Origin of the sequence: Streptomyces sp. NPDC002209 (assembly GCF_042890265.1) — a bacterium.
GTDB lineage: Bacteria > Actinomycetota > Actinomycetes > Streptomycetales > Streptomycetaceae > Streptomyces.
Window position 1 is genome coordinate 1 of sequence record NZ_JBIARX010000003.1, and the last position, 115,343, is coordinate 115,343.

General features: G+C 74.0%; 85 protein-coding genes, 1 tRNA gene and 2 pseudogenes (1 of these 88 running past the window's edge). 58 read left to right on the top strand and 30 right to left on the bottom strand.

The genetic code is table 11. The features are described 5' to 3' along the window. The 4 genes and pseudogenes from ACFYXK_RS07680 to ACFYXK_RS07695 form a co-directional block, all read left to right on the top strand. Positions 1–131 (top strand): annotated as a pseudogene (locus ACFYXK_RS07680) (sulfate ABC transporter substrate-binding protein); the annotation flags it as partial. A gap of 34 nt (positions 132–165) precedes the next feature. Continuing rightward, entirely contained in the window at positions 166–957 is a 792-nt protein-coding gene (locus ACFYXK_RS07685) for an ABC transporter ATP-binding protein (protein ID WP_389410258.1), read from the top strand. Beyond that, entirely contained in the window at positions 944–1,828 is an 885-nt protein-coding gene (locus ACFYXK_RS07690; protein WP_389410259.1) for an ABC transporter permease, read from the top strand. The genes ACFYXK_RS07685 and ACFYXK_RS07690 overlap by 14 nt, the downstream gene beginning before the upstream one ends. A 5-nt stretch (positions 1,829–1,833) precedes the next feature. Beyond that, positions 1,834–2,589 (top strand): sirohydrochlorin chelatase, encoded by a 756-nt coding sequence (locus ACFYXK_RS07695; RefSeq protein ID WP_389410260.1) that lies wholly within the window; start codon positions 1,834–1,836, stop codon positions 2,587–2,589. 41 nt (positions 2,590–2,630) lie between these two features. Here ACFYXK_RS07695 and ACFYXK_RS07700 read toward each other — a convergent pair whose 3' ends face one another. Next, on the bottom strand, positions 2,631–3,632 hold the full coding sequence (locus tag ACFYXK_RS07700; RefSeq protein WP_389410261.1) for a ketopantoate reductase family protein: 1,002 nt from the start codon (positions 3,630–3,632) through the stop codon (positions 2,631–2,633). 45 nt (positions 3,633–3,677) lie between these two features. On the opposite strand from ACFYXK_RS07700, the gene ACFYXK_RS07705 reads away from it, so the two are divergent. Further along, entirely contained in the window at positions 3,678–4,526 is an 849-nt protein-coding gene (locus tag ACFYXK_RS07705) for an aldo/keto reductase (RefSeq protein ID WP_389410262.1), read from the top strand. A 136-nt stretch (positions 4,527–4,662) separates the two neighbouring features. Continuing rightward, positions 4,663–6,525, top strand: coding sequence for a DNA/RNA non-specific endonuclease (locus ACFYXK_RS07710; RefSeq protein WP_389410263.1), 1,863 nt, complete (start codon positions 4,663–4,665; stop codon positions 6,523–6,525). Positions 6,526–6,541: 16 nt separating this feature from the next. On the opposite strand, the gene ACFYXK_RS07715 is transcribed toward ACFYXK_RS07710, so the two are convergent. Together ACFYXK_RS07715 and mgt are read right to left on the bottom strand one after the other, a co-directional pair. Then, positions 6,542–7,126, bottom strand: a complete 585-nt coding sequence (locus ACFYXK_RS07715; protein ID WP_389410264.1) for a DUF1697 domain-containing protein — start codon at positions 7,124–7,126, stop codon at positions 6,542–6,544. Further along, positions 7,123–8,402: pseudogene (gene mgt, locus ACFYXK_RS07720) on the bottom strand (macrolide-inactivating glycosyltransferase). Before mgt ends, ACFYXK_RS07715 begins: the two are co-directional and overlap by 4 nt. A gap of 80 nt (positions 8,403–8,482) precedes the next feature. Between mgt and ACFYXK_RS07725 the strand changes: the two are divergent. Next, positions 8,483–9,334: a phosphotransferase enzyme family protein gene (locus ACFYXK_RS07725; RefSeq protein ID WP_389410265.1), complete on the top strand. Its 852-nt coding sequence runs from the start codon at positions 8,483–8,485 to the stop codon at positions 9,332–9,334. A gap of 149 nt (positions 9,335–9,483) precedes the next feature. Continuing rightward, complete coding sequence (locus tag ACFYXK_RS07730) at positions 9,484–10,119, top strand: VOC family protein (protein ID WP_389410266.1); 636 nt, start codon at positions 9,484–9,486, stop codon at positions 10,117–10,119. Positions 10,120–10,220: 101 nt separating this feature from the next. Here the strand turns inward: ACFYXK_RS07730 and ACFYXK_RS07735 are convergent, their stop codons facing one another. From ACFYXK_RS07735 to ACFYXK_RS07745, 3 genes are all read right to left on the bottom strand, one after another. Further along, on the bottom strand, positions 10,221–10,604 hold the full coding sequence (locus ACFYXK_RS07735) for a VOC family protein (protein WP_389410267.1): 384 nt from the start codon (positions 10,602–10,604) through the stop codon (positions 10,221–10,223). Between the two features lie 145 nt (positions 10,605–10,749). Further along, complete coding sequence (locus tag ACFYXK_RS07740) at positions 10,750–11,496, bottom strand: 3'-5' exonuclease (protein ID WP_389410268.1); 747 nt, start codon at positions 11,494–11,496, stop codon at positions 10,750–10,752. A gap of 81 nt (positions 11,497–11,577) precedes the next feature. Beyond that, positions 11,578–12,888 (bottom strand): SAV2148 family HEPN domain-containing protein, encoded by a 1,311-nt coding sequence (locus tag ACFYXK_RS07745; protein ID WP_389410269.1) that lies wholly within the window; start codon positions 12,886–12,888, stop codon positions 11,578–11,580. Positions 12,889–13,183: 295 nt separating this feature from the next. Between ACFYXK_RS07745 and glgX the strand changes: the two genes are divergently transcribed. Further along, positions 13,184–15,298, top strand: coding sequence for a glycogen debranching protein GlgX (gene glgX, locus ACFYXK_RS07750; RefSeq protein ID WP_389410270.1), 2,115 nt, complete (start codon positions 13,184–13,186; stop codon positions 15,296–15,298). Here the strand turns inward: glgX and ACFYXK_RS07755 are convergent. Next, a complete protein-coding gene (locus tag ACFYXK_RS07755; protein WP_389410271.1) occupies positions 15,283–16,635 on the bottom strand; it encodes an MFS transporter in 1,353 nt (450 codons plus the stop codon). The genes glgX and ACFYXK_RS07755 overlap by 16 nt on opposite strands. Before the next feature lie 82 nt (positions 16,636–16,717). On the opposite strand from ACFYXK_RS07755, the gene treY reads away from it, so the two are divergent. Then, positions 16,718–19,033, top strand: coding sequence for a malto-oligosyltrehalose synthase (gene treY, locus ACFYXK_RS07760; protein WP_389410272.1), 2,316 nt, complete (start codon positions 16,718–16,720; stop codon positions 19,031–19,033). Here treY and ACFYXK_RS07765 read toward each other — a convergent pair. Beyond that, complete coding sequence (locus tag ACFYXK_RS07765) at positions 19,001–19,888, bottom strand: LysR family transcriptional regulator (protein ID WP_389410273.1); 888 nt, start codon at positions 19,886–19,888, stop codon at positions 19,001–19,003. The genes treY and ACFYXK_RS07765 overlap by 33 nt on opposite strands. 84 nt (positions 19,889–19,972) lie before the next feature. Between ACFYXK_RS07765 and lpdA the strand changes: the two genes are divergently transcribed. Together lpdA and ACFYXK_RS07775 are read left to right on the top strand one after the other, a co-directional pair. Then, positions 19,973–21,388, top strand: coding sequence for a dihydrolipoyl dehydrogenase (lpdA, locus tag ACFYXK_RS07770; protein ID WP_389410274.1), 1,416 nt, complete (start codon positions 19,973–19,975; stop codon positions 21,386–21,388). 98 nt (positions 21,389–21,486) lie between these two features. Next, positions 21,487–22,785 carry a M14 family zinc carboxypeptidase gene (locus tag ACFYXK_RS07775; protein ID WP_389410275.1) on the top strand — a complete coding sequence of 433 codons (1,299 nt, stop codon included), beginning with the start codon at positions 21,487–21,489 and terminating at the stop codon, positions 22,783–22,785. On the opposite strand, the gene ACFYXK_RS07780 is transcribed toward ACFYXK_RS07775, so the two are convergent. Beyond that, positions 22,775–23,284 carry a GNAT family N-acetyltransferase gene (locus ACFYXK_RS07780; protein WP_389410276.1) on the bottom strand — a complete coding sequence of 170 codons (510 nt, stop codon included), beginning with the start codon at positions 23,282–23,284 and terminating at the stop codon, positions 22,775–22,777. The two genes, ACFYXK_RS07775 and ACFYXK_RS07780, sit on opposite strands and share 11 nt — an antisense overlap. Positions 23,285–23,374: 90 nt before the next feature. Then, positions 23,375–23,938 carry an FHA domain-containing protein gene (locus ACFYXK_RS07785; protein ID WP_389410277.1) on the bottom strand — a complete coding sequence of 188 codons (564 nt, stop codon included), beginning with the start codon at positions 23,936–23,938 and terminating at the stop codon, positions 23,375–23,377. Positions 23,939–24,049: 111 nt separating this feature from the next. Between ACFYXK_RS07785 and treZ the strand changes: the two genes are divergently transcribed. Together treZ and ACFYXK_RS07795 are read left to right on the top strand one after the other, a co-directional pair. Continuing rightward, positions 24,050–25,804: a malto-oligosyltrehalose trehalohydrolase gene (gene treZ, locus ACFYXK_RS07790; protein WP_389410278.1), complete on the top strand. Its 1,755-nt coding sequence runs from the start codon at positions 24,050–24,052 to the stop codon at positions 25,802–25,804. Between the two features lie 58 nt (positions 25,805–25,862). After that, on the top strand, positions 25,863–26,633 hold the full coding sequence (locus tag ACFYXK_RS07795; protein ID WP_389410279.1) for a class I SAM-dependent methyltransferase: 771 nt from the start codon (positions 25,863–25,865) through the stop codon (positions 26,631–26,633). A gap of 16 nt (positions 26,634–26,649) precedes the next feature. On the opposite strand, the gene ACFYXK_RS07800 is transcribed toward ACFYXK_RS07795, so the two are convergent. Both ACFYXK_RS07800 and ACFYXK_RS07805 read right to left on the bottom strand, forming a co-directional pair. Next, the gene (locus tag ACFYXK_RS07800) at positions 26,650–27,771 is read right to left on the bottom strand and encodes an aminopeptidase P family protein (RefSeq protein ID WP_389410280.1); all 1,122 of its coding nucleotides are present in this window, start codon (positions 27,769–27,771) and stop codon (positions 26,650–26,652) included. Positions 27,772–27,871: 100 nt separating this feature from the next. Further along, positions 27,872–28,717, bottom strand: coding sequence for a LysR family transcriptional regulator (locus tag ACFYXK_RS07805; protein ID WP_389410281.1), 846 nt, complete (start codon positions 28,715–28,717; stop codon positions 27,872–27,874). Here ACFYXK_RS07805 and ACFYXK_RS07810 point away from each other — a divergent pair. The 3 genes from ACFYXK_RS07810 to ACFYXK_RS07820 all read left to right on the top strand — a co-directional run bounded on the left by ACFYXK_RS07810 (position 28,716) and on the right by ACFYXK_RS07820 (position 30,328). Continuing rightward, a complete protein-coding gene (locus tag ACFYXK_RS07810) occupies positions 28,716–29,336 on the top strand; it encodes a hypothetical protein (protein WP_389410282.1) in 621 nt (206 codons plus the stop codon). The genes ACFYXK_RS07805 and ACFYXK_RS07810 overlap by 2 nt on opposite strands. Before the next feature lie 86 nt (positions 29,337–29,422). After that, positions 29,423–30,181 carry a hypothetical protein gene (locus ACFYXK_RS07815; protein WP_389410283.1) on the top strand — a complete coding sequence of 253 codons (759 nt, stop codon included), beginning with the start codon at positions 29,423–29,425 and terminating at the stop codon, positions 30,179–30,181. A gap of 74 nt (positions 30,182–30,255) precedes the next feature. Further along, positions 30,256–30,328 (top strand) — tRNA-His (locus ACFYXK_RS07820). A 60-nt stretch (positions 30,329–30,388) separates the two neighbouring features. On the opposite strand, the gene ACFYXK_RS07825 is transcribed toward ACFYXK_RS07820, so the two are convergent. Continuing rightward, complete coding sequence (locus ACFYXK_RS07825; protein ID WP_389410284.1) at positions 30,389–31,144, bottom strand: alpha/beta fold hydrolase; 756 nt, start codon at positions 31,142–31,144, stop codon at positions 30,389–30,391. A gap of 73 nt (positions 31,145–31,217) precedes the next feature. Here ACFYXK_RS07825 and ACFYXK_RS07830 point away from each other — a divergent pair, with 73 nt between their 5' ends. Next, positions 31,218–31,982, top strand: coding sequence for a hypothetical protein (locus tag ACFYXK_RS07830; protein WP_389410285.1), 765 nt, complete (start codon positions 31,218–31,220; stop codon positions 31,980–31,982). On the opposite strand, the gene ACFYXK_RS07835 is transcribed toward ACFYXK_RS07830, so the two are convergent. Continuing rightward, positions 31,969–34,029: a phosphocholine-specific phospholipase C gene (locus ACFYXK_RS07835; RefSeq protein ID WP_389410286.1), complete on the bottom strand. Its 2,061-nt coding sequence runs from the start codon at positions 34,027–34,029 to the stop codon at positions 31,969–31,971. The two genes, ACFYXK_RS07830 and ACFYXK_RS07835, sit on opposite strands and share 14 nt — an antisense overlap. A gap of 313 nt (positions 34,030–34,342) precedes the next feature. Here ACFYXK_RS07835 and ACFYXK_RS07840 point away from each other — a divergent pair, with 313 nt between their 5' ends. The 8 genes from ACFYXK_RS07840 to ACFYXK_RS07875 all read left to right on the top strand — a co-directional run bounded on the left by ACFYXK_RS07840 (position 34,343) and on the right by ACFYXK_RS07875 (position 45,218). After that, on the top strand, positions 34,343–36,526 hold the full coding sequence (locus ACFYXK_RS07840; RefSeq protein WP_389410287.1) for a hypothetical protein: 2,184 nt from the start codon (positions 34,343–34,345) through the stop codon (positions 36,524–36,526). A 1-nt stretch (position 36,527) separates the two neighbouring features. Next, the gene (locus ACFYXK_RS07845) at positions 36,528–37,844 is read left to right on the top strand and encodes a hypothetical protein (protein WP_389410288.1); all 1,317 of its coding nucleotides are present in this window, start codon (positions 36,528–36,530) and stop codon (positions 37,842–37,844) included. Next, the gene (locus ACFYXK_RS07850; protein WP_389410289.1) at positions 37,841–40,354 is read left to right on the top strand and encodes a GTPase-associated protein 1-related protein; all 2,514 of its coding nucleotides are present in this window, start codon (positions 37,841–37,843) and stop codon (positions 40,352–40,354) included. The genes ACFYXK_RS07845 and ACFYXK_RS07850 overlap by 4 nt, the downstream gene beginning before the upstream one ends. Beyond that, on the top strand, positions 40,351–42,018 hold the full coding sequence (locus ACFYXK_RS07855) for a hypothetical protein (protein WP_389410290.1): 1,668 nt from the start codon (positions 40,351–40,353) through the stop codon (positions 42,016–42,018). The genes ACFYXK_RS07850 and ACFYXK_RS07855 overlap by 4 nt, the downstream gene beginning before the upstream one ends. Positions 42,019–42,070: 52 nt before the next feature. After that, positions 42,071–42,199: a hypothetical protein gene (locus ACFYXK_RS07860; protein WP_266634302.1), complete on the top strand. Its 129-nt coding sequence runs from the start codon at positions 42,071–42,073 to the stop codon at positions 42,197–42,199. Between the two features lie 36 nt (positions 42,200–42,235). Further along, entirely contained in the window at positions 42,236–42,898 is a 663-nt protein-coding gene (locus ACFYXK_RS07865; protein WP_389410550.1) for a VWA domain-containing protein, read from the top strand. Positions 42,899–42,990: 92 nt separating this feature from the next. Further along, entirely contained in the window at positions 42,991–43,890 is a 900-nt protein-coding gene (locus ACFYXK_RS07870; protein ID WP_389410291.1) for a PP2C family serine/threonine-protein phosphatase, read from the top strand. Continuing rightward, positions 43,887–45,218 carry a protein kinase gene (locus tag ACFYXK_RS07875; protein ID WP_389410292.1) on the top strand — a complete coding sequence of 444 codons (1,332 nt, stop codon included), beginning with the start codon at positions 43,887–43,889 and terminating at the stop codon, positions 45,216–45,218. Before ACFYXK_RS07870 ends, ACFYXK_RS07875 begins: the two co-directional genes overlap by 4 nt. Before the next feature lie 13 nt (positions 45,219–45,231). Here ACFYXK_RS07875 and ACFYXK_RS07880 read toward each other — a convergent pair whose 3' ends face one another. Both ACFYXK_RS07880 and ACFYXK_RS07885 read right to left on the bottom strand, forming a co-directional pair. Next, entirely contained in the window at positions 45,232–45,558 is a 327-nt protein-coding gene (locus tag ACFYXK_RS07880; protein WP_389410293.1) for a hypothetical protein, read from the bottom strand. A gap of 25 nt (positions 45,559–45,583) precedes the next feature. Further along, positions 45,584–47,080 (bottom strand): hypothetical protein, encoded by a 1,497-nt coding sequence (locus tag ACFYXK_RS07885; protein ID WP_389410294.1) that lies wholly within the window; start codon positions 47,078–47,080, stop codon positions 45,584–45,586. Positions 47,081–47,285: 205 nt separating this feature from the next. On the opposite strand from ACFYXK_RS07885, the gene ACFYXK_RS07890 reads away from it, so the two are divergent. Genes ACFYXK_RS07890 through ACFYXK_RS07910 form a run of 5 tightly spaced genes read left to right on the top strand, consistent with a single transcriptional unit; the run spans position 47,286 to position 52,900 of the window. Next, positions 47,286–48,308 (top strand): 3-oxoacyl-ACP synthase III family protein, encoded by a 1,023-nt coding sequence (locus tag ACFYXK_RS07890; RefSeq protein ID WP_389410295.1) that lies wholly within the window; start codon positions 47,286–47,288, stop codon positions 48,306–48,308. Further along, positions 48,305–49,051, top strand: a complete 747-nt coding sequence (locus ACFYXK_RS07895) for a glycosyltransferase (protein WP_383508913.1) — start codon at positions 48,305–48,307, stop codon at positions 49,049–49,051. Before ACFYXK_RS07890 ends, ACFYXK_RS07895 begins: the two co-directional genes overlap by 4 nt. Next, on the top strand, positions 49,051–50,574 hold the full coding sequence (locus ACFYXK_RS07900; protein ID WP_389410296.1) for a class I adenylate-forming enzyme family protein: 1,524 nt from the start codon (positions 49,051–49,053) through the stop codon (positions 50,572–50,574). Before ACFYXK_RS07895 ends, ACFYXK_RS07900 begins: the two co-directional genes overlap by 1 nt. Further along, positions 50,571–51,914: a cytochrome P450 gene (locus ACFYXK_RS07905; protein WP_389410297.1), complete on the top strand. Its 1,344-nt coding sequence runs from the start codon at positions 50,571–50,573 to the stop codon at positions 51,912–51,914. Before ACFYXK_RS07900 ends, ACFYXK_RS07905 begins: the two co-directional genes overlap by 4 nt. Then, on the top strand, positions 51,911–52,900 hold the full coding sequence (locus tag ACFYXK_RS07910; protein WP_389410298.1) for an NAD-dependent epimerase/dehydratase family protein: 990 nt from the start codon (positions 51,911–51,913) through the stop codon (positions 52,898–52,900). Before ACFYXK_RS07905 ends, ACFYXK_RS07910 begins: the two co-directional genes overlap by 4 nt. 268 nt (positions 52,901–53,168) lie before the next feature. Here ACFYXK_RS07910 and ACFYXK_RS07915 read toward each other — a convergent pair whose 3' ends face one another. Continuing rightward, a complete protein-coding gene (locus ACFYXK_RS07915; protein ID WP_389410299.1) occupies positions 53,169–56,666 on the bottom strand; it encodes an NACHT domain-containing protein in 3,498 nt (1,165 codons plus the stop codon). 203 nt (positions 56,667–56,869) lie between these two features. Between ACFYXK_RS07915 and ACFYXK_RS07920 the strand changes: the two genes are divergently transcribed. From ACFYXK_RS07920 to ACFYXK_RS07940, 5 genes are all read left to right on the top strand, one after another. Next, positions 56,870–57,040 (top strand): hypothetical protein, encoded by a 171-nt coding sequence (locus ACFYXK_RS07920; protein ID WP_389410300.1) that lies wholly within the window; start codon positions 56,870–56,872, stop codon positions 57,038–57,040. Positions 57,041–57,323: 283 nt separating this feature from the next. Next, positions 57,324–57,833, top strand: a complete 510-nt coding sequence (locus ACFYXK_RS07925) for a hypothetical protein (protein ID WP_389410301.1) — start codon at positions 57,324–57,326, stop codon at positions 57,831–57,833. Between the two features lie 148 nt (positions 57,834–57,981). Then, entirely contained in the window at positions 57,982–58,662 is a 681-nt protein-coding gene (locus ACFYXK_RS07930; RefSeq protein WP_389410302.1) for a hypothetical protein, read from the top strand. A 14-nt stretch (positions 58,663–58,676) separates the two neighbouring features. After that, positions 58,677–59,282, top strand: coding sequence for a DUF488 family protein (locus tag ACFYXK_RS07935; protein ID WP_389410303.1), 606 nt, complete (start codon positions 58,677–58,679; stop codon positions 59,280–59,282). Positions 59,283–59,287: 5 nt separating this feature from the next. Continuing rightward, positions 59,288–59,725, top strand: a complete 438-nt coding sequence (locus tag ACFYXK_RS07940) for a DUF488 family protein (protein WP_389410304.1) — start codon at positions 59,288–59,290, stop codon at positions 59,723–59,725. A 506-nt stretch (positions 59,726–60,231) separates the two neighbouring features. Here ACFYXK_RS07940 and ACFYXK_RS07945 read toward each other — a convergent pair. Continuing rightward, a complete protein-coding gene (locus ACFYXK_RS07945; RefSeq protein WP_383508924.1) occupies positions 60,232–60,435 on the bottom strand; it encodes an MbtH family protein in 204 nt (67 codons plus the stop codon). A gap of 240 nt (positions 60,436–60,675) precedes the next feature. On the opposite strand from ACFYXK_RS07945, the gene ACFYXK_RS07950 reads away from it, so the two are divergent. The 9 genes from ACFYXK_RS07950 (at position 60,676) to ACFYXK_RS07990 (ending at position 84,900) form a co-directional block, all read left to right on the top strand. Continuing rightward, a complete protein-coding gene (locus ACFYXK_RS07950; protein ID WP_389410305.1) occupies positions 60,676–63,012 on the top strand; it encodes a lantibiotic dehydratase in 2,337 nt (778 codons plus the stop codon). Further along, positions 63,012–64,517: an amino acid adenylation domain-containing protein gene (locus ACFYXK_RS07955; RefSeq protein WP_389410306.1), complete on the top strand. Its 1,506-nt coding sequence runs from the start codon at positions 63,012–63,014 to the stop codon at positions 64,515–64,517. Before ACFYXK_RS07950 ends, ACFYXK_RS07955 begins: the two co-directional genes overlap by 1 nt. Beyond that, positions 64,514–65,644 carry a threonine/serine dehydratase gene (locus ACFYXK_RS07960; protein ID WP_389410307.1) on the top strand — a complete coding sequence of 377 codons (1,131 nt, stop codon included), beginning with the start codon at positions 64,514–64,516 and terminating at the stop codon, positions 65,642–65,644. The genes ACFYXK_RS07955 and ACFYXK_RS07960 overlap by 4 nt, the downstream gene beginning before the upstream one ends. Beyond that, entirely contained in the window at positions 65,641–65,922 is a 282-nt protein-coding gene (locus tag ACFYXK_RS07965; protein WP_389410308.1) for an acyl carrier protein, read from the top strand. The genes ACFYXK_RS07960 and ACFYXK_RS07965 overlap by 4 nt, the downstream gene beginning before the upstream one ends. Before the next feature lie 10 nt (positions 65,923–65,932). Further along, a complete protein-coding gene (locus ACFYXK_RS07970) occupies positions 65,933–68,233 on the top strand; it encodes a lantibiotic dehydratase (RefSeq protein WP_389410309.1) in 2,301 nt (766 codons plus the stop codon). A 221-nt stretch (positions 68,234–68,454) separates the two neighbouring features. Continuing rightward, entirely contained in the window at positions 68,455–74,799 is a 6,345-nt protein-coding gene (locus ACFYXK_RS07975; RefSeq protein WP_389410310.1) for an amino acid adenylation domain-containing protein, read from the top strand. Between the two features lie 64 nt (positions 74,800–74,863). Further along, the gene (locus tag ACFYXK_RS07980) at positions 74,864–82,207 is read left to right on the top strand and encodes an amino acid adenylation domain-containing protein (protein ID WP_389410311.1); all 7,344 of its coding nucleotides are present in this window, start codon (positions 74,864–74,866) and stop codon (positions 82,205–82,207) included. Next, complete coding sequence (locus tag ACFYXK_RS07985) at positions 82,204–83,565, top strand: cytochrome P450 (RefSeq protein WP_389410312.1); 1,362 nt, start codon at positions 82,204–82,206, stop codon at positions 83,563–83,565. The genes ACFYXK_RS07980 and ACFYXK_RS07985 overlap by 4 nt, the downstream gene beginning before the upstream one ends. A gap of 75 nt (positions 83,566–83,640) precedes the next feature. Continuing rightward, on the top strand, positions 83,641–84,900 hold the full coding sequence (locus tag ACFYXK_RS07990; protein ID WP_389410313.1) for an MFS transporter: 1,260 nt from the start codon (positions 83,641–83,643) through the stop codon (positions 84,898–84,900). A gap of 55 nt (positions 84,901–84,955) precedes the next feature. Here the strand turns inward: ACFYXK_RS07990 and ACFYXK_RS07995 are convergent, their stop codons facing one another. From ACFYXK_RS07995 to ACFYXK_RS08005, 3 genes are all read right to left on the bottom strand, one after another. Next, complete coding sequence (locus ACFYXK_RS07995; protein ID WP_389410314.1) at positions 84,956–87,874, bottom strand: helix-turn-helix transcriptional regulator; 2,919 nt, start codon at positions 87,872–87,874, stop codon at positions 84,956–84,958. 130 nt (positions 87,875–88,004) lie between these two features. After that, the gene (locus ACFYXK_RS08000; RefSeq protein ID WP_389410315.1) at positions 88,005–88,256 is read right to left on the bottom strand and encodes a hypothetical protein; all 252 of its coding nucleotides are present in this window, start codon (positions 88,254–88,256) and stop codon (positions 88,005–88,007) included. Between the two features lie 20 nt (positions 88,257–88,276). Next, positions 88,277–91,504: a type 2 lanthipeptide synthetase LanM family protein gene (locus ACFYXK_RS08005; protein WP_389410316.1), complete on the bottom strand. Its 3,228-nt coding sequence runs from the start codon at positions 91,502–91,504 to the stop codon at positions 88,277–88,279. 321 nt (positions 91,505–91,825) lie between these two features. On the opposite strand from ACFYXK_RS08005, the gene ACFYXK_RS08010 reads away from it, so the two are divergent. The 4 genes from ACFYXK_RS08010 to ACFYXK_RS08025 all read left to right on the top strand — a co-directional run bounded on the left by ACFYXK_RS08010 (position 91,826) and on the right by ACFYXK_RS08025 (position 94,750). Beyond that, positions 91,826–92,461, top strand: a complete 636-nt coding sequence (locus ACFYXK_RS08010) for a LuxR C-terminal-related transcriptional regulator (RefSeq protein WP_389410317.1) — start codon at positions 91,826–91,828, stop codon at positions 92,459–92,461. Beyond that, positions 92,458–92,889 carry a response regulator transcription factor gene (locus tag ACFYXK_RS08015; protein WP_389410318.1) on the top strand — a complete coding sequence of 144 codons (432 nt, stop codon included), beginning with the start codon at positions 92,458–92,460 and terminating at the stop codon, positions 92,887–92,889. The genes ACFYXK_RS08010 and ACFYXK_RS08015 overlap by 4 nt, the downstream gene beginning before the upstream one ends. A gap of 81 nt (positions 92,890–92,970) precedes the next feature. Further along, complete coding sequence (locus ACFYXK_RS08020) at positions 92,971–93,987, top strand: hypothetical protein (RefSeq protein WP_389410319.1); 1,017 nt, start codon at positions 92,971–92,973, stop codon at positions 93,985–93,987. A 19-nt stretch (positions 93,988–94,006) separates the two neighbouring features. Beyond that, positions 94,007–94,750: a hypothetical protein gene (locus tag ACFYXK_RS08025; RefSeq protein WP_389410320.1), complete on the top strand. Its 744-nt coding sequence runs from the start codon at positions 94,007–94,009 to the stop codon at positions 94,748–94,750. Positions 94,751–94,777: 27 nt separating this feature from the next. Here the strand turns inward: ACFYXK_RS08025 and ACFYXK_RS08030 are convergent, their stop codons facing one another. Next, positions 94,778–99,010 carry a trypsin-like peptidase domain-containing protein gene (locus ACFYXK_RS08030; protein ID WP_389410321.1) on the bottom strand — a complete coding sequence of 1,411 codons (4,233 nt, stop codon included), beginning with the start codon at positions 99,008–99,010 and terminating at the stop codon, positions 94,778–94,780. A 416-nt stretch (positions 99,011–99,426) separates the two neighbouring features. Here ACFYXK_RS08030 and ACFYXK_RS08035 point away from each other — a divergent pair, with 416 nt between their 5' ends. Beyond that, complete coding sequence (locus tag ACFYXK_RS08035; RefSeq protein WP_389410322.1) at positions 99,427–100,860, top strand: beta-propeller fold lactonase family protein; 1,434 nt, start codon at positions 99,427–99,429, stop codon at positions 100,858–100,860. A gap of 110 nt (positions 100,861–100,970) precedes the next feature. Here ACFYXK_RS08035 and msrB read toward each other — a convergent pair whose 3' ends face one another. The 4 genes from msrB to ACFYXK_RS08055 all read right to left on the bottom strand — a co-directional run bounded on the left by msrB (position 100,971) and on the right by ACFYXK_RS08055 (position 104,307). Then, entirely contained in the window at positions 100,971–101,378 is a 408-nt protein-coding gene (gene msrB, locus ACFYXK_RS08040) for a peptide-methionine (R)-S-oxide reductase MsrB (RefSeq protein ID WP_383508971.1), read from the bottom strand. A 22-nt stretch (positions 101,379–101,400) separates the two neighbouring features. Beyond that, complete coding sequence (gene murC, locus ACFYXK_RS08045; RefSeq protein ID WP_389410323.1) at positions 101,401–102,798, bottom strand: UDP-N-acetylmuramate--L-alanine ligase; 1,398 nt, start codon at positions 102,796–102,798, stop codon at positions 101,401–101,403. Positions 102,799–102,880: 82 nt separating this feature from the next. After that, a complete protein-coding gene (locus ACFYXK_RS08050; protein ID WP_389410324.1) occupies positions 102,881–103,348 on the bottom strand; it encodes an indole-3-glycerol phosphate synthase in 468 nt (155 codons plus the stop codon). 149 nt (positions 103,349–103,497) lie between these two features. After that, the gene (locus ACFYXK_RS08055; protein WP_389410325.1) at positions 103,498–104,307 is read right to left on the bottom strand and encodes a pyrimidine reductase family protein; all 810 of its coding nucleotides are present in this window, start codon (positions 104,305–104,307) and stop codon (positions 103,498–103,500) included. An 84-nt stretch (positions 104,308–104,391) separates the two neighbouring features. Between ACFYXK_RS08055 and zapE the strand changes: the two genes are divergently transcribed. From zapE to ACFYXK_RS08080, 5 genes are all read left to right on the top strand, one after another. Next, positions 104,392–105,456 carry a cell division protein ZapE gene (zapE, locus tag ACFYXK_RS08060; RefSeq protein WP_389410551.1) on the top strand — a complete coding sequence of 355 codons (1,065 nt, stop codon included), beginning with the start codon at positions 104,392–104,394 and terminating at the stop codon, positions 105,454–105,456. A gap of 70 nt (positions 105,457–105,526) precedes the next feature. Further along, positions 105,527–105,952: an OsmC family protein gene (locus tag ACFYXK_RS08065; protein WP_030863232.1), complete on the top strand. Its 426-nt coding sequence runs from the start codon at positions 105,527–105,529 to the stop codon at positions 105,950–105,952. 174 nt (positions 105,953–106,126) lie between these two features. After that, complete coding sequence (locus ACFYXK_RS08070; RefSeq protein WP_389410326.1) at positions 106,127–107,479, top strand: alkaline phosphatase PhoX; 1,353 nt, start codon at positions 106,127–106,129, stop codon at positions 107,477–107,479. 75 nt (positions 107,480–107,554) lie between these two features. After that, positions 107,555–108,517 (top strand): PPK2 family polyphosphate kinase, encoded by a 963-nt coding sequence (locus ACFYXK_RS08075; protein ID WP_389410327.1) that lies wholly within the window; start codon positions 107,555–107,557, stop codon positions 108,515–108,517. An 82-nt stretch (positions 108,518–108,599) separates the two neighbouring features. Beyond that, the gene (locus ACFYXK_RS08080) at positions 108,600–109,535 is read left to right on the top strand and encodes a polysaccharide deacetylase family protein (protein WP_389410328.1); all 936 of its coding nucleotides are present in this window, start codon (positions 108,600–108,602) and stop codon (positions 109,533–109,535) included. A gap of 12 nt (positions 109,536–109,547) precedes the next feature. Here the strand turns inward: ACFYXK_RS08080 and ACFYXK_RS08085 are convergent, their stop codons facing one another. From ACFYXK_RS08085 to ACFYXK_RS08100, 4 genes are read right to left on the bottom strand one after another with little or no spacing between them, the layout of a single operon-like run. After that, positions 109,548–109,784: a hypothetical protein gene (locus tag ACFYXK_RS08085; RefSeq protein ID WP_389410329.1), complete on the bottom strand. Its 237-nt coding sequence runs from the start codon at positions 109,782–109,784 to the stop codon at positions 109,548–109,550. A gap of 14 nt (positions 109,785–109,798) precedes the next feature. Beyond that, entirely contained in the window at positions 109,799–110,458 is a 660-nt protein-coding gene (locus ACFYXK_RS08090; protein ID WP_389410330.1) for an ABC transporter, read from the bottom strand. Then, complete coding sequence (locus tag ACFYXK_RS08095) at positions 110,455–111,267, bottom strand: ATP-binding cassette domain-containing protein (RefSeq protein ID WP_389410552.1); 813 nt, start codon at positions 111,265–111,267, stop codon at positions 110,455–110,457. Before ACFYXK_RS08095 ends, ACFYXK_RS08090 begins: the two co-directional genes overlap by 4 nt. Beyond that, positions 111,264–111,938 carry an AIM24 family protein gene (locus ACFYXK_RS08100; protein WP_389410331.1) on the bottom strand — a complete coding sequence of 225 codons (675 nt, stop codon included), beginning with the start codon at positions 111,936–111,938 and terminating at the stop codon, positions 111,264–111,266. Before ACFYXK_RS08100 ends, ACFYXK_RS08095 begins: the two co-directional genes overlap by 4 nt. Before the next feature lie 71 nt (positions 111,939–112,009). On the opposite strand from ACFYXK_RS08100, the gene ACFYXK_RS08105 reads away from it, so the two are divergent. From ACFYXK_RS08105 to ACFYXK_RS08115, 3 genes are all read left to right on the top strand, one after another. Continuing rightward, the gene (locus ACFYXK_RS08105; RefSeq protein WP_389410332.1) at positions 112,010–112,801 is read left to right on the top strand and encodes an aminoacyl-tRNA hydrolase; all 792 of its coding nucleotides are present in this window, start codon (positions 112,010–112,012) and stop codon (positions 112,799–112,801) included. A 104-nt stretch (positions 112,802–112,905) separates the two neighbouring features. Beyond that, the gene (locus tag ACFYXK_RS08110; RefSeq protein WP_389410333.1) at positions 112,906–114,264 is read left to right on the top strand and encodes a DUF692 family multinuclear iron-containing protein; all 1,359 of its coding nucleotides are present in this window, start codon (positions 112,906–112,908) and stop codon (positions 114,262–114,264) included. Beyond that, positions 114,261–115,343, top strand: partial view of a TIGR04222 domain-containing membrane protein gene (locus ACFYXK_RS08115; protein ID WP_389410334.1) — the 5' portion only. Its footprint extends 30 nt past the window's final position; only the first 1,083 of its 1,113 coding nucleotides appear in the window; the start codon lies at positions 114,261–114,263; its stop codon lies off the right edge, out of view. Before ACFYXK_RS08110 ends, ACFYXK_RS08115 begins: the two co-directional genes overlap by 4 nt.

The following is a 115,343-nucleotide window of genomic DNA, read 5'->3' on the forward strand; positions in this document are numbered from 1 at the left end:
ACTGGGCGGTCAAGGCCAAGCTCATCGAGCAGCCCGACCTCGCCGGCATCTACGACCTGACGCTCCTGAACAAGGTCCTCAAGGCCGCCGGCAAGTCCGAGGTCTCCGACGCCGGCCTCGGCGCCAAGTAACCCCGTAGTCCAGCTATCCCAGGAGGTGACGACCATGGCCACCACACTCGCCAAGGCTGCCGAGGGCGCGGTTGCGGAGCAGACGCACGCCGCCCGCATCGCGCACGTCTCGAAGTCCTTCTCCGGCCCGGCCGGATCGCAGCTCGTCCTGGACGACATCAGCCTCGATGTCGCGCCCGGCGAGTTCGTCACCATCCTGGGGGCCTCGGGATGCGGGAAGTCCACCCTGCTCAACCTGGTCGCCGGACTCGACAAGCCCAGCGCGGGCACCATCGAGACCGCCGGCCGGCCCGCCCTGATGTTCCAGGAGCACGCCCTCTTCCCGTGGCTCACCGCGGGCAAGAACATCGAACTCGCCCTGCGCCTGCGCGGGGTGGCCAAAGCCGACCGCAAGCCGGAGGCCGAACGCCTGCTGGAACTGGTCCGCCTCGGCGGCGCACACGGCAAGCGCGTCCACGAGCTGTCCGGCGGCATGCGCCAGCGCGTGGCCCTGGCCCGGGCGCTCGCCCAGGACAGCCGACTGCTGCTGATGGACGAGCCGTTCGCGGCCCTGGACGCCATCACCCGCGACGTCCTGCACGGCGAACTCACCCGCATCTGGGCCGAGACGGACGTCTCCGTCCTCTTCGTCACCCACAACGTGCGTGAGGCCGTCCGTCTCGCCCAGCGCGTGGTCCTGCTCTCCTCACGGCCCGGCCGGGTCGCCAAGGAATGGACCGTGGACATCCCGCAACCCCGCCGCATCGAGGACGCCGACGTCGCGGAACTGTCCGTCGAGATCACTGAACACCTGCGTGGGGAGATCCGCCGCCATGGCCAGCACTGACACGAAGGCGAAGACGGACGACCTGGCCGGTCTGGAAGCCGGCCTGGACGCCCTCGACGCCGTCCAGACCCACCGCACCCCCGCCCGCGAGGTCCTCGTCAAGAAGGTCCTGCCGCCGTTCATCGCCGTGGGCCTGGTCCTGCTGGTGTGGCAGGTCCTCGTCGCGGCGAAGGTCACCGACCCGACCAAGCTGCCCCCGCTGTCCGCAGTCTGGGACAGCCTGTCCGACATGTGGCTCAAGGGCACCCTGCTGGAAGTCGTCTGGACCAGCGTCTCCCGCGGCCTGCTCGGCTTCCTCCTCGCCCTCGCCATCGGCACCCCGCTCGGCCTCCTCGTCGCCCGCGTCAAGTTCGTCCGCGCCGCGATCGGCCCCATCCTCCAAGGCCTGCAGTCCCTGCCCTCGGTCGCCTGGGTACCCCCGGCCGTCCTCTGGTTCGGCCTCAACGACGCCATGATGTACACGGTGATCCTGCTCGGCGCGGTCCCCTCGATCGCCAACGGCCTCGTCTCCGGCATCGACCAGATCCCCCCGCTCCACCTGCGCGCCGGCCGCACCCTCGGCGCCACCGGCCTGCGCGGCGCCCGCCACGTCGTCATGCCCGCCGCCCTGCCCGGCTACCTCGCCGGCCTCAAGCAGGGCTGGGCCTTCTCCTGGCGCTCCCTCATGGCCGCCGAGATCATCGCCAGCTCCCCCGACCTCGGCCTCGGCCTCGGCCAGCTCCTCGAGAACGGCCGCAACAACATCGACCTGCCCGGCGTGTTCCTCGCGATCATCCTCATCCTCGTCGTCGGCATCGCCATCGACCTGCTCATCTTCAGCCCCGTCGAGCGCTACGTCCTGCGCAGCCGCGGCCTGCTGGTCAAGGGCTGACCGGCATGTACCCCGTCCTGCTGGTCATAGCCCACGGCAGCCGCGACCCGCGGCACGCGGCGACCGTGCACGCCCTCACCCGGCGGGTGCGGGCGCTGCGGCCCGGACTGCGGGTGGAGACGGCGTTCCTGGACTTCAACGCCCCGCGCGTCGACCAGGTCCTGTCCGCCCTCCACGCCGAAGGCGTCCGCGACGTGGTGGCCCTGCCGCTGCTGCTGACGCGGGCCTTCCACGCCAAGGCGGACATCCCGGCGGTGCTGTCGGAGTCCGCCACCCGGCAGCCGGGCCTCTCGGTCCGGCTCGCCGAGGTCCTCGGCCCCTCGCCGCTGCTCGTCTCGGCCCTCGAACGCCGTCTGTTCGAGGCCGGCCTCGACCCGGCGGACCGCGCCACCACCGGTGTGGTGCTCGCGTCCGCCGGTTCCTCGGACCCGGAGGCGATCGCAGTGATCGCTGAAATCGCGCGGGAGTGGCGGCACACCGGTTGGTGCGCCGTGCGGCCTGCGTTCGCCTCCGCTGCTCTGCCCCGTACGGAGGACGCCGTACGGGCGCTGCGCGCGCAGGGCGTGCGCCGGGTGGCGGTGGCCCCGTACGTCATCGCCCCCGGGCGCCTCCCGGACCGGATCGCGGCCGGCGCCGCCGACTCCGGCGCGGACGTCGTCTCCGCCGTCCTCGGCGCGGCCCCGGAACTGGCCCGTCTCCTCCTGCACCGCTACGACGCGGCCGCGTCGGTCCCGTCCCGCCTCCCGGCCCTGACGGCCTGAAGGCCTGAAGGCCGTCGACGGCGGAGCGGACCTTGCGGCGGCTACGCGCGGGCCGTGGCCTCGTCGGCCAGGGAGGTCAGGTCCTCGATGGACATCGCGCCCGGCGGGAGGCCCTCGCGGGCGAAGATGTTCGCCGCGTGGCGCAGGGTGTCGTTCACCGGGGTCGGGATCCCGTGGAGGCGCCCCAGCAGGGTGATCTCGCCGTTCAGGTAGTCCGCCTCGATCGAGCCCGTGCCGCGCCGCAGCGACTGCCAGGAGGAGCCGCCCCGCAGGCCGGGCGGCTGGTCGACCTTGCCGTCACGGGCCGCCGACTGTTCCGCGTCCGAGGCGTACGCGATCCCCGCCGCGTCGAGCGCCGCCCTGGCCTCCCGCTGCGCCCGCTGCAGCAGCGCCGCCTTCGCCGGGCCGGGCTCCGGCCCGGTCGTCGCCTGGATCGCGTTGCCCAGGTTGCCCAGCAGCTTGGCGTACTTCCACCGCATCACGTCCTCGACGACCGGCGCCTCGAAGCCGGCCTTCTCCAGGTCGGCCGCGATCCGCCGGGCCCGCGCGTCCGCGCCCCCGGCGGCCAGTCCGATGTGCAGGATGCCCGTCAGCGGCGTGCACAGCGCGGACACCACCCCCGGTTCCAGGAACGTGGCGGGCAGCCATACGCAGACCCCGTACACGCGCGCGAAACGGCGCAGCGCCAGCCGCTCGCTCTCCACCCCGTTCTGCGCGCACAGCACCGGCAGCCGCTGGGCCGCCGTGCCGCCGCCCGCCACCTCCGCGTCGCCCCACGCGTCGAGCGCGGCGATAGCGTCCTGGGTCTTCACGGTCAGCAGCAGTACGTCGTCCGGCTGCAGTTCACCCAGTTCCGCCGGGCCCGTGACCACGGGGATCCGGTGGACCCGGGCCCCGTCCGCCGTCGTGAGCCGCAGCCCGTCCGCCGTGAGGGCCTGCGCGTGGGCGCCGCGCGCGACGAGCACGACCTGCGCGCCCGTTTCCGCCAGCCGTCCGCCGATGGTCGCGCCGATCGCGCCGGCGCCGATGATGATGTAACGCATGGCCAGGAGCCTGGCACATCCGGCGTCCTGAGTTACCGTCGGGGCATGGTGGACGACATGTTCCTTCTCGGCGGCGATCTCCCCGTACGACGGCTCGGCCTCGGCACGGGCGGTCTGGTCGGACCGGGCTACTGGGGCCCGCGAGGCAGCCGCGCCGAGGCCCGGGCCCTGCTGCACACCGCCGTCGACCGCGGGGTCGGGTTCCTCGACACCGCCGACAACTACGGCCCCGACCTGGCCGAGGAGCTGATCGCCGAGGCCCTCCACCCGTACGGGGAGCAGCTCGTCGTCGCCACGAAGGGCGGGGTGGTGCGCACCGGCCCCGACCGGTGGCATCTCGCCGGGCGTCCCGAGCAGCTGCGGGCGATGTGCGAGGCGAGCATGCGGCGGCTGCGGGTGGAGTGCATCGACCTCTACCAGCTGCACCGCTTCGATCCCTCGGTCCCGATGGCCGAACAGCTGGGAGCGCTCGCCGGGTTGCGGGAAGAGGGCAAGATCCGGCACATCGGGCTGGACACGGTCACCGCCGGACAGCTGCGCGAGGCGCTGGAGCTCGTCCCGGTCGCCGCCGTCCAGAACCCGTACAACCTGCTGGACCGGTCCTCGGCGGAGGTGCTCGCGCTGTGCGAGGCGCGGGGGATCGCCTTCCTCCCGTACTACCCCCTGGGCAGTGGCACCCTGACCCGCGAGAGCGCGGCCGCGGTGACCGCCGTGGCCGCCGAGCACCGCGCGGGCCCGGGGCAGATCGCGCTGGCCTGGCTGCTGCACCGGTCGCCGGTGCTGTGTCCCATGCCGGGCACCGGATCCCCCGCCCACCTGGCCGAAAACATTGACGCGGCAACCATCCACCTGACGCCCCAGGAGCTGGCCGTCCTCGACGCGCTCGGCCAGTAGCCCGGCCGTAGGCTGGAAGTACACGCACGGAGCGGGGAGCCCCGGTCTGTTTGCGTCCATTTCAACCATCTCGGGGGCCGGAATCTTCTCGGCGGGGCTTCTCTCGCCTGAACTCCTTGCCTGAAGGGAGCCCCTGATGGCTGTCAAGAAGCGCACGTCCGCCAGGCCCGCGAACGGCCAGGACGAACTGATCACCTCGCTCAAGCAATTCATCCGTACCCGCGGGTCGAGCTACCTCAGCGACCCGAACGTGTCCTCGATCGGCATCGGCTACAAGGAGAAGAACGGGAAGCGGAGCAAGGAACTGGCACTGCAGTTCACGGTGGACAAGAAGGTCCGGCCGGAGGGCGTACGCGACGTGGGGAGCGTCGAGATACCCGCGGTCATCGACATAGGCGGCGGCGTCAAGGTGCCGACGGACGTCGTGCAGCGCAGCTACAAACCGCACTTCCTCGTGGTGCCCGAGGCCCAGACGCCCGAGCGGCAGAAGCGCGTCGACCCGGTCCGTCCCGGGGTGAGCGTCGGCAACGTCAAGGTGAGCGCCGGCACCCTCGGCTGCATCGTCTTCGACAAGAACGACGGCTCCACCTGTGTCCTGAGCAACTGGCACGTGCTGAACGGCCGCAAGGGCGTGCCGGGCGACGAGGTCGTGCAGCCCGGGACCGCCGACGACAGCCGCATCGCCCTGAACCGGCTGGGCACGCTCAAGCGCTCCCACCTCGGCCAGGCCGGCGACTGCGCCGTCGCCGGCATCACGGAACGCGACTTCGACACGGCCATCCTCGACCTCGGGGTCACGCCGACGAAGCTGGGCGAGCCGCAGATCGACGACAAGGTCGTCAAGAGCGGGCGGACCACCGGTGTCACGCACGGGGTGGTGACGCGGCCGTTCGCCAAGGTGAGCATCAACTACGGGCCGCCGGTCGGCGTGCGCGAGATCGAGTGCTTCGAGATAGGCCCCGACCCCGGCCACCCGGCGGACGGCGACGAGATCAGCCTGCCCGGCGACTCCGGTTCGGCCTGGCTGTTCAAGGCGCGCACCGGCAGGCCGACCGACGTACTGGCCGGTCTGCACTTCGGCGGCGAGAGCGACGCGGACCCCGAGGACCGGGCGCTGGCCTGCTTCCCCCACGCGGTCTTCGAGGAACTGAAGATCACCCTCCAGGCGCCGGCCCGCGATTCGCTGGAGGCCGTGACCGGGTACGACCCGGGCTTCCTCATGGTGCCGATACCCACCCCGCAGCTGGGAGCGGCCGTCAAGGCGGATGCCGTGCAGCTCTCCGGGACCGAGGTCATCCCGTACACCCACTTCTCGCTGGCGCTGAACGGGAAGCGGCGGTTCGCGTTCTGGGTGGCCTGGAACATCGACGGCGGCGCCATCAAGAAGATCGACCGCACCGGGATCGAGTTCAAGAAGGATCCGCGGCTGCCGGCCGACGTCCAGGTCGGCAACGAGATCTACAAGGGCAACCGGCTCGACCGGGGCCACATCGCGCGCCGCGCCGACCTGATCTGGGGGCCGATGCCCGAGGCGGACCGCGCCAACACCGACTCGTTCTTCTACACCAACATCACCCCGCAGATGGACGACTTCAACCAGAGCGCGAAGGCCGGCATCTGGGGTGAGCTGGAGAACGCCCTGTTCGAGGAGGTCGAGGTCGAGGGCCTGAGGGTCAGCGTGTTCGGCGGGCCGGTGTTCCAGGACGACGACCGCGTCTTCAGGGGCGTGCAGCTTCCGCGCGAGTTCTGGAAGCTGCTCGTGTACGGCGAGAAGGGCACCCTCAAGGCCAAGGCGTTCCTGCTGACCCAGAACCTGGTCCTGGCGGAGGTCCTGGAGCTGGACGAGTTCCGGGTGTTCCAGGTCAAGCTGACCGAGGTCCAGAAGCGGACGGGCCTGAAGTTGCCCGCCGCGCTGCTCCAGGCGGACACGCTGGTGGTCCCGGAGGCCGTGGAGGACCGCAGTCCGCTGGAGGGCCTGGCCGACATCGACTGGGGCTGAGCGGCTTCGAGGCCGCTCAGCGGGCGTCCTCCGTCAGCTCGACGAGCTTGGCGACGGTGTTCCAGTTGCGGGTCGTCGCGTCGATGCCCTTGAACACGGCGGGCTTGGCGAGGGCCTCGGCCAGTTTGGAGCGGCCCAGCCCGTTCGGGGCGTAGAGGTAGACGACCCGGTCGCCGATCCGGTACTCCTCCGGGAGGTAGGCGGGCCCGTCGATCGGGGCGAACCGCTCCTCGGCCGGCTGTTCGGAGAGGAAGGTCGCGTGCAGCTGCCTGCCCTCCAGCTCGGCGGCAGGGAAGGGGCAGGCCTCGGCGACGGCGCGCAGGTAGCCGCCGTCGACCACCAGGCAGCGCACCGTGAAGCCGAAGTGCGCCTCGATGGCCCGCTCCAGCTCGCGGGCCAGGGCGGCCGTGTCGTTCTCCGTACTGGCGAAGACGGCGTTTCCGCTCTGGAGGTACGTCTGCACGTCGGTGTGGCCGAGGCCCGCCAGGATCTCGCGCAGCTCGGCCATCGGGACCTTCTTGGCCCCGCCGACGTTGATTCCGCGCAGCAGGGCCGCGTACTTCTTCGGGGCCTTCGTGGTCTTCGTGGTCTTCGTGGTCATGACCGAACGATAGGACTGCGCACCGACAGGGCGGCCAGTTCGGCCTCGACGAGGTCGGCGGCCCGTCGCGTGCCGCCCTCGGTGGCCATCTGCGCACGGACGGCCCCGGCCCGGGCGGCGACCTCGGGATCCTCGACGAGCGCGAGGACGGCGGCCCGCAGGGTCGCGGCGTCGGCCTCCTCCATCGGGACGTGTCGGGCGACGCCGAGTCCCTGGAGCACGTCGGCGTTGCCGAACTGGTCGGCGGCCTGCGGGACGGCGACCATCGGGGTGCCGGTGGCGAGGCCCTCCTGGCTGCCGCCGGCGCCCGCGTGGGTGATGAAGGCGTCGGCCCGGTGCAGGATGTCCAGCTGGGGAACCCAGCGGTGGACCTCGACGTTGGCGGGGACGGTGCCCAGTTCGGCCTCGTCGGTGTACTTGCCGATCTGGAGGACGACGTGCCAGTCGGGCAGGTCCCCGAAGGCTTCGATGCAGGCGCGGTAGAAGGCGGGCTGCTTGGTGAAGGTGGAGCCGAGGGAGACCAGCAGCACCTTCTTCCCCTCTGCTGCCGCCGGGCGCTCCCAGGTGCCCTGCTCGGCGCTGCGGTCGCCCTGACAGGCGCCGACGAAGGTGTGGACGGACTCGTCGACGCGGTCGGCGTGGGGCTGGAGGGCGCGGGGGATGAGGACGATGCTGCGGCGCGGCCGGCCGACGAAGGGGTCGCTGTCCTCTTCGATGCCGTTCTCGTCGAGCCAGGCGCGGAAGCGGGCGTAGTACGCCTGCCCGCGCTCGGAGGCGCGCAGTCCGGCCGTCATCGGCTCGCCGACCTCCTCCTCGTACCCGGTCCAGGCGACCAGGTTCGGGGAGAGGGAGACGGCGGGGACGCCCCAGCGGTGGGCGAGGACCCGCGCCGGGTAGGAGGTGATGTCGTGGAGGACCAGGTCGGGCTCGTCGCCCTCGAAGGCGGCGGCGAGCTGCGGCAGGGCCTGGACGGCGTCGTCCAGGAACGGCTCGATGCTGTCGATGAGCTCCGTGCCCCAGGCCTCGGGTTCGTCGTCGGTGGGGAGGACGGAGTGCCAGATCACCGGTGTGGCGCCGGTCTCCGCGATCTTCTCGGCGAAGGAGGCGGGGATGGCGTAGCTGACGCGGTGGCCGCGGGCGACGAGTTCCCGGATCACTTCGATGCTCGGGTTCACGTGCCCGTGGGCGGCGATGGAGAACATGGCGATGTGTGCGGGCTTGGCTGAGGTCATGCATCGACCCTAACGAGACGATACGTCTCGTGCAACGGAGATATCCGGCCGCCGGGCGGGGAACCGGTGAGGGTGAAATGCAAGACTTGGCGGATTCGCGGTGATCCGGATGTGGAGAGGCGGCATGGACGAAGCGCAGGCCAGAGGTGTGCTGGTGGCGGCGGGGCTCACGGGGCCGGCCGTCCTGCTGGCGCTGGGTGAGAACGCGGTCTTCGCGGCCGGCGAGCTGGTGGTGAAGGTCGGCCGGGAGGCGGGGCTGCTGGAGCGGGCCGAGCGGGAGCTCGCCGTGGCGGGCTGGCTCGAGGAGGCCGGGATCCCGGCGGTGCGTGCCGCCGAGCCGAAGCCGCGGCTGGTGGCGGGGCACCCGGTGACCCTGTGGCACCGCCTCGCGGACGCGGTCCGGCCGGCCGCTCCGGAGGACCTGGCGGCGCTGCTGCGGCAGATCCACGCCCTCCCGGCGGCGCCGTTCGCGCTGCCCGCGCGGGACCTGCTGGGCGGGGTCGAGCGCTGGCTGCGGCTGGCCGGCGAGGCCGTCGACCCGGCCGACGCGGCGTACCTGCGGGCCCGGCGCGATGCGTACGCCGGCGAGGTGGCCGCGCTCACCCCGCACCTGCCGCCGGGCCCGATCCACGGCGACGCCCTCCCCCGCAACGTGCACGTGGGCCCGGACGGGCCGGTCCTGGTGGACCTGGAGACCGTCTCGGCCGATCTGCGCGAGCACGACCTGGTGGTGATGGCCCTCTCCCGCGACCGGTACGGGCTGCCGCCGGAGTCGTACGAGGCCTTCACGGCGGCGTACGGATGGGACGTGCGCGACTGGGCGGGCTGCGCGGTGCTGCGGGGCGCCCGCGAGACGGCCAGCTGCGCCTGGGTCGCCCAGCACGCCCCGACGAACCCGAAGGCGCTGGCCGAATTCCGCCGCCGGGTGGCCTCCCTGCGCGACGGCGACCCGGAAATGCGCTGGCACGCCTTCTAGAGCGCCGCTGCCCGGCTTCGACCGGGCCTCCCCCGCCGGGATGACGATGACCGATCCGCTCCACGGCCCAATCCGCGGCGGACGCGGCCGGGGCGGCGGGCGTGGCGTGGCGTCAGGGTTTGTGCGGGTTGTCGGGTGATGATGGCGCGGTGCGACTTGATCACGTGTCCTATGCGGTGGCCCGCGACAGCTTCGTCTCGACCGTCCAGTGGATCGGATCGGCCCTCGGCGGCGGGTTCGTCGACGGGGGCGTGCACCCGCGATTCGGCACCCGCAATTTCATTCTCCCGCTGAGCGGCGGCACCTACGTCGAGGTCGTCACCACACTCGACCACCCCGCCGCCGACCGCGCACCCTTCGGCCAGGCGGTCGCGCGCCGCGCCGCCGAGGGCGGCGGCTGGCTCGGCTGGGTGGTCTCCGTCGACGACATCTCCCCGGTCGAGGCCCGCCTCGGGCGCACCTCGGCCGAGGGCCACCGTGTCCGCCCCGACGGGTTCGACCTGAGGTGGAAACAGATCGGCCTGCTGGAACTGATGGAGGACCCCCAACTGCCCTACTTCCTCCAGTGGCTGGTCCCCGTCGAGGAGCGCCCGAGCGCCGACCCGCGCACCTCCACCACCATCCACGGGGTCTCCATCGCCGGCGACGGCGCCTCGATCGCCGAATTCCTCGGCGAACCGGCCGACCACCCCCTCGACCAGATCGACGTCACCTGGGTCGAGGACGAGGAACCGGGCCTGGTCTCGGTCGAGTTCGCCACCGCCCGCGGTCCGGTCACGATCTGACCAGGGCCCGACCGCCCCGCGGGAGCCGCCGGTAGGTCGTGTCGTCAACGAGTGGCTGTGACCGGCGGTCATGCCAGACCGGCCAGGACGGCGCGTGGGCGTCAGGAACCCGTCGCGGCCCGGTCGGACTCGCTGCGAAGAACGCAGAATTCGTTGCCTTCGGGGTCGGCAAGGACTGCCCAGCCGGAGCCGTCGGGATTGCGGTGATCGGCGACCAGGGTGGCACCGAGGCCGAGCAGCCGTTCCACCTCCTGCTCACGCGACGTCTCGGGGCGCAAACACAGGTGGATCCGGTTCTTGACCGCCTTGGGCTCGGGCACCTGGTTGAAGTACAGCACCGGGCCCTCCGCCAGCAGCACCTGAGTCTCCCGGTCGCCCGGTTTGTCCTCCGGATGCAGTGGACGGCCCGTCACCCCGCTCCAGAACCGGGCCAGCCCGTAGGCATCCGCACAGTCAATCGCCACGTTCTGCAATACCGAAACCATGCGCGCGAGCCTTCCTCACTTCCCCTCCGAACGCCACCGGGTTGCGCCCGGCACCCCGGCCGAGCCGGCCGGTCAGGTACCAGGGGCCGTCGACGAGCACCGCCCGGAGCGGGGCGCGGGCCGCGCGCAGTGGCCCGCGCAGCCCTCAGGCCGAGGCCGGCAGCAGGCTCCGCAGCGGCCACGCCGTGTCGATCACCGCGTCCGGGGTGCCCTGCCGGCGCAGGTAGGACTGGAAGTCGCGGGCCCAGCGCTCGTGCCAGCCGCCCTGCCGGGTGTGCAGGTCGGCCGGGGTGAGCGCCGCCACCTCCGGGTGGCGGGCGGCTATCGCGCGAGCCACCTGCACCGCGGCCAGCGCGTCCGCGCCCGCGTCGTGCGCGGCGTCCAGGGTCACCCCGTACACCCCGCACACCGCCTCCAGGGTCCGCTTGCCGCGCCGGTAGCGGTCCACGGCCCGGTCGATGGTCAGCGGGTCCACCACCGGCCCGGTCTGCTGGGCCCCGCCCAGCCGGTCGGCCAGCGAGGGCAGCCCGTGCCGGGCCAACTCGGCCGTCAGCAGGGTCAGGTCGAAGGCCGCGTTGTACGCGACGACCACCGCGCCCCGCCGCCAGTGCCCGACCAGCGCCTGCGCGACCTCGTCCGCGACCTCCCGCGCCGGGCGGCCCTCCGCCACCGCGCGCTCCGTGCTGATCCCGTGGATCGCCGAGGCGCCCTCGGGGATCGGTATCCCCGGGTCCGCGAGCCAGCCGCGCCGTTCGCGCACCTCGCCCGCCCGCACCTCGACCACCGCCGCCGTCACGATCCGCGACTCCCCCGGCTCCGTGCCGGTCGTCTCCAGGTCGAATCCGATCAGCACACCGCCGTGCCAGTTCCCCGTGCCGCGCCAGTTCTCCACCCCGTGCCCCTCCCCCGTACTCCCCGTGCACCCCGTACACCTTCGGTCAACGACTTTCAGCCTGCCACGGGGCACTGACAGTCACGACACCGGGCGGGAGTCCTGCCAGATCGACTCGAATTCCTCCCGGTACGTCGGGAACAGCCCGTGCTCCGCGTCCCGCGAGGAACCGCGGGCCCCGCCGCCCCGCAGCACCAGCACCGGCGCCTCCATGCCGCGCGCCCGGCGCAGGTACGACTGCACGACGGCGATGCCCGAGGACTCCCCCTCCACCAGGTAGGCGGTGAAGCGGGGCGTCTCGTCGAAGACGTGGATCTCGAACCGCGAGGGATCCCGCAGCCCCGCCCGCACCCGGCGCACGTGCAGGATGTTCATCTCCACCGAGCGGCTCAGCTCGCCCTTGCGCAGGCCGAGCTCCCGCTCCCGCCGCTTGACGGCGCTGCTGGCGGGGTTCAGGAACAGCAGCCGGACCCGGCAGCCGGCCTCCGTGAGGCGCACGAGTCTTCGGCCCGAGAAGTTCTGCACCAGCAGGTTGAGGCCTATGCCGATGGCGTCGAGCCGCCGCGCGCCGCCGAACAGGTCCTCCGCCGGGAGCTGGCGCTGCAGCCGCACCCGGTCCGGGTGGACCGAGATCACGTCCGCGTACCGGTCGCCCACGAGGTCCTCGACGGCGTCGATCGGCAGCCGGTCCGCCGCCGGGGAGCCCGCACCGCCGCCCAGCACCTCCAGCAGCCGGGCCGAGGCCCGCTCCGCCTGCTCCAGCACCGCCCGCGACAGCGCCCGGTTGCGGGAGACCACGTTCCGGGTGACCTCCAGCTCGTCGAGCGCGAGCTCGATCTCGCGCCGGTCGTCGAAGTACGGCTCGAAGCACGGCCAGTGCTGGACCATGAGCTCCCGCAGCTGCGGGAGCGTCAGGAAGCTCAGTACGTTGTCGTCCGCCGGGTCCAGCAGGTAGCCCTTGCGCCGGCTGACCTCGCGGACCGCGACGGCCCGCTGCACCCACTCCTGGCCGGCGGGTCCGGCGGCGGCGACCACCCAGTCGTCCCCGCCGTGCACGGGCTCGTAGATCGGCCGCAGCACCGCGCCGACGACGGCGCGCAGCCTCTGCTCGATCAGGTTCAGCCAGATGTACGCACGCCCGGCGCGCTGCGCCCGGGTCCGGACCTCGCTCCACGCGTCCGCGCCCCAGTCCAGCTCGGCCCCGGCCCGCGCGCTCCCGGCCGCCGCCGGAGCCAGCGACACCGCCCCGGCCGGCACCCCCGTGGGAACCCCGCCCGACACGCCGCCCGACACCCCGCCGGGCGCACCACCCGGTGCACCTCCTGGGGCGTCCGCCGGGCCGCCCTCGTGACCGTTGTCACCAGGGGGCAGCTCCAGACCTCCCGAGCTCACCCGTGCACCGCCTTCTGCGTCTGGACGCCCGTCTCCAGTGATCACGGAAGGGTACTCCGAGCGCGGCGCCCGATGCAGCCCGATGGCCCTTACACCGGTGGTCCGTTGACCCATTATCCGATGCCCGCATAGTCCGCTGACCCGCATATCAGCTCTCCGGGTCACCCGGGAGGAGCATCCCAAGTCCCCGCGTGCGGGCCCACTTTCGGGGAAGATCTGCAGGGACGTGGTCCACGCCGGATCAGCCGAACCAACAGCCCGAACAGCCGGGGGAACGAGGGGAAGAGTCGTATCCATGCAGGTCTGGCCGGGACAGGCGTATCCGCTCGGCGCCACGTACGACGGCGCCGGCACCAATTTCGCGGTCTACTCCGAGGCCGCCCGACGCATCGAACTGTGCCTGCTCCACGAGGACGGCTCGGAGACCGCCGTCGAGCTGCGCGAGACCGATGCCTTCGTACGCCACGCCTACCTGCCCGGGGTGATGCCGGGGCAGCGCTACGGCTTCCGCGTGCACGGCCCGTACGAGCCCGAGCGCGGGCAGCGCTGCAACGCGGCCAAGCTGCTGCTGGACCCGTACGCGCGGGCCGTGGCGGGCAGCGTCGACTGGGGCGAGGAGGTGTACGGCTACCACTTCGGCCGGCCGGATTCGCGCAACGACCTCGACTCGGCCCCGCACACGATGAGTTCGGTCGTGGTCAATCCGTACTTCGACTGGGCGAACGACCGCCCGCCGCGCCACGAGTACCACCACACCGTGCTGTACGAGGCGCACGTCAAGGGTCTGACCATGCGTCACCCCGATCTGCCCGAGGAGCTGCGCGGCACGTACGGGGCCCTCGCGCACCCGGCGGTCATCGGGCACCTCAGCAAGCTCGGGGTGACGGCGCTGGAGCTGATGCCGGTGCACCAGTACGTGAACGACCACCGGCTGGTCGACGACGGGCTGAGCAACTACTGGGGCTACAACACGATCGGCTTCTTCGCCCCGCACAACGGCTACGCCTCCGGTGACCGGGGCCAGCAGGTGCTGGAGTTCAAGTCGGCGGTGCGGGCCCTGCACGAGGCAGGGATCGAGGTGATCCTCGACGTGGTCTACAACCACACCGCCGAGGGCAACCACCTGGGCCCGACGCTGTCCTTCCGGGGGCTCGACAACGCCTCGTACTACCGCCTCGCGGACGATCCCCGGCACTACATGGACACGACCGGGACCGGGAACTCGCTGCTCATGCGCTCCCCGCACGTGCTCCAGCTGATCATGGACTCGCTGCGGTACTGGGTCACCGAGATGCATGTGGACGGGTTCCGCTTCGACCTCGCCGCCACGCTCGCCCGGCAGTTCCACGAGGTGGACCGGCTGTCCTCGTTCTTCGACCTGGTCCAGCAGGATCCGGTGGTCAGCCAGGTGAAGCTGATCGCGGAGCCCTGGGACCTGGGCGAGGGCGGCTACCAGGTGGGGAACTTCCCGCCGCTGTGGACCGAGTGGAACGGCAAGTACCGGGACACCGTGCGGGACCTGTGGCGCGGCCAGCCGCGGACGCTCGCGGAGTTCGCGGGGCGGCTGACCGGCTCCTCGGACCTGTACCAGGACGACGGGCGCCGCCCGCTGGCCTCGATCAACTTCACCACCTGCCACGACGGTTTCACCCTCAACGACCTCGTCTCGTACGACGAGAAGCACAACGAGGCGAACCGGGAGGGCAACCGGGACGGGGAGACCCACAACCGGTCCTGGAACTGCGGGGTCGAGGGGCCGACGGAGGACCCGGAGATCCAGGAGCTGCGCGAGCGCCAGATGCGCAACTTCACGGCCACCCTGATGCTCTCGCAGGGCGTGCCGATGCTCAGCCACGGCGACGAGTTCGCCCGCTCGCAGGGCGGCAACAACAACGCGTACTGCCAGGACAACGAGCTGTCCTGGGTCAACTGGCCCGAGCCGGGCAAACCGGCGCCCTCCCTGCTGGAGTTCACCCGGCGGATGGTGTGGCTGCGGCGCGACCACCCGGTGTTCCGGCGGCGCCGGTTCTTCCACGGCCGGCCGGTGGAGGGCACCGACGACGAGCTGTCGGACATCGCCTGGTTCACCCCGCACGGGGAGCCGATGCGGGCCCGCGACTGGCAGGCGCAGCACGCGCGCTCGCTGACGGTGTTCCTCAACGGGGAGGCGATCTCCGAGCCGGGCTCGCGCGGGGAGCGGATCACGGACGACTCGTTCCTGCTGATGTTCAACGCGGGAGCCGATCCACAGGAGTTCACCGTCCCGGCCGGGCACGGGGCGCAGTGGCGGCTGGTCGTGGACACGGCGCGGCCCGACGTACTGCCACCCGGCACCGGGCCGCAGTATGCAGCCGGGGACCGGGTGGCGCTGACAGGACGGTGTCTGGTGGTGCTTCAGCGCCCGGCGTAGGAGGAACCGGACGGGCCCGACGGGCTCCCGGCCACGTCCGGGGAGGCGCTCTGCTGCGCCGGGATGAAGACCTTCGGCGCGGCGGGGTGCGTCCGGGCCGCCGGCACCCGGGTGACCAGGGCGAGGAGCAGGGACAGTGCGGCCGCCCCGACGGCCACGGCGAAGGCCCCGGCGGGCCCGTACGACTCGGCGAGCCGTCCGGATGCGGCGAGCGCGGCGGCCTGCCCGGCCACGAGCGAGCTCGCGGCGAAGGCCGTGGCCTCGGCGAGCCGGGCCGGCTCAACGACCCGCTCGGTCAGCGCGAACGCGGTGATCAGGTGGGGGGCGTAGGCGGCCCCGAGCACGGTGACGACCGCGTACAGCGGCCACAGGGTGTCGGTGAAGAGCAGCGGTACGGAGAGCACCAGCGCGGCGGCGGTCGCCGTCCGCCAGCGCAGCCGCAGCCCGATGCGGGCGGGCAGCGCCCCGAGGGCGAGGCCCACGGCGGCGCTGACAACGCCCATGGCGGCGTAGACGATGCCGGCCTGGCCGGGGACGCCCAAACGAGCGGTGAGGGCGGCGATTCCGGCCTGGCAGGCGCCGAACATGGCGCCCTGGAGCAGCAGGGAGCCCCGTACGGCGTACACGACGCGCGGGTGGCGGGCGGGGCGGCGGGCGGCGGCACCGGCATCGGCACCGGCACCGGCACCGGCACCGGCTTCGTGGTCGGCCTTCGGGCCCGCCCCGGCCGTGACGGCGGCGGTCGGGTGCAGGGCGAAGGCGGTCCCGAAGACGGCGACGAGGGCGGCGGCCCCGCCGAGGGCGACCGCGGGGTGCAGGGCGAGCGCGGCGAGGCCGACGAGGGCCGGCCCGAAGACGAAGGAGACCTCGTCCAGGGTGCCCTCGAGCGAGTGGACGGCGCCCACCACGCCCTCGTCGGCCCCGGCGCGGTGGGCGAGGGCCACGGAGCGGGTCCGGGCGAGCGGCCCGATCAGCGGTACGGAGGCCCCGGTGACGGCGCCGATCGCGGCGAGCGGGGCGGTGGCCAGGCCCCCGAGGGCCCCGGCGACCAGCGCGCCGGTGGCGACCGCGTTGACCGCGGCGGCGGTCAGGACCACGGGCCGCTGCCCGTACCGGTCGGCGAGCCGGCCCAGGACGGGCCCGCAGACCACCTGTCCGGCGGAGAGGGTGCCGCCGACGATGCCGGCGGTGGCGAGGGAGCCGCTGGTCTCGGCGACCAGCAGCACGCTCCCGAACTGGGACATCGCAACGGGCAGTCGCGCGAGGAAGGAGAGGAGCGGGAGTAGGGGCCCGGTCAGGGCGATGACTCTTCGATAGGTGTTGACGGTTCCGGCCACTTGATCGACCTTAACGCGGTGCAGTCACCCGGATGCATTGGGTCATGGCACGGAATCCTGCAAGGTGGGTACGTACGTTCTCATGAGCCAGCCCTACCCGCGCAGCCAAACGGAATCCGATGTTCTGACAGCCGTCACTCCAGCGCCACCTGCGGCCGCTCCGGCTGCGGTCCCCTCGTCGACGTACCGCCTTCAGCTGCGGCCGGAGTTCCCCTTCGCGGCGGCCGAGGCGGCCGTGCCGTACCTCGCCTCGCTCGGCGTGTCGCACCTGCACCTCTCGCCGGTGCTGGAGGCGGTCCCCGGCTCGGCGCACGGGTACGACGTCACCGACCACTCCGTGGTGCGGGCCGAGCTCGGCGGCGAGGCGGGGCTGCGGGCGCTGGCCGCGGCCGCCCGGGGGCACGGGCTCGGCCTGGTGCTGGACATCGTGCCGAACCACATGGCGGTGCCGTCCCCGCTGCGGCTGAACCGGCCCCTGTGGGAGGTGCTGCGGGAGGGGCCGCGGTCCCCGTACGCGCGCTGGTTCGACATCGACTGGGAGGCGGGCGGCGGCCAGGTGCTGCTGCCGGTGCTCCCGGGGCCGCCCGGACCCGGCGCGTTCACGGTCGACCGGGACGGCGGGGTGCTGCGCCACGGGGAGCTGGAGTTCCCGCTGCGCGAGGGCACGGCGGGGCTGGCGCCGGCCGAGCTGCTGGCCGCGCAGTGGTACCGCCCGGCGTGGTGGCGGGAGGCCCGGACGGGCCTCAACTACCGGCGGTTCTTCACGATCTCGGAGCTGATCGGGGTCCGGGTGGAGGACCCGGAGGTGTTCGAGGCGACGCACGCGAAGGTGCTGGAGCTGGTGCGGGACGGGGTGGCCGGGGGACTTCGGATCGACCACGTCGACGGGCTGGCGGATCCGGAGGGGTACCTGCGGCGGCTGCGGGCGGCCGTGGGCGGGGACTGCTGGGTGGTGGTGGAGAAGATCCTGGCCCGCCAGGAGCGGCTGCCGCCCGGCTGGCCGGTGGCGGGGACCACCGGGTACGACGCGCTGAGCCGGGTGGACGGGGTGTTCACCGACCCGGCGGGCGCCCCGGAACTGGCCCGGCAGTACGCGCAGTTCACCGGGGCGCCCGCATGGGAGCAGACGGCCCGGGCGTGCGCGCGGGAGGTGCTGACCGGCGATCTGGCCGCCGAGCTGGCAGCCCTGGAGCGGACCGCCGGCCCGGAACTTGCCGCCGGGGTGCGGGAGTTGCTGATCGCCTATCCGGTCTACCGGCCGTACCCCGGCGAGCCGGACCTCGACCCGCAGGCCCTGGCGGAGGCCGCCGCATCGGCCGGTCCGGGCGCGGTGGCCGGCGTACGCGAACTCGTGCTGCGCGATCCCGCCTTCGCGGCGCGCTTCGCCCAGACCTCGGCGGCCCTGCGGGCCAAGTCGCTGGAGGACCGGGCCTTCTACCGGCACGCCCCGCTGCTGTCGGCCACCGAGGTCGGCGGGGACCCCGGGCAACCGGCGCTCTCGCCGGCCGAGTTCCACGCGTACTGCGCGGAGCTCGACCGGGACTGGCCGGGCTCCGGGACGGTGCTGTCCACCCACGACACGAAGCGCAGCGCGGACGTCCGGGCCCGCATCTGCGCGCTCTCCCAGGCTCCCGGGCTGATGGGCCGGCCCGCCGGGGCCGATCCCCAACTCGCCTGGGTGTCCCGGCAGACGGCGCTGGGCCTCGGGGAGGTGCCGGAGCGCGCCGAGCGCCTCCTGCAGGCGCTCCTCAAGGCCGTCCGCGAGGCTGCCCTGCACACCAGCTGGACCGACCAGGACCCGGCGTACGAGGCCTCCGTCGAGGGATACGTCCCGGCCCCGGAGGAGACCGCGGAGCCGGCGGAGCTGGCCCGGGCGGCCCGGGCGAACCTGCTCGGGATGGCGTTGCTGCACCTGGCGATGCCCGGGGTCCCGGAGGTCTACCAGGGCGCCGAGACGGAGTACCGGGCCCTGGTGGACCCGGACAACCGGCGCCCGGCCCGGTTCCCCCGCGAGGCCCTGGCCCGGCTGGACGCGGGGGCCGCGCCGCAGGGGCAGGCCCAGGAGAAGCTCGCGCTGACGGCCGCCCTGCTGCGGCTGCGCCGGGACCGGCCCGATCTGTTCACCGGCTACGCCCCGCTCGCCGCCCGGGGTCCGGCGGCGGAGCACTGCCTGGCGTTCGCCCGCCCGGCCGGGCTGGTCGCGGCGGTCACCCGGCTCTCGTACCGGCTGGCCGCGGCCGGCGGCTGGCGGGACACGGCTCTGGCCCTCCCGCCGGGCCGGTGGACGGCGCTCCTGGACCGGGGGGCCTCGTACGAGGGCGAGGTGCGGCTGGCGGACCTGCTCTCGGCCCGCCCGGTGGCTGTCCTACTGCGCGAGGGCGGGCCGGGAGACGAGTAGTCCGGCGAAGGCCTCGGCCGCGCCGGTCAGCGGGACCCGGGAGAACACGGAGAGGGGGCGGTGCCACGGCGGGTCGAGGGAGAGCAGCGCGCAGTCCTCACCGAGGGCGCCCCGGACCGTGTGGGCCGGGGCCACGACGATGCCGACGCCGGCGGCCGCCATCCGCACGGCCGTCGAGGTGTGCTCCGTACGCAGCACCGTGCGCGGGGTGAAGCCGACGGTGCCGCATGCCCAGTCGAGGAACGCCCGGCCCTGGACGGAGGGTTCCATGGCGCAGCGGATCCAGTCGCGGTCAGCGAGCTCGGCCAGCCGGACGGAACCACGGCCGGCCAGCGGGTCGTCGAAGGGGACCACCAGCACCAGTTCCTCGCGGCCCACCGGCAGGACCGGGCCGGTCCACTCCTTGGGCTCGGGGCCCACCGCGAGGTCGGCGACGCCCCGTTCGAGCTGTTCCTCCAGGGCCTCCGTGGACCCGTACTCGCGCAGGACCAGCTGGACGCCCGGGTGCAGGGACCGCCAGCGGGCGGCGATGCCCGGAAGCAGTCCGACGGCGACGGCATGGACGGTGGCGAGGTGCAGTTCGCCGCCGACGGCTCCGGCGGCGGCGCGGGCGGCGCGCTCGGCCTGCCGGGCGCTGTGGACGGCGAGCTGGGCGTGCGGCAGGAAGGCGCGGCCCATGGAAGTGAGCCGGACCCCCCGCGGCAGGCGCTCCAGCAGCTCGCCGCCGACGGATCGCTCCAGGGCCTTGACCTGGTGGGAGAGGGCGGGCTGGGTGACGTGCAGCGCCTCGGCGGCGCGGGTGAAGGAGGACTCCTCCACGATGGTGAGGAAGTACTCCATCTGACGCAGGCTCATGGCCGGGAGCATAAAGACCGTGCATGGAACCGAGAAGATCATTGCCTTGGACTCATGGCAGGGGCCGACCGCAGGCTTGTCCCCATGAACAGCAACGGCACTGAAGCGGACGTCATCGTGATCGGCGGCGGCACGGGCGGGTACGGCACCGCCCTGCGCGCCGCGGCCCTGGGGCTGGACGTCGTCCTCGTGGAGCGCGACAAGGTGGGCGGGACCTGTCTGCACCGCGGCTGCATACCCAGCAAGGCGATGCTGCACGCGGCCGAACTGGTCGACGGCGTGGCCGAGGCGCGGGAGCGGTGGGGGGTCCGGGCCACCGTGGACTCGGTCGACTGGGCGGCCCTGACCGCCAGCCGCGACGACATCGTCTCCCGCAACCACCAGGGCGTGGAGGCCCATTTGCGCCGCGCCGGCGTCCGGGTCGTGCGCAGCGGCGCCCGGCTGACCGGACCGCGCTCCGTGCGGACCGGGGACGGGCGGGAGCTCACCGCGGCGCGCGGCATCGTGCTGGCCACCGGTTCCCGCCCGCGCGTCCTGCCCGGGCTGGAGCCCGACGGGCACACCGTCGTCACCAGCGACGACGCTCTGTTCGCGCCCGGGTTGCCCGCCTCGGTGCTGGTGCTGGGCGGCGGGGCCATCGGCGTGGAGTACGCCTCGTTCCACCGGTCCATGGGCGCCGAAGTGACCTTGGTCGAGGCTGCGGAGCGGCTGGTTCCGTCGGAGGACGCCGATGTGTCACGGCACTTGGCGCGCGGGCTGAAGAAGCGCGGGATCGACGTGCGGACCGCGGCCCGGGTGGAGGGCGCCGAGCGGCTCCCCGGCGGGGGCGTGCGGGCCACCGTACGCGGGGCGCGCGGGGACGTCCGGGACGTGGTGGCGCAGCGGCTGCTCGTCGCGGTCGGCCGCGTCCCGGTGACCGACGGGCTGGACCTGGCGGCGGCCGGACTGGCCACGGACGAGCGGGGGTTCGTGGCACCGGCCGACTGGTCCCGGCTGGAGACCGCGGTCCCGGGAATCCACGTGGTGGGCGACCTGCTGCCGCCGCCCTCGCTCGGCCTGGCACACGCCTCGTTCGCGGAGGGGCTGCTCGTCGCGGAGACCCTGGCGGGGGTGGCGAGTGCCCCGGTGGACTACGCGGCGGTGCCGCGGGTGACGTACTCGGCGCCGCAGACCGCCGCCGTCGGGCTGACGGAGGCGCAGGCCCGGGACCTGTCCTACGACGTCGTCGTGAACACGATGCCGCTGACGGCGGTGGCGAAGGGGATGGTGCACGGACAGGGCGGGACGGTGAAGGTGGTCGCCGAGCGGGGCGGGCGGGTGCTCGGCGTACACCTGGTCGGGCCGCACGTGTCGGAGATGATCGCGGAGAGCCAGCTGATCGTGGGCTGGGACGCGGAGCCGGGGGACGTGGCCCGCCACGTCCACGCCCACCCGACGTTGTCCGAGGCGGTGGGCGAGGCCTTCCTGTCCCTGGCCGGCCGCGGACTCCACCAGCAGTAGCCGACGGGCCCTCCCGACAAGGCGTTGGCCAGGGGTTTCCGGGAAGTGTGGGGCGTGCGGAGCAGTAGGGGGCGTGCACGGCGGGCATTGCATCAGACGTGACCCTCCTCCGTGACATGTGCTACCCCACACCGTCCGAGCTCGCGCTGGCCGCACGCGCGCTGGCGGACGAGCACCCCGGCCGGGCCAGGCTGCGCCAGATCGGCACCTCCCGGGGCGGCCGGCCCCTGTGGCTGCTCTCCGTCGAGCCGAGCGGCCGCCCGCAGGGCGCGGGCGTCCTGGTCGTCGCCGGGGCCCACGCCAACGAGCCCGTCGGCGGTGCCACCGCGCTCGCGCTGGCCCGGCGCGTCCTGCGCGACCCGGCGATCCGCGCCGGGCGGGGCTGGCACTTCCTGCTGTGCGCCGATCCCGACGGGGCGGCCCTGCACCGCACGCCCCGCCCGGACTCCCTGCTCGACTACCACCGGAACTTCTTCCGGCCCCCCGGTCCGGAACAGCCCGAGTGGGCGCCGTCTTTACTGCCTCCGGACCGGCTGCCGCCCGAGACCCTGGCCCTGACGGCCCTCATCGACGAGCTGCGGCCCGTCCTCCAGGTCTCGCTCCACGGCACCGACCTCGGCGGATCCTGGGTACAGCTCACCCGGGACATACCGGGCCTCGCGGAACCGTTCGCCAAATCGGCCGCCGAGCTGCGGATCCCGGTGGAGACCGGGGCCTCCGACGCGGCCGGCTGGCCCTCCCCCGGGCCCGGGATCTTCGTGATGCCGCAGCCCGGGGCCGACCCCGCCGGGGCGTTCCACCCGGAGGACACCCGGCTCAGCACCTGGTACCACGCCCACCGGTACGCGGGCACCACCGCCATCGTCGAAGTCCCCATGTGGGCCTCGGACCTGGTGGACGACCCCGCCCCGCATCCGGACCCGCGCGGCGCCCTGCGGCTCCTGGCGGGGCGGCTCACCGCGGACGCCGCGCTCGTGGCCCGCGTACGGGACCGGGTACCCGGGACCGCGGAGCCCGGCTCGGGCTCCGGCGGGGACCCCGGTACGGCCGCGCTGCTGCGCGCCGTCGACTGGACGCTCTCCCTGATTCCCCGGATCACCGTGGAGTGGACCGGACCCGGGGCCCCCGCCGAGGCCACGGCGGCCGCCATCGGCAGCATCGACGCCTTCGGGCGGCGCCTGTCGCTGCGCGCCGCCGCGATGCTGCTGCGGGTGCTCCGGGCGCAGGGCCACCCGGCGGCACCCGGGCTGGACCGGCTCGTCACCGGCTGGTGCGAGGAGTTCGCCGCCCGGTTCCAGGCGCGCCGGGTCCCGGTGGCCACCCAGGTCGAGCACCAGACCCGTACCGTCCTGGCGGCGTACGAACGGCTCGTGGCGGCCGGGACGGTCACTGCGTAGGGGGTGTCCCGTCGGGTACGGACAGGGCGTAGCGGCGCTTGGGCGCGCCCGTGGCACCGAGCCGGTCGTAGAAGCGGATCGCGCCCTCGTTCCAGTCCGGGGTCTGCCACTGGACCTGGTCGAGGCCGAGCTCGCGGGCGAGGCCCGCCACGCCGTCCATCAGGGCGGCGCCGAGGCCGTGGCCGCGGGCTTCCTCGGCGAGGTAGAGGCAGTCCATGTGGAGGTGGTGCCGGGCGTCCCAGAACGCGAACTCGGCCGAGCAGGCGGCATATCCGGCGACCGATCCGTCCGGGGCCTCGGCCAGCAGCACCCACAGGCGGGCGCCCTCGGCGAACAGCTGCGGCCCGAGCCGGTCGGCCAGGTCCGCGGGCCGGGGCGCGGACTTCTCGTACGCGACGTGCTCGTGGACGAGTTCGACGAGGCGGGGCAGGTCCTCGGGGCGCGCGGGGCGCACGACGGGCGGGTGTTCGTTCGGGTCCTTCGGGTCTGCGTGTTCCATGGACCCCATCATCGGCCCCGGCAGGATCCGGGAGCCGGACACCCCCGTGGGGGCTTGCCCGTCGGGCCGGGCTCGCGCCCTGCTCGGGCCCTAGCTCGAGGACAGCCGGAAGTTCATCCGGCCGAAGCCGATCTGGTCCCCGGCCCGGACCGCCACCGAGCCGGTCACCCGGCGCCCGTTGACCGTGGTGCCGTTGGAGGAGCCGAGGTCGGTGAGCACCCACACCCCGTCGCGCAGCCCGAGCTCGGCATGGACGCGGGACACGGTCTCGTCGGTGAGCCGCAGCCCGTTGCCGGGGTCGCGGCCGATCCGCAGGGCCCGCGCGCTCGGGTGCGGCAGCAGCAGTTTGGGCAGCCGCTCGGCGTTCCACGCCCGCCGGACGCCGAGGGACACGGCCGAGGCACGGCCCACCCAGGCGAAGACGCGACGCGTCCAGGGGCCTTCGCCGCTCCCGCGGCTCCCGAGGTCGGCGGTGAGGACCACGAGGTCCTCGGAGCGGCGGGCGACCAGGGCGAGTTCCATACGGCGCAGGAACGTGTCGTGGGACAGCTTCCCGAGGGCGGCACCCTCGCGGAGCTGCTCCAGCGCCCGGTCGCGCTCCGCGTCGGACAGGCGCGGTACCGGGAAGGCGGGGAACTCGAAACTCGACGTCACAGGGTGATTGTCGGCCCGTCAGGGCCGGAGTGTCCAGAACTCCTCCGGCCGTCCCGCGATGATGGGGCAGGCACACGTTCCGGGTACCGCCGCAGACGAGGGGAACCGTCCGTGCAGTTCGAGGTGTGGGCACCGCTGACAGACCGGGTCGCGCTGCGGCTCGGCGACGCGACGTACGAGATGGCACGCGATCCGGACCGGACCGGCTGGTGGCTCGCCGAGGCCCCGGCCGCCGACGGGGACCGGTACGGATTCCTGCTGGGCGTGGCCTCGGGAGAGGAGGTCGTACGGCCCGACCCGCGCGGGCGGCGGCTGCCGGACGGGCCCGACGGCCTCTCGGCGGTGGTGGATTTCGAGCCACTCACCCCACAGGCCCCGCCGCCCGGGACACGGCTCCAGGACGCGGTCCTCTACGAGCTGCACATCGGCACGTTCACCCCCGAGGGCACCTTCGACGCGGCCGCCGCCCGCCTCGGGCACCTCACCGCGCTCGGGGTCACGCACGTGGAGCTGATGCCGGTCTGCCCGTTCCCCGGCCGGCACGGGTGGGGGTACGACGGGGTCGCGCCGTGGGCGGTGCACGAGCCGTACGGCGGCCCGGCCGGGCTGGCCCGGTTCGTGGACGCCGCGCACGCGGCCGGGCTCGGGGTGGTGCTGGACGTGGTCCACAACCACCTGGGCCCCTCCGGCAACCACCTCCCGGTCTTCGGCCCGTACTTCACGGACACCCACCACACCCCGTGGGGCGCGGCGGTCAACCTGGACGCCGCCGGCTCCGACGAGGTGCGCGCGTACCTCTTGGGCAGCGCCCTCGCCTGGCTGCGGGACTACCGCATCGACGGGCTGCGGCTGGACGCCGTGCACGCGCTCGCCGACGGCCGGGCGCTGACCTTCCTGGAGGAGCTGTCCGCGGCCGTGGACGAGCTCGCCGCCGAGAGCGGCCGGCCGCTGTTCCTGATCGCGGAGTCCGACCGGTGCGATCCGCGCACCACGACCCCGCGCGCCGCCGGGGGCCTGGGCCTGCACGCCCAGTGGAACGACGACTTCCACCACGCCCTGCACTGTGCGCTGACCGGCGAGTCCCAGGCGTACTACGCCGATTTCGCCGAGGCGCCGCTCGCCGCCCTGGCCAAGACCATGACCCGGGCCTTCTTCCACGACGGCACCTGGTCCTCGTTCCGGGGCCGCAGCCACGGCCGCCCGGTGGACCGGCGCCGCACGCCCGCGCACCGCTTCCTCGGCTACACGCAGACCCACGACCAGATCGGCAACCGGGCCCTGGGCGACCGGCTCGCCGCCTCGCTCTCCCCCGGTCTGCTGGCCTGCGCTGCGGCGCTGGCGCTGACCGGGCCGTTCGTGCCGATGCTGTTCATGGGCGAGGAGTGGGCCGCGGGCACGCCGTGGCAGTACTTCACCGACCACCCGGATCCGGAGCTCGCCGAGGCGGTACGGACCGGCAGGCGCAGGGAGTTCGCGGCGCACGGCTGGAAGGCGGAAGAGGTCCCGGACCCGCAGGACCCGGCCACCCGGGACCGCTCGTGCCTGGACTGGGCGGAGCCGGAGCGCGCCCCGCACGACCGGCTGCTGGCCTGGTACCGGACCCTGATCACCCTCCGGCGCACCCACCCCGACCTGCGGGATCCGGACCTGGCGGCGGTCCGCGTGGCGTACGACGAGGAGCGCCGCTGGGTGACGTTCCGGCGGGGCGACGTACGGGTGGCCGTGAACCTCTCGCCCGAGCCGGTGACCATCGCCCTCGGCCGCAACGGGGTCCGGGTCCTGGCCTCCTGGGAGCCCGTCGAGCACCCGGGCCCCGACGGCCGCGTCCACGTCCCGGCGGAGTCGGCGGTCCTGCTGGGGCCGTAACCCACGTCACTGCGGCCCTACTTGATCATCACGGGCCCGTTCTGATGGAGTCGGCCCCATGGAAGAGACACGGGAAGAGGAGAACGCACCGGCGGCCGCGTACGACCGCCTGGGGATCGGCTACAAGCAGGTGCGGCGGCCCGACCCCCGGCTGGGCGCGCTGATCCGGCAGGCGCTGGATGGCGCGCGCACCGTCGTCAACGTCGGTGCCGGGACCGGGTCGTACGAGCCGGAGGACGCCGAGGTCACGGCCGTCGACCCGTCGCAGGTGATGCTCGACCAGCATCCCGGCCCCCGGAAGGTGAAGGCCAGTGCGGAGGAACTGCCCTTCGCCGACGGGGCCTTCGACGCCGCCATGGCGGTCCTGACCGTGCACCACTGGTCCGATCTGCACCGCGGGCTCGGCGAGCTGCGCCGGGTCTCGCGCCGGCAGGCCGTCTTCACCTGGGATCCCGAGCACCGCCCCGAGCTGTGGCTCGTGGACGCGTACCTGCCGGAGATCCGGGATCTGGACCGCGCGCGCTTCACGCCGGTGGCGGAGGTCGTGGAGGCGCTGGACGCGCACACCGTGCTGCCGTTCCCGATCCCGCACGACTTCACGGACGGGCTGCAGACCGCCTACTGGCGCCGGCCGGAGGCCTATCTCGACCCGGCCGTACGGGCGGCCAGCTCGACCTTCGCGACGCTGCCGCCCTCCGTTGTGGAGCCGGCGATGGAACGGCTGCGCGCGGACCTGGCCTCCGGGGCCTGGGAGCGGCGCCACGCCCACCTGCTCGGGCGGGAGAGCGTGGACTACGGCTACCGCCTGGTCGTCGCCGGGGAGCAGTGACCGCCGGATCCTGCCCCTACTCCACGACGGCCAGTTCGCGCGGGGCGTTGTTGAAGCTGCGGCCGCCGTCCTCGGTGACCGTCACGATGTCCTCGATGCGCACCCCGAAACGGCCGGGCAGGTAGATGCCCGGCTCCACGGAGAAGCACATCCCGGGGACCAGGGGCTGCTCCTCGCCCTCGACCATGTACGGGGGCTCGTGGGTGGTCACGCCGATGCCGTGGCCCGTGCGGTGGATGAACCGGTCGCCGTAGCCGAACTCGGTGATCACCGCGCGGGCCGCCCGGTCCACGTCCTGGCAGGCGATGCCCGGGCGGACGGCCGCGCGGGCGGCCTGCTGGGCCTCGCGGACGATGTCGTGGACGCGCTGCTCCTCGGCGCTCGGCTCGCCGACGTGCACGGTGCGCGAGATGTCGGAGCCGTAGCCGTGCTTGAGCCCGCCGAAGTCGAGGACCACCATGTCGCCCCGCCCGATGGTGCGTTCACCGGCCTCGTGGTGGGGGTTGGCGCCGTTGGGGCCGGAGCCTACGACCGTGAAGTCCACCTGGGAGTGGCCGTGTTCGCGCAGCAGCGCGGCCAGGTCGGCTGCGATGTCGGCCTCCCGGCGCCCGGCGAAGGGGACCTTGAGGATCTGCTCGTACGCCGCATCGGCGGCCGCTCCCGCCGCCGCGAGCCGCTCCAGCTCCCGCTGGTCCTTGACCGCGCGGAGCATCGGCAGGACGTCGGTGAGCGGGGCGTACGAGGTGGCCGGCAACTCCCGCTGGAGGCCGAGCAGATGCAGCGCCCAGGTGTTGTCGCTGACCCCGAAGCGGCCGCCGACGTCGAGGAGCGGCGCGGTGACGCCGTACGGGTCCTTCCCGTCGGCCCAGTCGCGCAGGGTCAGCGCGGGAGCCCCGGGGGCCTCGGCCGCGTCGGGGGCCTCCAGGGCCGGCACGACGAGGACGGGCTCCTGCCCGGCGGCGAGCACGAGCAGGGTCAGCCGCTCGGTGTCGACCGGCCGGTAGCCGGTGAGGTGGGCGAGGTCGGGCCCGGGGGCGATGAGCAGCCCGGCCAGCCCGGCATCGGCGGCGCTCTGCGCGGCGGCGGCCATCCGGGCGGCGTAGTCGGCGTGCGTGAACGGATCGGGTTCGAGGTCCATGCTGCGATCCTGCCGCCGCGCCGGGCCGCGCGCGAGTGGTCGGGGGCGTCTCGCCGGCCGGGCCGGGTTCGCCGATCCGGCCCGGCCGGCCGGACACCTCCTACCGCGCCGCGGTGAGCCGGGCGGCGAGGGCGGCCGCCGCGGGGGTCGGGGTGCCGGGGGCGAGGAGTTCCGTACGGTGCACCAGGCGCGGGTCGCACAGCGCTGCGGCGACCCCGGCCGCGGCGGCCTCGGCCACCCTGCGGGGCAGCAGGACCAGGCCGTGCCCGGCGGCGGCGAGCGCACACAGGGCGTGCAGGTCGGTTCCGTCGTAGCGCAGGGCCGGGGCGGTGCGGACGGCGGCGGGCAGCGGCGCCGCGCCGGGGGCGTCGATCCAGCGGGCGTCGGCGAGGTCGTCCAGCCGGAGCGCGGCCCGGCCGGCGAACGGGTGCCCGGCCGGGAGCAGTACGGCCGGCTCCTCCTCGCCGACGCCGGTCACGGTCAGCGGGGCCACGTCGGGCAGCCTCAGCGGGTCGCTGGGCGCGGCGAGGCCGTCGACCAGGCCGAGGTCGCAGCCGCCGGTGGCGACGGCGGCCGGCACCTCGGCGGGCGGCAGCACCCGCAGCGAGACCCCGGTGGCGGGCAGCGCGGCGAGCAGCCGGGGCCCGACGGCGAGCGGGGAGGCGGCGAGGGTGACCTGCCCGGGCGGCACGGCGGCCAGCCGCAGCACATCGGCCCGGGCCGCGTCGAGCCGCAGCAGCAGCGGCCCGGCGTGTTCCAGCAGCCGCACCCCGGCCGGGGTCGGCTCCACGGGCCGCCGGGTGAGGAGCTCGGCGCGCAGGTCGCCCTCGAGGGCGGCGATGTGCTGGGACACGGCGGACTGGGTGTAGCCGAGCTCGCGGGCGGCGGCGGAGAAGGAGGACAGCCGGGCGACGGCGACGAAGGTACGGAGCAGGTGCGGATCCATGGCGCCAGCGTGCCAGCGGCCCGGCGCCGCCGCCGCGCCCCTGGAGCGCGCCGCCCGGCGCGCCCGACCGGTGGTGGGACGCGGCGTCCGTATCGTGGACGGGGTGAGCATCCCCAGCGGCCCGCCCGCCGGCCGCAGCAGGCCACAGGGCACGTCCCGGACCGACTCCGCCGGCGCCGTGTACGGCTCCCTCCTCGCCACCTCCGTGGTGGCCACCGCGAGTACCGTCGGCGACCGTCCGCGGCTTCACCTGGTTCTCCTCCTGCTCGTCACGGGTCTGGTGTTCTGGGCCACCCACGTGTACGCCGAGCTCGCGGGGGAACGGCTGGTCGGGCAGCCTTGGAGCCGGCACGAGATCCGCCGTGTCGCCCTGCACGAGTGGCCCATCGTCGAGGCCGCCGCCCTGCCCGCGGCCGCCGTGGCCCTCAGCGGTGTCCTCGGACTGGACTACGTGGGGACGGCGTGGCTGGCCATGGGCGTGGCGGTGGCGCAGCAGGTCGTCTGGGCGTGCCTCGGCGCCGCCCGCGCCGGTGCCACCCGCGGCCAGCTGGCCACCGAGGGAGTCGTCAACCTCGTCCTCGGCCTGACCCTGGTGGCCACCAAGGCCGCACTGAAGTAGCACGGACACGGTGATCAGCCCTGCTTATCGGGCATGCAGGAACAATCGTTGGCGCTGAACCCGGGCCGGGTCGCAGGATGACCGGCATGACCACGGCGCGCACCACCGCACGAACCACTGCGGGGACCACCCGGCCCGCACGGGTCGCCCTCGTCGGCGACCGCTCCCCGCACGTGAAGTCCCACACCCGCATCCCCGGGCTCCTGGACGCCCTCGCCTCGCGCGACGGGCTCGTCCTCGACGCGTACTGGATCCCCACCGGCGACGCCGGGGCCGAGGCCGCCTCCGGGACCCTGGCCCGGTTCGACGCGGTCTGGCTGCTGCCCGGCAGCCCGTACGCCAGCGAGGCGGGGGCGCTCGCCGCGATCCGGGTCGCGCGGGAGGAGGGGATCCCGTTCCTCGGGACCTGCGGCGGCTTCCAGCACGCGCTGCTGGAGTACGCCCGCTCGGTCTGCGGGCTGGCCGGCGTCGCGCACGCCGAGAACGACCCCGGGGCGCAGGACCTGCTGATCGCCCCGCTCGCCTGTTCGCTCGTCGGCCACGAGGGCCTCGTACGGGCCGAGCCCGGGTCGCTCGCCGAGGCCGTGCTCGGCGCGGAGCGGTCCGTGGAGCGCTACCACCGCAGCTACGGTCCGCAGCCGCGGTACCTGCCGGTGCTCACCGCCCACGGGCTGCGGCTGTCGGGGCACGACGAGGACGGGCAGGCGCGCATCGCGGAGCTGCCGGGGCACCCCTTCTTCCTGGCCACGCTGTTCCAGCCCGAGCTGTCCGGGGACGGAAGGCGCCCGCACCCCGTCGTGAAGGCGCTCGCGGCGGCGGCCGTCGCGCACGCCGCGGCCGGATAACGCGTGGCGGGACCACCCTCCTGATCAGCTATGCTGTGCATGCACATCGAACGGGCGGCCCGCCGCCCTTCGTGGTGGGTGTAGCTCAGTTGGTAGAGCACCTGGTTGTGGTCCAGGTGGCCGCGGGTTCAAGTCCCGTCACTCACCCTGATCCCCTGGGGGTACGAGGTCTCCTCGTACCCCCAGGGGCTTTTTTGCGTCCTCCCGCTACCCCCGCAGGAACGCCTCCACCGCGGCGACGAAGGCGACCGGGGTCTCGTGCGGCGGGTAATGGCCGGCGCCGGGGACGGGGTGGACCCGGCAGTCGGGGTACCAGACCTGCCAGGTGGCCCGCATCACCTCGGGGGTGAGGGCGAGGTCGTACTCCCCGACGAGGACCAGCACCGGGACCGTACTGCCCTTCACGGCGGCGGACAGGTCCAGCGGCTGCCAGCTCGCGAGGTACGCGGCGAAGGCCTCCGGGCGGGAGACGGCGAGGGAGTGCGCGACCATCCGGTCCAGCCAGTGGCGGCTCGCGCGGTGGCCCGTGACGAGGTCGAGGATGGTCCGCCGGTTCTCGGCGCTGTGGGCGGCTCCGTGGAAGAGGGCGTGCGTCGCGTCGTCCATCTCGTACGGGCCGGCGGGGACCGGGTTGATCCCGATCAGCTTCTCGATCCGCTCGGGGGCCCGGACCAGGACCTGCTGCATCGCCTTGCCGCCCATGGAGTGGCCCATGAGGGAGAAGGTGTCCCAGCCGATCTCGTCGGCGAGCGCGAGCACGTCGTCGGCGATCTCGGGGAGGCCGTAGCGGCCGGCGACGTCGCGGCGGTCGCCGTAGCCGCGGTAGTCGAGGAAGGCGTACGAGAACCCCTCCGGGTCGAAGTAGTCCAGTGCGGAGCCCCAGTTGGCGGAGGTGCCGAACCAGTCGTGCAGCACGATGACGCGGACGGGGCCGGTGCCGATCCTGCGGTGGGCGATGGCCATGCGTTCTCCCTCGGTGGCGGGGATGGCGGAGCCGGACGCCGTACCTCCTGCCCAGCCGGCCTACGATCACACCGTGATACCGACACCTCCTTCCGCGCCCGTGGAGTGCATCAGGATCCGCGACGCGAGGACCGGGACCGGCCACCCCCACCACCCCGCGTACTACGAGATCGTCGATCCGCAGGAGATCGCGGAGGTACTCGCCGTCTGGCCCGACGAGCCCGCAGCCGCCGGGACGGACGGACCGTCGGATCCGGGGATCGAGTTCATCTCCTGCATGTGCTGGGAACACGAGCCGGGCGGCAGCGACGACCCGCGGATCCGCGACCTGCCGAACGGCATGCGGCCGCAGCCGCTCGCCCGGCTGCTCGACAGCAGGGCCGCGGACGGCATCCCGGCCAGGCACCGCGCCCGGTGGGCGGCCGCCGCACCCGGCGGGCTCCGCGGCTACGCCGAGGCGATGGCCCGCGGCGAGGAGCCGGAGCCCCCGGCGGGCATCGCGCTGTCGGTCGCCTTCGCCTGGCAGGGTGCCGCCCGGGAGAACCCCGCGGACGCGGCGTCCCTCCTTGCGGACGCGGCCCCGCTGCGCCTGCTGACCGGAGCAGGCACGGCGGAGCTGGCCTGGGCAGTGCGTGAGACGGACCGCGGCGGGCTGGACGCCGCCGTACGGTTCTTCGCGAGCGAGGAGTTCACCACCCGCCACCCCAAGCGCCGCCGCGTCCCGGACACCGCCCGCGACCTCCTGCTCCGGCACGCCCGCAGCCACCGCCCCACCGACCTCCCGGTCCTGGAACGGCGACTGCTGCGCACACCTGACGACCGCGTCAGACGGTTTTGATCGCCGGGTCGGAGAGGCCCGGGGTGCCCGTTTCGACGTGGCCCGCGAAGCGGCGCAGGAAGGTGCCGTCCGCGTCGGAGACGACCTTCACGTCGTACCAGCGGCCCGTGGCGCCCAGGTCCGCCGTGTACGCGGCCGTGCCGCCCGCCGCGACGCGGAGGGTCTGGGCCGCGCCGTCGTAGGCGTTGGTCACCGTGAGGTTGACCGCCGTCGAGCCGGAGTTGGTCAGCGTCAGCTTCAGGTTGCCGGTGGCCGCGTCGTGGCGGGCCGTGACCTCCGGGCCGGCCTTCTTCGCGGGGCCCTTCCAGGTGCGCAGGAATCCGTTCGGGCCCCAGACCGTCAGGTTGATCTGGTTGCCGGTGGAACTGCTGGTGCTCCAGGTGTCGACAAGGGTCTTGCCCGCCTCGACCGTGTAGGGCCAGGGGCCGTCCGTCCGGTTGCCCGAGGTGCTGTGGAAGTGGGCGCCGAGGCTGGGGCCGGAGGAGAAGGTCAGGGTGAACTTGCCCGTGGAGACCGTGGCCTTGCCGTCCACGTACGGGGCGTAGCCGAGCGCGCGCGTGGGCTTCTGGCCCGCCTCCTGCCTGGGCAGGGTGCCCGTCGCCGGCGGGACCGGGTGGTAGGACGGGTGGGCATTGTGGTCCGGCGGGACGTAGCCCGCCGTGGAGGGCAGGGCCGCGGGCGAGGCGTCCGCCCTGGAGAAGTCGAACGCCGAGGTCAGGTCGCCGCAGACGGCGCGGCGCCACGGCGAGATGTTGGGCTCCTGCACACCGAAGCGCTTCTCCATGAAGCGGATCACCGAGGTGTGGTCGAAGGTCTCGGAGCAGACGTAGCCGCCCTTGCTCCACGGGGAGACCACGATCATCGGGACGCGCGGCCCGAGGCCGTACGGGCCGGCCGCGTAGCCGCCGCCCCCGGCGTACAGGTCCCGGGTGACGTCGGCGGTCGACAGGCCCCAGGCCGAGGACGCCGGCGGGTACGGCGGGACGACGTGGTCGAAGAAGCCGTCGTTCTCGTCGTAGGTGATGAAGAAGGCCGTCTTCGCCCACACCGCCGGGTTCGCGGTCAGCGCGTCCAGGACCTGCGAGATGTACCAGGCGCCGAAGTTGACCGGCCAGTTCGGGTGCTCGCTGAAGGCCTCGGGGGCGGCGATCCAGGAGACCTGGGGCAGTGTGCCGTTGACCACGTCGGCGCGCAGCCTGTCGAAGTAGCCCTCGCCCGCCTTGGCGTTGGTGCCCGTACGGGCCTTCTCGTACAGGGCGCTGCCCGGCGCCGCGTTGCGGTAGGCGTTGAAGTACAGCAGCGAGTTGTCACCGTAGTTGCCGCGGAAGGCGTCGCTGATCCAGCCCCACCCGCCGGCCGCGTTCAGGCCGTCGCCGACGTCCTGGTAGATCTTCCAGGAGACCCCGGCCGCCTCCAGGCGCTCCGGGTACGTCTTCCAGCCGTAGCCGGCCTCCTGGTTGCCGAGGACCGGGCCGCCGCCGGTGCCGTCGTTGCCCGTGTGGCCCGTCCACATGTAGTAGCGGTTCGGGTCGGTCGCGCCGATGAAGGAGCAGTGGTAGGCGTCGCAGACCGTGAAGGCGTCGGCGAGCGCGTAGTGGAACGGGATGTCGTTCCGCGTCATGTACGCCATGGTCGTGGCCGTCTTGGCCGGGACCCACTTGTCGTACTTGCCGTTGTTGTACGCCGCGTGACCGCCGGCCCAGTCGTGGTTCAGGCCCTCGACGAACTGCATGCCGAGGTCGTTGACCTGCGGGTTGAAGGGGAGGATGTCCTTCGTGCCGTTGGACTGGTAGAAGACGGACTTCCCGTTGTCCTGGAGCACCGGACGCGGGTCGCCGAAGCCCCGGACGCCCTTCATCGAGCCGAAGTACTGGTCGAAGGACCGGTTCTCCTGCATGAGGACCACGATGTGCTCGATGTCCTGGATGGTGCCGGTGCTGCCCTGCGCCGGGATGGCAGCCGCGCGCGCGATGCTCTCGTTCAGCATCGCGGCTGCGGCGGTTCCGCCCGCGATCTGCAGGAACCTGCGGCGATTGAGCTCAGCCATGGGGGACGACCTCTGCGAGTGAGGGGGGGTGTCGAGGGGCGACCCAAGGACAGCGGTCCCGGGGTACCGGACGGAGATCAGTTCGTGACACCGCGCGGTACAGCTGGAGAACGGAAAGACCTCACGGACGGTCCGCGCATCTGCTGAAATGACCTCCGAAACACACTGCACGGGGGGTGCGGAGCAGATGGCGGGGACCGAGTTCGGGCATGTCCTGGGGCGGTCCCGTGCGCTTTCCGGCCTGCCGGCTGCTCCGCTGGTGGCACGGTACGGGGAACTCGTGGCAGCGCAACAGGGCTTGGGATTAAGCCACTTGGGCGAGTTACTGGTTCCGGCCGGCGGGCGGCTGCGGGTACTCGACGGGATCTTCGCCGTCGAAGGGCCGGGGCGGCGGCGCCATGTGGGGGCCGAGGCCCTGCGGGCGCTCCGGGCCTCCCGGGGGGCCGCCGGCGCCGGTGCGCTGCTGGACCGGCTGGCCGGGATCCAGGAGCGGGATCCGACCGCGCTGCGGCGCGTCCTGCTGTACCAGCTGGTGCAGCTGCTCCACGACCACCCGCGGGGGGATCTGCCGGACACGGCCGCCGGGTTCGGGGTCGACCCCGACGAGGCGGCGGCCCTGGTGCACGCCGCCGCGGGGAGCCCCCGGCTGGATCCGGCGCAGCGGGCCGCCGCCGAGGGGCTGGAGGACGCCCGGCTGGCCGGGCGGGTGCGCGCCGCCGCCCGGAGCGCCGCCGTGCTGCCGCCGTCGGTGGCCGGCGGGGACCCGCTGCTGGCGGGACGGCTGGCCGAGCTGGCCGCGCGGGTACGGGCCGCCGACGCGCTGCTGGACGAGGCCCGCGCGTACGAGGACCACGAGGATCCGGAGCAGGCCGCCGCGGCGTACGCACAGGCGGCCCGGCTGGCCTGGGACTGCCCGCGCGCGGTGCGGGGCCTGGTCCGCACCCACCGCGCGGCCGAAGGGGACCCCGGGCCGCTGGAGGCCCGGTCCCTGCCCGGCGGGGTCGCCCTGCGCAGACCGCCCGGCGCCGACCCGGACGGGACCTGGCGCGTGGTCCGGCTGACCCGGCGCGAGCCGCTCACCACACCGCTGCCGGAGGTACCGGGCCCGCTCGGCGCGGGGCCGCTGACGGACCGCCGGGCCCCGCTCGGGCGCGAGGTGCGGTACGTGGCCCTCCCGGCCGGGGACGGCGCCCCCTTGATCAGCGCCCCGCTGCTCGTGGCCCCCGAGGTGGCGGAGCTCCGCCTCACCGACGGCCGGTCCCGCATCGAAGCCTCCTGGCTCCGCCCGCCCGGCGCAACGGGGGTACGGGTGACCCTGACCGGCCCCGATGGCCGCACGACGCACCTCGGCCCTCCGGCGGCGACAGGTCCGGCCGGAGCGGGCGATGGCGCGGGCGCCGCCGGACCCGGCGCGGCCGGGGGCGGCTCCGCGGCTGCCGCCTCGTCGGCCGGCCGCGAGGGTGTGCGGGCCGGGGGGCTGGGGCCCGGGACGTACGGGGTGCGGGTGCGGTGCCGGTACGCGGGCGTGGGGGACGAGGTGCTGTCCGGCGGGGTCGAGGCGGCCGTCGTCGTGCATCCCTGGCCGGAGCCGGTGGTCGGCCTCGGTGCGGCCGCCCGGGACGCGGGCGGGCTGGAGTTCTGTTGGACGGGGGGCGCGGGGGCCGACGTACGGCTCGTGCAGTGGCCGGGGACGGCTCCCGCGAAGGGGACCGAGCTCGCGGCCGACGCGCTTCCGGCGGCGCTGCCCTGGGTGGACGCGGACGGCATCGCCGATCCGCCGCCCGGCACGCTGGCCACCGTCAGCGCCGTGGCCGTCCTGGGCGGGCGGGCACTGGCCGGGCCGGGCGTGGTGGTCGAGGCCCCGGAGCCGGTCACCGGGCTCACGGTCCGGCGGACCACTCCCGGGCGGGCCCGGATCAGCTTCGACTGGCCCGACGGCGCCGGCCGGGTCACGGTCGCGGTCGCCCCCGGGCCCGGCGGCGATCGCACCGAGCACCCCGTCGTACGGGCCGTGTTCCTGCGCGAGGGGCTGGAGCTGCCGGTCGGCCCCGGCGCCGTCCGCGTCACGGCCCACGCCGCCCCGCGCAGCGCGCTGGCGACCGCGGCCGCCCCGCGCGACGCCGAGCAGGCCGTCCTCCCGGCCGACGTGGCCATCGCCTACCGGCTCCTGCCCGGGCCCCGGCGGATGCTGCGGCGCGGTCCCGCCGTGCTCCGGGTGACGCTCCTCGCGCCCGGCGGGGATCCCGGCTCCGGGCTGCCCGACTTCGTCCTCGTAGCCGGAGCCGGCGGCGGTGCGGCCCGGCCCCACCGGCCGGTCGACGGTTCCGAGTTGTGCCGGGTGACCGGCGCCGAGCTCGCGGCCTCGGGGACCGTCGAGCGTGAGATCGTCCCCCGCGCGCCCGGCGGCCCGTACGCCGTGCGCGGTTTCCTCCTCGGCGGCCGTGCCGCCTCCGTCCGGCTCGACGAGCCCTCCCTCACCTCCCTGGTGGTCCGCTGACATGACCTCCGTCGTCTGCCCCTACTGCTTCGACCGTTCGGCCGCCGCCCGGCTGCCGTTCCGCTGCCAGATGTCCGCCACCGGGGTGCGCGGCGGCAAGCCGTGCACTGCGGAACTCGACGGCATATGGGCGGAGTTCATGGGGCCGAGCGTGCCGCCCGCGCTGAAGATGCGCGGGCCGGTCTTCACCGCCCCGCGCGGTCTCGCCGGCCGTCTCGGCAGCGGCGGCGCCACGCGGGCGGACTGTCCGCAGTGCGGGGTGTCCACCCCCGTCCGGGTCTGCATGCGCTGCCACAGCGACTTCCCGAGCGACTACACCGACCAGGACACCCGGATCATCGCCCTGCTGGGCCCCAAGGCCTCGGGCAAGAGCACGTACGTCTCCGTCCTGATCAACGAGCTGCGCAACCGGGTGGGCCGGGCGTACGGCGCCTCCATCACGGCGATGGGCGGCGAGACCCAGCGCCGGGACCGGGAGATGGCCGAGGACCTGTACGACCGGCTGCGGCTGCCGGAGGCGACGAGACCGGCGGCGCTCGGCTTCAACGACCCGCTGCTGTACCGGCTGAGCCTGCCGCTGCGCCGCCGGCTGCGCGGGGACGGCAGCCGGCACACCGCGCTCGTGTTCTTCGACGCGGCGGGCGAGGACCTCGCCAGCGCGGAGGCCATGGACCGGTACACCCACTACCTGGCGGCCGCCGACGGGATCATCCTGCTGGTGGACCCGCTGCAGATGCGGGCCGTACGGGACCAGCTGCCGGTGGACGCGGGGCCGCCGCTGCCCACCGTGGAGACCCCGCCGCAGCAGATCGCGGCGGACCTGGCCGCACAGCTGCGGGCCCACGGGCGGGGCACCTCGCGCGGCCGGGTCACCACGCCCGTAGCGGTGGCGGTGACCAAGACGGACTCCCTGTTCTCGCTGGTGGGGCCGCACTCCCCGCTGCGGCGCAATGCCGGGCACGCGGGCGGCACGGTGGACGACGAGGACCGGCTCGCCGTGCACGAGGAGATGCGGGGGCTCCTCGACGGCTGGGACTCGGGGGCGCTGTACCGCCAGCTGGACCGGGACTTCGCCCGGCTGTCGCTGTTCGGGCTCTCGGCGCTCGGCTCCCCGCCGCCCGCGCACGCCCCGGCGGACGCCCCGAAGTCGGGACCGCAGCCGCTGCGGGTCGAGGACCCGCTGCTGTGGCTGCTGGGGCTGGGCGGGCTGCTGCCGCGCACCGGGACCGGCGGCGCGGGCCGGCGTACGGCAGCGGCCGCAGGCGCCTCCGCAGGTGCGACGGCGGACCGCTCGTACGCACCGGGAGGAGAGGCGTGAACCTCGCGCAGATGCACTACACCTCGGCGCCGCCGGGGCCCGACGGCTCGGGCTTCCGGTTCACCGCCGTCAGCCCCGGGGTGCCAGCCTCGCTGCTGCGCGAGGCCGAGCAGCTGATCGGGTACGAGCCGCCCCGGGACGCGCCGCCGCGCCCGAGCGCGGACCAACTGGGCGCATTCCCGCAGGCCTTGAGCCTGAACGTGCTCGCCGACGGCAGCCGGCTGCTGGCCCGCTCCGTGTACACGGGCGCCGACTACAGCGGGCGCTGGGGCAACTTCCACGCCCACGCGGTGCACCTGCCGCAGCCCGCCGACCCGGACCGGCCAGCCGAATGGCCGCTGCCCATCACGTCCTGGGGCTCCCGGCAGTGGGCGGCCGATTCCCCGCCGGCCGGGGCGCCCGTACCGCCGCTGGCGTCGGTGCCGGTCCCGGGCCCGCTCGACGTCGGCGCGCTGGCGGCCTTCGTGAGCGCCCGCGGGCCCTGGCTCGCCGGGTTCTTCGCCGATGTGCGCCGGCTCGTCGAGGAGCCGGCCGCCCCGCAGCTCGTCCTGGTGGAGCAGGACAGCGAGGCCGTGGCCTGGTGGATCCTGCTCGCCTGCAGTGTGCTGCCGCACCGGCGGGGCCAGTGGCTCACCTTCACCACCTACACCCGGCGGCCGCAGCTCGCCCGGCAACAGATCATCGGAGTGGTGCCGGAGGACGGCCTGGGCCTCGCCGGGCAGGAGCACCGCTACCGGGTGTACGACGCCGCCCGTGCGGCGGCCCCCGCACCGGGCACCGACCCGTGGGCGCAGACCGCCGCGTCGATCTGGCGGGCGCAGCGGCAGGACCTCTTCGCGGACGTCCGGCAGCTGCCCGGCGAGCGGTCCGGCCCGTACGAGGCGGGCCCGCTGGCCGCGCTCGCGCTCGCCGCGGGCATCGGGCTGGACTCGGCGGGCCGGACCGCGGCCGCCGACTGGGCCGCCGGACACCGGGAGGCGCTGGACGGCGTACGGCTGCACGCGCTGGCCCGGGCGCTGGGCGGCCCGGCCGGGGACCGGGAGCCCGAGGAGGCCGCCGCGAGCGGGCGGCTGCTGACGGCCCTGGCCGGCTGGGCACCCCCGGCGGTGAGCGAGCCGCTGCTGGAGCTGGCCCTGGCCGGGGCGGTCCGCTCGGGCGGCGCCGTTCCGCCCGCCGGGGGGCTGGGCGAGGCGGCCCGGGCCCGGCTCGCGGCCGAACTGGGGCCGGAGCTGCGGGCGGCACTCACCGACCCGGAGCGCGAACCGGACGACCGGGTCGGGCTGTTGCGGGTCGCCGGCGAACTCGGGGTGGGCACCGCGGATCTCCTGCCCGACGTGGCAGGGCAGTTGGCGCGCGCCCTGATCGCCGATCCGGAGCGGGCGTACGGCGAGTCGGTACGGGCCGCGCTGGCGGAGCAGGCCGGGCTGCGGGAACGGGCCGGGCTGCGGGGCCTGGTACTCGACCGGCTGGACGCGCTCGCGGCGGGCGATCCGGCCGCGGGGGCCCGGCTGTTCGCCCTCACCCCACTGCGGCTGACCGGCGCCGAGGCGCTGCCGCATCTGCGGATGTGCGCGCAGGCACCCGTGGTGACGGGGGCGGGCGGGGACCGGGTGCAGGCGCTGACCGGGCTCGTGGAGCACTCCGGCGCCTCGCTGGAGGAGGAGCCGCTGGTGCTGCGCACGGCGATGCGGCTGGTGTGGGGCGCGGAGCCGCCGGGAGCGGGCGAGGCCTGGCTGGCCCTGTCCGCACTGGGCGACCGGGCCCACCGGGAGGCCGGCACCTGGGAGCTGCTCGCGCAGGCGGCGGTCTGCGCCCCGGCCGACGACCGGTACGCCGAGGAGCTGGCGCCGGAGCTGCTGCGGCGGTTCTCCGCGGAACTCCCCGCCCCGCTGCGGTCCTCGCTGCTGCTGCTGGAGCTGGCCCGGAACCTGCGGGCCGGTCAGACGGGGCCGGGCTGGGTCCGCCAGGCCCTGGACCTGCGGACGCTGGACCCCACGCCGACGGCGCGCGAGCACGCCTACGCGGCGGTGGCCGGCCGGCTGCTCGCCGAGGACCGGCCCGAAAGCGAGCTGCGGGCCCTGATCGAGAGCAACGACGCCGAGCTGCTGGCCGCGTACCGGCGGGCCGCCCGCCTGCCGCAGGTCTCGGACCGGCTGGGGCGCGACCCCCGGTACGCGGCGGAGTGCTTCGCCGCCTGGTCCTCCCAGCCCCAGGCGGGCCCGGTGTGGCAGGAGGCCCGCACCGACCTGCTCGACGGCGTGCTGCGCCCGGTCGTACGCGGCCTGGCGCCGACGGAGGCAAGGGCGCTCGAGGAGGCCCTGGCCCGGCTCGGCGGCCGCTGGGCGGAGGACTTCCGCAGCTGGCAGCGGCCCGGCGCCTTCGGACGGCTGCGCGACCGCTTCGGCGGCTCCGGGCGCCGCGCCGCGAAGCCCGCGCCCGGCAGCCCGCCGCTGCGGGGCGGCTCCGGCGGGCCCATCGCCCCCGGTGAATCCGCCGCGGAGGGGCGGTGACCGTGAACGCGGGGCTCGTCCTGCAGGTCCTCGGGGTGGCCACCGGCGTGATCGGGGCGGCCGTCTGTCTCGGGTACGGGCTGTGGCGGTTCCTGGCACTGGCGCTGGGAGCCGCCTGGACCGCCCTCGGGCCGCGCACGCCCGGGACCCCCGACCCGCGGATCAGCCCGTACGGAGGCACGGAGCCGGGACAACCGGCCTACTGGGCACGGCAGATGTGGATCGACGCCCGTGCCGCGGCGCAGGCGGCGGGGCACACCGTCCGGTACCTGCTGGTCCACCACTGGCTCGACGAGATCGTCCGCCACCGGCTGCTGAGCGGCCGCAACGGATCGACCGGGGAGCGCGCCGAGCACGTCCTCGGGCGGCTCCTGCTGCGGCTGCTCGCACCGGCGACGGCACTGGCCGCGCTGCTGTCCGCCCTGCTGTCCTGCGCCCTGCTCCTCGGCGTCGCGCTGGCGTTCGCCGCCCAGCTGCTGCTGGTCTCGGCCGTGGCGCTGGCCGGGGTACTGGCCGGGCGGGCCGCGGATCGGCTGTGGAAGCTGGCCCGCGGCATCCGCATGAAGTGCCCGTACCCCGGCTGCTACCGGCCGTTCCCGCTGGCCGTGCACGTCTGCCCGGGCTGCGGCGCCGCCCACCGCGAGCTGAGGCCCGGCCGGTACGGGGCGCTGCGGCACGTCTGCCGCTGCGGGCGGGCGCTGCCCACCACCGCGCTCGCCGGGAGGCGCGGGCTCACCGCCCGCTGCCCGCACTGCGACCAGGGGCTGCCGCCGGCCGTGGGCACCACGCGGGTGGTGCACGTGCCGCTGATCGGGGGCACCTCCGCGGGGAAGACCATGCTGATGGCGGCGATGCTCGACGGGCTGCGGGCGTGGTCGCACGAGTCGGCGCTGACCGTCGAGTTCGCGTCCCCCGCCGACCGGCGCGAGGCCAACACGCTGGGCCGGCAGGTGGAGTCGACGGGGTGGGCGCTGAAGACGCAGGGCGGGCAGCCCCGGGCGCTGATGCTGCTCGTCGGGCGCGGCCGCGGCCGGCTGCTGCGGCGGCAGCGGCTGCTGTACCTGTACGACCCGATGGGCGAGTCGCTGCGCGATGCGGACACCACCCGGCGCCAGGAGTACCTCGCGCATGCGGACGGGGTCCTGCTGGTCGCGGACGTGCTGGCCTCGCCCGCCGTACGGCGCACCCTGCGCGGGGGCGACGGGCAGCTGGCGGTGGCCGCCCGGCCCGCCGACCTCGGTCCGGTGGAGACGTATGCGGGCTTCACCGGAGAGCTCCAGGGGCTGGGCGGCCGGCGGCGGCGCCTCGGCGTGGCGGCGGTGGTGACCAAGCGGGACGTGCTGGACCGGCTGGACTCGCTGCCGCGGCCGGAGGGTGCGGTCGACGCCTGGCTGGCCGAGATCGGGCTCGGCGAGCTGGTCCGCGCCCTCGGCCACGACTTCGCGGCGGCCCGCTACTGGGCGGTCAGCGCCCGTGCCGCCACCGGAGCGGGCGCGCTCGGGTCCGAGCAGCGCAGGGCGGCGGAGCCGGTGCTGTGGCTGCTGTCCCGTACGGGGCTGCGCATCGGCGGGGCGGCGGCCGCGGCGCAGGATCCGCGCCTGCCCCGGCTGCCCCGGCCCCGGGGGCGCACCGGCCGGCCGGCAGCAGATCGATCAAGCCTGTGACGTGGGCGGGGCCGGGAGCTAGGGTCCAGGAGATGAGGAGGGGCAACACCCCATGGTGACACCGCAGATCGCGCGGGGGCGGCTGCTGATGCTGGTCCTGTTCGTGGTGGCGGTCGTGATGACGGCGGCCGCCGGGCTGGCGGCGCTCGTGCGGTACGTACCGCAATGGCTCGGGAGTTGAAGGAGATTAGCGGTGAGTGACATCCCCGGCGGGCCGATGGCGAACCGGCCCGTCCACTTCATCTGGCTGCTCGACTGCTCGTACTCGATGCAGGGCGAGAAGATCGGCCAGCTCAACTACGCGATCAGAGAGGCCGTTCCGGAGATGCGCCAGGTGGCGCAGGACAATCCGGCGGCTCAACTGCTGCTGCGCACGATGACGTTCTCCACCACCGCCCGCTGGCACCATCAGGACCCGGTTCCGGTGGAGAACTTCACCTGGCAGGACGTCCAGGTGGACGGCATGACCAATCTGGGCGAGGCGCTCCAGCTGGCGGCCCGGGAGCTGGACACCCCGCCGATGCCGCAGCGGGCGCTGAAGCCGGTGCTGGCGCTGGTCTCGGACGGGGTGCCGACGGACGACTGGAAGGCGGGGCTGCGGGCGGTCGACGCGACCCCGTGGGGGCGCAAGGCCGTACGGGTGGCCATCGCGATCGGCGCGGATGCCGACCGCACCGTGCTGCAGGAGTTCCTCGGCAATCCGGAGCTCCAGCCGCTGGACGCGAACAGCCCCAAGCAGCTGGCGGCGGCGATCCGCTGGGCCTCGACGGCCGCGGTCAAGGCGGCCTCGCAGCCGGTGGCGGGCTCCGCGGACGCGATGGCGAAGCAGCCGCCGTACGCTCCGCCGGTGCTGGACGACGACGATGACGACGTGTGGTGAGCGGGCCCGTGTCACCGGAACCACCACCCGTACCAGGGCCCGTGCCGGGTCCCGTTCCGCTCTGGGCCACGCTCCGGGAGAGCGTCCAGGGCGTGAACAAGACCCGCAACCAGGACTACTGCGAGGTCGCGGGGCTCGGCACCGCCGAGGAGCCGCTGATCATGGCGGTGGCCGACGGCCACGGCTCCGCGGTGCACGCCCGCAGCCATCTGGGCTCCCGTTTCGCGGTGGACCTGTTCGTGGAGGAGGCCCGGCGGTTCGGGGCGCTCGCCCAGCCCCGCGGCGAGGAGCGTCCGCCGAGCCTGGCCTGGCTGATGCACTATGCCGAGCACGCCTTCCCCCGCCAGCTGGTCAGCGCATGGCGGGAGAAGGTCCTCGGCAACTGGGAGCGGACCAGCTCCCACGAGGAGCCCGGCCTGTCCGAGGAGCACAAGCTGCTGCTGTACGGGAGCACGCTGGTCGGTGCGGTGCTCACGCCCCGGGTGTTCGCGGCCTGGCAGCTCGGCGACGGCGAGCTGACGGTGGTGGACGACGACGGGCGGGTGACCGTACCGCTGGCGCCCGCCGAGGCCGACCTGGGGGACGAGACGGAGTCGCTGTGCAGCCCGGCGGCGTGGCTGCGCGTACGGACGCACTGGGCGCCGGTGACCGCGCCCTCGCGGGCGCCCCGGCTGGTCGCGGTCTCCACCGACGGGCTGTCCAAGAGCTTCGCCTCGGACCGGGGCTTCCTGCAGTTCATGGCCGGGCTGGACGACCGGCTGTCGGCGGAGGGCGCGGACGCCGTCCGGGCCGTCCTGCCGCAATGGCTTGCCAAGGCCTCGCAGCACTCGGGGGACGACACGACCCTGGTGGCGGCCTGGCACCCGGCACCGGCGGCAGCCGGCGGGGCGTACGGGGCGACCAGGACCTACGGGGCCGCCGGGACCCACGGGGCCGGGGAGACGACCACTGACGCGGCACCACCGACCGACCCGTACGGGAGAGACGAATGAGCGGCATGCTCGACAGCGGCACCTTGCTGACGACCGACGGCGGCACGGGCGTGGAGGTCTTCGACCTGCTCGGCGCCGGCGGCCAGGGGGAGGTCTACCGGGTGCGGACCCCCGCCGGGTACCAGGCGCTCAAGTGGTACTACCCGGCCTGCGCCACCCCCGCCCAGGAGGACATCGTCCGACAGCTGGTGGGCCGCGGCTTCGACGACGACCGCTTCCTGTGGCCCCTGGACTTCGTGGCCGACGGGCGCGGCGCGTTCGGGTACCTGATGGACATCCGCCCGGACCGGTTCAAGGGCCTGCCCCTGCTGTTCCGGCGGCAGCTGCACACCACGCCCCGGGCCCTGCTGACGGCCTGCCTGTACACGGTCGAGGCGTACCAGGCCCTGCATTCGCGCGGGATCGCGTACCGGGACATCTCCTGGGGCAACATCTTCTTCGACCCGGCCACCGGCGACGTGCTGGTCTGCGACAACGACAACGCGGTGGTGGAGGGGGACAGCACCGGCATCTCGGGGACGATGGAGTTCATGGCGCCCGAGCTGGTGCGGGGTGACCCGGGGGTCTCCCCCGGCACCCAGAGCGATCTGCACTCGCTGTCGGTCCTGCTGTTCATGCTGCTGATGAACCACCACCCGCTCAAGGGCAGGCGTGAGCTGGCGATCCACTGCCTCGACGAGGCGGCGGAGCGCAAGCTGTACGGGAAGCAGCCGCTGTTCGTCTTCGACCCGCAGGACCGGTCCAACGCGCCCGACCCGGCCGAGCAGGCGACGGTACTGGCCACCTGGGCGGCGGCGCCGGACTCCCTGCGGGACCTGTTCACCAAGAACTTCACGACGGGCCTGCACGATCCCACGACCCGGGTCCGGGAGTCGCAGTGGCGGGACACCCTGCGGGCCGTGCTCGACGCGGTGGTGGAGTGCGCGCAGTGCGGGAAGCAGAACATGACCGAGCCGCGGGCCGCCGATCCGGGCACGTGCTGGAGCTGCGGGAGCACGCTGGTGCTGCCGCCGCGGCTGGTGCTGACCACTCCGCCGCCGCGCACCGAGCACCACATCCTGCTGCACCGGTCCTCGCGGGTGCAGGCGCACCATCTGGCCCCGGAGCCGGCCCGGCACGACTACGGCGATGCGACGCTGGTGGCGCAGCTGACCGAACACCCGCAGAAGCCGGGCCGGTTCGGGCTGGCGAACCGGTCGGCCTCGGCATGGACGGGGACCCGCGCGGACGGCTCCACCCAGCGGATCGACCCGGGACAGACGGTGCCGCTGCGCTCGGGCCTGGAGCTGGACTTCGGCGGCGCGCGGGCCGTCGTACGGTCGAAGTAGCGCTCCGGCGTGATCAGTTGCCCAGGAGGCGGCTGATCTCCTGGGCGAGGGCGAGTCCGCCGCTGCTGGCGCCGAGACCGAGGGTGATGGTCTCCAGCGAGCGGCGGATCACCCCCGGCTCGGCGGCGCGCCGCTCCTGCGCGGCCCGGTCCAGTTCGCCGCGCAGGGTCTCGGCGGCGGCGATCCGCTCCTGGGCCGCGCCCTGGTCGCGCAGCCACTGCGCGAGTTCCGCGGCCAGCCGCAGGGTCTCGGCGGCGGTGTCCTGCCCGCCGATGTTGATGGTGCCGTTGTCGCCGATGATGCCGGCGGTGACCTTCTCGTTGAAGTTGAAGGTGCCCATGCGTCCCTCCCGATCGTGGTGGCGGTCAGGGCGTCCCTCGGCCCTGACCGGCGTGCCCGGCCTGTGCACCGGGCCCGTTGTGGTGGTTGACCGTGCCGTTGTCGCCGATGACGCCCGCCTGCACGCTGCCCTGGAAGGTGTAGGTGTGCGTGTTGATGACCTGCTGCGCCTGGTCGTAGGAGCTGGTGTCGATGTTGTGGTCCTTCAGGAACCGCTCCGTCGCTATCAGCACGCCCTGCTGCAGGCGCTGCAGGAAGTCCTGGGAGTCCGTGCGTTCGCTGAATCCCAACTGGTTCCAGTCCGCGACGCGTTCGCGGATGCTGTCCTCGGCGCCGTAGTCGTACAGTGCGTGCCGTTTGTCGATCTCGCGCCGTACCTTCTCCAGGGCGCGGGCGCGCCTGCGCTGCTCGGCGGACCGCTGCATGAGCCGCGAGGAGGCCTTGAGCAGGGTGGTCCCGGTCCGGGACGTGGCGAAGGAGACCAGGCTCCACCAGCGCTCGAGCCCGTCCAGCGGCAGCCGGTTCACCCGGCCGAAGCGCGCCTGGAGCGGGGGGATGCCGTACGCCGACACCTCCCAGGTGAGGCTGGGGTGGTGGAGGCGGGCGCGCAGGTGCATGGAGACGATGGCCCGGCCGCCCTCGCCGGCCCGGACCAGGCTGAGGTAGGTGCGCATGCCGGCGCCGGACTGCATCAGGCCCGCCTGGACCAGCTGCTTGGGGATCTGGGCGCGCGGCCGGCGCAGCCGGTCCGGCAGCAGGTCCGCGCCCACGTACGGGACGTTGGTCCCCATGACGTAGAGCCGGTTGCGGACCTGGAGGCCCTTGAGGCCGGCGATCTTCTCCATCTCGCGGGCCACGTAGGTGTGCAGGTCGACCGCGTCGAACGGCTTGATGGGCAGCTTGCCGCCGTTGCCCGCCGGGTCGTCGGCGGGGCGGCTGACGTCGATGGGCTGCCAGACCATCTCCTTGAGCTTGGAGCCGCTGCCGACGAAGGGGTTGGTGCGCTCGGCGCTCGCCGTGTACGGGACCACGTTGGCCCGCTTCGTCTCCAGCAGCCGCTGCTCCACCTCCGGTTCGACGGCCGGGGCCAGGTCCGCCGGGCGGTCCGCGCCGTGCTCCACGGCGAGCGCCGCCGTACGGGAGCGGCTCTCGGCCTGGTGGACGAGCCACCAGGCACTCGCGTAGGCGAGGAGGACCAGTGCGGCGGCCGTGTACGCGAGCACCCACCGGGCGGTGACCACCGCGTACAGCAGCAGCGGCAGCGCCGCCCATACGCCGACGGCGCAGATCCAGGCCAGGCGCCGGTCCCGTACGTCGATCCGCCGGACCGCCGCGCGCGAGTGGCGGGCCAGCGCCATCAGGTCGATGCCGAGGGAGAGGCCGGTGGCGCGCAGCCCGTCCGCGGTGAGTTCCACCTCCACGTCGCGGGCGAAGTCCTCGTCCAGGTGCGCTCCTGCGCACAGTCGGCGGGTCACCGCATCGGTGCGGTACTGCGCCAGCGCCGGTAACCGGCGTGCTGCCATGTGCCTCTCCCCCGTGTCCCCCGTGTCCCCCGCGGGTCTTCGGGACACCCTACGGAAACGGGACCTGGCTGTCCCGCCGTTGGGGGTGACCGACGGGTCGGGCCGGGCGGGAGGCGCAGGTACTCATGCCGGGTGTGCCGCGCGCGGAGCCGATCTGAGCATCCGTACTCAGGTCCGGCCGCTCGCGGGGTCGCATCGTGGGGGCATGCTCATTCAGTCGTGTGATCCGTCGCCGCGCGCCGGTATAACCGCCGTCGGCAGCCTGTTGCCCGAGGAGGTCCGCTCCTCGGAGGACCTCCAGCGGGAGGTGGCCCGCCGCAGCGGCCTCACCCTGCCGCCGAGGCTGCTGACGCAGGCCACCGGGATCGTCTCGCGCCGCGTCGCGGGCGAGGGTGTGTACGCCTCGACGCTCGCCGTGGGCGCCGCGCGCCGGGCGCTGGCCGCCGGCGGGCTCGGCCCGATGGACATCGACCTGCTGGTGTTCGCGTCGGCGTCGCGCGACATGGTCGAGCCCGCGACCGCGCACATCGTGCAGGCGGAACTCGGCTCCCGGGCCCATGCCGTGGACGTCACCAACGCCTGCAACAGCTTCGTGAACGGCATCGACCTGGCCAGGGCCATGATCCTGGCCGGGCGGGCCCGGCGGGCGCTGGTCGTGACCGGGGAGACCCCGAGCCGGGCGGTGCAGTACGCGCCGGCCGACCTGGCGGAGCTGCGCGAGGGCTTCGCCGGGTACACGTTCGGGGACGCGGGGGCGGCCGTCGTCGTGGAGGCGGTGGAGCGCGGCGGGATCCTCGACGTGGACACCGAGACGCATTCCGAGCACTGGGAGGTCGGGGGCATCCCGGGGGGCGGTTCGCGGTACCCGCGCGGGGACGCGTACACGTACTTCCGCGGTGACGGGCACGAACTGCGCGGCGTCTTCGAGAAGGTGGGCACGGCCGTCATCGACCGGACCCTGCACCGCACGGGGATGGACTGGGACGGCTTCGCCAAGGTGCTGGTGCACCAGGTGACGGTGCCGTACCTGGAGCGGTTCGCGGAGCTGACCGGGGTACCGGCCGGGAAGCTGGTGGTCACCGTGCCCGAGCTCGGGAACGTCGCGAGCGCGAGCATCGGTGTGCAGCTGGACCGGGTCTTCGGGGAACTGGAGCCGGGGGAACGGGTGTTGTGTGTGGGGCTGGGCGGCGGGATCAGCATCATGACGATGGTCTGGGAGAAGTCGTGACCGGGCGGCTGTGGGTGGTCGTGCCCGCCCATCAGGAGGAGGCGCGCCTCGGCGACACCCTGCGGGCGCTCGCGGCCCAGCGCGACCGGGACTTCACGCTGCTGGTCGTCGACAACGCCTCGGCGGACAACACGGCTGCGATCGCACGGGAGTTCGCCGCGGTGGCGCCGTTCGCGGTCGAGGTGATCGAGGAGCCGGAGAAGGGGGTCGGCTCGGCCGTGGACACCGGATTCCGGTACGCGATCGGCCGGGGTGCGACCCTGCTCGCGCGGACGGACGCCGACTGCCTGCCGCGGCCCGGGTGGACGGGTGCGGCACGGGCCGCGCTCACGGCCCGCCCGGGCCTGGTGTGCGGGCGGATCACCGCCCGGCGCGACGAGCACGGGCCGCTCGGCCGGGCCGGTTTCGCGGGGCTGGTCCGGCTGGCCGCGCTGTTCGGGCGGCTGCGGCCGGAGCACGCGGCCCGGCGGGGCGGCTTCAAGGCCCCGTACCGCATGCACGCGGGGAACAACATGGCCATCACCGCCGATCTGTACCTCGCCGTCGGTGGCATGCCGCGGCGCCCCTCGCCCACCGACCGGCTCTTCCTCAACGCCGTACGCCGGCACACCGACCGGATCACGCACTGCCGGCGGATGGTCGTGGAGAACTCCACGCGCCGGCTGAAGGCGTACGGGATCGCCGGCACGGCCCGCTGGTACCTCGACCAGGGCAGCGGCACCCACGGAACGGACCCCCGCTGATGCTCGACCGACTCGACCATGCGCTGCGCGCCCGCCCCGAGCGGGCCGCCGTACTCACCGCAACCCGCACCGGGGCCACCCGGGTCCGCGCCACCCGCGGCGAACTCGCCGAGCTGACCGACGCGTTCGCCGCGGGGCTGCACGCGCGCGGGCTGCGCGCCGGGGACACCGTCGGGGTCGCGGTCCGGCCCGGGGCGCGGGCACTGGCCGTCATGCTCGCACTGTGGCGGCTCGGGCTGCGCGGGGCCGTGCTCGATCCGGGCGCGGGGCCCGACGTGCTGCGCGCCCGCCTCGCGCTGGCCGAGCCCTCGCTCGTCCTCGCCGACGCGGCCGCGCAGGCCGTCGCGGGCTGGGCGCGCCCGCTGGCCCGCCGGGCCAGGCTCGCCCTGCCGGACCTGGCCTCGCTGGGCGCTCCCGTGGCCACCGTCGGGCGGCGGCTGCCCGGCTGCGCGCCCGCGCTGGACCTGGGCGCGGCGCGCTCCGGGGTCCCCGGCCAGGGGCGCCGGCCGGCGTACGGGGACTCCGACGCCGATGCGGTGATCGTCTTCACCTCCGGGACCACCTCGCGGCCCCGGGCCGTGGTGCACACCCGGGCGAGCCTGGCCGCCGGGATGGCCTCCGTCTCCGCGCTGTTCGGCGCCGCGGATCCGGCCGGGGCGGGCGACCCGGTGCTCGGCGGCACCTTCTTCGTGCTCGTGCCCTCCCTTGCGCACGGCGCCCCGGTGGCGCTCCCGGCCCGGTCCCCGGCGGTCCTGGCCCGGCAGCTGCGCCGGCTGCGGCCGCGGGACACGTATCTGACCCCGCCGCAGCTGCGGGACGCCCTGGGCGCGGGGGCGCGCTTCCGGGGCCGGGTGTGGACGGGCTCGGCACCGGCGAGCGCCGAGCTGCTGTCCCGCGTGCGCGGCGCGGGCGCCGAGGAGGCGTGGGGCGTGTACGCGCTCACCGAACTGTTCCCGGCCGCCGCGGTCGAGGCGCGGGAGAAGGCGGCGTACGAGGGTCCGGGCGACCTGGTCGGGGCCCCGCTGCCCGGTGTCACGGCGAAGCCGGACGGGGACGGCCAGCTGCTGCTGGCGGGGGCCGCGGCCCGGCACCGCTACCTGGGCGAGGAGCCCGAGCCGTGGGTGCGTACGGGAGACCGGGCGCGGCTGGACGGCGCGGGGCGGATCGTCCTCGAGGGCAGGAGCAAGGACATGGTGCTGCGCAGGGCCGAGAACATCTACCCGGGCCTGTACGAGCCCGCGCTGCACGTGCCGGGGGTGGAGCTGGCCGTGCTCGTCGGCATCCCGGCGGGCCGGGGCGCCGAGTCCGCGGGCGACGAGCGGCTCGTGGCCCTCGTACAGCCGCAGCCCGGGGCCGCCGAACCGGGGCTGCGCGCCGCGTTGGCGGGGCCGCTGGGGCGGATGGGCTCCGCCCGCCCCGACGCCGTGCTGTTCGCACGGATCCCGCTGGCGGGACGCTCCCGCAAACCCGACCGGGCGGCGGCCGCGGCGCTGGCGGCGGCCCGCCTGAGGGGGACCCGATGACCCAGGCCCGGGCCCGGCGGCGCGACCGCCGGGTGTACGTGCGCAGCCACCCGCTGCTGTTCGCCCTGCTCGCCGCCACGCGCGGGCGCCCCGTACGCCGGCTCGGGGGCACGCTGCTGGTCCACGACGCACCGGCCTACCGCGAGGCCCTGACCCGCCTCCCCCTGAACCGCACGGCCCCCGGCACCACGGGCGCCGCGGCCCGCACCGCCTTGGCCCCACCACCGAACCCGGACCGCCCGACGCCCGCCGGTTCGGCGAAGCCCGACCGCACGACGGCCGACACCGGCGGCTCGGCACGCGCGGCGCTCGCCCCGTCGGCGCACCTCGGCCGCACGACGGCCGACACCGGCGGCAGTGCGGCGCGCGTCGGGCTCGTCGGCTCGGCAGGGCGCGACCACACGGCGGCCGGCGGCACCGGCGGCGTGCTGTTCGATCAGGACGGCAGCGGGCACCGCGCGGACCGGCGGGGGCTCTCGGAGGCGCTCGGTGCGGCCGGGGTGGAGCAACTGCGCGCGCAGTGGCAGCCGTTGCTCACCCGCCGACTGGCGCCGCTCGCGCAGGGCCGCGAGGTCGACATGGCCGCGCTCGCGCGGGAACTGGCCGGGGCGGTGGTCTGCCGGCTGCTGGGCACGGACGCCGACCCGGTGGCGGTGGCACGGGCCGCCGCGGACGCCGCGGCCGCGTCGGTGCGCACCCACCTGCCGGGCCCGCGCCGCCCGGGCGCGAGCGCGGCGGCCGCCCGAACGGCCCGCATGCTGCAGTCCCTCCTGAGCCGCCCCCTCACCGCGCCGTCCCTGCCGCCGTCCGGCGATGCCCCGGTTCTGGCCGGCGGGATGGGTGGGGGCGATGCGCTGGGGGCGATGGTGGCGGTAGCCGCCGTCAACACCACCGTGGCCGCGCTGCCGCGGGCGGTGGCGTGGTGCGCCGACGCCGCTCTGTGGGACCAGGCCGCGGACCCTGCGCTGCGGTTCCGGCTGGCCGACGAGCTGCTGCGGGTCACCGCGGCCTCGCCGCTGCTGCCCCGTGCGGCGGCGGCCGACGGGACGGTCGGCGGCTGCCCGGTCCGCAGCGGCGACCGGCTGCTGCTGGTCGCCCGGCACGCCGCGCAGGCACACGTCCGCGACCCGGACGCCCTCGCCCCGGCCGATCCGGCCCTGGCCCACCTGGTGTTCGGCGCCGGCGCGCATGCCTGCCCCGGTGCCCGCCTGGCCCGCATCCAGCTGGCCGACACCCTGGCGGCCCTGGCCCCGTACCGGCCGGTGGTGACCCGCGCCCGGGTCGACCGCCGGGCCGCCCTGCCGGGCTGGCGCCTGCTGACCGTGAAGGCCACCTCATGAACGCCGACCGGACCGGCCGCACCGCAGCCGCAGCCGCAGCCGCAGCCGCAGCCACCCGGACGGCCGTGGGCCGGGGGCTGCGGGTGGCCGTCACCGGGGCGAGCGGGTTCTGCGGCGGGCACGTGGCGCGGGCCGCCGTGGCGTGCGGGGCCGAGGTGGTGTGTCTGGGGCGGCGGCCGGGGCCCGTCGGGGAGCACCGGTTCTGGGATGCGGCCCGCGAACTCCCGGACCTGGCCGGGGTCGACGTCGTCGTGCACTGCGCGGCCGCGGTCGGCGACCCGGCCCCCGGTTCCCCCGCCGAGGCGGAGATGTACGCGGTCAACGTCACCGGCACCGAACGGCTGCTGCAGGCCGCCGGCGACCGGCCCGTGGTCTGGGTGAGCAGTGCCAGCGTCTACGATCCGCGCCGCGACCGCGCCCTGGTCCGCGAGGACCACCCGCGCGCCGGGCAGTTGAACGCGTACGGCCGCACCAAGGCGGCGGGCGAGGCCCTCGCGCTGGCCGCGGGGGCGGTGGTGCTGCGGCCGCGGGCCGTGTACGGGGCCGGCGACGGCACCCTGCTGCCACGGCTGCTCTCCCGGGTCCGGGCCGGGACCCTGCTGCTGCCGGGTCCGGACGTCCCGCTCAGCCTGACGGCGGTGGAGAACCTGGCCGATGCCGCCCTCGCGGCGGCCGCCGGCTGGGCCCCGGGCGCGTACAACGTGGCCGACGCGGCGCCCTACGCGCGCGACGCCGCCGTACGCCGGGTCCTGCACGCGCACGGCATCGCCGCCCGCATCCGGCACCTCCCGGTCGGGGCGGCCCGTGCGGCGGCCCGCGCGGCGGAGGTGCTCGCGCGCGGCGGCGAACCGGCCCTCAGCCGCTACGCGGTGGACCAGCTGGCCCACCCGGTGGTCCTGGACCTGACCCGGGCCCGGTCCCAGGGCTGGACCCCGCACCGCACCCTGGACAACTACCTGGCCACGCTCGCCCCGGGCGTCTCCTAGAGCGTGTCGTCAAAACGATCTCGGCTTCTGGATCACGGAGCGGTGATACATCGCCATGAACTGTCCGATGCCGAGTGCGAACTCATCGGCCCGTTGCTGCCCTGCCTGCCCAGGCTCGGCCCCGGCTGGACGACCGGACGGTTCTCAACGGGGTCGTGCGGAAGTTATCGTCCGCGCCCGCACGACACGGTCCTGTCGCCCGCCGCAGCCTTGCGGCGGGCGACAGGACCGTCCTGCTGACATGGGTAGCTGAGAGGACCGACCAACGTCACCGGCGTGAGCCCGTCAAATTGGGCCCACCAGCCAGGAAGATCTCGTCCAGCTCCGCCCCGGTCTGTTTCACCTTGCTGAGCCATTCGGCGTCCTCGCTCGCATGTTCGCGCAGATGGATGAGACACCTGCGGAGCACGTACCGCTCCTCGTAGCGGTCGCTGAGGCGGGCGGTTTGCGCGGCCAGGCTCAGGAGCAGGTGCGGCACATGCTCCAAGGGAAGGCGCCGAAACTCGCGATCCAGTCCGCGCACCACAGCGGGCAGGAAGACAGCTAGGAGATCCTCCTGGAGCTCATCGAGGAGCCCGACACAGTCCAGGAAGCGCTGGAGCCACCCGGCCGCATCGAGCCGCTCCACGGGCCGGGCGGCACCAGCTAGCAGGATGTCGATCAGGGCCCGTACCCCGGCCGCCCTGCACCCCGATACCTGCTCGGGCCCAAGCGCCTCCGGGAACGTGGCCAGCGCGATCCCCATCGCGAGGAGCAACTGTTCGTCATCCAGGCCACGACCGAACTCGGCCCGGCGGACGAGGCCCAACCCATTGTCGACACTGAGCGGCCGTACAACGGAATCCCTCCGTGCCTGCTGATGTGGTAGCTGACTCGACCTGCGCAGAACGACGTCGGCTTCCGTGCCCGGCTCCCCTTTCGCAGAGGCGTCTTCGGCCAGGATCCGTTCGGTGGAGATTGCCCGGCTCATCACGTCCCACGACATGGCGTCGAGTTGGGACTCCCACAGGCCGGTGAGCCGGCGCCAAGCCTCTTTGGGCGTGCGCGTCCGTAGCAAGGCGGAGACCCTCACCTCTGTATCGAGCATCGTCCTGATCACCACCAGATTCGCGGTGTAACAGGCCAGCCGGGTCAGTCCGCTCAACTTCCTTGGTTCGTAGCCCAGCTTGCCGCCCGGCGGGATCCCGTCGAGCGCATCGCGCAGCAGCCGGTCAAGCAGTCCGGGAAGCTCGCCGCGCAGCGGCTGTTCGACCGCTCCGAGCAACTCGGCCAGGTTCTCGGCGACCTGCGACCGTTCGACGAGGAGAGTGAAGGACATCAGAGCGTACAGTCTCCGGCAGTCGCGCTGCTCGGCGGTCTCCTTCAGCGCCAACCAGATGCTGCGGGCCACCAGGTACTCGCCGAGGGTCGCGTGCAGAAACTCGAACGTCTTGCGCGCGCTGCCACGAACCATGGCCTGCGCCTCATGGATGAAGAAGAAACGGCCGAAGTCCCGGTCCGACCACTCCTCCCACTCGTCGAGGAGCACCTGTCCGTCCGCCTCCACGGCCTCGGCGTACACGCTCTGCGTACCGCGGTTGAACATGCCGAGCGCGACGACGGACAGGCGCCGCATCTCCGTCTCCGCGTCCACCATCGTCGAGGCCGGTCCCGGATCACGCCGGTGACCCTTGTTTACCTGGCGAATCAGGAACTCCCGGATGAGACGCTCGTACAACTCCACTCCGCTGACCTGACGGTCCCACGTGCGGGCGAGCCCGTTGCCAGTGGAGTCGTAGAGTGCCAGCAACAGGAGGAGGAGTGGCTGGCAGGCCAGTTCGCTGTACTGCAACGCGGCCGCCGTCTCGAGTGGGCGAAGCCTCTCGTCCGCGAAGTACTCCTGGTTGGCGTTGTTCCAGATTTCCAGCCAACGCGCAATCCGCCGCTCATCGAAGGGCTCCAGGCGGATCATGTGACAACCACGGGGGATCTCGACGCGATCGGCGACCACCGTCCGGCTGGTCACCAGGACAGCAACGGGGCGCCGGTTCAGGAATTCACGCTCCTGGAACGCCACGACCTGCTCCAGATAGCGCCAGTTATCACCGCCCGCCTGGAGCAGTTCGTCCAGTCCGTCCAGCAGCACGACCGGCATCCGGTCGGGGGCCCCGCGCACGACCTCCGCCCAACGGGGGCTCTCCCCGAGCTGGGCGGCGATGGCTTCCTCGATCTGGGCCCGGACGGAGGCAGCGGCCGACACCGACCGCAGCTCCACCCTGATCGGCAGATAGTCGGCGCCGGGCAGCCGCGCGGCGAGCAGACGGGTGAGCAGCGACTTTCCAGAGCCCGGGTGGCCATGAACCAGTAGCGGACGAGTCAGGGCGTCAAGGCTGGTGAAGTGCCCGGTGAGGAAGGCCTCGAGGTCGTCCCGCAGCGGCTGCTGGTCCCACCATCGGTCCACGTGCGGACTGGAGCGGGAGGAGTACACCGCGGTTCGGAAGGCAGGATTGACGTAGCCGACGGCCAGGTCGGGGATGACTGGTCCGGCAAGGTCCCCGACACCTGCCACCAAGGGCTGGGTGAGCGTCCGTGCGGGGGCCCAGGCCAGGCTCTCCGACAGCGGGCTGTGGTACGGGGCGGGTTCCCGGAACCCGCCGAGCATGTGGTCGAGCGCCGCCAGGGCGATCCCCCCGGCATTCTCGGCACCCTCGTCGTGCTCATCGGCCGTAGAGCCTGCCGTCGGATGGGCGGGCGGCACCCGGAAGAACAGCTCCCGGGCATACTCGCCGATACTCCGCCTCCACTCGTCGTAGCGGAGCGCCGCCGCCACGGTGAGATCCTGCCTGACGGCCCTGCTCAGTACGGGATTGGCAAGGGTGTCCAGCTTCCTCACCCAGTCTGCACCGCCGAAACCCACCGGGCCCCACGGCAGCCACGCGGAGGGGCGCACCCGGCCGAACTCCGTGAAGAGGGCGGCGAACATCCCGCCTCCGGGCTGTCCGTCCTGCACGGGCCGCCCTTCGAGTGAGACGTCGATACAAGCCGCCAGCCGTACAAGGTGACACATCGCGTGCATGGCCGCCGCCCTGGAGGTGGCGTCGGAGGCGACAGCGCGGGCCGGGAACGCGTCCATCACGTCCTGGAGCGCTCGCCGTAGCTGGCCACAGAAGTCCCGTTGCTCCTTCGCGGACGAGCCCGGTTCACCGCTGAGCAGCTCCTCCAACCGGTCCGTCTCGAGATCCCCGGTACGGATCAAGAAGACCAGACACTGCGTCCAGCCGTACGCCCGCACCTGGAGCATTTCCCGTGGCGACACCGAGAACCGAGGAGCCGTACGAGCGGCAGCGCCACCCTGGTCCCTGGGAGCCGGAAGTCGAGGGCCCGCGTCGCGGGGAAAGCGGTCGGCGTGATCCACCCCGTCTCCCGTCCGGTCTCCGGCCGCCGACTGCTTCGGCAGGCCGGGAGAGCCGGCTGACGTGGCCGCCAGCTTCCAGGCCGCCCGCCACCAGTGTTCCTCGGCCTGACGCTGCGCGCGGCTCTTCGGGTCCTTCGGTGACCCGTCCCTCCAGTCCAGCAGTACGGTGACCAGCTTCCACAGCGGATCGAAGTCCTTCGGAGCACTCCGGGCCTTGAACCACTCCCCCGCTGTCGTGGGGGAAAGGGCTGCAGCACTGCAGGCCTTGGCGCGGGACCATCCGGGCTTGCTCCGCAGAGCCTTCCGTTCCAGTTCGACCAGACCGTCGGCCAGCGCCTGCCGCCCCGGATGCACCCGCTCTACCCGCGCCACGTCGATGCTCTCCTCCCCGCGTCGTCCAGTCGGCGTACGGGGTGTCCGGAGCATCCGTCGCCGATGGCCCGTTCACCCGCCTTGACGTGCCCGGACGCAGTCGATGTCCGGCGCATCCGGAACATATCGCTGTCATTGCCCTCCGTGCACTGAAGTTCACCCATCGCACCAGAGCGGTGCGGAGAAACCCATGGGAGGAAGTCATGGACCCGATGCTGGCGATGGCCCTCGCTGTCACGGCTGCGACGCTGATCGTCGCCGTCGCCGCAGTTCTGCTGGCCCGCTGCGCGCTCGCCGACACCGACTCCGCGCACAAGGCGCGGGTTCTGGTCGCCCTCGCCGAGGTGATCCGTGCAATCCGGGGAAGGCGGTGAACGACCAACGGCAAGCTCCCGGCCGCGTCACGGTGCGCTTGGCTGGCCGGGGGGTGCCGTGACTCCAACCCCGTTCCCGGAGGTCTAGATGCTCCGGATGCACGGGGACGTCGCGGCGATTCCGGACCCGATGTCGGCGGTGTTCGCCAGGGACCGGCGTGTTCAGGGTGACCAGCTGGCGGTGGGCCGGTGAGCCGGGCCGCCGGGCGTCGATGCCGGAGCCGGCTACGAGCCGCCCCGGAGACCCTTCCTCGAGGAAGATCACTGCGTTGTTCGGGCCGCGATGGACCGGCTGCTGGCCGGCACCCCGCTGAGGTCGAACGGAGCCCCGACCGTCCTCGCGCTGGCCGCCGAGGCCGACGTGAAACGGCACGTCCTCACTCACCGGCGCACCGACCTCAAGGACGAGTTCTACGCGAAGGTCCGGGCCCAGGGGCATGTGCCCGATAGCGAACCCAAGCTGCGGGAGGAATTGAAGGAAACCAAGGAACGGCTGGCCGAGCTGGTCGAGGAGAACAAGCGGCAGCAGGCCGAGATCGAGATGTTCGCTCGGGTGGTGACCGTCCGCACCGTCGAGAACAACCAGCTCACCGGCCAGCTGTGCCGCAACCAAGCCCCGGTGGTGGCGTTGGATACCGCACCCGAGCCCGGCTCGGAGCAGGTGCGCTGGACGAACCGCGGACGGCACCCTCACCCCCGAACCTGGCGCCCACAGCTGGCTGTCTCACGTCTCGCCAGCCGGCCTGGTGGGAGAAGCGCACCACGACATGGTTTGAACATCGCGCTTGTCTGAACGGCAGACGAGCGTCATACCCCCGTCGTAGGCTTTTGGACGACCTGCGGAGCTGTCAATCCATAGCGCTCGTCGTTGCTTCGTGTGGGTGCGCTGCGCTTCCGTCCCGCAGGGAGTCAAGGGGATCAGGTTTTTTTGGGGGGTACACATGGCATCGACAAAGACGATCGTGTGTCTGGCCAATTCCCGCAAGCTTTTGGGCCGGTGTGTGGCAGGCATGGTTGGCGACGGCTCAGGAGAGTGGGTACGACCGGTCAGCGCCCGCGTGAACCGCGAAGTCTCCGCTCGCGAAAGGCAGTACCAAGACGGAACTGACCCGAATGTCCTTGACGTTGTCTCGGTGCCGCTTCTTCGGCCCCAGTCGCATGACTTCCAGAGTGAGAATTGGCTCCTTGATCCAGATTGCTACTGGAAGAAGGTAGACAGGGTCGGGTGGAGGAAATTACTGAGCCTGGAACAGCGCCCCAACACGCTGTGGATTAACGGATCCAGCACCTTTCACGGAGAAGATGATCGGATACCGATTGAAGCAGCAGTCACTCTACCGGACTCGCTTAAACTGATACGTATCACTAACCTGATGTTACAAGTACACACCCCTGGGGCGATGTTCGGAGATCAGAAGCGGGTCCTGCGCGCCCGCTTCTCCCACAAGGGGAATTCGCATACACTGCGCGTGACCGATCCCGAATACGAGCTGAAATATCTGGCCCAGCCAGAAGGGGTCTACGAACTGGGTGAATCCTTCCTCACAGTGAGCCTCGGCGAACCATACGAAGGCTACGTCTACAAATTAGTAGCGGCCATTATCGAACGAGCGAAGATCTAAACAGGCAGCAGACGATGACATCTCATACAGTATTCACTGTCGGCCACTCCACGCACAGCGCCTCAGGATTCCTGAGCCTGCTACAGAAGCATGGAATCACGGCGGTCGCCGATGTGCGGTCGACGCCCGTCAGTCGATTCACGCCTCAGTTCAACCGATACGCCTTAGAGCGCATCTTGTCCGACATCGATATCAAGTACGTCTTCCTGGGAAAGGAGCTGGGCGCGCGCACCGAAGACCTCACCTGCTATGTCGACGGAAGGGTGCGGTACGACCTTCTAGCTCGGACTTCTGATTTCGCCAGCGGTATCAAACGCCTGCGGAATGGTTCACAGAGCGAGCAAATCGCTGTCATGTGCACCGAGCAGGAACCACTCGACTGCCATCGTTGCGTGCTTGTCGCGCGAGTCCTCGAAGAGTACGGAATTCGCGTCGAACACATTCACGGCGACGGGCACGTCGAGGACCACGCTTCGGCAATGCGACGCCTAATGGCTAATTTCAGGCTGGATCAGGAAGATCTGTTCCGGACCTCGGACGAGCGCCTCCAGGAAGCTCTCGACCGTCAGGAACAGCGGATCGCGTATGTCAATGATGAGCTTCGCGCCGGCGGGAAATGAGGAAGATGAAACTCTTCACGATCGGGTTCACGAAAAAGTCCGCAGAAAGATTTTTCGGACTGTTGCGCGAAGCTGGCGTGACAGCACTGGTTGATGTTCGACTCAACAACATCTCACAACTGTCCGGTTTCGCCAAGCGCGACGACCTGAGGTACTTTCTGGGTGAGATCATTGGTGCACAGTACAGCCATCGCACCGAGCTGGCCCCGACTCAAGACATGCTCGATGCCTACAAGAAGCGGGGCATTGGGTGGGCAGCCTACGAAGAAGGCTTCCTCGAGTTGATGAAGGTTCGTCAGATTGAGGACGCCGTCCGGCAGGAAACGCTTGACAATGCAGTCCTGCTCTGCAGTGAGGACAATGCGCGGCATTGCCATCGCCGACTGGTTGCGGAATATCTCGCACAGCAGTGGGAGGACGTCACCATCGAGCACCTGGCGTGAACGGCAGCGTTGAGGTCAAGAGCTATCCCACAAACACAGTCGGCGCTGCCGGAGCCTCTCACTGTAGGCCGTCAGCTCGAAGACGAGCTCCATCTTCAGCCCGCTCACTCCCGTGAAGGCAAGCCTTATTCCCCCCTGCCTCCATCGGGTCTGCGACAGCCATTCATGTGAGGTTGGGTAGGGAGCTTCGTCACTGCAGACGGTGACTCGGGAGACTCCCCGCCGTGCGGCACCGCTCTCGGCCCGGGCGTGAGCCGCAGGCCTGAGACAGCCACAGGCACAGCCCGGCTATGGACGCCAGACCCGAGCCGCGTGCGCGGCCGAAGCCCGGCACGGGCCACAACCGCGGACCTTACGGGGCGGGGAGGGTGCTGACGCCGGTGGGCGGCCCGGCCGCGGTGCGGGGCGTGCGGTGTGGAACCGGTCGGCGGGGCTCGGTCCCCCCGCGCCTCAGCCTCGCCGACCGGCGTTCAGGCCCCCGTTCAAGCCCGCGTACGGGGCCCGGCTCAGGCCGTCGCCATCCTGCGGCGCAGGCTCAGCGGGCGCATGTCCGTCCACACCGTGCCGATGTGGTCCAGGCATTCCTGCCGGGTGCCCGTCGTGCCCTCGGCGTGCCAGCCCGCCGGCAGCTCGCGGTCCGCACGCCAGATGGAGTACTGCTCCTCGTCGTTGCGCACGACCCGGTAGCCGTTCTCGTCGGTGTCAGTCATCGCTTCGGTCCTCCCGCAGGCATTCGGTCATTCCGTCATTCGGTCAGTGGGTCACAGCGTGCCGTCCCGGCCCGGGCCGCCATAGGGACAAACGCGCAGAAGGACCGGCGGTCGGTGCTGCCGCTCCTTCCCTGGTGACGCCGGTGTGCGCGGCGGCAGTGTTCGGGGCAGCCAGGGTGGCGTCCGAGAGGTACAGCGCCGCCGGCCACGCCACCCCATCAGGCTGGAAGGAGCTCCGCCATGTCGGACACCCCAGAGACCGTGCACCTGCCCACCGGCGGGTGGCGGTTGTGGGAGCACTTCGCACTCCGCGGTCCGGGTTTCCCGGCCGAGGGGGTCCTGCGCATGGCTCCGCCCGGACTCGCCCTGGCCGCCGACAAGTTCGCTCCGGGCGACGCCCTCGCCGGCCCGGACTGGGAGGCGTTCACCGGGGCCTTCGACACCGGCGCCGTCCGCACCGCCGAGCTGCTCCAGGACATCGCGGCCTCGCCGCGCTTCCGGGCCGCCGTGGCCTGGCAGAACCCGGCCGTGCTGCGCACCGGCATCGCACCGTTCCTGAACTGGACGCCGACCGCGGCGGGCCGGACCAGCATGCCCCGCCAGCGCGAGGAACTCGTCGCCCACTACTGGCAGCGGTTCTGCGTCAAGAACGACACCATCGGGTTCTTCGGGCCCGTCGGCTGGGGCCGCTGGGACCTCTCCGCGGACGGGGTACGGGTCGACCCCGGCACCGGCGGGTTCCTCGCCGATTCGCGGGTCTACTTCGCCAGTTGGGCCATCGACGCCCTGGCCAAGTCGCTGAACGCGGACCCCGCGCTGCGGGCGTGGATTCCCCCGCGCCGGGTGTCCTTCGTACGGGCCGAGGGCCTGACCGTGCACCTGCCGGGCCGGCCTGCGCAGCCCGTCGGCGAGACCGCCCGCGCCGTACTGGACCTGTGCGACGGGACCCGTCCGGTGGCCGCGATCGCCGAGGCGCTGGGGCTCCCGGTGGCGGAGGCGACCGAGACCGTGCAGTGGCTGCTGGCCAAGCGGTGGGTGCACTGGCGCCTCGACGTGCCGACGGGCACCTACCCGGAGCGGGAGCTGCGGGCCGTCCTCGAGCGGATCGGCGATCCGGCCCTGCGGGAGCCGGCCCTGGAGAAGCTGGCCGTCCTGGAGCGCGGGCGGGACGCCGTCCAGGCGGCCGGCCTGGACGCCGAGGCGCTGACCTCGGCGATCGCCGCCCTGGAGGCCGACTTCGCGGCGCTGACCGCCACCGACGCCCAGCGCTCCAAGGGAGAGCGCACCGCGCCCTGCCGGGGGCTCGTGTACTGCGACGCCCGGCGCGCGGCGACGGCCACCCTGGGCACCGCCCTGCTGGACGAGCTGACCCCGCTCGCGCAGTGCCTGACCGCGGCGCGCTGGATGACGAACCGGTTCGCCGAGCGGGTCCGGCCCCGGCTCCGCGAGGTGTACGAGCGGCTGCGCGCGGCCGGCCCGGTGGATCTGGGGGCGATGTGGCTGGGCTGCCTGCCGTCCCCGTACCCGGAGGCGGCCCGCGACCTCGACGCCGTCCAGGCCGAACTGCGCGCGAAATGGGCGCGGATCCTGGCCGTGCCCGAGGGGGCGCGCCGGGTGCGGGTGTCCTCGGCGGACATCGCCGAGCAGGTGCGGGCGGAGTTCGAGGAGCCCGGCGCGGGCTGGTCGCTGGCCCGCTACTTCAGCCCGGACGTCCTGCTGCTCGCCGAGAACGCGGACGCCGTGGCCCGCGGCGACTTCGAGATGGTGCTGGGCGAGATGCACAGTGCGCTCAACACGATGGGCGCCTCGCTCTTCGTCCACCAGCATCCCGACCGCGACGAGCTGATCGCGGAGACCACCCGCGACTTCCCCGGGCCGCGGCTGCTGCCGATGCTGCCCAAGGAGCTGCCGCTGAAGTGGTCGACGCGCAGCAGGCCTTCGCTGGACCGGCCGCAGGACTACTACGTCTCGCTGGTCGACGACACCGGCGATCCGCACCGCCCGCGCACCGTCCTGTGCGCCGACGTCGCGGTGGAGGACCGGGACGGCCGGCTGATGGCGGTGCTGCCCGACGGGGCCGCGTTCGACCTGCTCGACGTGTACGCGAACACCCTGACGCAGCGCGTCATGGACCGGTTCACGCTGCGTCCCGAGGGCGACCACACGCCGCGGATCAGCATCGACAAGATGGTGGTGGCGCGCGAGACCTGGGCGTTCCCGGCGTCCGAACTGGCCTTCGCCGAGGAGAAGTCCGAGGCGAAGCGGTACGTGCGGGCCAGGCACTGGCGTGAGGAACACGACCTGCCCCGGTTCGTGTTCGTGGTTTCGCCGACCGAACCGCGGCCCTTCTACGTGGACTTCGACAGCCCGGTGTACCTGACCATCCTCGCGAAGGCCGCGCGCCGGCTGGCCCGCAAGGACCCCGGGGCCAAGCTGAAGATCAGCGAGATGCTGCCGACCCCGGAGCAGGCCTGGCTGACCGACGACCGGGGTGACACGTTCACCTCGGAGCTGCGCTTCGTCGCCGTCGACCAGACCGTCACCGACGTCTCGCGGCCTGTGGACGGGAGCGCGTGATGCGGACCTTCGTCGACGACATCGCCGGGCACGCCGCCCTCGACCCGGGCCGGGTCGCCGTCACCACCCCCGCCGGCGAGGTGACGTACGGGGAGCTCACCGCCCGCATCGACGCCCTGGCAGCGGTGCTGCGGGCCCGCGGCGCCCGGCCGGAGACGGTGTGCGCGGTGGCCGTGGAGCGCGGTGTGGACGCCGTGGTGGCACCGGCGGCCGTGGTGCGCTGCGGCGCGGCGTTCCTGGGCCTGGACCCGGAGCAGCCGCCGGCCCGGCTGGCGGCGCTGGCCCGCAGCGGCGGTGCGGAGCTGCTGGTGACCACCTCGGCCCTGGCGGGCGGGCTCGATCTGCCGGTCCCGGGGCCGCCGGTCCTGCTGGACCGGCCCGGGAGCGCGGCCGGTGCGGACGGGGGGCGGGGCGGGCCGCTCGGCGAGCGCTCGCTCGCCTACGTCAGCCACACCTCCGGGAGCACCGGGGAGCCCAGCGCCGTCCTGGTCGAGCACCGCGGGCTGGACTCGTACCTGCGTTTCATCGCCCGCGACTACGGGCTGGGGCCCGACACGGTGGCCCTCCAGCTCGCCCCGCTCGGCTACGACGCGTCCCTGCGGGACACGTTCGCCCCGCTGCTGGCGGGCGGGCGGCTGGTGGTGGTGCCGCGCTCGGCGCTGCTGCGGCCCGAGGAGTTCGGCGCCGTGGTCCGCGAGCACCAGGTGAGCGCGCTGCTGAGCACGACCCCGTCGTTCCTGTCGTTCCTGGCCGGGCAGCCGGACGGGGCCCGGCTGCTCGCCGGGGTCCGCCTGGTGGTCTCCAGCGGCGAGTCGCTGCGGCCGTTCCTGGCGGCAGGGGGGCGGCCGCTGGTCCGGGGCAGCCTGGTCAACCAGTACGGCCCGACCGAGTGCACGATGACCTCGACCCGGTACGCCGTGCCGGCCCGGCCGGACGTCCTGACCGACACCGTCGGCACTGCGATCGACGGGGTGGTCGTACGCCTCCTGGACGCCGGGATGTCCCCGGTGCCCGACGGGGACACCGGGGAGGTCTACATCGGCGGGGCGGGCGTGGCCCGCGGCTACGGCGGGCGGCCCGCCCGTACGGCCGAGTGCTTCGTACCGGACCCGTTCGGTCCGCCGGGTGCGCGGCTGTACCGAACCGGCGACCTGGCCCGGACGGGTCCCGACGGGCTGGAGTACCTGGGGCGCGGCGACCGGCAGGTCAAGATCCGCGGCTACCGGGTGGACCCGGCCGAGGTCGAGGGGGCGCTGCTGTCCCACGCCGGGGTCACGGGGGCGGTCGTCACCAGCGAGACCGACGCGCAGGGGCGGGTGTTCCTCGTCGCCCACGTCACGGGGGACCTGGCGGGCACCACCGATGCCGCGCTCCGTGCGCATCTGGCCGCCGGCCTGCCCCCGCACCTGATGCCGCGGCGGTTCGTGCGGCTGGCGCAGCTGCCCACCACCCGTGGCGGGAAGGCCGACCGCCGTGCCCTCTCGCAGACGGGAGGCCGGCCGTGACCTCCGCACCCGCGGCTCCCGCGGCTCCCTCCTCGTCCGCCGCGTCCGGCGGGCCGGCCGGAGCCGGGCGCGTCCCGCTCGGCCGGGCCGACGTGGAGGCCGCAGCCGTGCGGATCGCCGGTCTCGTCCGGCGTACCCCTCTGCTGCCGGGGCTGCCCGCGCCCGACCGCCACCGGTCCGGCGGGCGGCTGCTGCTGCTGAAGGCCGAACACCTCCAGTACGGCGGGTCGTTCAAGCTGCGCGGGGCCGCCAACGCGGTCCTGGCGCTGGGGGCCCGGCGGATCGTCACCGGCTCCTCCGGCAACCACGGCATCGCGCTGGCGCGGCTGGCGGCCGCGCTCGGCGCCGAGCTGACCGTGGTGCTGGCCGGCGGGGCGCACCCCGCGAAGATCGCCCTGATCCGGGCGCTGGGCGGGCGGACGGTCGGTGTGCCGGGCGGCGTCGCCGAGCGCGATGCCCGGGCGCAGGCGCTGGCCGAGGAGACGGGTGCGGTGCTCGTGCCCTCCTCCGACCACGAACTGGTGGTCGCCGGGCAGGGCACGGTCGGCCTGGAGATCCTCGCCGAGGCGCCCGACGTCGAGACCGTGTACGTGCCGACCGGCGGGGGCGGGCTGCTGGCGGGGGTCTGCCTCGCCGCGTACGGCCATCCGGTGCGGGTGGTGGGCGTCGAGCCCGCCGGCAGCCGCCGGTACGCGCGTTCCCTGGCCGCGGGGCACCCCGTACGGCTGGCGCCCGGTGTCAGCGTCGCCGACGGGCTGCGCGGCCAGCAGCCGGGGGCGGTGCCCTATCCGGTCGTCCGGGACCGGGTCGACGACCTGGTCGCCGTGTCGGACGCGGAGATCCTCGCCGCCGCCGCGCTGCTGCGGCGGCGCGGGATCGAGGCCGAGCCGTCCGGCGCGGTCGCGCTGGCCGGAGCGATGCGGGCGGGCCGCGGCACCGGCACCGGTGCCGGCCGCGCCGTCGCCGTCGTCTCCGGCGGCAACACCACGGCGGCCCTGACGGCGGCCGCCGCGGCCGCCACCGCTTCCCGTACCGGCCGCCCCACCCACACGACCCGCGCGACCCGCACCACCGGCACCACCCCCATCACCCACACCACCCGTTCGCTCCTGGAGGAGATCTCATGACCACGACCGTGACCGAGACCGAGAACCTGACCGCGCAGCTGACCGGCGCCGCCCTGACCGAGCTGGTCGTCTCCGTCTACCGCGAGACGCTGGGGGTGGCCGACCTCGACGAGCAGAGCGACTTCTACGAATGGGGCGGCGATTCGCTGACCGCGTTCCGGATCACCGCACGGCTCGAGGAGGCCCTCGGGGCAGAGGTCCCCGTGGCACTGGTCTTCGCCTACCCCTCGCCCGCGGACCTCGCCGACGTCGTCCACGCCGACTTCGTCCAGGCATGAGGGGCCGGCCATGACCGATACCTACGTGCCCGGCGGCCGCTGGCGGCTGTGGGACCAATTCGCCCTCCGCGGGGCGGGTTTTCCGGCCGGGGGCGTGCTGCGGCTGGCCCCGGACGGGCTGGCCACGGCCGCGGACAAGTTCGAGCCCGCCGACGGCCCGGCCTCCCTGGCCGGTGAGCAGTGGGGGGAGTTCACCGCCCTGTTCGCCGACGCCCAGGTGGAAGTGGCGCACACGCTCCAGGAGATCGCCCGGATGCCCGCCTTCCGGGAGGCGGTGGCCTGGCAGAACCGCCCGGTCCTCGGCTCCGGGATCACGCCCTTCCTGAACTGGGCGCCGACCGCGGCGGGCCGGACCAGCATGCCCCGCCAGCGCGAGGAGCTGGTCGCCCACTACTGGCAGCGGTTCTGCGTCAAGAACGACACCATCGGGTTCTTCGGGCCCGTCGGCTGGGGCCGCTGGGACCTCTCCGCGGACGCGGCGGACGGCGTCCGCGTCGATCCCGGCACCGGCCTGATCGCCGGATCGCAGGTGTACTTCGCCAGCTGGGCGATCGACGCCCTGGCCGCGCGGATCGACACCGACCCGCAGCTGCGGGAGTGGGTGGCGCCCCGGCGCGTGCCGTTCGTCCGCCAGTCGGGGATGGACGTGACGGTGCCGGGCCGCCCGCGCCAGGCCCTCGCCGAGGAGGCGCGTGCCGTGCTCGCGCTGTGCGACGGCGTACGGCCCGCCCGGGAGATCCGCGCCGCGCTGCCGGACGTGGACGTGTCCGCGGTCCTGGCCGACCTGGTCGCCCGCCGGTGGGTGGTGTGGAAGCTGGAGGTGCCCGCCGACGCCCGCCCGGAGCTGCGGCTGCGGGCCTGGCTGGACCGGGTCGGGGACGCGGAGCTGCGCCGGCCCGCCCTGGACGCACTGGACGCCCTGGAGCGCGGCCGGGACCGGGTGGCGCAGGCGGACGGGCCGGAGGCGCTGGTCGCCGCGCTGACGGAGCTGGAGGGCGAGTTCGTCGCACTGACCGAGACCGCCGCCGTGCGCGAGAAGGCGGCCGGTACGGCGCCCTGCCGGGCCCTGGTGTACTCGGACTGCCGGCGGGCGGCGACCGCCACCCTCGGGCGGACCGTGCACGAGGCCCTCGCCCCGCTGGACCCGCTGCTGACCAGCGCCGGCTGGCTCACCGCCCGCCTCGCGGACGCGGTGATGGCCCGGGCCCGGGAGGTGTACCGCCGGCTGGCCGCACAGGGGCCGGTCGACCTGGCCGCGTTCTGGTTCGCCTGCATGCCGATCCTGCACGGCGCCGCCCGTGCCGAGTCCGCCGAACTCCAGCAGGAGTTCCGCCGCCGCTGGGACGCGATCCTGGCGCCCCCGCCGGGCACCCGCCGGGTCGAACTGCCGCTGGAGGCCGTCGCGGGGCCCGTCGCCGAGCAGTTCGGCGGCCCGGGCGGCGGCTGGACCGCCGCCCGCTACCTCAGCCCCGACATCATGATCGCCGCATCCGGGGAACAGGCCGTGGCCCGCGGCGACTTCGAGCTTGTCCTGGGTGAACTGCACATCGCAGCCAACACGTTGGGCGCCTCGCTGTTCGTCAACCAGCACCCGGATGCCGGGGAGCTGCTGCGGCTCACCGACCGGGACCATCCCGGCCCCCGGCTGCTGCCGCTGCTGCCCAAGGAGCACCGCTCGCGGCTGTCGGCGCGGATCCGGCACTCCCTGGTCCGCCCCGAGGACTACTACGTCGCCCTCGTCGACTTCACCGCCGATCCGGGCCGGCCCCATACGGTGCTCAGCGCCGACGTGGCGGTGACCGAACGGACGGACGGCGAGCTGGCGGTGGTACTGCCCGACGGGTCCGAGTTCCCCGCGGTGGACGTGTTCTCGCACGTGCTGACCACCCTGGCGATGGACCTGTTCCAGATCCTGCCGGACGCGGCCGAGCACTCCCCCCGGGTCACGGTGGACCGGCTGGTGGTGGCCCGCGAGACCTGGCGGCTGCCCCCGTCGGACATGGACTTCGCGGACGAGAAGGACGAGGCCCGCCGGTTCGTACGGGCCCGGCAGTGGCGGGAGCGGCGCGAGCTGCCGCGGTTCGTGTTCGTGGTGCTGCCGACCGAGACGCGCCCGTTCTACCTGGACTTCGACAGCCCGGTGTACGTCAACATCCTCGCCAAGGCGGTCCGCAGGATGGCCCGCAAGGAGCCGGAGGGCCGGGCCGTGTTCACCGAGATGCTGCCGAGCCCCGAACAGGCCTGGCTGACCGACGACCAGGGCCGGGCGTACACCTCCGAGCTGCGCTTCGTGGCGGTGGACGAGGGCTGATCAGGGCTGGACGGGGCCGGCCGAAGCGGCGTACGGAGCAGCACGGCCACACCCACGGGAGCGACGCGTACCGGCGGCGCGCACGGCGAAGCAGCAGGCCGTGCGGTGCCGCCGTTGCGCGTTCTACCCCCCGGCGGCTGCGTGCGCGGCTGCGTCTTCTTCCCTACTGACGGACCTGCGCAGCCAGCAGTGTTGAGGAAAACACCGCTTGGAGGCCCACAGTGAAGGTTGTCGCAGCGCACGGCGGAGCGGCGAGGCACGGCAGCGAAGCCGGCGACGTCGTCCGTGACGGTGACGGAGTGTCGTTCGCGCAGCGGAGGCTGTGGTTCCTCGACCAGCTCACCGGAGGCTCCGCCGAGTCCCTGCTCCCGTTGGCCCTGCGCATCCGCGGCGCCCTCGACGTCCCGGCCCTGGAGCGGTCGCTGACCGGCATCGTGGACCGGCACGAGGTGCTGCGCACCCGCTTCACCGCCGTCGACGGCGAGCCCGTACCCGTGGTGGACCCGGCGGGCCGCACCCGGCTGGCGCGGGTGGAGGCGGGCAGCACCGACGAGCTGTTCGACCGGGAGCTGGCGCGCCCCCTCGACCTGGCGAAGGAGCACCCCCTGCGGGCCACGCTCACCCGCCTGGGGCCCGAGGACCACGTACTGCTGCTGGTGGTCCACCACATCGCCGTGGACGGCTGGTCGTGGGACGTGCTGCTGCGCGAACTGGACGCCGGGTACCGGGGCGAGGCGGTGGACGCGCCAGCCCTGCAGTACACCGACGTGGCCCGTACGGAGGCCGAGCGGCTGGGCGGGCCGCGGATGGAGCGGCTGCTCGGCTACTGGCGGGAGCGGCTGGCCGGGGTCTCACCGCTCGCGCTGCCCGCGGACCGGCCGCGGCCGGCGTTCTGGGACGGCTCCGGGGACGTGGTCCGCTTCGAGCTGCCGGCCGAGCTGGTCGCCGAGGTCGACCGGGTCGCCCGCGAGCAGCGCGCGACCCGCTACATGCTGCTGCTCGCCGTGTACCAGGCCCTGCTGGGGCGCTACTCCGGCCGCTCCGACATCGCCGTGTGCACCACGCTGGCCGACCGCGGGCGCGCCGAGGTGGCCGGTCTGATCGGCCCGTTCGTGAACACGATCGTGCTGCGCACCGACCTGTCCGGCGATCCGACCTTCGCCGCCCTGCTGGGCCGGGTCCGGTCCGGGGCCCTGCGGGACTTCTCGCACGCCGAGGCCCCGTTCGACCGGGTGGTCGGCGAGGTGGTCACCGAGCGCGACCTGTCCCGCCACCCCCTCGCGCAGGCCTCCTTCACGCTGCTCAACACCGTTCCCTCGGCGGCCCGTCTGGACGAGCTGGACGTGGCGCTGGTACGGACCCCGCTGACGGGCACGCCGCTGGACGTGTTCCTCGACCTGAGCCTGCGCGCCAACGGCGACATCGCGGCCCGGCTCCAGTACTCCACGGCCCTGTTCGACGAGAGCACGATGGTCCGCTTCACCGAGGGCTACGTCGGGCTGCTGCGCGCGGTGACGGCCTCGCCGGGGACGCCGGTGGCCGAACTCGCCGGACGGCTCGAGCCGCTGCCCGGCAAGGAGCGCCGCCGCCTGGTCGCCATGGCGGGCTCGGGGCGCAGCGCGCCGGCCGCGCAGCCGTTCACCGTCGCGGGCGCGCCCGACGCGGTGGCCCTGGTCTGCGGGGAGGAGACCCTGCGCTACGGCGAACTGGACGCGCTCGGCGGCGGCCTGGCCACGGCCCTGCGCGCGGCGGGCGCCGGCCCGGGGACCCCGGTGGGCGTGTGCCTGCGGCGCGGGATCCGGTCCGTGGCCGCGATGACCGCGATCTGGCGGGCGGGCGGGGTCTACGTTCCGCTGGATCCCGCGCTGCCCGAGGAGCGGCTGCGGTTCATGGCCGCCGAGGCGGGGCTGCACTGCGTGCTCACCGATGCCGCGACCGCGGAGCTGGCCGGCGCGCTCGGCCCGCAGGTGCTGCGGGTGGAGGACGCCGGGCCCGATGCGGGCGCCCCGCACCACACCCCCGACCCGCGGGACCTCGCGTACGTCATCTTCACCTCGGGCTCCACCGGCCGCCCGAAGGCCGTCGGCATCGAGCACGGGGCGATCGCCGCCCATGTGGCCGCCGTCCGCGAGGAGTTCGGGATCACCGCCCGGGACCGGGTGCTCGCCTTCTCGTCCTTCTCGTTCGACGCCTCGCTGGACCAGCTGCTGACCTCCCTCGGCTGCGGGGCCACCGTGGTGGTCCGGCCGGACGAGCAGTGGCTGCCCGCGCAGCTCCCCTCGGTGGTCGAGCGGCACGGGATCACCGTCCTGAACCTCCCGCCCACGTACTGGGCCGAGCTGGCCTTCTCGCTCACCGACCGCACCGCCGCCTCCCTCGCGCCGCTGCGCCTGCTGGTCCTCGGCGGGGAGTCCGTACCGGCCGCCGCGCTCGACGCCTGGCTGGCGCGGGCCCCGCACGTACGGGTCCTCAACGCGTACGGCCCGACCGAGACCACCGTCACCGCCACCGCGTACGAGATCGGCCCGGCCGGGGACACCGGCCGGGTGCCGATCGGGCGGCCGCTGGGCTCCCGGCGGACCTACGTGGTCGACGCACACGACGAGCTCGCGGCGGTGGGCGAGCCCGGCGAGCTGCTGATCGGCGGTCCGGAACTGGCCCGCGGCTACCTCGGCCGACCCGCCCTCACGGCGCAGAGGTTCGTCCCCGATCCGTACGGCGCCGACGGCGGACGGCTCTACCGCACCGGCGACCTGGTGCGCCGACTGCCCTCCGGGGAGCTGGAGTTCCTCGGCCGCACCGACGACCAGGTCAAGATCCGCGGCTTCCGCATCGAACTCGGGGAGGTGGAGGCGGCCTTGGCGCAGTGCCCCGGCGTGGTGGCCGCCGCGGTGGCCGTCGGCGCGGACGCCCAGGGCGGCAAGAGCCTGACCGGCTACGTGGTGGCCGGTCCCGGCGGCCCGGTGGAGCCGGCGGCGCTGCGGTCCTTCTGCGCCGGCCGGCTGCCGCACTACGCCGTGCCCGCGGACTTCGTGGCGCTCGACGCGCTGCCCGTCAACGCCTCGGGCAAGCTCGACCGGGCCGCCCTGCCCGCCGCCCGGCCGGACGGGGAGCGCGCGGAACGGGACCGGGCGGCCGCGGGCGGCGCCGAGTTCATCGCGCCGCGCGACGCCACCGAGCGGGCGGTCGCCGAGATCTGGGCGGAGGTGCTGGGCGTCGACCGGATCGGCATCGACGACGGGTTCTTCGACCTGGGCGGCCACTCCCTCCTCGCCACGATGGCCGTGTCGCGGATCGCGGAGCGGCTCGGCCGCGAGGTGGAGCTGCGCATCCTGTTCGAGAACCCCCGCATCCGCGAGTTCGGCCCTCTGGTGGCCGCGGCCCGGCAGGCGGGCGCCGCGACCGTCGTCCCCGTGGACCGCTCGGGGCCGCTGCCGCTGTCCTTCGCGCAGGAGCGGATGTGGTTCCTGGACCGGATGTCCGACGTCGGGGACGAGTACGTGCTCTGGTTCTCGTGGCGGATGCGCGGCGGGCTCGACCGGGACGCCTGGCAGGGCGCCCTCGACGAGGTGGTGGCGCGGCACGAGGCGCTGCGGACCGCCCTGGTCGAGGTGGACGGCCGCCCGGCGCAGCGGGTGGTCGACGGGGTCCGCGTACCGCTGGTGTGGCAGTCGGCCCCGCCCGGTGAGGACGAGGCCGTACGGCTGGCCCGGCTCCGGGAGGTGGCCGTCCCGTACGCCACCCGCCGCTTCGACCTGGCCGGGCCGCCGCTGCTGCGGGCCGGGGTGTGGGAGCTGGACCCCGAGGACCACGTCGCCGTCATCGCCTTCCACCACGCGGCGACCGACGGCTGGTCCAAGGACGTGATCATCGGCGAGCTGGCGCAGTCGTACGCCGCCCGGGTGGCCGGGCGCCCGGCCGCACTGCCGCCCGTCCCCATCCAGTACGGGGACTTCGCGGTCTGGCAGCGCGACCGGATGGCCGGCGAGGTGCTGGAGCGGCAGCTGGCGTACTGGGAGCGGGCCCTGGCCGGCGTACCCGTACTGGAGCTGCCGACGGACCGGCCACGCCCGGCGGGCTGGTCGGGCCGGGGCGGAGCGGTCGAGATCGACCTGCCGAAGGAACTGGAGGGCGCGCTGGGCGAGCTGGCCCGGCGGCACGGGGTGACCCGGTTCACGGTGCTGCTGGCCGTGGTGCAGATCGTGCTGGGCCGCTGGTCCGGGCAGCAGGACGTGGCGGTGGGCACACCGGTCGCGGGCCGCGGCCAGGTGGAGCTGGAGCGGCTGGTGGGGCTGCTGGTGAACACGGTGGTGCTGCGCGGAGACCTGTCCGGGGAGCCCTCGTTCACGGAGTTCCTGGGCCGGGTCCGGGAGTCGGTGCTCGGGGCCTTCGACCACCAGGAGGTGCCGTTCGAGCGGCTGGTGGAGCAGCTGCGGCCGGAGCGGGACCCGTCCCGCAACCCCTTGTTCCAGGTGATGTTCGACGTACAGGAGAGCGCCGCCGGCGGGCCGCGGGTCGAGGGCCTCGACGTGGAGCACTTCGTCCTGCCGTGGGGTTCGGCGAAGTTCGACCTGACCGCCACCTTCCTGCTCTATCCGGACCGCTTCGCGCTGAACGTGGAGTACGCGAGCGATCTCTTCGACGCCGCCACGGTCACCCGGTTCGCCGGGCACGTGGGCCGGGTGCTGGAGTCGGTGGTCGCCGATCCGGAGCAGGCCGTCGGGCGGCTGGAGCTGCTGTCCGCCGCCGAGCACGCGGAGCTGGCCGAGGCTGCGGGCTCCGCGGCGGCCGCACCGGCGACGGCGTTCACGGTCTCGGGCGCGCCGGACGCGGTGGCGCTGCTGTGCGGGGACGAGAGCCTGACGTACGGCGAACTGGACGGCCTGACCGGCGCTCTGGCCCGGGCGCTGGCGGCCTCCGGCGTACGGCCGGGCACGCCCGTCGGCGTGTGCCTGCGACGCGGCATCGCCTCCGTCGCCGCCATGGCCGCGATCTGGCGGGCCGGCGGGGTCTACGTACCGCTCGACCCCCGGCTGCCCGAGGACCGGCTGCGGTTCATGTGCGCCGAGGCCGGTGTGCACAGCGTGTTCAGCGACACCTCGACCCGTGCGCTGGCCGCCGCCCTCGGGCCGCGCACCGTCCCCGTCGACGCCGTCGTGCCCGATCCGGACGCGCCGCACCACACCCCCGCGCCCGACGACCTCGCCTACGTCATCTTCACCTCGGGCTCCACCGGCCGCCCCAAGGCCGTCGGCGTGGAACACCATGCGCTGGGCGCGCACGCCGCCGCGGCCCGCGAGCTCTTCGGCATCACCGCGGAGGACCGCGTCCTCGCCTTCGCCTCCTTCTCCTTCGACGCCTCCCTGGAGCAGGTGCTGCCCGCCCTGGGCGCCGGGGCCTCGGTGGTGGTCCGCCCGGACGAGGTGTGGTCGGTGGAGGAGCTCGCCGAGGCCGTCCGCACCCAGGGCGTCACGGTCATGGAGGCCACCCCCGCCTACTGGGAGGAGATCGTCGCCCGCCTCGACACGGTCGCCGGGGACCTCAAGAGCCTGCGCCTGCTGGTCACCGGCGGCGAGGCACTGCCCTCGGCGCCGCTGGCCCGCTGGTTCGCGCACCTCCCCGACGTGCCGGTGGTCAACACGTACGGGCCGACCGAGTCGGTCATCTCGGCCACCGCGCACACGGTCACCGCGCCGGTCGAGGGCCGGGTCGCGATCGGCAGGCCGCTGGGCTCCCGCCGGGCGTACGTCGTGGACGCCCTCGGGCAGCTCGTACCCGTCGGGGTGCCGGGCGAGCTGCTGATCGGCGGCCCGGAGCTGGCCCGCGGCTACCTCGGGCAGCCCGCGCTCACCGCCGAGAGGTTCGTACCCGACCCGTACGGCGCAGCCGGCGGACGGCTCTACCGCACGGGCGACCTGGTGCGCCGGCTCGCCTCCGGGGAACTGGAGTTCCTCGGCCGCACCGACGACCAGGTCAAGATCCGCGGCTTCCGCATCGAACCGGCCGAGATCGAGGCCGTCCTGGAACAGCACCCGGGCGTGCACGGCGCGGCCGTACTGGTCCGGGAACTGCGCGGGGAGCGCGCCCTCGTCGGCTACGCGGCCGGCCAGGGGCTCGATGCCGAGGTGCTGGCCGCCTGGTGCCGGACCCTGCTGCCCGGCTACATGGTGCCCGCCGCGTTCGTCCTGCTCGACGCCCTGCCCCGGACCGTGCAGGGCAAGACCGACACCGCCGCCCTGCCCGACCCGGTGCCGGCCGCGCCCGCCGCGTCCGTGGCGCCGCGCACCCCCACCGAGGTCGTGACGGCCCAGATCTGGGCCGAGGTCCTGGGCCTGCCCGAAGTCGGGATCCGGGAGGACTTCTTCGCCCTCGGCGGCCACTCGCTGCGCGCGGTGGCGGCCGCCTCCCGCCTGCGCACCGCGTTCGACTGCCCGATCCAGGTACGCGACCTGTTCGACCACCCGACGGTCGAACTGCTCGCCATGGAAGTGGAACGACAGCTCATCGACCAGATCTCCTCGATGAGCGACGACGAGATCGACCTGTCCCTGACCTCCGACTTCTGATCGCCGCCGCGATCCCCGACGCGATCCCCGCCTCGATCCCAGCCTTGATTGGACGGCACTTGCGATGACCACTGCACAGGTCGAACCCTCCACCGCCACCTCGTCGAACACCCCGGGCGGTCTCTCCCCCGCGGCCCGCCGGCTCCTCGAGATGCGCCTGCGCGGCAAGGCCTCCGCCGCCCCCGCGGGCATCCCGCGGCTCGACCCGCGCCCCGCGCAGGCCCCCCTGTCGGCCGCCCAGCAGCGCCTGTACTTCCTCGACCAGATCGACCCCGGCGGCGTCGAGTACCTGATGCCCGCGGCCTGGCGGTTCACCGGGCCGCTGGACGCGGCCGCGCTGAGCGCCGCGATCGGGGACCTCGTCGCCCGCCACGAGCAGCTGCGGGTGGTGTTCACCCACGAGGACGGCGTACCGGCCCAGCACGTGCTCGCCGCCGCCGCGGCGCCCGGCCTCGACGTGGTCGACCTGCCCCCGTCGGTCCGGGGCGCCGGCCCCGGGGCGCTCGCCGAGGCCGTACGGGAAGTGGCGCTGCGCCCCTTCGACCTGGCCGCCGCGCCGCCGTTCCGGGCCACCCTGCTGCGGATCGCCGCCGAGGACCACGTGCTCGTCCTGGCCATGCACCACATCGTCTCGGACGGCTGGTCGCTGGACGTCCTGACCGGCGACCTGAGCGCCTGCTACCGCGCCAGAGCCCAGGGCCGGCCCCCGCACCCCGCCGCACCACCGGTCGAGTACACCGACTACGCGCACTGGCAGCGCGGAGCCGATGAGAGCACCGATCTGGACTACTGGCGCACGGCCCTCTCCGGCCTGACCCCGCTCGAACTGCCCACCGACCACCCGCGGCCGGCCGTGCGCACCTGCGTCGGCGCCGTACACTCGGTGGAACTCCCCGCGCCGCTGACGGCCGCTCTGGCGGAGCTCGGCCGCCGGGCCGACACCACCTCGTACATGACCCTGATGGCGGCCTTCCAGGCCGCGCTGGCCTTCCACAGCGGCCAGGACGACATCGCGATCGGCACCGTCGTCGCCAACCGGGAGCGCCCGGAGATCGAGCAGCTCGTCGGGTTCTTCGTGAACACCCTGGTGATCCGCACCGACCTGTCGGGCGACCCGACCTCGGCGCAGCTCCTCGCCCGTACCCGGGAGAGCGTCCTGGGCGCCCTCTCCCACCAGAGCCTGCCCTTCGAGCGGGTCGTCGACGAGCTGAGCCCCGAGCGGGACCTCTCGCGCAACCCGCTGTTCCAGGTGCTGTTCTCGCACTCCGCCGCCGCGCGGCAGGGTGCGTACGCCCTCGGCGACGCGACGGGCACGGCGTTCCCCATCGACCTGACCACCGCGAAGTTCGACCTGACGCTGGACGTCAGCGAGGACGTGGACCGCATCCGGCTCCAATTCGTGTACCGCCCCGACCTGTTCGACGCGGCATCCGTGGCCCGGCTGGCCGAGCACACCGTCGCGGTGCTGCGGGCCTTCGCGGAGGCTCCGGACGTGCCGCTCGGCATGGCCGACCTGCTCAGCGCGGACGAGCGGGCCGCGCTGCTGGGGCCCGACGGCCCGGCGAACCGCCTCCCGGCGGGCGCCGCACCCGAGGCGGCTCCCCGGCTCGCGATGGAGCGCCTGGCCGGGCGGATCCGGCTGACCCCCACCGCCGTGGCCGTCTCCGGCGGCGGCCGCAGCCTGACGTACGCCGAGCTCGACGCGGCCTCGCTGGCCCTGGCCCGGCGGCTGCGGGCCGCGGGCATCGGCCCGGAGTCCCTGGTCGGCGTCTGCCTGGGCCGCTCGGTCGACCTGGCCGTCGCGCTGCTCGGCGTATGGCGGGCCGGTGCGGCGTACCTGCCGCTGGACCCCGCCCACCCGCGGGCCCGGCGGGAGTTCACGGTCGGCGACGCCGGGGTGGAGTGGGTGGTCGCCGATGCCGTCGGCCGGGCCGCGGTGGAGGGGCTGCCGGTGGGCGTGATCCCGCTCGAGGGCCCCGCCGAGGACACGGACGGCGACACGGCCGGCGACACCGGGATCCCGCTCTGCGCCGTGCTCCCCGGGCCGGACACTCTCGCCTACGTCATCTACACCTCGGGGTCGACCGGACAGCCCAAGGGCGTCGAGATCACCCACGGCAACCTGGCCTGGCTGCTCGGCGCCGCCGACCGCCACTTCGACTTCGGCGCCGACGACGTGTGGACGCTCCTGCACTCCCCCGCGTTCGACTTCTCCGTCTGGGAGCTGTGGGCCCCGCTCGCCTCCGGCGGACGGGTGGTGGTGCTGACCGAGGACGAGGTCCGCGACCCCGCCGCGGTGCACGCCGTCCTGCGCGACGAGCGCGTCACCGTGCTCAACCAGACCCCGGCCGCGTTCAAGGGGCTGCGGGCCCATCTGGCCCAGCAGGGCGAGGAGTTCTCCGCGCTGGCACTGCGCACCGTCGTCTTCGGCGGCGACGCCTTCGACGCCCGCGACTACCGCGACTGGTTCGCCGTGCCCGAGGAGGGGCGGCCCGCGCTGGTGAACATGTACGGGATCACCGAGACCACGGTGCACGTCACCCACCGGCCGATCACCGAGGAGGACACGGTCTCCCCCGTGTACTCGCCGATCGGCCGCCCCGTGGCCGGCCAGCACGGCTACGTCCTGGACCGGGCGGGCCGGCTGGTGCCGCACGGCACGGTCGGAGAGCTGTACGTGGCCGGCGGGGGCGTCGCGCGCGGCTACCGCAACCGGCCGGAGCTGTCGGCCGAGCGTTTCCCCCTCGACCCGTTCGGTCCGGCCGGGAGCCGTATGTACCGCACCGGCGACCTGGTACGGGTGCTGCCCGACGGGCAGTTGGCGTACGCGGGCCGGGCCGACCACCAGGTGAAGATCCGCGGATTCCGCATCGAGCCCGGCGAGATCGAGACCGCGCTGCGCGCCCTGCCCGGCGTACGGGACGCGGCGGTGGTGGCCCGGCCCGACGCGCATGGCGGCGCCCGGCTGGTCGCCCACGTGGTGCTGACCGAGGGCCGGCCGCTGGACGCGCCGGACCTGCGCGACCGGCTGCGCCTGACGCTGCCCGAGTACATGGTGCCCGCACTGTTCGTCCGGCACCCGAAGCTGCCGATCACCGCCAACGGCAAGGTGGACCGCAGGTCCCTGGTGGCGGTGGCCGCCGAGGGGACGGCCGCCCCCGCCGGGCACGTCCCGCCGGCCGGTGCGGCCGAGGAGGCGCTGGCCCGCATCTGGTCGGACGTGCTGGGCGCCGAGCGGATCAGCCGTACGGCGAACTTCTTCGACCTGGGCGGCGACTCGATGCTGGCCCTGCGGGTGATCGGGCAGGCCCGCAACGCCGGGCTGGGCCTGAGCGTCCCGGACCTGTTCCGGGCCCGCACCCTGGGCGACCTCGCCGCGCTGGCGACGGAGGCCGCCGACGACGCCGGCCCCGCGCCCGTGGAGCCGTTCTCCCAGCTCGACCCGGCCGACGCGGCCCGGCTGCCGGAGGGGCTCGACGACGCGTACCCGCTGACCATGCTCCAGGCCGGGATGCTGCACGAGATGCTGGCCGACCCGGACCGCGGCGCTTACCACAACGTCACCGACCTCAAGATCACCGTGCCGGAGGGCTTCGACCTCGCCGCCTTCCAGACCGCGGTGGACACCGTCGTACGCGGCCACAGCATCCTGCGGTCCTCCATCGACCTGGCCTCCTTCTCCGAGCCGCTCCAGCTGGTGCACGCGGCCGCCGAACTCCCGGTCGGCTACAGCGATCTGCGCGCTCTCCCGCACGAGGAGCAGTGGGCCTCCGTCCGCCGCCACGTCGACGCGGAGTTCGCCCGGCGCTTCGACCTGGCGGCCCCGCCCCTGGTCCGCATCCACCTGCACCGGCTCACCGACCGGGAGCTGCGGCTCACGCTCACCGACTGCCACGTGGTGCTCGACGGCTGGAGCCTGACCTCGCTGATCGCGGACTTGTTGGACCTGCACCGGCAGGCCGTGGCGCAGGGCCGGACCCCGCAGCTGCCTGCGGCGCCCCCGTACGCCGAGTACGTCGCGCTGGAGCGGGCCGCGCTGGTGGACGAGGAGGGCCTGGACTACTGGCGGTCGGCGCTGAGCGAGCTGAGCCCGATCCGGTTCACCCGGCGCGGTACGGAGGCCTCCGACGGCGGGCAGTTCGTCCACGAGGTGCGCCGTTCGTACGCCGCCCTCGCCGAGCCGATCGGCCGGCTGGCCCGGCTGGCCGGGGTGCCCCGCCGCACCGTCCTGCTGACGGCGTTCCACCACACCATGAGCCTGTTCGCCGAGCGCGACGGCTCCGCCGAGGGGCATTCGGTCGGCCTGGTCACCAACGGCCGCCCCGAGGTTCCCGGCGCCGACCGGATGCGCGGGCTGTTCCTCAACACCGTGCCGTTCGGGGTCCGGCGGCCGCGGGGCAGCTGGCTGGAGTACCTGAAGGCGGCGTTCGCCGCCGAACAGGAGATGCTGCCCTACCGCAGGGTGCCGCTGGCCCGGATGGCGCAGCTGCGGCCCGGTGCACCGAGCGTGGCGGACACCCTGTTCAACTACGTCAACTTCCACCGGCTGTCCGGGGACAGCTGGGACGACTCGCTGGAGATCGCCCGCACCGCGTTCCCGCTGATGCTCAACGCGAGCGTGGAGTCCCTCATCCTCGACGTCGACCCCGACTACCTGGCCCCCGCCACCGCCGAGCAGCTCGCCGACCTGATGTGCGGGGTGCTGAAGGCGATGACCGCACGGCCCGAGGCGCCCGTCACGGCGCCGGCGCTGGCCGGTGAGGCGCGCATACGGGCACTGGAGGAGTGGGGCCGGGGCCCCGCACTGCCGAACACCACCCTGATGTTCCACGAGTGCGTGGCCGAGCACGCGGTGCTCACGCCCGGCGCGGTGGCCGTCCGGCAGGGTGAGCGGGAGGTCACTTACGCCGAACTGGACCTTTCCGTACGGCAGTTGGCGGACCGGCTGCTGGCACTGGGGGTCGGCCCGGAAGTGCCGGTCGGCATCTGCCTGGACCGGGGTCCGGAGATGGTCCGGGCCGTGCTCGGTGTGCTCCGGGCGGGCGGCGCCTTCCTGCCGCTGGAGTCCCAGCACCCGGCCGACCGGCTGAAGTTCATCGTCGAGGACAGCGGGATGCCGGTGCTGATCACCCAGTCCTCGCTGCTGGGGACCGTGCCCTTCGACGGCCCGACCCTGGTCGTGGACGACCCGGAGACCTGGGCCGCTCCCACCGGGGCGCCGGTGCCCGCGCTGCCCGTCACCGCGGACAACGCCGCGTACGTCCTCTACACCTCCGGCTCCACGGGCACGCCCAAGGGCGTCACCATCCAGCACCGCAGCCTGACCAACATGCTGGAGGGGCAGCGCGATCTGTTCCCCGTGACCGCCGAGGACCGGGTGCTCCAGTTCGCCTCGCTCAGCTTCGACGTCTCCATCCTGGACCTGACGTGGGCGCTGGCGAACGGCGCCCAGCTGTGCACCCCGCCCAGGGAGGCGCTGCGCGCGGGGGCCGACCTGGCGAACACGCTGCTCGAGTACGGGATCACCGTCGCGATGCTCGCGCCGAGCGCCCTGGCGGCCCTGGGCGAGGACCGCTTCCCGGCGCTGCGGATCCTCCAGGTGTGCGGCGAGGCCTGCCCGGCCGAACTGCCCCAGAAGTGGGCGCGTGGACGGCGGTTCTACAACGTCTACGGGCTCACCGAGACGGCGGTGTGGTCCGTCTCCACCCTCCTCAGGCCGGACTGCAAGCGGCCGCCGATCGGCTGGCCGATGCGCAACACCCAGGTCTACGTGCTCGACGAGGACCTCCAGCCGGTCCCCGTCGGGGTGCAGGGCGAGGTCTACCTCGGCGGGCGCGCCATCGGCCGGGGCTATGTGAACCGCCCCGACCTGACCGCCGCCGCGTTCGTCCCCGACCCGTACGGCGCCCCCGGCAGCCGGCTGTGCCGTACCGGCGACATCGGGGTCCAGCTGCCCGACGGCGCCGTGGAGGTCCTCGGCCGCCGCGACAGCCAGGTCAAGCTGCGCGGATTCCGCATCGAGCTGGGCGAGATCGAGCACGGGCTGCGGGAACTGCCCGAGGTGCAGCAGGCGGTGGTCCTGCTGCGGCGCGACCTGCCGGAGCCGGCCCTGGTGGCGTACGTGGTCCCCAAGGCGGGCGTGGAGCCCGTCGTCGAGCCCTTCCGCCAGGCGCTGCGGGCCAAGGTGCCCGCGTACATGGTCCCCGCCCGGTTCGTGTTCCTCGACGCGATGCCGGTCAACAGCAGCGGCAAGGTGGACAAGAAGGCCCTGCCGCTGCCCTCGGCCGACCGGATGGGCAGCGCCGCCGACTACGTCGCGCCCGGCACGCCGGCCGAGGTGGTGCTCGCCGAGGTGTGGCGCAGGGTGCTCGGCATCTCCCAGGTCGGTGTCCACGACGACTTCTTCGCCCTCGGCGGGAGTTCGCTCTCCACCGTCCGGGTCGCCGCGCAGGCCGCCGCCCGGGGCCTGAGCGTCTCCGTGCGGGACCTGCTGGAACTGCCGACGATCGCCCGGCTCGCCGCCCGCGCCACGCAGGCGTCGGCGCAGGCCGCCGGGGAGACGCCGGCCGGGGCGAAGGCCCGGGCCGTGACCTCGGAGGTCCGGCTGCGCGAGGGCGACGGCGCCCCGCTGTGGTGCGTGCACCCCAGCGGCGGCAGCGGCGCCTGGTACGTACCGCTCGCCCGGGCCCTCCCGCCCGGGCAGCCGGTCCGGGCCTTCCAGGCCCGCGGCCTGCTCGGCGGCGTGGACCCGACCACGATCGCCGGGATCGCGGCCAACTACGCCGCCGAGATGACCGCCCACGGCGGGCACGGCCCGCACGACCTGCTGGGCTGGTCCATGGGCGCCAACATCGCCCTCGAGATGGCCACCCAGCTGCACGAGAGCGGTCACACCGTCGCACCGCTGACGCTGATCGAGCCGTACCTGCCCCACCCGGCGGCCCGCGAGCGCCTGGCCGCGGTCGGCCGGGACATGGAGCAGGGGCTGCGGATGCGCGACCGCGTCCGCACGCTGGCGCCGTCCGCGGAGCGGGAGGCGGCCGTGGCCGAGCTCACCGCCCTGCTGCTGGGCGCCGGCATGAGCCCCGGCGAGGCGTCCCTGGTGGAGCACGCCCCCATCGAGGTGTGGCACTCGCTGCTCACGGCCCTGGCCGGCTACGAGCTGCGCCCCTACCCCGGCCACGTCCACCTCGTGGTGGGCAGCGCGGCCGCCGGACTGCCCGACGGCGAACCGATGCCCGGTCTGGACGTGGACTTCCGGACCTACGTCGAGCGCTGGCGCGAGATCGCGCTCGGCGGGCTGACCGTCCACGTCACCGAGGGCGACCACATGTCCATGATGTCCGAACGGCTGATGCACAAGACCGCTGGTGTGCTCGGCCGGATCCAGTCGGAGGCACGCCGATGACCGTCCTGACCACGCACACGACCACGCACACGACCTCGAACCCGGCCACGGGCGCGGGCCCGTCCGCCCCGGTGTGCCCGATGACCGGGAGGACCGCGCCGCCGGCCGCACCGCCGGCCCCGGTGATCCGTACGAACCCGCCGGCCGCCTTCACCGAGCGCTACCTCCTCGACCCCGCCGTCAACGCGGACCCGTACGGGTACCTGGGCTCCCTGCGCGACCACGACCCCGTGTACTGGTCCGCCATGCACCGGGCCTGGCTCGTCACCGGGCACGCCCAGCTGATGCACTGCCTGCGCGACCCCGCCGTCTCCGCCGAGCGGGTGCGCCCGCTGATGGACGCCGTGCCGGAGGGCGCCCGCGAGGACGCCGAGCGGGCCTTCGCGATCCTGTCCCGCTGGATGGTGTTCAACGACGCCCCGCAGCACCGGCGGCTGCGCCAGGTGTTCCAGGAGCAGTTCGCGGCCCGCTCGATCGGCCGCTACCGGGCCTTCGTCGAGCGCGCCACCCGCGCCATGCTCACCCGCCGCGCCGTCCCCGGCCGGATCGGGGACCTGGTCGCCGACATCGCCCGGCCGCTGCCCGCACTGGTCTTCGCCCGCTGGCTGGGCGTCCCCCAGGCGCACGGTCCGTCCTTCTGGTACTGGAACGCCCGGGTGGGCGACCTGGTCCTGGGTGCGGCCCAGGAGGAGCGCGAGTACCGCACCTCGCTCCAGTCCCTGGTCAACCTGGACGACTACCTCGCCGACCTGGTGAAACAGCGCCGCGCCGAGCCCAAGGACGATCTGATCAGCGCCGTGCTGGCGGGCGGCCAGATCGGGAAGTCGGTCAGCGAGGAGGAGTTCGTCGGGATGCTGACGCAGATGGCGTTCGCCGGCGGAGAGACCACCAGCAACCTCATCGTCAACGCCGTACTCGCCCTGCTGGAGCACCCCGAGCAGCTGGCGGCCGTACGGGAGGACCCGCAGCTGGTGTCGATGGCGGTGGAGGAGGCCATGCGCTTCGACGGCCCGTCGAAGATGTCGATCCGCACCGCCGCCCGGGACTTCGACCTCGACGGGCGATCCGTCCGCGCGGAGGACCGGCTGTTCCTGGTCACGGCGGCGGCCAACCGGGACCCGGCGCGCTTCGCCGACCCGGACCTGTTCAGCGTCCGGCGCGGCAGCGCCTCGCACCTCGGGTTCGGCTTCGGCGCGCACTTCTGCATCGGCGCGGCGTTCGCCCGGCTGGTCGCCGGTGCGGTGGTCGACGTACTCGTGCGCGAGTACCCCGGTCTGGAGCTGCTCGACCGGCGTCAGCACACCTGGCAGCTCTCCCTCCTCAACCGCGCGCTGACGGCCCTGCCCGTCCGCTACTGACCACGGCCCGCCACCGCCCCCGGCCGCCTTCGGCGGCCGGGGCGGCCCGACGGCTCTACGAAGGGGATCTTGTTCATGGCTTCCACCCTGGTGGGCGCGCGGTCCCGGCTGAGCGCCCCCGCCCGGCTGCCGTCGTTCCGCCTGTTGTGGCTGGGGCAGTCCCTGTCCCTGCTCGGCGACGGGTTCAGCTACATCGCCTTCTCCTGGAGCACGCTCGGGCTCACGCAGTCCACCCTGGCCCTCGGCTACGTCCTCGCCTTCCAGGCGGTGCCGCGGGCCCTGCTCACGCTGGTCGGCGGCTCCCTCAGCGACAAGTGGTCCTCCCGGACACTGATGGCGCTCTCCAGCTGGGCCAGGGCCGGCCTGATGGCCGGCGTGGGCCTGGCCGGCCTGGCCGGATCCCTGACGGTGTGGATGCTGTGCTGCGCCGCCGCGGCCTTCGGAGCGGTCGACGCGTTCTTCCAGCCCGCCCGGGCGTCGATCCTGCCGTCGGTGGTGGACAAGGAGCAGCTCGCCCCGGCCAACGCCCTGCTCGCGGTCGCCGCCAAGGTGTCGGCCGTGCTGGGCCCGGCCGTCGGCGGCATGGTCGTGGCCTTCTCCAATGCTCCGGTCGCCTTCCTCGTCGACGGGGTGTGCTTCGCCCTCTGCGGCCTGTGCGTCGCGCGGATCCGCCCGCTGCCCCGCCCCGGGCAGGACGCGCCGGCCGGGGACGCGGCGGCGCCGGCGGCCGGGCTCTCGCTGGGCGCCCGGATCCGCGCCGGGCTGCGGTACGCCTTCGACGATCCGCGGATCCGTACGATCCTGGCCGTCGACGCGGCGGTGACCTTCTGCCAGGCCGGCCCGTTCACCGTCGGCTTCGCCACCCTGGCCAAGGTCGACCTGCACGGCGGCTCGGCCACCCTCGGCCTGCTCAACGGCGCGCTGGCCGGCGGGGCGATGCTGGGGACCCTCGCCGGCGGCGCCGTGAGCGGCCGCCCCCGGATCGGCCTGCTGATCGCCGCGCTCGCGGGATGGCTCGCGATCGGCACGGGCCTGCTCGGCCTGATCGGCAGTACGGCGGGTGCCCTCGCCACGGTCCTGGCGATGGGCTTCGGGATGGGCTTCCAGGGGGTCTTCGGCCTCAGCTGGATCCAGCGCACCATCGACGGCTCGGTGCTGAGCCGGGTGATCTCGGTGGACATGGTCATCGGCTACGCGGTGGCCCCGCTCTCCCTGATCCTCTGCGGAGCCATGGCCCAGTCGGGCACCGGCCCGATGTTCGCCCTCTCCGCGGCGGTCCTGGCGGTGACGGGGATCGGGATCCTCGGCTCGCGGACCGTCCGCGAGATGCGCTGACCGGGCACCGGCCGCCGCGCGGTCCCGACCCGGGGGCGGCGCGGAGGCCGGTGCGTCAGGGCGCCGAGGAGGCGAGGGACGCCGAGAGTTCGCACAGGGCGGCGCGGTTGGTGCGGCCCGTCTTGGTGCCGAGGGCGGCGATGTGCTTCTCGACCGTGCGCGGGGAGATGTAGAGGCGGTCGGCGATGTCCTTGTTGCCCAGGCGCTCCGCGAGGAGCCGGAAGACCTCGTACTCGCGGACCGTGACGCCCTGGGAGCGCAGGACGTCCGGGATCGTGCTCGACCCCGTGCGGCGCTGCTGGACCGGGGCGCCCATCCGGCGCAGGGCCGCGCGGCAGGCGCCCGCGACCGCGGCCACCTCGCCCTGGTGGAAGTGCTCCTCGACGCGGCGCAGCCAGGCCACCGGCTCGCCCCAGCCGTCCTCGTACGCGGCTTCGGCGATCAGCCGCAGGCCCAGGTGGAGCGCGGTCGGGTACGGGGCTGCGGCGCGCAGGGCCTCGGCCGCGGCGGCCGCGGCCTCCTCGGGGCGGCGTTCGCGGCCCAGCAGGACGGCGCCGGCGAACAGGACGAACTGCCGGTTCCAGCGCATCCGCCCGGGTGCGGTGGCGGCGATCTCCTCGTACGCGGCGCGGTCGGCCTCCCCCGACAGCACGTCCAGGAGCAGTCCGATGCCGTACCGCCCGCTGAGGTAGTACGTACTGGGGTTGGTGTCCTCGAGGTCGGCGACGGCGCGCAGTTCGCGGACGGCGCCGGGCCGGTCCTCCTCCGTCAGCGCGCAGAAGGCCCGGGCGAGGCCGCGGGTCAGCGGCTCCTCCTGGGAGCCGGCCCCGTCGCAGTCGGCGAACGCGGCGAGGGCGCTCTCCATCGCGGGCCGGTCGCCCCGGTGCGCCGCCATCGCCGCCCGGGCCATCAGGACGTAACGGGTGGCCGGGGCCAGCCGGAGGCGCTGTACGACGACGAGGCACTCCTCGGCGGACTGCTGCGCGGTGGTGAACTCGGCCCGCAGGACGGCGTCGAGGATCATGATGCCGTCGATGGTGTAGACGATGGTGGCCGAGCCGAGCCGCTGGGCCTCGCTGCGGGCCGCCAGCAGCGGGGCGGTGGCGCCCTCGGTGAGCCAGTAGTTCCCGCCGATCCGGGTGAGCGCGTACATGCGCTGGAGCGGGAGCTGGTGCTGTTCGGCGGTCTGCAGGGCCGATTCCAGCAGGGCGGTGGCCTCGTCGAAGTCCCGTTCGCGGGCCAGGGTGGCGAGGAGTTCCAGGGACTGGCAGGCGACGGTCGCCAGACCGTGGCGCTGGGCCGCCTGGAGCGCGGAGTGGGCGAGTTTCTCGGCCAGTTGGGTGCGGTCCGGGCCGGGGGTGTCGAGGGCGAGATAGGCGGCGGTCACATCGATCGAGGCGGTGCAGCGCTCGTCGGGCCGGGGGCCCAGGAGGGATCTGGCCTGGGCTATCTGTCTGTTGCCGTCCTCCCAGCGGCCCGCGGTGTGGGCCACCTTGGCGAGCCGGGTGTGCAGTGCGGCGAGCCGGGAGGTGCTCAGGCCGCTGCCGCCGAGGGTGTGCAGGTTCTCCGCGAAGCCGAAGGCCCGGGCGAAGTCGCCGGCTTCGGCGAGCGCGGGGAGCAGGGCCTCGAGGGCGTCGGTGCGCCCGGCGGGGTCCTGGCTGGCGGCGAGCAGCCGTTCGGCGCGGCTGAGCAGGGTGATCGCGGAGCCGATCGCGCCGGCCGCGAGGGCGCGCAGGCCGGCGTCGGTGAACAGGCGGCCGGCCTCGGCCTCGTCGCCCGCCTGGGAGCGCAGCTCGGCGACGAGGGGGCACCAGTCGCCCTCGAGGTCCGGGTAGAGCGCCTGCACCGCGTCCGCGGCGCGGCCGGACATCGTGGCCCGGTTGCCCGGTGTGAGCTGGGTGAGCAGGGCCTCGGCGGTGAGCGAGTGGCGGAACGCGTACCAGTCCGGGGCGGGTTCGTCGGGGACGACGAGCTGGGCCGCGACGCCGGCGTGCAGGTGGCTGAGCAGTCCGCGGTCGTCGATGCCGGTCATCCGCTGGAGCACGGTCAGCGGGAAGCGGCGGCCGATCACGGCGGCCGCGGACAGCAGGGTCAGCCCCTGCGGGCCGAGCCGGTCGATGCGGCGCAGGATCCCGCGGGCGAGGGCGGTGGACACGTCGCTGCGCAGGTCGCCGACCACCCGCCAGCCGTCCTCGAAGCGGACGAGGGCGCCGCTGCCGATCATGCCCTGGAGCAGTTCCTCGACGAGGAAGGGGCTGCCGGCGCTGTCGTCCCAGAGCCGGTCCAGGGCCGCCTGCGGCACCAGCCCGGGTTCGGTGTCCAGCTGGGCGGCGATGACCGCGCGGACCTCGGGGCGGGTGAGCGGGGCGAGTTCCAGTACGGTCCCCACGCCGCGCCGGCGGGCCGAGTCGGCCATGTCGAGCGCGTCGCAGGGCTCCGTACGGATCGTGGCCAGGAGCACCACGTTGGTGTACTCCAGGTTGTCCACCAGGTACTCGACGACCGCGAGCGTCTCGGGGTCGGCGTCGTGCAGGTCCTCCAGCAGCAGGAGCTGGCCGTGCTCCTTGCCGGTGGCGATGAGCAGCCGCAGTACGGCCTCGCCGAGGACGACCATGGAGCTGTTGTTCTGGGCGTCGCTGCTCCAGTCCGGGATGATCCTGCCGAGCGCGGGCCGGTAGGGGCCCAGCGGCAGGTCGTCCAAGGGCTCGCCGCTGCGGAACAGCGACATCAGCGCTTCGGTGAGTGGCCGGAAAGGGACGGTGGGGCCGGTGGTGCTGCTCCGGCCCCGCAGGGCCCGCATGCCCGCGCCGAAGGCCATGCCCACGGCTTCGGCGGCGAGCCGGGACTTTCCGATTCCGGCCTCGCCGACGAGGAAGACGACCCCGCCGCGCCCTTCGCCCGCGTCGGTCAGTGCCTGCTTGATCTCCCGCAGTTGCGAGTCACGACCGACGATGTACCGCGAACGGGAACGCATGTCCGCAATCTAGTTCATGCGAACGGCGGATTGTGCGACGAAAGTTGGCCGTTCCGAACAAAGGCGGAGTGGAGATCCGGGAGAGATCCGGAGAAGATCGGACACGGACCGCCAGGTGACGGGAGACGGGCTACCAGGTGACGTTCGGGGCCGAGACGCTGGTGTCGATCGAGCTCAGGGTGATCACGATGCCGCTGGTGAGCACGACACCGGCCAGAGCACGGGCCCGGGCGCACGCCTTGTTCCGACCCGACAGGGTGATCCCGCCGGCCGGGTCCTCGATCCGCGCCTCGGCCGCGGCGTCGGCGGCGGCCTCGTCGGCGGCGGTGACGGACTGGGCGTTGACCTGGGGCTTCTGCATGGTGGTGAGTACCTTTCTCATGGCCTGACTGGGAGTGGTGCTCAGTGCTGACGTGCTGCGGTGCGCAGGTGCCGGTCGGGTTGGAGCAGCAGGACGGACGGGACGGCCTCCGGGAAGCCCAGCCTGAGCAGGGCGTATCCGATCCCGGAGAGCCCGGTGAGGAAACCGGGGGAGGGTACGTGGTCGGGGGTGCCGCAGCGGTGGCCGTGGTCCTCGAGCCGGCCGAGGACCTCCGCGGCGCGGTGGCCGAGTGCGGCCCGGGCCCCCTCGTGGCCCTGCCCGGCGAGGACGCCGAGCAGCTCCAGGGAGCCGAGGGCCCCGCGGTGCAGGCTGAGGTCGGGGGACTCGAAGGGCGCGCCCAGCAGGGCGGCGCAGCGGTCGAGTTCTGCCACGGGTACGTCGGCGGCGAGTGCGTCGGCGGCGGCCAGGGCGGTGCCCGCGAGGCCCGTGTGCCAGCCGAGGTCGGCGGGGCGGCGCAGGGCTTCGTCCAGCGCCGGGCGCAGCAGCGCGGCACCGGTGCGGGCGCACGCGGCATCCGGCTGCCCCGCCTCCTGCGAGGCGGCGGCGTGGCGCAGCAGGGCCCAGCCGATTCCGGCGTCGCCGTGGGCGAAGCCGGGGGCCGCCGGGCGCTGTTCGGCGAGCCGCTTCTCGGCCCGGACCAGCAGCCGGCCGGCGAGCCGCCGGGCCACCGCTCCCGCCTCGGCCCCGTACGTGCGCTGCGCGGCGACGGCGGCGGCCAGGGCTCCGGCGAGGCCGTCGGCCAGATCGGCCGGCCCCTCGGCACCCTCCTCGGCGTCGGCCTCGGCGGCGCGTTCCAGGGCGGCGAGGGCGTCGGGCAGGCAGTCGGCCGGGCCCTCGCCGAGCAGCGGGGCCAGCCGGGCCACGGTGTAGACGATGCCGCCGAGTCCGTGCAGCGCGCCGGGTCCCACCGCGGCGCCCAGCCCGGGGTCCGCGGCCAGCGTCGCGAGCAGTGCGGGCAGCGGCCGTACGGCCTGCCGGGCCAGCGCGGTGTACCGTTCGGCGCCGGTCAGGGAGCCGAGCTGGGCCAGGAACAGCGCCACCCCGCAGTAGCCCTGGGCGAGCCCGCCGCCCATCGGCAGGACGGCCCAGTGTTCGCCGGCCACCTGCTCCAGGCCGAGCCAGTTGACCCGCCCGCCGCCGTGCACCGCCCGGGCCGCGATCTCGTCCGCGATCCCGCAGGCCGCGGCCAGCAGCCGGGACGGCTCGGGTACGACGGCCGGCGCGGCTGGGCCGGCGAGGGTCGAACGGGGGCCGCCGACGCTGAGGTTGGCCCCGGTGACGGCGAGCGTCGCCGAGATGATCCACTCCTGGTCGTGGCGGTCCACCTCCCCCATCGCGGCGATCTTGTCTCGGGCGGAGCGCAGGCTCGGGGCCGCCAGCACCCCGTCGAGGCGGGTGCCCCGGGAGGTGCGCAGCGCGGTGCCGGCGGGGTGGTGGAAGAAGAGCGGCACGTCCCCGCACCACAGGTCGGCGATCTCGTCCTCGATCAGCCGCTGGCGGGCCGGGTCGTGCTCGGACTCCGCCCAGAGCACGGCGAGCACCGCGTCGCGGGTCAGGGCGTCGCGCAGCACGTCGGGGTGCGTGGACTCGTCCAGCAGGGTCGTGTAGAGGCGGGTCGAGCGGGCGATCAGGCGCCCGGGGCTGGTGGCCCAGCGGGCCAGCAGACCGCCGTCACCGGCCGGGCCCGGCCGGCCGTCGGCGTCGGCTTCGGCTTCGGCGCCGCCCAGGAGTTCGGCCCGGTGCTCGGCGATCGCGTCGTACCCGGCCCGGAACCCCTCCAGCAGCGCCGCCCGGTGGTCGGCGTGGCCAGCCGCCCGGCCCTGCGGCGCCGGCCGGTTCTGGCCGGCCGCGCTCGCCACCGGGCCGCGCAGCAGCCGCATGGTGTCCGTCCCGGCGGCCTCCCAGCGCAGCCCGTCGCTGGGGTAGGAGCCGCCGTCCCCGCCGCCCAGCGCCGAGATGTCCATGGCGCCGTTCTCGCCGATCAGCAGGCTCGGCAGCAGGCAGGTGCGGTACACCGAGGAGGCCAGGGCGTCCGCCGCCGGGTCGGACCCGCAGGTCACGGCCGCCGGCAGACCGGAGTGGAGCAGGGTCTCGGCGTCCACCAGCACCGGCTGGTCACCGCAGGCGATGACGTTCTCGTAGTGCATGTCCACGCCGTCGACCGCGTAGAGGAGGGCGAGCAGCGCGCCCTGGCGCCGGTAGAACCGGTCCAGTTCGGTGGGCGAGGTGCACCAGCCGTGCTCGATGAACTCCAGCCAGCCGTACCCGTCGCCGCGCACCGAGCGCGGGGTCCGCAGGCCCAGGCCCGGCACCTTGCCGTTGGCCCAGCCCACCGCCTGGTCCAGCAGGGCGTGCTGGTCCAGCGGCCGGGGCTTGTACACGACGGTCGCCCCGTCGGCGAAGCCCAGCAGGGCCACGGACCGGTTGCCCTGGTGGACGTCGCCCCGGCCGAGGTCCACCCGTACGAGGGCGCCGGGGTCGCGGCCGTGCAGCAGCCCTTCGACGATCGCCGCCCGGTCTGCGGTGAAACGATCCAGCAACTCCACCGTGGCCGCGGCCGCGAGGCTGCAGGTCTGGCCCAGCATCCGGGCCAGCACCGGGTAGCGGGTGAACAGTTCGGCGAGGCCCTGCCGGGTGCCCAGCCGGGCCAGGAAGGCCGCGAACCGCTCCCGCGGGGTCTCCCCCGCCAGCAGGCCCTCCGTACGGGCCCGGTGGAGTTCCCGGACCAGGGTGCGGGCGGACTGCCGGATCAGCCGGTCGCCGAGGCGCTCCTCGAACGCGGCCCGCACGGCTTCGAGTTCGCCCCCGGCGAGGTCGAGGCCTGCTGCCGCCTGCGCCCAGGCGGCAGCGACCAGGGGGCGCAGCGCGGGCAGGAACACCGCGGCGCCGTCCGCGTCCGCCGCCGCGGGGACCGGCGGGCCCGCCTGTGCGGGGGCCCCGGCCACCGTCTGCTCGATGTACCGCGCCCACTGCGGCTTGGCCGTACGGGCGGCCAGCCGGCCGGGAGCCTCCGCCGCGAGGGCGTACGCCACGTCCTCGCCGGCTCCCAGGCTCGCCAGCCGGGCCGCGAAGCCCTCCGTGTCCCCCAGGGACCACGAAGCCGGTCGGCTCCGGGGGGCGTCGGCCGGTGCGGGTACCGGGGTACCCGGGGCGGCGAGCCGCTCCCGCAGGTTCAGGGCCCGGGCCCACCAGGAGGGGGCCAGGCCGCCGACCTGGGTTTCTTCGGGGGTGGTGGCGGTGTCAGTCACAGGAGAAAACTCGCAGAGCGCGGCGCCGCGCACATGGGGGCCGATCCCCCATATTCCGCGGAACCGCCCCCATGGCCCCCGCGGGCTCTGCGTACGGGGTGGTGCGGCGGCCGCCGGCCGGGGCTGCGGCGTACCGGTTCCGGCAGGTCGCGGGCCGCATCGGGGGCTGCCTGCACGGGGTCCGTGCCTGCGGAGGGGCACGTTCACGAAATGTGGGGGCCGGGGCCCGATGCCCCACCGGCCGGTGCCCCGCAGCCTGTGTCCAGTGCCCCTTCCGCCCGTCCGGCTACCCCGGCCGGCGGATGATCATCGGAGGACCTGGTGGGAGTACCCGTCCCTGTCGACGTCGTCGCATTCGACCCCGTGCTGGAAGCCGGAACCAAGAGCACCCTGTTCGCCTGCCCTGAGGTGTGCCTGACGGCGCCGGGCGGCGCACCGCGGGTCGTGGTCATGACCGTGGACCAGGTCGGCCGGCCGGAGCTCGACGTCCTGCGCACCGTCCGCGACGCCCCGGCCCGCCCCGATGTGGTGCTGGTGGCGGGCGAGTTGGCGCCCGACGGCGCCCTGCACGCCATAGCGGCCGGCGCCCGCGGGCTGCTGCGCCGCCGCGAGGCGGACGTCAGCCGGCTCTCGCGCGCCGTACTGGCCGCCTCCCGCGGCGACTGCACGCTGCCGCCGGATCTGCTGGACCGGCTGCTGGAGCGTTCCGGCGCCGGCGGGCGGCCGGGCAGCGGGTCCGACGGGGGTACGGACCCGTGGGCGGCGGCGGGCCTGAGCGACCGGGAGCGCAGCGTGCTCCGCCTGGTCGCCGACGGCCACGAGACGAACGAGATAGCCAAGCAGCTGTGCTACTCGCCGCGCACCGTGACGAGCGTCGTCCACGACATCACCCAGCGGTTCCGGCTGCGCAACCGCGCGCACGCGGTCGCCTACGCCCTCCGGGTGGGCCTGCTGTGAGCGCCGTCGCCGAACTCACGCGCGAGAGCGCGCCCGCACGGGTCCCCGCGGCGCCGGACCGGCTGAGCCTGCTGCGCCAGGCCGGGGACGGCCGGATGCCCTACCCGGCCCTGGTGCGCCTGCTCGGTGCGGCCACGACCGCCGGCACGGCCATCGGCGCCGGCTCCGGCACCGCCGCCGCCGGAGCCGCCGTCGCGACCGCACCGGGGCCCCGGTCCGCGGCCCCGCCGGACGCCCCCCGGCTCACGGCCCGCCAGACCGCGGTGCTCACGCTGATGGCGGAGGGCCACGGCAACGCGGTGATCGCCCGCACCCTGTCCTGCTCGGAGCACACGATCAAGAACGTGATCTACGAACTCATGTCCCGCCTCCAGGCCCGCAACCGCGCCCACGCCGTGGCCTGCGCGGTCCGGCACAGCCTCATCTGACATGTTGGCCGCGAAGCCGCCCTGGCCCGAGTATCACGGGTGTACGGTCAACGCTGCGACAGCCGACGGGGGTTGAGGACTTTGGCTGGTATCGGCGGCGAATTCCGCCACTGGGTGGAGCGGGCTGCGCTGGCGTTGATGGCCACGTCGGGCGTGGTGGTCCTGCTGGCGGATCTCTTCGGCTGGCTCGACGCACTGGCTCCGGGAGGCGCCCTCCCGAAGGTGACACTGCTCATCCTGAGCACGGTCACGGTGTTCCTCCTGCTGGAGCTCGACCGCCTGAAGAAACTCGACACCGTTCAGCAGAAGGTGGACGACCTGGGCCCCGACGTGACGCGGACGGTCACCGCCCTGGAGAGCGGCGTCGGGGCGAAGTTCACCGCCCTGGAGAGCGGCGTCGAGACCAAGTTCACGGCCCTGGAGACCAGCGTCGGCACGCAGATCACGACCCTGACGGCGAACGTCGAGGCACACCTGTCCAAACTGGACATCGACGCCATCGCCCAGCGCCTCAAGCGGCAGCACTACGGCGGCGTGGTCGGGGTGCACAGCCGCTTCCCCGAAGACGTGTTCACCGGGTTCCTCGAGCGCGCCGCGGAGGAGCTGGTGATCCTGCAGACCTGGATCCCCAACCTGCACCACCTCAAGGCCGCCCTGCGCAAGGCGCTCGTCGATCAGCAGGTCAGCGTGCGCATCCTGCTGCTGCACCCCTCGTCGCCGGTGGCGGGACTGCGCGACGAGGCCCTGCGGGCCGTGCGGGACCCCGCGCTCGCGGTCAACGTGAGGGCCAGCGTCGAATCCTGCCTCGCGGGACTCGCCGAGCTGAACGGGGACATCCCCGCCGAGAGCCGGGCGCGCCTGAAGGTGCGGCTCTACAACTCCCTGCCCTCCATCGCCGTGTTCAAGGTCGACCAGCACTTGCTGGTCAGCTCGTTCCTGCACGGCCAGCTCGCCATCGATTCCACTCAGATCGAGATCGACGGCGGCGACACCGTCATGGGCGAAGAGGTCCAGCAGGAGCTGCGCACGCTGTGGAGCATCGGCAAGGACGTAGACCTCCTCGACTGGCGCGCGTCGGTGGCAAGCATCAGCCTGTGATCCACGGAAAGGTACGGCCATGCACGATCTGCACGATCTGGACCGGTTCGAGGACGCTCTCATCGAGCGGTTCAAGGAACATCCGGTCCTGGCGAACGTCGCCGGGCTCCCGGACGAGGACTTCGCCGAGCTCCTGCTCCAGCGGCGCTTCGTCTCGCTCGCCTTCACCCCCTCCTACGACCTCGCGATCGACCTGCTGCGCGACGAGGCGGGGCTGCGGATCGCCCGGGTCATCCTGCGCGAGGAGTATCCGGACGGCGACGGCCGGACGCCCTCGCACCGGGAGGACATGACGCAGGACATGAGCCGGCTGGGGATCTCCCGCTCCGCCCTGGTGGCCTCGCGGCCCACGGCCGGGACGCGGCGGGCCATCGAGGACACCCTGGAGCTGATCGCCGACGCGGGCGGCCACGCGAACGCCGACCTGCGGCTGCTGACGGTCCTGCGGTTCTGGGGCGAGGTGCTGGTCTCCGTCGAGTACGGCCGGCTGTGGGAGCGGATGGCCCCCCTGCTGACCGACGACGGCAGGAACCGCTCCCGCTTCTACCACCCGCACCACGTCCACGACGCGAAGACGCACTCCCTGGCGACGGTCTCCCTGCTGTCGGGCTCCCATTCCGACCGCCTGGCCGCGCGGGTGACCGAACTCCTCGCCCAGGAGGAGTCGACCGACTGCTTCAGGGAGCTGGAGGAGCGCGCCCTCGACCTCAAGACCCGCTTCTACGACCAGTTCCTCCCCGCCGTGGACCGCGTGGCCGTCTGACCGGGGACCCCCGCGCGGCCGCCCCGGCTACCGCCCCGCGCAGACGGGCCGGGTCGGCACGTGGACGGGCAGGGTCCGTCGCTCCTCGGCGCTGAACTCCCGGCGGCCGATGACCCGGCACAGTTCGCGCTGCCAGAGGGCGGGGTCGAGGCGCAGCGGGCCGCCGTTGCCCTTGGGGTCGAGGTAGATCACCGTTTTGCCGTCGTCCGAGAGATCCATGAACTCGTACCCGCCCCGGCCGCCGAAGCGGTCTTTGGTCTGGCCGAAGTCGTAGGATTCCAGAGAGGCCTGGGACCCGATCCGGAAGGTGCGAATGGTGCTGTTGGCGGCCAGCACGTAGCGGCCGTCGCTGTCGACGAACCCTGCGACGTACTGCGTGCCGGCGGAGTTCCCGACGCTGGGCAGCGGTCCCAGCTCCCTGCGCAGCGGGTCCCTTCGCCACAGCTCGATGATCCCGCCGCTCCTCATCATTGCGAAGTAGCGTCCGCTGGGCTCGAACTGGACGCCGATCGCGTCCTCGGCGACCTGAACCGTCGCGACCGTGCGGCCCGTGGTGACGTCGACGATGCGCACGGTCGGATCGCCGGGGACGAGCACGAACACCTGGTTCGCGACCGGGTAGGGGACGACGCTCACGGCAGGCGCCGTGTTCGCAGCGCCGCTCCCGGGGAGCAGGTCCCTGGCATCGAAGTGCGCGAGCTCCTTGCCCGTCTCCGGGTCCCACTGCTGCACCTTCGTGCCCGCGTAGGTCACCAGCTTCCCGTCCCGGTGGAAGTAGTATCCGAACGCGTCGTCGGACGGTGGCATCGCGGTGGATATCCGGACCGTCTGCCGCAGGGTGGACACCTCGCGGACGGAGACCGTGTTCTTCCCGTCCCGGTCGGCGAAGAGCCTGCCGTCCCGGCGCAGCGGAATTCTGGGGTTCTTGGGTTCGAAGTACGGCTGCGGCCGCGGCGCCTCGGCGAGCAGCCGGTCGTCGTCCACCGCCGCGGGCCTCAGCTGCAGAGAGGCGCCGCCCTTGAGCAGGGTGATCGTCCTGCTGCCGTCGGGGGTCAGCCGCTGCTCGCTCACCTCGAGCCTTTGCGGAGCGGGCCAGATCCGGGTGTGGGTGATCCACGGGGTGCCGGTGCTCATCGTCGCGAGGTACAGCTTTCCCTCCCGGGACACCAGGTGCAGGGAGTTGGAACTGGTCCCGTCGCGGGCCGTCGCGCGGGCGATCTCCTTGTGCTCGTCCAGGTCGACCAGGACCAGGCCGTCGCTGTTCTTGAGGGCGACCCTGCGCCCGGTCCCGTCGGCGACCCCGTCGGGGCACAAGCTCTCCGAGGGGTACTGGCCGCCCTCCTGACCGCCGTCGGAGAGCCGGATCCGGCTGAAGACGGAGCCGTCACCCTGCTTCCGGCAGATGATGACCCTGGTCCGGTCGCCGGAGGGCGCGAACTCGTAGGCCTCGCCCACCACGTCACGGGGCGGGCCGCCGGCCGGGTCGAGGGCGACGAGGCGATGCCCCTGGTCCAGGTCCTCGCCACGCCAGAGTCCCGCCAGCAGGGTCCGGTTGTCCGGCGCGAACCACAGGCTGCCGTTCGGCCGGCCGGGCAGCGCCACCGATCCGCCCTGCGCGCCCGTGTCCAGGTCCCACCAGACCAGGCTGTTTTCCGTCGTCACGGCGACCCGGCGGCCGTCGGCCGACATCGCCATCCCCCGCGCCGGGTCTCCGAATTGCTGCGCCCCCGCCACCTTGGGCAGCCGGTGCACCGGACCGATGACCCGGTCCCCGTCGGCGTGCACCTCGAACCAGCCGCCGCTTCCGTCGTCGGCGACGAACGCGGCCCGGCTGCCGTCCGGCGAGACCAGCGCGGTGACCACCTGCTTCGCGTCGAGCAGTTCGCTGCGCACCGTGCCCGAGACGGCGTGCACGATGACCACGGCGCGGCCCACGGCCGACCGCGCGAACACCACCTCGCCGTCCCGGCTGGTGTCGAACTGCCGGATCTCTCCTGACGGTCCGGACAGCACGCGGTCCGCGTCCGCGTACGTCAGGTACTGGCGCAGCAGCTGGTTGCGCGCCTCCTCCGTCGGCGCGGTGTCGTACGCCGCGATCGCCAGCATGACGCCCCGGACCGGGTCGTTGACCGCCTCGTCCTGCGCGACCTGCGCCAGGGCGCGGGAGCCGGCCAGCGCCTCGCGCTTGCGGCTCTGGTCGCTGGCGTACGCGAACATCCCCCCGAGGACCAGGGCCAGCGCCAGGACGATCACGCCGCCGGAGAAGAGGGTCCGGCGGATGCGGGAGCGGGAGCGGTGGTGGGTGCGGCCCCGCTCCAGGTAGTCGCGCTCCGTATCGGTCAGTTCGGCGCCGCGTGCGTCCAGCCATTGCCGGGCTCCGGCCAGCGCGGAGGCGGACGGCAGGAGCTCGGGGGCACGGCCGCCGGACTCCCAGCGGTCCATGTCGTGCCCCAGGGACTCCCGCCAGTCGAGGAAGGACCGGTCCGCCGCCGCCCACCCCGCCAGTCTCGTCCAGCCGGTGATCAGTGCCTCGTGGGCGAGTTCGACGGTCTCGGTGCCCTCGGCATCGGTGCCGGCGACCAGCAGCCGGGTGGCCGCGAGGGCCTGGGCGATCCGCGCTTCGTCGTCGCCGAGCTCGCGGCGTGCCGCGGTGCGGCGGGTCGCGGCCGCCGAGCCGATCGGTACCCGGATCAGCCGGGTGAACAGCGTCCGGGCCGCCGCGGTGTCCGCCTCCGGTACGTACTCGGCCCACATCTCCTCGGCGTAGGCGGACAGGGCGCCGGTGACACCGCCGAGGGCCCCGTAAGCCGCGTGGGTCAGCAGTCCGCCGCTCTGGCGCTGCCACAGCTGGTCGAGGGTGAAACCGAGCAGGGGCAGGGCCCCGTGCCCGGTGCCGGTGTCGGCGAGGATGCGGTCGGCGAGGTCCGCCTCGTACCGGACGCCGGGGACGGCGGCGACGGGAGCGGTCACGGCCTCGTGGAGCTGCCGGGGTCCGAGCGGGCCCAGGTAGCGGATGCCGTTGCGGAGCACCTCCCCCAGGCTCGGGTGGTCGAGTGCGGCCTCCAGGAAGTCCGCGCGCAGGGTGGTCAGCACGCGGACGTCCGACGGCAGCGCGTCGTGGTAGAGCACGGCGGCCAGCTGGTCCACGGCCGCCGCGCCGCGTGCGAGCAGTTCCTCGAACTGGTCGACCACGACGAGCAGCCGTCGGCCGGGCCGCCCGGCCGTCAGCCCGGCCGCGATGTCCGCCAGGCCGCCGTCGGCCAGCACCCCGGCCACGGCGGGCAGCCGGGTGAGGCGCCCGGTCTCGGACAGGCCGGGCTCCAGCAGGGGCAGCAGCGCGGCGGCGAAGGCGGTCAGCGGGGTGCTGCCGGATCCGGGGCGCAGGACGACGACCGCGTCGCCGGCCGCCCGCCGGCGCGGCACCACCCCGGCCAGGGCCAGTGAGGACTTGCCCGAGCCGGAGGGCCCGACGACGGTGACCCACCGCCGGACGGTGAGTTCCGCGGCCAGGTCCCGGCTCTCGGGCCCCCTGCCGTGGAAGACGGCGGCGTCGGACTCCTGGAAGGCGGCGAGGCTGCGGAACGGTGAGGGCGGCAGGGCCAGCTCGCTCAGTCCGGGCCAGGCGGCCAGCAGACCGGTGGTGGGGATCAGATAGCTCACCCGGGGCTCTCCGGCCTCGGCCTGCACCATCATGCCGATCACGCCCCCGAGCCGGTCGTCCCACACCGGGCTGCCGCTGAATCCCCGGGTGACCCGATACCCCTCCTTGGACGCGGGATCGGCCTGGATCCATCCGGTGGCCTGTCCTTCCCGCAGGACGGCGGAATGCCAGACCCCGCCCGGGCGGCCCGCCGGGAAGCCGAAGGCCCGCACCGGGTCGTCCCACAGGTCCTCGTGCTGCGTCTCGACCAGCCTGACGGGCCGGCCCCCGGGCAGCGGAGCGCTCAGCCTCAGCACTGCCAGGTCGCCGGCGCCGGACTGCTGCGGCGGCACCCAGTTCGCGACGCTCGCCGTCACGCCGCGCTGCCCGCCGGGGAGCAGCGGCAGGTCGACGTGGAGGCGGGCCGAGGCGGGCGGCTCGGCGCCGTGCGGAGTGCTGAGCGCGGCCGAGACCACATGAGCGCAGGTGAGGGCGAGTCCGGGAGAGACGAGGAAGCCCAGGCCGACGGGCTCGCCCCGGGCGTCGCGGATCCGCAGCAGGGCCGCATCGAGGGCCTTGGGCCCGGGCCTCGCCCCGGCTAACGGGGCCGAGTCGCTCACGGCGCGGGCTCCACGACGGACACCGGCAACTCCACGAGGTACGCCATGTCTCCCCCTCCGGGGCACCCGGCCCCGCCGCCACGCGCCTTCGCCCACCCGCCGGATCTGACAGGTGCACGTCTGACAGGTGATCAGAAAGTACCGCCTCTCCCGGTGCCGCGCAGGGTTTCCACCGGATCACCACCACCGGAAGCCGCCGCCCGCCCCGACCCGCGGTCGGGGCGGGCGCGTGTCCCCTCCATGCCAAATATGATGAACTGTCATAATCCGTCCCGTTCTGTCATCCCGTCGGGAGGATTGCTGTGACCGTCTGTCAAACCGTGAGGGGGGTGGGCGCGCAGGAGGCCCTCCTGTCGTCGGCGCCGCCCGGTCTTCGAGTGCGTCGCTCGTGGTGGAGTGGGTTGCTGCGGGCGCTGGTGGCAGGTCTCGTCCTCGCGGCCGGCCCGGCCCTGCCCATGGTGGCCCCGCAGCCCGCCCAGGCCGTGCCGCCCGGCACCTACGCCTACGTCGCCAACTTCATCGATGACACGGTGTCGGTGATCGACACGGCGACGAACACGGTGGCGGTCACGGTTCACGTCGGCAATGCGCCGTGGGAAGTGGCGGTGTCGCCGAACGGCACCCGCGCCTACGTCACCAACCGCGCCGATGGCACGGTGTCCGTGATCGGCACCGCGACCGACACGGTCGTCGCCACCGTCCCCGTCGGCCTTGAGCCCCTGGGGGTGGCGGTGTCGCCGGACGGCACCCGCGCCTACGTCACCAACTTCGGCGCCAACACCGTGTCCGTGATCAACACGAACACCAACACGGTCGTCACCACCATCCCCGTCGGCGCTGCTCCCATCGGGGTGGCGGTGTCGCCGAACGGCACCCGTGCCTACGTCACCAACGCCAACGCCGACACGGTGTCCGTGATCGACACCGCCACCAGCACCGTCGTCGCCACCATCCCCGTCGGCGGCTTCCCGTTCGGGGTGGCGGTGTCGCCGGACAGCACCCGCGCCTACGTCACCGATTCCGACGACGACACGGCGTCCGTGATCGACACCGCCACCAACACCGTCGTGGCCACCGTCCCCGTCGGCGATGTGCCCCAGGGGGTGGCGGTGTCGCGGGACGGCACCCGCGCCTACGTCATCAACGCCAACGCCGACACGGTGTCCGTGATCGAGACCGTCACCAACACGGTCGTCGCCACCATCCCGGTCGGCGATGCGCCTCGAGAGGTGGCGGTGTCGCCGAACGGCACCCGCGCCTACGTCACCAACGCCAACGCCGACACGGTGTCCGTGATCGAGACCGTCACCAACACGGTCGTCGCCACCATCCCCGTCGGCGACCTCCCGTTCGGGGTGGCGATCGGGGTCGTGCCCCGGCCGGCGCCGGCGTTGACGCTGGTCAAACTCACCGCCGGCGGGACGTTCACCCGGGGCGGGCAGGGCACCTACACCCTCACCGTCACCAACACCGGCGACCTGCCCACCGACGGCAGCACCGTCACCCTCACCGACGCCCTCCCCACCGGCCTGACCCCGGTCGGCTTCTCCGGCACCGGATGGACCTGCACCCTCACCCCGCTGTCCTGCACCCGCAGCGACGTCCTCGCCCCCGGCGCCGGCTACCCGCCCCTCACCCTCACCGTCCGGATCGCCGCCAACGCGCCGAAGCAGGTCACCAACACCGCCACCGTCACCGGCGGCGGCGCCAGCGGCACCGGCATCGCCACCGCAACCACCACCGTCGACAGGAAGCAGCAGCCCAAGCCCCCGCACCACGACCGCCCAGGCCACTACTGGCCGGGGCACGGAAAGCCAGGCCACTACTGGCCCAACCCCGGCCCCCGGTAACCGCACACCGGCATGACGAACACCCCGGCGCCGGCCGCCCTCGGACCGCCGGCGCCGGGGCATCCCGTGACCGTCACGCGAGCCCCGAATCAAGCATCAGCGTCGGTGCGTCAGCTCTCGTCGGGGGTCAGCCGCAGCGAGATGGAGTTGATGCAGTAGCGCTGGTCGGTGGGCGTGGGGTAGCCCTCGCCCTCGAAGACGTGGCCCAGGTGGGAGCCGCACTTCGCGCAGAGCACCTCGGTGCGGACCATCCCGTGCGAGACGTCCGCCTTCAGCTCGACGGCGTCGGTGTCCTTCGGGTCGAAGAAGGACGGCCAGCCGCAGTGCGACTCGAACTTCTCCGTGGAGCGGAAGAGCTCGGCGCCGCAGCCGCGACACGAGTAGACGCCGGCCGTCTTGGTGTCGGTGTACTCACCGCGGAACGCCGGCTCCGTGCCGGCCAGGCGCAGCACCTGGTACTCGGACGGCGTCAGCTCCGCCTGCCACTGCTCGTCCGTCTTCTCGACCTCGTACGACATGACTCTCCCGCTCCCTCGTCACTCAGTCCGTCAGCCGGGCGAGGATCGCCGGACCCAGGTCCGTGACGTCGCCCGCGCCCATGGTGAGAACGAGATCACCGGGCTTGGCCATTCCCGCGATGACGTCGGCGACGGCCGCCTTGTCGTGCTCGGCGGTGACGTCGGCGCCCGCGGTACGGGCCGCCGCGATGATGATCTCGCTGGTGATGCCGGGGATCGGGTCCTCACGGGCCGGGTAGATGTCCAGGACCACGGCGGAGTCGGCGAGGGCGAGGGCCTGGCCCATCTCCTTGCCCAGCTCCTGGGTGCGGGAGAAGAGGTGGGGCTGGAAGACGACCAGGATCCGGGAGTCCCCGGCGGCGCCCCGGATGGCCTCCAGGTCGGCGGTCATCTCGGTCGGGTGGTGCGCGTAGGAGTCGATGACCTGCACGCCCGCGGCCTCGCCCTTGAGCTGGAGGCGGCGCTTGACGCCGGTGTACTTGCCGAGGGCGGAGGCCAGGTTGTGCGCCGGGATGCCGAGGGCGACACCGGCGGCGAGGGCCGCGACGGCGTTGTGCGCGTAGTGGCGCCCGGGCACGGAGACGGTGAAGGTGAGCATCCGGCCGTCGATGACCACGGTGACCTCGCTGGTCAGACCACGCGGGGTGATCTTCGTGATCCGGACGTCGGCGCCCTCTTCCTCACCGTAGGTGACGACGTTGAGGCCCTCGGTGGCGCGGACCCGGCCGGCGATCTCGGCGGCGCCCGCCTGGCCGTGGGCGACGACCAGGGTGCCACCGGGCACGATCTTGCCGACGAAGGTCTCGAAGGACTCGTAGATCTCGTCCATCGAGGCGTAGTTCGCGTGGTGGTCGAGCTCCGCGTTGAGGATGATCGCGACCTGCGGGGTGTACTTGTGGAAGCTGCGGTCGCTCTCGTCCGCCTCCGCCACGAAGATGTCGCCCCCGCCGTGGTGGGCGTTGGAGCCGGGGGCGTCCAGGTCCCCGCCGATGGCGTACGAGGGGTCCAGGCCCAGGGCCGACAGGGACACCGCCAGCATCGAGGTGGTGGTGGTCTTGCCGTGCGTACCGGCGACCGCGATCGGCCGCAGGCCGTCCATCAGGCCCGCCAGGGCGTCGGAGCGGTGCACGACGGGGACGCCGAGCTCGGCGGCGCGGGCCAGCTCCGGGTTGTCGGCGCGGATGGCGCTGGAGACGACGACGCAGGTGGCGTCGTCGGCGAGGTGGCCGGCCGCGTGCCCGATGTGGACCGTGGCGCCGTGGGCGCGCAGCGCCCGGGCCGTGTCGGAGTCCTTGGCGTCACTGCCGGCGACCTGCGCGCCGCGCTGGGCCAGGATCTTCGCGATGCCGGACATCCCGGCGCCGCCGATGCCGATGAAGTGCGGGCGTTCCATGGCGTTCGGCAGGCCGGGCGGCGTCATACGGGATCTCCCCAAGGTGCGGGTCGGTACGTCGGGGGTCTCGGCGGTGCGGACCGTCCCGGCGCGTGTGTCGGACGCCAGCCTATTCGTTGTGGGCGAAGAGCTTGAGCACCGGAACCCCGACCTTGTGGCGCGCGCGGGAGGCCCAGTCCCGGTGGAAGAACTCCTCGACGAAGTGCGGGGCGGTCAGGACGATCACCTCGTCGGCGTTCGACTCCTCCACGACGGCCTTCAGCTTGTCGAGCGGATGGTCCTCGATGATCTGCCCGGTGGCCTTGGCCCCCTTCTTGCGCAAGGCCTCCAGGGAGATCACGAGGGCCTGCTCGGCCGGGCCGCGGGCGGCGTGGCCCTCGGGTACGTCGGCTTCGCGCAGCGCCTCCGGGAGCTCGCCGAGCGCCACGTCGTCGATGGCGCGCAGCAGCCGGTCCTGGTCTCCCCTGGGCTGCATGAGGACGAGGAAGGAGACCGGGTCGTCCCCGTGCAGGCTGGTGACGAAGTCCACGTCGAAGCCGGTCAGCGGCTGCTCGATCATCAAAACGCTCGTGAACACGGACGCCCTCTCCTTCATGGGCCGAGGCCGGTCGGCCGGCCCCTGCGGAAACCATCCTGCCCCGCTCTCACACGGGACCTTGCGGGGATATCTCTGCCCAGGTATGTGCCCGGCGGAAGCAAAGCGGAACAACAAATTCCGCCCCTTGTTCAGATCCGACGGTAGCTCGTGAAGAGGAACCCGGCCTCCTCCAGTACGGAGGCGGGCGCCAGCCGGTGCGGCACGGCCACCGAGGGCCCTCCGGAGATCCTCTGGGCCGCGCCCGCCGCCAGCATCGGCGAGATCGTCAGGCACAGCTCGTCCAGCGCGTCGGCGGCCACGAACTGCCCCAGCAGCCGGGGCCCGCCCTCGGTGAGCTGGCGGCGCAGCCCCCGGTCCGCGAGCTCCTGCACCACCCGGGCCGGATCCGCACCGGCCCCGCTGCCGGCCACCACGACCTCGGCCCCGGCCTTGGCGGCCGCGGCCACCCGGTCGGCGGGCGCGGTCGCCCCGGTCACCACGAGGGTGGGCACCAGGGGGGAGGTGAAGAGGGGGAGCGAGAAGTCCAGGTCGAGGCTGGCCGTGACCACCGCGATGGCGGCCGCGGGACCCTGCCCGGCGGCCGCGCGCCGGGCCGCGAAGGCCTCCCGGGCCCGGGCCGGGCGGTAGCCCTCCTGGCGAACCGTTTCGGCGCCGACGACCACCACATCGGCCAGTGCCCGCAGGGTGCCGAAGATCCGCATGTCGGTCTCGCCGGAGATCGGCTGGGAGCGCCCGTCGTGCTGGGCCGCGCCGTCCAGGGTGGAGACCATGTTGGCCCGCAGCCAGTGGCCGTCCGGGCCGAGCTCCGGGTACGCGTACGCATCCGCCAGCTCGTCCAGCGACCACTCCCGGTCACCGCGGTCCGCGGGGGCCGGTGTCCGAGCGGCCGGCGTCTGATCGGCTGGTGTCTGATCGGTCACAGGGAACAGGCGTCGCATCGGTGCAGTGTGCCACGCCCCGTAGAGTTAAGAGCTGTGTCAACATCACTCTCCACCTCCGGATCCACCTACGGGCGACCCCCGATAGCCGGCCCGGCCGACGTCGGCCCGCAGGCCCTGTGCGCCCGCGAGCCGCGGGTGCCCGCCGAACGGCTGGTGGCCGAGATGGTGCCGCCGCCCCGCTTCGACTCGGTGCGCTTCGACACGTACAACCCGGACCCCGGTCAGCCGAGCCAGTCCGAGGCCGTCACCGTGCTCAGCGGCTTCGCCGCCGGGCTGGGCGGAGCCCACGCGAGCGGAGGCGGCAAGCGCCGCTGGTTCGCGAAGAAGGCCCCGGCCGCCACCGCCCCGCGCGGGGTCTACCTCGACGGCGGCTACGGCGTCGGCAAGACCCACCTGCTGGCCTCCCTGTGGCACGCCACCCCGGCCGAGCCCGCGCTGAAGGCCTTCGGCACCTTCGTGGAGCTGACCAACCTGGTCGGCGCGCTCGGGTTCCAGCAGACTGTCCAGACCCTGGGCGGCCACCGCCTCCTGTGCATCGACGAGTTCGAACTGGACGACCCGGGCGACACCGTCCTCGTCTCCTCGCTGCTCAGCCGCCTCGTCGAGCAGGGCGTGGCGCTCGCCGCCACGTCCAACACCCTGCCCGGCAAGCTCGGCGAGGGCCGGTTCGCCGCCGCGGACTTCCTGCGGGAGATCCAGGGGCTGTCCGCTCACTTCCGCCCCCTGCGCATCGACGGCCAGGACTACCGCCACCGCGGCCTGCCGGAGGCGCCGGCGCCGTTCTCGGACGAGCAGGTCACCAAGGCCGCGTACGCGACCGAGGGCGCGAGCCTGGACGACTTCCCGGGCCTCCTCGAACACCTGGCCCGGGTCCACCCCAGCCGGTACGGCGCCCTCACGGACGGCATAGCGGCGGTCTGCCTGACCGACGTCGGACCGGTCCCGGACCAGTCGACTGCGCTGCGCCTCGTGGTCCTGGCGGACCGGCTGTACGACCGCGAGATACCGGTCCTGGCATCGGGCGTCCCCTTCGACAAGCTCTTCAGTGAAGAAATGCTGAACGGCGGCTACCGCAAGAAGTACTTCCGGGCCATCTCGAGGCTCACCGCACTGGCGCGCGACGCGAAACCCCTGGTGTCCCAGTAGGTTTGGAGGCGCCGGCCGTTGCCCATGGGCGACGGGCCGGCCGTTCCCACTTCCTCCGAAGGGATCCACCATGGCCACCACGCGTACCGCGCACACCAACTGGGAAGGCAACCTGCTCAAGGGCGCCGGCGTCGTCACCCTCGACTCCTCGGGTCAGGGCTCGTTCGACGTCTCCTGGCCCTCGCGCGCCGAGGCCGCGAACGGCAAGACCAGCCCGGAAGAGCTGATCGCCGCCGCGCACTCCAGCTGCTACTCGATGGCGCTCTCGCACGGCCTGGACGGTGCCGGCACCCCGCCCACCCGGGTGGAGACCAAGGCCGATGTGACCTTCCAGCCGGGTGAGGGCATCACGGGCATCCACCTGACGGTGCGGGCCGAGGTCCCGGGCCTGGACGCCGAGGGCTTCGCCGCGGCCGCGGAGGACGCGAAGAAGAACTGCCCGGTCAGCCAGGCCCTGACGGGCACGACGATCACCCTGAGCGCAGAGCTGATCTGACGGTCCGGACCGGCGGAGGCGCCGGCGGGGCCGCTGCGGCCCGGCCGGCGTCCGGGGCGCGGGCGTCCGGGTCCGGTCCCCCGGCGGCGGGGCCGCGGCTCGGCGCGTCCGGGAGCGGAGCTCGGGGCCGCGTGGTAACACGGCCCCGTCACCCCCTCGCCCCGGGAGCCGCCGATGTCCGTCACCCGCCGCACCCTGCTCACCGCCGGCGCCGGCGCCGGGATCGCCTTCACCGGAGCCCTCGGCGCCCTCTTCGCCGGCAGCTCCCACGCCACCCCGCCCCGGCAGGGGTACGGGCCGCTGCTCCCCGACCCCCGCAAGCTGCTCGACCTCCCCGCCGGGTTCCGCTACCGGGTGCTCTCCCGCGCCGGCGACCCCCTCCGCTCCGGCGAGGGCGCCGTACCGGCCAACTGCGACGGCATGGCCGCCTTCGACGCGGGCTCCGGCCGCGTCCGCCTCGTCCGCAACCACGAGAACCGCACCACCGCCGCCCTCCGCGTCCCCGCCGTCGACGGCCTCACGTACGACCCCCACGCCCTCGGCGGCTGCACCCTCCTCGACCTCGACCCGAGCGGCGGCGTCACCGCCGAGCGCGTCGCCCTCGCCGGCACCGCCGTCAACTGCGCGGGCGGCCGCACCCCCTGGAACACCTGGCTCAGCTGCGAGGAGACCGAGGACCGCGCCGGGACCTCCGGTTACACCAAGGACCACGGCTACGTCTTCGAGGTCGACCCCGCCGACCCGCACCGCAGCGGCGCCGTCCCGCTCACCGCGATGGGCCGCTTCGCGCACGAGGCCGTCGCCGTGGACCCGGGCCGCGGGACCGTCTACGAGACCGAGGACGCCTTCATCGAGCCCTTCGGGCTCTTCTACCGCTTCCTGCCCGCCCAGCCCCTCGGCGGACCCGGCTCCCTCCGCGCCGGCGGCACCCTCCACGCCCTGCGGGTCCCCGGCGTCCCGGACCTCTCCGTCGTGGACGAGCCCGGCGCCGAGTTCCCGGTCGAGTGGGTCCCCGTACCGGACCCCTCCGCGGCCGACACCCCGATCCGGCTCCAGGACTTCGGGCCGGGCGGGATCACCCACGCGCAGAAGCTGGAGGGCTGCTACTGGGGCGACGGCGGCGTCCACTTCGTCTCCAGCTACGCCCGCACCCTCGAGGGCGCGGCCGCCGACCACCACGGCCAGGTGTGGTTCCACGACCCTCGGCGCGCCACGATCCGCCTGGACGTGCTCTTCGGCCCGGCCGCCGACATCCAGCTGCCCGGGGACTCCCCCGACAACATCTGCCTGGCCCCGGACGGCGGCCTGATGGTGTGCGAGGACGGCGGCGGGGCGCAGTACGTCTTCGGCGTCACCCCGGGCGGCGAGGTGTACCCGATGGCCCGCAACGCCGACGACATCGGCCGGCCGGGGGCCCCGGAGTGGGGGGAGTTCGCCGGGGTCACCTTCTCCCCGGACGGGCGCACGATGTACGTCAACGCCTACACCCCGGGGACCACGTTCGCCGTGACGGGCCCCTGGCGCTGAGGCGGCCGTGCCCTCGCGACCCCGTCCGATGTGGTGGAGGATCAGAGGGAATCGACCCGACCGGGGTAGGTGACGGTGGCCAGGAAGAGCAAGAAGAAGGACGAGGGCGGCAAGGACGGGAAGGGCGGCAAGGCCCCGAAGCGGGACGTCCGGGACAGGACGCCCGCCCCGGACGTCCCGCTGCGTCCGCTGCTCCGCGTCCCCGCCGGTGTGGGGGTACCTCCCGGCGGTAGCCGGGGGAGCATCGACCTCGGCGCCTTCGATCCCGGCGCGACCCCCGGCGGCCCCTCCGGCAAGGCCGCCGGCCTGGCCGCCACCGCGCAGCTGGCCGGGCCGCTCGCCTCCCTCCAGGAACGGCTGTACGCGGCCAGCACCGCCGGCGACCGCCGCCGCGTCCTGCTCGTCCTCCAGGGCACGGACACCAGCGGCAAGGGCGGCACGGTCAAACACGTGATCGGCCTGTTCAACCCCGCGGGCTGCCGTATCAGGGCCTTCAAGGCGCCCACCCCCGAGGAGCGGGGCCACCCCTTCCTCTGGCGCATCGAGCAGGCCCTCCCCCAGCCGGGCGAGATCGGCATCTTCGACCGCTCGCACTACGAGGACGTCCTCATCGCCCGCGTCCGCGAGCTGGTCTCGCGCAGCGAGCTGAACCGCCGCTACGCCCAGATCAACCGGTTCGAGGAGTCGCTCGCGGCGGACGGCGTGACCGTGGTGAAGGTGTTCCTCCACATCAGCTACGAGGAGCAGCGCAAGCGGCTGCTGGAGCGGCTCGACAACCCCGACAAGCACTGGAAGTTCAGCCCGGCCGACATCGACGAGCGCGGCCTGTGGCCCGAGTACCGGCACGCGTACGAACTGGCCCTGGAGCGCTGCTCCGGCGACGCCGCACCCTGGTACGTCGTCCCCGCGGACCGCAAGTGGTACCGCAACTGGGCGGTCAGCAAGCTGCTGCTGGAGCACCTGGAGGAGATGGGTCCGCGCCATCCCGAGGCCGGCTTCGACGTCGAGGCGTGCCGCGCCCGGCTGCTCGAGACCTGACGGGCGTGGCGGGCGGGGGATTCGCGGGCCCGCCCCCGCGCCGCTGCGATCTGCTTGGCAGATGGTCATATATTTTGCCTGCGTGACCCTTTCTGTGCGCAATGTGGCGGTCGCGGCCGCCCTCGGTGCCGCTCTCTGCACCGCCCTCACCGGCTGCGGAGGCGGCAGCGGCACCTCCGGCTCCGGTTCCGCTCCCGGCGGTCAGACCCGTATGGGCACCCCGGGGGCCTCCGCGCCGCCGGTCTCCCCCGCCTCGCCGCAGGCAGCCGGCTCCGCCCCTGCCGCCTCCTCCCCCGGCGCCGCCGCGCCGCCCGCCAAGGCCCCGACCCTGGCGCCCGGCCCGAACGGCCTGACCCCGGTCTTCGAGCGGGCGAAGCAGCAGACCGACAAGACCGTCGCGCTGACCTTCGACGCCGACATGACCTCCGACCAGGGACAGCGCGCCGCGGACGGGGAGCACTTCGACAACCCCCAGCTGATCGCGACCCTCCGCAAGCTCCAGGTGCCCTCGACGATCTTCATGACGGGCCGCTGGGCCGAGGAGTACCCCGACCAGGCCAAGTCGATCGGCACCGATCCGAACTTCGAGATCGCGAACCACTCGTACAGCCACCACGCCTTCACGTCGCCCTGCTACGGGCTCCCCGCGCTCGACGCCGCCGCCGCGCGGGCCGACGTGGACCGGGCCTTCGCCGCCTTCCGCACGGCCGGCGCGGTCAACACCGTCCCGTACTTCCGCTTCCCGGGCGGCTGCTACGACGACCAGGCACTGCGGGCCGTGTCCACGGCCAAGGTCACGGCCGTCCAGTGGGACGTGGTGAGCGGGGACGCCTTCGCCAAGGACCCCGACGCGGTGGCCGAGCAGGTCCTCGCCGGGGTGAAGCCCGGCTCGGTGGTGGTCATGCACTGCACGCGCAGCGCCGCCCCCGTCACCGAGGAGGCCATCCGGAAGATCGTCCCGGAGCTGCGCAAGCGCGGCTTCCGCTTCGTGAAGGTGTCCGAGCTCATCGGCAAGTAGGCGGCCCGGGCCTCAGCCCGAGCAGGCGGTGCGCTGCGCGTCCTGCCACTCGCACACCGGGCACAGCACCACGCCCGGGGTCGCGACCCCGTACTCGGTGGGCTTGCCGCACTCCAGGCAGTCGGCGTACGGCGGCCCGGCCACCCGTGCGGCCGGGGCCGCCGGGGCGGCGCAGTACGACCCGGTCCCGGCCGCACGATCGGCTGCGTGTTCGGGTGCGCGTTCGGGTGCGCGGTCCGTTTCCTCCATGCCCACGAGCGTACTCAGCCGCGACGCGCGCTGACGAGGCAGGCCACCGCACCCGCCCCGCAGGCCAGCACCAGCGCGCCTGCGAAGGACCCCAGCGGCAGCGTCACGACGTGTGCCCGGGAACCCTCCACCAGCGCGGTCACCGCGCTGCGCGCCGGGGAGCCGGCGACGCCCCACGCCAGCAGCGAGCCGAGGCCGCCCGCCAGGACCGCGAGCCCCGTCGACCGCAGCAGCGGCCGGCTGCACAGCGCCCCCACGGCCGCGCCGGTCAGCGCGCACGCGAGGACCGCCAGCACCCCGGCCAGGGCGGCGTCCTGCGCCTCCACGTGTTCCGACCTGCCGGAGTCGGCGATCAGCAGCACCACCGCCGTGCCCACGGCCGCGGCGAGCAGCGCCCCGCCCAGCGCGACGAGCAGGGCCGCCGCGTGCACCCGTACGGGACCGGCCGCGGCGGCCGCGCAGTCGCGCGCGGCGCCGGGCTCGTTGGTCACGCAGACCCGGACCAGCCAGGCCGTGATCGGCACCAGTCCGGCGGCCGTGAAGCCCAGCGAGTCCAGCAGCGGATCGCCGGCCCGGACCCCGGCGGCCAGGAAGGCCGCGTACAGGAGCAGCGGGGCGATCCAGCGCTGGGAGCGCAGCAGCAGCGCGCACTGATAGCGCAGCAGGCCGGTCACGGCAGTTCCTCCACGGCTGTGATGTGCCAGGGTCCGGGCGCGGTGAGCAGTGCGCGCAGCACGGCGTCGGACCGGGCGGCGGGCACCGTCAGCAGCAGGCCCCCGCCGGGCGCGGGCGCGGCGGCCAGGCCCTCGGGCGGCTCGGCGCCGGGCGGTCCGGCGGCCTCGATCCGGACGTACGGCCCCGCGTCGGCGGGCTCCCGCACGGGAACCAGCGCGCCGTTCTCGACCCGGTGGTGCGCATCGGCCGAGCCGGCGAGCCGCGCCGGGTCGTGGTCGACGAAGACCACCGTGCCCCCGGCGGCGGTCCGCTCGGCGACGGCCCGGTCCAGCTCGGCGCGGGCGGGCGCGTCCAGCCCGGTCCAGGCTTCGTCGAGGACGAGCAGCCCGGGCTCGGCGAGCAGCGCCTGCGCGACGGCCACCTTCTGGCTGCTGCCCTTGGAGAGGTCGGCCAGCGGGGTGTGCGCGTACCCGGCCGCCCCGAACCGCTCCAGCCAGTCGGCCGCCCGGGCCGCCGCCTCGCCGCGTGCCAGCCCGTGCACCCGGCCCATGTGGGTCAGGTAGGCCGTCGCGGTGAGCGGCAGCGCCGCCGGGAAGCGCTCGGGGACGTACGCCCTGCGGCGCGGCCGGCCGGTGATCCGCCCCTCGGACGGGGTGTCGATCCCGGCGACGATCCGCAACAGGGTGGACTTGCCGCCGCCGTTGGGGCCCTCGATCCGGACGAGGGCGCCGGGCGGCAGGTCCAGTGCGACCCCGCGCAGCACCCAGGGCCGCCGTCCGTAGCGGCGGCCCACACCGGTCAGCTTCAGTGGGCCGCCGCCGTCTCGGTCACCTCGCTGGGGCGGACGATGACGAAGCCCTCGCCGCGCAGCATCAGCTGGACGGCCTCGCCGGAGCCGCCTCGGATCATCGAGCCGACCGACTGGGAGCGGTGCAGGCCGGTCTCCAGCTGGGCGCTCCAGCCCACCACCGCGTCGGTGTCCACGTACACGGGGTTCTGCGCCGTGACCGGGATGATGATCGGGTGGCCGTCGCAGACCACGGCGAGCTTGCCGGTGCCGGTGAAGAGGCTGTTGAAGAGGCCGCCGCCGGTCATGCCGGCGCCCTTCACCATCTTTATCTCGTACGAGAGCGTGGGGTCGAAGCAGAGCACGTTGCGGCCGTTGAGGGTCAGCGAGTCGCCGTGCTCGAAGTCGATGATGAAGCACTGGCCGCCCTGGTGCGCGAACCAGGCCTCGCCCTGCCCGCGTACCGACATCAGCGCGAGGCCCTCGCCGGTGACGGCGCGCTTGAGCATGCCGCCTATGCCCTGGCCCTTGCGCTCGAACTGGAGGTTCCCCCGGAAGGCGACCATCGAGCCCTGACGGGCCAGCATTTCACCGTTGACGGTGTACTTCACGGACTTGGCGTTCTGCAGGGTCATGCCCACAGCCGCCGACGGCTGGGCCAGGTTCTCGGACGCAAAAAGATCGCTCTTCATGGCCCCGATCCTCGCCCGGCCCGGGACCCCGCGGCATCATCCTCAAGTTGGAGGCTGGCATCCTTGGCCGGATGAGCAGCCAGCACCAGAACCACACTTCAGACGTACCGGAACAGGGCCCCGCGCAGGTACCCGCGGTCGGGGCGGACAGCCCGTTCCGCCAGGAGCACGTCGCCCGCGACGAGGCACCGCAGTTCGTCCTGCCCCTGGTGGTGCGGATCGAGAAGGCCGGGCCGCCGGCCCGCACGGACGCGCTGGAGACGGCGGCCCGGGCGGTACTGGTCCTGCTGACGGACGAGCGGGCGCACGGCGGGGGCGAGTGGGCCGAGGCGGTCCGGGACTGGCAGGACGCGCGGATCCGGAAGGTGGTGCGGCGGGCGCGCGGTGCCGAGTGGCGCAAGGCCGGCACCCTGCCCGGCATCACGGTGCACGGTGACGTGTCGGAGGTACGGGTCTTCCCGCCGGTGCCGTTGGACGGCTGGCCCAAGGAGCTCGCGAAGCTCCAGGTCTCGGGGACCGACCTGGACGACCCGGAGCCGGTTGCTCCGGCCGCCGCGGGGATTCCGGTGCTGTGGCTCAACCCGGACCTGGAGATGTCCGCCGGCAAGGCGATGGCCCAGGCCGGGCACGCGGCGCAGCTGGCCTGGTGGGAGCTGACCGGCCCCGAGCGCACCGCGTGGCAGGACTCCGGTTTCCGGCTGGCCGTACGGACGGCGGCGCGCGAGCGGTGGGCGGAGCTGAGCGGGAGCGGGCTGCCGGTGGTCCGGGACGCCGGTTTCACGGAGATCGCACCCGGTTCCGCGACGGTGGTCGCGGACCACCCGGCCCTGCGGGCACGGCTCGCCGGCGGATTTCCGCGCTGACCCGGGAACCTCAAATGTTGCTCTGAACGTCCCTGTGCGCGGTTGGCCTGACTCCGTCGGGGCCATGACATCGGCACACGACCGATGAAGGGGGGCGAAGGGACATGAAGAGCATGGCGCACCTGGGGGTGGGCATCGGATGGCGGCCGGAGATCGCGGATGCGGTGGAGCGGCTGCCGGGCCTGGACTGGGTCGAGGTGGTGGCCGAGAACATCTGCCCCGGCCACCTGCCCGCATCACTGCTGCGGCTGCGCGAGCGCGGCGTGCGCGTCGTGCCGCACGGGGTCTCGCTGGGCCTCGGCGGAGCCGAGCGGCCCGACCCGGGGAAGCTGGCCGCGCTCGGGGAGCGGGCGGTGGCGCTGGGGGCGCCGCTCGTCACCGAGCACATCGCATTCGTACGGACGGCCTCGCCGGCGCTGGAAGCGGGGCACCTGCTGCCCGTGCAGCGGACCCGGGACGCGCTCGACGTGCTGTGCGAGAACGTCCGGATCGCGCAGGACGCGCTGCCGGTGCCGCTGGCGCTGGAGAACATCGCCGCGCTGATCTCGTGGCCCGGGGAGGAGCTGACGGAGGGGCAGTTCCTGACGGAGCTGGTGGAGCGGACGGGGGTCCGGCTGCTGATCGACGTCGCCAACCTGCACACGAACCGGGTGAACCGGGGCGAGGACCCGTTCGCCGTGCTGGACTCCATCCCGCTGGAGGCGCTCGCGTACGTGCACGTCGCCGGGGGCGTGGAGCGGGGCGGGGTATGGCACGACACGCATGCGCATCCGGTGCCGCCGGTGGTGCTGGACCTCCTGGCGCAGCTGCGCAGGCGCGTGGAGCCGGCGGGGGTGCTGCTGGAGCGGGACGACGATTTTCCGGCCGAAGCCGAACTGGCGCGGGAACTGGCCGCGATCCGGCGGGTGGCGGACCCGGCGGGGCCGGCCCGCCCTTCGTCCTCGCCCGGGCTGCGTCCGGGAGGATCCCCCACCCGGGACTCCGCCCCGGACCCCGCGCCGCACACGCCGGCGGGGCCGGAGGGTGCGGCGCAGACGGACGCGGAAGGGCCGGAGCGGGCTCGGGTGCGGGTGGGGCTGGAGCAGGCGGCGCTGTTGTCGGCGCTGGTGGGCGGGACGCCCGTGCCCGAGGGGTTCGACCGCCGGCGCGTACGGGTGCAGGCGCGGGCACTGGCCGCCAAGCGGGCCGACGTCGTCGCGAAGGTCGCGCCCGAGCTGCCCGGAATCCTGGGCGGCGAGGACCCGTACCGTGAGGCCTTCCTCGGGTACGCCCGCAACCGGCCCATGACCGCCGGATACCGGCGGGACGCCCTCGACTTCGCCGAGCACCTGCTCATCCAGGACCTGCCCGCCGACCCCGCGGCCCGGCGCCGGCTCACCTCCTGGTGGCGGGACCGGGTCGGGGCGCGGCCGCCGCGCCGGATCGTGCGCTGGGCCCGGACCCTCGTGGGGCGTGCGGCATGAACGTACTCGCCGTCGCGATCTGGATCGCCGTCGTCGTCTCCACCGTCCTGCTGCTGCGCGGTCTGCGGCGCTCGCGCCCACCGTCGGCCGGTCCGGCGCCGCGCCTGCACGACCTGTCCGAGGCCGCGTTCATGGCCGGCGGCCCCGGCGCGGTCGTGGACTGCGCACTCGTCTCGATGCTCGGCGACGGCCGGCTGGTGGTCGGCGGTCCCGGGATCGTCCAGGTGCGCCCCGGGGCGCGGGCCGGCGACACCGCCGAGCGGGCGGTGCTCGAGGTGCTTCGGCAGGCCCCGTCCGGCTGGCTCTACCAGGTGCGGTACGCCGCCATGGTCGACCCCGCCGTCCAGGAGACCGGCGACGCGCTGGCCGCCCGCGGGCTGCTCGCCGCGCCCGGTTCGGGGGCGAAGGTGCGGCGCCGGGCGCTGATCCAGGTGGTGGTGTGCGCGGTGTGGCTGGTGTTCTCGCTGCCCCTCACGTTCGTGGCGCTGGCGCTCGATTCCGGCCCGCAGGTGCCGTTCGCCGTCAAGGTGTTCCCCGCCCTGGTGGGCGGGATCGTCATGGGCTGCGCCCTCGCGGCCCGGGCCAGGCAGCGGCTCACGCCGGCGGGGGGTGCGGCGCTGCGCGAGATCCGCGCGCAGTACCGGAACGACCGGACCCCGCACGTGCAGACCGCCCTGTACGGGCTGCGCGGCCTGCGGGACCCGTACCTGCGGGAGCAGTTGGTGCCGGCCGCGCGCAGCACCGGGCTGGCGGCCGCGCAGTCGCGCCCCGGGCCCCGCGGCTCGTCCTCGTCCTCGTCGTCCTCCTCCTCGTCCTCGTCGGACTCCTGCGGGTCTTCCGCCGCGGTCCTGCCCGTCGTGTGGTGCGCGGGCAGCAGCGACGGCGGGGGAGGCTCGGGGGCCGGCTGCGGATACACCGGATCCGGCTGCGGGTCCTCGGGGTCGGGGTCGAGCTGTTCCTCCGGCTCGGGATCGGGCTGCTCCTCCGGGTCGGGCTCGGGCTGCGGGTCCTCGTCGGGCGGCAGCTGCGCGAGCAGCAGCTCCAGTTGCTCCAGCAGTTCGAGTTGCAGCAGCTCGTCC

What these genes read in the sequence shown, in the direction of transcription:
- ACFYXK_RS07685 (WP_389410258.1), top strand. Translation starts at nt 166, where the DNA reads ATGGCCACCACACTCGCCAAGGCTGCCGAGGGCGCGGTTGCGGAGCAG.
- ACFYXK_RS07690 (WP_389410259.1), top strand. Translation starts at nt 944, where the DNA reads ATGGCCAGCACTGACACGAAGGCGAAGACGGACGACCTGGCCGGTCTG.
- ACFYXK_RS07695 (WP_389410260.1), top strand. Translation starts at nt 1,834, where the DNA reads ATGTACCCCGTCCTGCTGGTCATAGCCCACGGCAGCCGCGACCCGCGG.
- ACFYXK_RS07700 (WP_389410261.1), bottom strand. Translation starts at nt 3,632, where the DNA reads ATGCGTTACATCATCATCGGCGCCGGCGCGATCGGCGCGACCATCGGC.
- ACFYXK_RS07705 (WP_389410262.1), top strand. Translation starts at nt 3,678, where the DNA reads ATGGTGGACGACATGTTCCTTCTCGGCGGCGATCTCCCCGTACGACGG.
- ACFYXK_RS07710 (WP_389410263.1), top strand. Translation starts at nt 4,663, where the DNA reads ATGGCTGTCAAGAAGCGCACGTCCGCCAGGCCCGCGAACGGCCAGGAC.
- ACFYXK_RS07715 (WP_389410264.1), bottom strand. Translation starts at nt 7,126, where the DNA reads ATGACCACGAAGACCACGAAGACCACGAAGGCCCCGAAGAAGTACGCG.
- ACFYXK_RS07725 (WP_389410265.1), top strand. Translation starts at nt 8,483, where the DNA reads ATGGACGAAGCGCAGGCCAGAGGTGTGCTGGTGGCGGCGGGGCTCACG.
- ACFYXK_RS07735 (WP_389410267.1), bottom strand. Translation starts at nt 10,604, where the DNA reads ATGGTTTCGGTATTGCAGAACGTGGCGATTGACTGTGCGGATGCCTAC.
- glgX (WP_389410270.1), top strand. Translation starts at nt 13,184, where the DNA reads ATGCAGGTCTGGCCGGGACAGGCGTATCCGCTCGGCGCCACGTACGAC.
- treY (WP_389410272.1), top strand. Translation starts at nt 16,718, where the DNA reads ATGAGCCAGCCCTACCCGCGCAGCCAAACGGAATCCGATGTTCTGACA.
- ACFYXK_RS07765 (WP_389410273.1), bottom strand. Translation starts at nt 19,888, where the DNA reads ATGAGCCTGCGTCAGATGGAGTACTTCCTCACCATCGTGGAGGAGTCC.
- lpdA (WP_389410274.1), top strand. Translation starts at nt 19,973, where the DNA reads ATGAACAGCAACGGCACTGAAGCGGACGTCATCGTGATCGGCGGCGGC.
- ACFYXK_RS07780 (WP_389410276.1), bottom strand. Translation starts at nt 23,284, where the DNA reads ATGGAACACGCAGACCCGAAGGACCCGAACGAACACCCGCCCGTCGTG.
- ACFYXK_RS07795 (WP_389410279.1), top strand. Translation starts at nt 25,863, where the DNA reads ATGGAAGAGACACGGGAAGAGGAGAACGCACCGGCGGCCGCGTACGAC.
- ACFYXK_RS07800 (WP_389410280.1), bottom strand. Translation starts at nt 27,771, where the DNA reads ATGGACCTCGAACCCGATCCGTTCACGCACGCCGACTACGCCGCCCGG.
- ACFYXK_RS07810 (WP_389410282.1), top strand. Translation starts at nt 28,716, where the DNA reads ATGGCGCCAGCGTGCCAGCGGCCCGGCGCCGCCGCCGCGCCCCTGGAG.
- ACFYXK_RS07805 (WP_389410281.1), bottom strand. Translation starts at nt 28,717, where the DNA reads ATGGATCCGCACCTGCTCCGTACCTTCGTCGCCGTCGCCCGGCTGTCC.
- ACFYXK_RS07815 (WP_389410283.1), top strand. Translation starts at nt 29,423, where the DNA reads ATGACCACGGCGCGCACCACCGCACGAACCACTGCGGGGACCACCCGG.
- ACFYXK_RS07825 (WP_389410284.1), bottom strand. Translation starts at nt 31,144, where the DNA reads ATGGCCATCGCCCACCGCAGGATCGGCACCGGCCCCGTCCGCGTCATC.
- ACFYXK_RS07835 (WP_389410286.1), bottom strand. Translation starts at nt 34,029, where the DNA reads ATGGCTGAGCTCAATCGCCGCAGGTTCCTGCAGATCGCGGGCGGAACC.
- ACFYXK_RS07845 (WP_389410288.1), top strand. Translation starts at nt 36,528, where the DNA reads ATGACCTCCGTCGTCTGCCCCTACTGCTTCGACCGTTCGGCCGCCGCC.
- ACFYXK_RS07860 (WP_266634302.1), top strand. Translation starts at nt 42,071, where the DNA reads ATGGTGACACCGCAGATCGCGCGGGGGCGGCTGCTGATGCTGGTCCTG.
- ACFYXK_RS07865 (WP_389410550.1), top strand. Translation starts at nt 42,236, where the DNA reads ATGGCGAACCGGCCCGTCCACTTCATCTGGCTGCTCGACTGCTCGTAC.
- ACFYXK_RS07875 (WP_389410292.1), top strand. Translation starts at nt 43,887, where the DNA reads ATGAGCGGCATGCTCGACAGCGGCACCTTGCTGACGACCGACGGCGGC.
- ACFYXK_RS07880 (WP_389410293.1), bottom strand. Translation starts at nt 45,558, where the DNA reads ATGGGCACCTTCAACTTCAACGAGAAGGTCACCGCCGGCATCATCGGC.
- ACFYXK_RS07885 (WP_389410294.1), bottom strand. Translation starts at nt 47,080, where the DNA reads ATGGCAGCACGCCGGTTACCGGCGCTGGCGCAGTACCGCACCGATGCG.
- ACFYXK_RS07890 (WP_389410295.1), top strand. Translation starts at nt 47,286, where the DNA reads ATGCTCATTCAGTCGTGTGATCCGTCGCCGCGCGCCGGTATAACCGCC.
- ACFYXK_RS07900 (WP_389410296.1), top strand. Translation starts at nt 49,051, where the DNA reads ATGCTCGACCGACTCGACCATGCGCTGCGCGCCCGCCCCGAGCGGGCC.
- ACFYXK_RS07905 (WP_389410297.1), top strand. Translation starts at nt 50,571, where the DNA reads ATGACCCAGGCCCGGGCCCGGCGGCGCGACCGCCGGGTGTACGTGCGC.
- ACFYXK_RS07910 (WP_389410298.1), top strand. Translation starts at nt 51,911, where the DNA reads ATGAACGCCGACCGGACCGGCCGCACCGCAGCCGCAGCCGCAGCCGCA.
- ACFYXK_RS07920 (WP_389410300.1), top strand. Translation starts at nt 56,870, where the DNA reads ATGGACCCGATGCTGGCGATGGCCCTCGCTGTCACGGCTGCGACGCTG.
- ACFYXK_RS07925 (WP_389410301.1), top strand. Translation starts at nt 57,324, where the DNA reads ATGGACCGGCTGCTGGCCGGCACCCCGCTGAGGTCGAACGGAGCCCCG.
- ACFYXK_RS07930 (WP_389410302.1), top strand. Translation starts at nt 57,982, where the DNA reads ATGGCATCGACAAAGACGATCGTGTGTCTGGCCAATTCCCGCAAGCTT.
- ACFYXK_RS07935 (WP_389410303.1), top strand. Translation starts at nt 58,677, where the DNA reads ATGACATCTCATACAGTATTCACTGTCGGCCACTCCACGCACAGCGCC.
- ACFYXK_RS07940 (WP_389410304.1), top strand. Translation starts at nt 59,288, where the DNA reads ATGAAACTCTTCACGATCGGGTTCACGAAAAAGTCCGCAGAAAGATTT.
- ACFYXK_RS07945 (WP_383508924.1), bottom strand. Translation starts at nt 60,435, where the DNA reads ATGACTGACACCGACGAGAACGGCTACCGGGTCGTGCGCAACGACGAG.
- ACFYXK_RS07950 (WP_389410305.1), top strand. Translation starts at nt 60,676, where the DNA reads ATGTCGGACACCCCAGAGACCGTGCACCTGCCCACCGGCGGGTGGCGG.
- ACFYXK_RS07955 (WP_389410306.1), top strand. Translation starts at nt 63,012, where the DNA reads ATGCGGACCTTCGTCGACGACATCGCCGGGCACGCCGCCCTCGACCCG.
- ACFYXK_RS07965 (WP_389410308.1), top strand. Translation starts at nt 65,641, where the DNA reads ATGACCACGACCGTGACCGAGACCGAGAACCTGACCGCGCAGCTGACC.
- ACFYXK_RS07970 (WP_389410309.1), top strand. Translation starts at nt 65,933, where the DNA reads ATGACCGATACCTACGTGCCCGGCGGCCGCTGGCGGCTGTGGGACCAA.
- ACFYXK_RS07980 (WP_389410311.1), top strand. Translation starts at nt 74,864, where the DNA reads ATGACCACTGCACAGGTCGAACCCTCCACCGCCACCTCGTCGAACACC.
- ACFYXK_RS07985 (WP_389410312.1), top strand. Translation starts at nt 82,204, where the DNA reads ATGACCGTCCTGACCACGCACACGACCACGCACACGACCTCGAACCCG.
- ACFYXK_RS07990 (WP_389410313.1), top strand. Translation starts at nt 83,641, where the DNA reads ATGGCTTCCACCCTGGTGGGCGCGCGGTCCCGGCTGAGCGCCCCCGCC.
- ACFYXK_RS07995 (WP_389410314.1), bottom strand. Translation starts at nt 87,874, where the DNA reads ATGCGTTCCCGTTCGCGGTACATCGTCGGTCGTGACTCGCAACTGCGG.
- ACFYXK_RS08000 (WP_389410315.1), bottom strand. Translation starts at nt 88,256, where the DNA reads ATGAGAAAGGTACTCACCACCATGCAGAAGCCCCAGGTCAACGCCCAG.
- ACFYXK_RS08025 (WP_389410320.1), top strand. Translation starts at nt 94,007, where the DNA reads ATGCACGATCTGCACGATCTGGACCGGTTCGAGGACGCTCTCATCGAG.
- msrB (WP_383508971.1), bottom strand. Translation starts at nt 101,378, where the DNA reads ATGTCGTACGAGGTCGAGAAGACGGACGAGCAGTGGCAGGCGGAGCTG.
- murC (WP_389410323.1), bottom strand. Translation starts at nt 102,798, where the DNA reads ATGACGCCGCCCGGCCTGCCGAACGCCATGGAACGCCCGCACTTCATC.
- ACFYXK_RS08055 (WP_389410325.1), bottom strand. Translation starts at nt 104,307, where the DNA reads ATGCGACGCCTGTTCCCTGTGACCGATCAGACACCAGCCGATCAGACG.
- ACFYXK_RS08065 (WP_030863232.1), top strand. Translation starts at nt 105,527, where the DNA reads ATGGCCACCACGCGTACCGCGCACACCAACTGGGAAGGCAACCTGCTC.
- ACFYXK_RS08070 (WP_389410326.1), top strand. Translation starts at nt 106,127, where the DNA reads ATGTCCGTCACCCGCCGCACCCTGCTCACCGCCGGCGCCGGCGCCGGG.
- ACFYXK_RS08085 (WP_389410329.1), bottom strand. Translation starts at nt 109,784, where the DNA reads ATGGAGGAAACGGACCGCGCACCCGAACGCGCACCCGAACACGCAGCC.
- ACFYXK_RS08100 (WP_389410331.1), bottom strand. Translation starts at nt 111,938, where the DNA reads ATGAAGAGCGATCTTTTTGCGTCCGAGAACCTGGCCCAGCCGTCGGCG.
- ACFYXK_RS08105 (WP_389410332.1), top strand. Translation starts at nt 112,010, where the DNA reads ATGAGCAGCCAGCACCAGAACCACACTTCAGACGTACCGGAACAGGGC.
- ACFYXK_RS08110 (WP_389410333.1), top strand. Translation starts at nt 112,906, where the DNA reads ATGAAGAGCATGGCGCACCTGGGGGTGGGCATCGGATGGCGGCCGGAG.